The sequence below is a fragment of the Desulfocastanea catecholica genome (assembly GCF_054657295.1).
This window is the reverse complement of record NZ_BAAHYZ010000011.1, coordinates 1-115,343: the sequence shown is the minus strand read 5'-3', so window position 1 is coordinate 115,343 and position 115,343 is coordinate 1. Positions and strand designations below refer to the sequence as shown.

The 115,343-nt window shown below is 51.4% G+C and carries 100 protein-coding genes, 1 tRNA gene, 2 pseudogenes and 1 riboswitch (1 of these 104 running past the window's edge); of the genes and pseudogenes, 37 read left to right on the top strand and 66 right to left on the bottom strand.

The genetic code is table 11. From position 1 onward, the window contains the following. The 6 genes from ACYQ8U_RS11915 to phnD form a co-directional block, all read right to left on the bottom strand. Nucleotides 1–329: the 5' portion of a TorD/DmsD family molecular chaperone gene (locus tag ACYQ8U_RS11915; RefSeq protein WP_459945770.1), read on the bottom strand. It extends 307 nt beyond the left edge of the window; 329 of the gene's 636 nt are visible here — the first part of the coding sequence; the start codon lies at nucleotides 327–329; the stop codon falls past the left edge of the window. 75 nt (nucleotides 330–404) lie between these two features. Further along, nucleotides 405–1,169: a 4Fe-4S dicluster domain-containing protein gene (locus tag ACYQ8U_RS11910; RefSeq protein WP_459945769.1), complete on the bottom strand. Its 765-nt coding sequence runs from the start codon at nucleotides 1,167–1,169 to the stop codon at nucleotides 405–407. A gap of 16 nt (nucleotides 1,170–1,185) precedes the next feature. Next, complete coding sequence (locus ACYQ8U_RS11905) at nucleotides 1,186–3,747, bottom strand: molybdopterin-dependent oxidoreductase (RefSeq protein WP_459945768.1); 2,562 nt, start codon at nucleotides 3,745–3,747, stop codon at nucleotides 1,186–1,188. Nucleotides 3,748–4,075: 328 nt separating this feature from the next. Continuing rightward, nucleotides 4,076–5,425: a sigma-54-dependent transcriptional regulator gene (locus tag ACYQ8U_RS11900; protein WP_459945767.1), complete on the bottom strand. Its 1,350-nt coding sequence runs from the start codon at nucleotides 5,423–5,425 to the stop codon at nucleotides 4,076–4,078. Then, nucleotides 5,422–6,870, bottom strand: coding sequence for a sensor histidine kinase (locus tag ACYQ8U_RS11895; protein ID WP_459945766.1), 1,449 nt, complete (start codon nucleotides 6,868–6,870; stop codon nucleotides 5,422–5,424). Before ACYQ8U_RS11895 ends, ACYQ8U_RS11900 begins: the two co-directional genes overlap by 4 nt. 12 nt (nucleotides 6,871–6,882) lie before the next feature. Beyond that, the gene (gene phnD / locus ACYQ8U_RS11890) at nucleotides 6,883–8,607 is read right to left on the bottom strand and encodes a phosphate/phosphite/phosphonate ABC transporter substrate-binding protein (protein ID WP_459945765.1); all 1,725 of its coding nucleotides are present in this window, start codon (nucleotides 8,605–8,607) and stop codon (nucleotides 6,883–6,885) included. A gap of 417 nt (nucleotides 8,608–9,024) precedes the next feature. Here phnD and ACYQ8U_RS11885 point away from each other — a divergent pair, with 417 nt between their 5' ends. The 3 genes from ACYQ8U_RS11885 (at nucleotide 9,025) to ACYQ8U_RS11875 (ending at nucleotide 10,399) form a co-directional block, all read left to right on the top strand. Beyond that, complete coding sequence (locus ACYQ8U_RS11885) at nucleotides 9,025–9,729, top strand: cytochrome c biogenesis CcdA family protein (protein ID WP_459945764.1); 705 nt, start codon at nucleotides 9,025–9,027, stop codon at nucleotides 9,727–9,729. 89 nt (nucleotides 9,730–9,818) lie between these two features. Next, nucleotides 9,819–10,280, top strand: a complete 462-nt coding sequence (locus tag ACYQ8U_RS11880) for an arsenate reductase ArsC (protein ID WP_459945763.1) — start codon at nucleotides 9,819–9,821, stop codon at nucleotides 10,278–10,280. After that, on the top strand, nucleotides 10,277–10,399 hold the full coding sequence (locus ACYQ8U_RS11875; protein WP_459945762.1) for a hypothetical protein: 123 nt from the start codon (nucleotides 10,277–10,279) through the stop codon (nucleotides 10,397–10,399). The genes ACYQ8U_RS11880 and ACYQ8U_RS11875 overlap by 4 nt, the downstream gene beginning before the upstream one ends. Before the next feature lie 20 nt (nucleotides 10,400–10,419). Here ACYQ8U_RS11875 and ACYQ8U_RS11870 read toward each other — a convergent pair whose 3' ends face one another. After that, on the bottom strand, nucleotides 10,420–10,941 hold the full coding sequence (locus ACYQ8U_RS11870) for a (Fe-S)-binding protein (protein ID WP_459945761.1): 522 nt from the start codon (nucleotides 10,939–10,941) through the stop codon (nucleotides 10,420–10,422). A 433-nt stretch (nucleotides 10,942–11,374) separates the two neighbouring features. Here ACYQ8U_RS11870 and ACYQ8U_RS11865 point away from each other — a divergent pair, with 433 nt between their 5' ends. The 10 genes and pseudogenes from ACYQ8U_RS11865 (at nucleotide 11,375) to ACYQ8U_RS11820 (ending at nucleotide 21,722) form a co-directional block, all read left to right on the top strand. Then, nucleotides 11,375–12,361, top strand: a complete 987-nt coding sequence (locus tag ACYQ8U_RS11865) for a metal ABC transporter solute-binding protein, Zn/Mn family (protein WP_459945760.1) — start codon at nucleotides 11,375–11,377, stop codon at nucleotides 12,359–12,361. Between the two features lie 22 nt (nucleotides 12,362–12,383). After that, nucleotides 12,384–13,202, top strand: a complete 819-nt coding sequence (locus ACYQ8U_RS11860; RefSeq protein WP_459945759.1) for a metal ABC transporter ATP-binding protein — start codon at nucleotides 12,384–12,386, stop codon at nucleotides 13,200–13,202. Continuing rightward, complete coding sequence (locus tag ACYQ8U_RS11855; protein ID WP_459945758.1) at nucleotides 13,195–14,037, top strand: metal ABC transporter permease; 843 nt, start codon at nucleotides 13,195–13,197, stop codon at nucleotides 14,035–14,037. The genes ACYQ8U_RS11860 and ACYQ8U_RS11855 overlap by 8 nt, the downstream gene beginning before the upstream one ends. A gap of 18 nt (nucleotides 14,038–14,055) precedes the next feature. Then, a complete protein-coding gene (locus ACYQ8U_RS11850; protein ID WP_459945757.1) occupies nucleotides 14,056–14,499 on the top strand; it encodes a Fur family transcriptional regulator in 444 nt (147 codons plus the stop codon). Between the two features lie 90 nt (nucleotides 14,500–14,589). Beyond that, nucleotides 14,590–15,515 (top strand): annotated as a pseudogene (locus tag ACYQ8U_RS11845) (homocysteine S-methyltransferase family protein). Between the two features lie 184 nt (nucleotides 15,516–15,699). After that, entirely contained in the window at nucleotides 15,700–16,299 is a 600-nt protein-coding gene (locus ACYQ8U_RS11840; RefSeq protein WP_459945756.1) for a paraquat-inducible protein A, read from the top strand. Beyond that, nucleotides 16,296–16,937 carry a paraquat-inducible protein A gene (locus ACYQ8U_RS11835; protein WP_459945755.1) on the top strand — a complete coding sequence of 214 codons (642 nt, stop codon included), beginning with the start codon at nucleotides 16,296–16,298 and terminating at the stop codon, nucleotides 16,935–16,937. The genes ACYQ8U_RS11840 and ACYQ8U_RS11835 overlap by 4 nt, the downstream gene beginning before the upstream one ends. Further along, a complete protein-coding gene (locus ACYQ8U_RS11830) occupies nucleotides 16,934–18,622 on the top strand; it encodes a PqiB family protein (protein ID WP_459945754.1) in 1,689 nt (562 codons plus the stop codon). The genes ACYQ8U_RS11835 and ACYQ8U_RS11830 overlap by 4 nt, the downstream gene beginning before the upstream one ends. Beyond that, nucleotides 18,619–19,245, top strand: coding sequence for a PqiC family protein (locus tag ACYQ8U_RS11825; protein ID WP_459945753.1), 627 nt, complete (start codon nucleotides 18,619–18,621; stop codon nucleotides 19,243–19,245). Before ACYQ8U_RS11830 ends, ACYQ8U_RS11825 begins: the two co-directional genes overlap by 4 nt. A 26-nt stretch (nucleotides 19,246–19,271) precedes the next feature. Further along, a complete protein-coding gene (locus ACYQ8U_RS11820) occupies nucleotides 19,272–21,722 on the top strand; it encodes a mechanosensitive ion channel family protein (protein WP_459945752.1) in 2,451 nt (816 codons plus the stop codon). Between the two features lie 92 nt (nucleotides 21,723–21,814). Here the strand turns inward: ACYQ8U_RS11820 and nrfA are convergent, their stop codons facing one another. Both nrfA and nrfH read right to left on the bottom strand, forming a co-directional pair. Further along, on the bottom strand, nucleotides 21,815–23,323 hold the full coding sequence (gene nrfA / locus ACYQ8U_RS11815; protein WP_459945751.1) for an ammonia-forming cytochrome c nitrite reductase: 1,509 nt from the start codon (nucleotides 23,321–23,323) through the stop codon (nucleotides 21,815–21,817). 15 nt (nucleotides 23,324–23,338) lie between these two features. Next, nucleotides 23,339–23,866, bottom strand: a complete 528-nt coding sequence (gene nrfH, locus ACYQ8U_RS11810; RefSeq protein ID WP_459945750.1) for a cytochrome c nitrite reductase small subunit — start codon at nucleotides 23,864–23,866, stop codon at nucleotides 23,339–23,341. A gap of 445 nt (nucleotides 23,867–24,311) precedes the next feature. Here nrfH and ACYQ8U_RS11805 point away from each other — a divergent pair, with 445 nt between their 5' ends. After that, a complete protein-coding gene (locus tag ACYQ8U_RS11805) occupies nucleotides 24,312–26,927 on the top strand; it encodes a PEP/pyruvate-binding domain-containing protein (RefSeq protein WP_459945749.1) in 2,616 nt (871 codons plus the stop codon). A gap of 129 nt (nucleotides 26,928–27,056) precedes the next feature. Here the strand turns inward: ACYQ8U_RS11805 and gdhA are convergent, their stop codons facing one another. The 5 genes from gdhA to ACYQ8U_RS11780 all read right to left on the bottom strand — a co-directional run bounded on the left by gdhA (nucleotide 27,057) and on the right by ACYQ8U_RS11780 (nucleotide 33,326). Then, nucleotides 27,057–28,412 carry an NADP-specific glutamate dehydrogenase gene (gene gdhA / locus ACYQ8U_RS11800; protein ID WP_459945748.1) on the bottom strand — a complete coding sequence of 452 codons (1,356 nt, stop codon included), beginning with the start codon at nucleotides 28,410–28,412 and terminating at the stop codon, nucleotides 27,057–27,059. Nucleotides 28,413–28,484: 72 nt separating this feature from the next. Continuing rightward, nucleotides 28,485–29,030 (bottom strand): hypothetical protein, encoded by a 546-nt coding sequence (locus ACYQ8U_RS11795; protein ID WP_459945747.1) that lies wholly within the window; start codon nucleotides 29,028–29,030, stop codon nucleotides 28,485–28,487. A 329-nt stretch (nucleotides 29,031–29,359) separates the two neighbouring features. Further along, entirely contained in the window at nucleotides 29,360–30,820 is a 1,461-nt protein-coding gene (locus ACYQ8U_RS11790; protein ID WP_459945746.1) for a sigma-54-dependent transcriptional regulator, read from the bottom strand. Further along, the gene (locus ACYQ8U_RS11785; RefSeq protein WP_459945745.1) at nucleotides 30,795–32,783 is read right to left on the bottom strand and encodes an ATP-binding protein; all 1,989 of its coding nucleotides are present in this window, start codon (nucleotides 32,781–32,783) and stop codon (nucleotides 30,795–30,797) included. The genes ACYQ8U_RS11790 and ACYQ8U_RS11785 overlap by 26 nt, the downstream gene beginning before the upstream one ends. A gap of 72 nt (nucleotides 32,784–32,855) precedes the next feature. Further along, nucleotides 32,856–33,326, bottom strand: a complete 471-nt coding sequence (locus tag ACYQ8U_RS11780) for a PilZ domain-containing protein (protein WP_459945744.1) — start codon at nucleotides 33,324–33,326, stop codon at nucleotides 32,856–32,858. Between the two features lie 338 nt (nucleotides 33,327–33,664). On the opposite strand from ACYQ8U_RS11780, the gene ACYQ8U_RS11775 reads away from it, so the two are divergent. Beyond that, a complete protein-coding gene (locus ACYQ8U_RS11775; protein ID WP_459945743.1) occupies nucleotides 33,665–35,155 on the top strand; it encodes a methylenetetrahydrofolate reductase C-terminal domain-containing protein in 1,491 nt (496 codons plus the stop codon). Nucleotides 35,156–35,230: 75 nt separating this feature from the next. Next, the gene (locus ACYQ8U_RS11770) at nucleotides 35,231–36,211 is read left to right on the top strand and encodes an endonuclease/exonuclease/phosphatase family protein (protein WP_459945742.1); all 981 of its coding nucleotides are present in this window, start codon (nucleotides 35,231–35,233) and stop codon (nucleotides 36,209–36,211) included. A 96-nt stretch (nucleotides 36,212–36,307) separates the two neighbouring features. Here ACYQ8U_RS11770 and ACYQ8U_RS11765 read toward each other — a convergent pair whose 3' ends face one another. The 27 genes from ACYQ8U_RS11765 to argB all read right to left on the bottom strand — a co-directional run bounded on the left by ACYQ8U_RS11765 (nucleotide 36,308) and on the right by argB (nucleotide 66,412). Next, nucleotides 36,308–36,619: a nucleotidyltransferase domain-containing protein gene (locus ACYQ8U_RS11765; protein ID WP_459945741.1), complete on the bottom strand. Its 312-nt coding sequence runs from the start codon at nucleotides 36,617–36,619 to the stop codon at nucleotides 36,308–36,310. A gap of 1 nt (nucleotide 36,620) precedes the next feature. After that, on the bottom strand, nucleotides 36,621–37,055 hold the full coding sequence (locus ACYQ8U_RS11760) for a nucleotidyltransferase substrate binding protein (protein WP_459945740.1): 435 nt from the start codon (nucleotides 37,053–37,055) through the stop codon (nucleotides 36,621–36,623). Nucleotides 37,056–37,723: 668 nt separating this feature from the next. Further along, complete coding sequence (locus ACYQ8U_RS11755) at nucleotides 37,724–39,010, bottom strand: DNA-processing protein DprA (RefSeq protein WP_459945739.1); 1,287 nt, start codon at nucleotides 39,008–39,010, stop codon at nucleotides 37,724–37,726. A 3-nt stretch (nucleotides 39,011–39,013) separates the two neighbouring features. Continuing rightward, a complete protein-coding gene (locus tag ACYQ8U_RS11750) occupies nucleotides 39,014–40,420 on the bottom strand; it encodes a helicase-related protein (protein ID WP_459945738.1) in 1,407 nt (468 codons plus the stop codon). 187 nt (nucleotides 40,421–40,607) lie between these two features. After that, on the bottom strand, nucleotides 40,608–41,201 hold the full coding sequence (locus tag ACYQ8U_RS11745; RefSeq protein WP_459945737.1) for a DEAD/DEAH box helicase: 594 nt from the start codon (nucleotides 41,199–41,201) through the stop codon (nucleotides 40,608–40,610). A gap of 265 nt (nucleotides 41,202–41,466) precedes the next feature. Further along, a complete protein-coding gene (locus ACYQ8U_RS11740) occupies nucleotides 41,467–42,657 on the bottom strand; it encodes an ImmA/IrrE family metallo-endopeptidase (RefSeq protein ID WP_459945736.1) in 1,191 nt (396 codons plus the stop codon). Further along, nucleotides 42,657–42,950, bottom strand: coding sequence for a type II toxin-antitoxin system HigB family toxin (locus ACYQ8U_RS11735; RefSeq protein WP_459945735.1), 294 nt, complete (start codon nucleotides 42,948–42,950; stop codon nucleotides 42,657–42,659). Before ACYQ8U_RS11735 ends, ACYQ8U_RS11740 begins: the two co-directional genes overlap by 1 nt. Nucleotides 42,951–43,107: 157 nt before the next feature. Next, entirely contained in the window at nucleotides 43,108–43,815 is a 708-nt protein-coding gene (locus tag ACYQ8U_RS11730; protein ID WP_459945734.1) for a M48 family metallopeptidase, read from the bottom strand. Next, nucleotides 43,796–47,326, bottom strand: coding sequence for a type I restriction endonuclease subunit R (locus ACYQ8U_RS11725; RefSeq protein WP_459945733.1), 3,531 nt, complete (start codon nucleotides 47,324–47,326; stop codon nucleotides 43,796–43,798). Before ACYQ8U_RS11725 ends, ACYQ8U_RS11730 begins: the two co-directional genes overlap by 20 nt. Nucleotide 47,327: 1 nt before the next feature. Further along, complete coding sequence (locus ACYQ8U_RS11720; RefSeq protein ID WP_459945732.1) at nucleotides 47,328–48,638, bottom strand: restriction endonuclease subunit S; 1,311 nt, start codon at nucleotides 48,636–48,638, stop codon at nucleotides 47,328–47,330. Beyond that, nucleotides 48,631–51,162, bottom strand: coding sequence for a type I restriction-modification system subunit M (locus tag ACYQ8U_RS11715; protein ID WP_459945731.1), 2,532 nt, complete (start codon nucleotides 51,160–51,162; stop codon nucleotides 48,631–48,633). Before ACYQ8U_RS11715 ends, ACYQ8U_RS11720 begins: the two co-directional genes overlap by 8 nt. Before the next feature lie 17 nt (nucleotides 51,163–51,179). Then, entirely contained in the window at nucleotides 51,180–53,279 is a 2,100-nt protein-coding gene (locus tag ACYQ8U_RS11710; protein WP_459945730.1) for a GmrSD restriction endonuclease domain-containing protein, read from the bottom strand. Nucleotides 53,280–53,716: 437 nt separating this feature from the next. Beyond that, a tRNA-Leu gene (locus ACYQ8U_RS11705) sits at nucleotides 53,717–53,803 on the bottom strand. A 63-nt stretch (nucleotides 53,804–53,866) separates the two neighbouring features. Further along, on the bottom strand, nucleotides 53,867–54,406 hold the full coding sequence (pgsA, locus tag ACYQ8U_RS11700; protein WP_459945729.1) for a CDP-diacylglycerol--glycerol-3-phosphate 3-phosphatidyltransferase: 540 nt from the start codon (nucleotides 54,404–54,406) through the stop codon (nucleotides 53,867–53,869). Nucleotides 54,407–54,436: 30 nt separating this feature from the next. Continuing rightward, nucleotides 54,437–55,162, bottom strand: coding sequence for a lytic transglycosylase domain-containing protein (locus ACYQ8U_RS11695; protein ID WP_459945728.1), 726 nt, complete (start codon nucleotides 55,160–55,162; stop codon nucleotides 54,437–54,439). Further along, nucleotides 55,163–55,807 (bottom strand): fructose-6-phosphate aldolase, encoded by a 645-nt coding sequence (gene fsa, locus ACYQ8U_RS11690; RefSeq protein ID WP_459945727.1) that lies wholly within the window; start codon nucleotides 55,805–55,807, stop codon nucleotides 55,163–55,165. Beyond that, nucleotides 55,804–56,079 carry a YHS domain-containing protein gene (locus ACYQ8U_RS11685; RefSeq protein ID WP_459945726.1) on the bottom strand — a complete coding sequence of 92 codons (276 nt, stop codon included), beginning with the start codon at nucleotides 56,077–56,079 and terminating at the stop codon, nucleotides 55,804–55,806. The genes fsa and ACYQ8U_RS11685 overlap by 4 nt, the downstream gene beginning before the upstream one ends. Nucleotides 56,080–56,166: 87 nt before the next feature. Then, nucleotides 56,167–56,691, bottom strand: coding sequence for a 2-amino-4-hydroxy-6-hydroxymethyldihydropteridine diphosphokinase (folK, locus tag ACYQ8U_RS11680; protein WP_459945725.1), 525 nt, complete (start codon nucleotides 56,689–56,691; stop codon nucleotides 56,167–56,169). A gap of 2 nt (nucleotides 56,692–56,693) precedes the next feature. Further along, nucleotides 56,694–57,503 (bottom strand): 4-hydroxy-tetrahydrodipicolinate reductase, encoded by an 810-nt coding sequence (gene dapB, locus ACYQ8U_RS11675; RefSeq protein ID WP_459945724.1) that lies wholly within the window; start codon nucleotides 57,501–57,503, stop codon nucleotides 56,694–56,696. Nucleotides 57,504–57,527: 24 nt separating this feature from the next. Continuing rightward, nucleotides 57,528–58,409, bottom strand: coding sequence for a 4-hydroxy-tetrahydrodipicolinate synthase (gene dapA, locus ACYQ8U_RS11670; protein WP_459945723.1), 882 nt, complete (start codon nucleotides 58,407–58,409; stop codon nucleotides 57,528–57,530). A 49-nt stretch (nucleotides 58,410–58,458) separates the two neighbouring features. Beyond that, nucleotides 58,459–59,301: a diaminopimelate epimerase gene (gene dapF, locus ACYQ8U_RS11665; protein ID WP_459945722.1), complete on the bottom strand. Its 843-nt coding sequence runs from the start codon at nucleotides 59,299–59,301 to the stop codon at nucleotides 58,459–58,461. 149 nt (nucleotides 59,302–59,450) lie between these two features. Continuing rightward, a complete protein-coding gene (locus ACYQ8U_RS11660; protein WP_459945721.1) occupies nucleotides 59,451–60,512 on the bottom strand; it encodes a fibronectin type III domain-containing protein in 1,062 nt (353 codons plus the stop codon). Further along, a complete protein-coding gene (argH, locus tag ACYQ8U_RS11655; RefSeq protein ID WP_459945720.1) occupies nucleotides 60,512–61,915 on the bottom strand; it encodes an argininosuccinate lyase in 1,404 nt (467 codons plus the stop codon). The genes ACYQ8U_RS11660 and argH overlap by 1 nt, the downstream gene beginning before the upstream one ends. Before the next feature lie 41 nt (nucleotides 61,916–61,956). Beyond that, entirely contained in the window at nucleotides 61,957–63,162 is a 1,206-nt protein-coding gene (locus ACYQ8U_RS11650; RefSeq protein ID WP_459945719.1) for an argininosuccinate synthase, read from the bottom strand. A gap of 46 nt (nucleotides 63,163–63,208) precedes the next feature. Next, nucleotides 63,209–64,120, bottom strand: a complete 912-nt coding sequence (argF, locus tag ACYQ8U_RS11645) for an ornithine carbamoyltransferase (protein ID WP_459945718.1) — start codon at nucleotides 64,118–64,120, stop codon at nucleotides 63,209–63,211. 193 nt (nucleotides 64,121–64,313) lie between these two features. Further along, nucleotides 64,314–65,510, bottom strand: coding sequence for an aspartate aminotransferase family protein (locus ACYQ8U_RS11640; RefSeq protein WP_459945717.1), 1,197 nt, complete (start codon nucleotides 65,508–65,510; stop codon nucleotides 64,314–64,316). Next, a complete protein-coding gene (argB, locus tag ACYQ8U_RS11635; protein ID WP_459945716.1) occupies nucleotides 65,510–66,412 on the bottom strand; it encodes an acetylglutamate kinase in 903 nt (300 codons plus the stop codon). Before argB ends, ACYQ8U_RS11640 begins: the two co-directional genes overlap by 1 nt. A gap of 246 nt (nucleotides 66,413–66,658) precedes the next feature. On the opposite strand from argB, the gene lptA reads away from it, so the two are divergent. The 9 genes from lptA to ACYQ8U_RS11590 all read left to right on the top strand — a co-directional run bounded on the left by lptA (nucleotide 66,659) and on the right by ACYQ8U_RS11590 (nucleotide 75,309). Then, complete coding sequence (gene lptA, locus ACYQ8U_RS11630; protein ID WP_459945715.1) at nucleotides 66,659–67,219, top strand: lipopolysaccharide transport periplasmic protein LptA; 561 nt, start codon at nucleotides 66,659–66,661, stop codon at nucleotides 67,217–67,219. A 35-nt stretch (nucleotides 67,220–67,254) separates the two neighbouring features. Next, the gene (gene lptB / locus ACYQ8U_RS11625) at nucleotides 67,255–67,977 is read left to right on the top strand and encodes an LPS export ABC transporter ATP-binding protein (protein ID WP_459945714.1); all 723 of its coding nucleotides are present in this window, start codon (nucleotides 67,255–67,257) and stop codon (nucleotides 67,975–67,977) included. Between the two features lie 6 nt (nucleotides 67,978–67,983). After that, nucleotides 67,984–69,438: an RNA polymerase factor sigma-54 gene (gene rpoN / locus ACYQ8U_RS11620; RefSeq protein ID WP_459945713.1), complete on the top strand. Its 1,455-nt coding sequence runs from the start codon at nucleotides 67,984–67,986 to the stop codon at nucleotides 69,436–69,438. An 8-nt stretch (nucleotides 69,439–69,446) separates the two neighbouring features. Beyond that, nucleotides 69,447–70,397: a helix-turn-helix transcriptional regulator gene (locus ACYQ8U_RS11615; RefSeq protein WP_459945712.1), complete on the top strand. Its 951-nt coding sequence runs from the start codon at nucleotides 69,447–69,449 to the stop codon at nucleotides 70,395–70,397. A gap of 203 nt (nucleotides 70,398–70,600) precedes the next feature. Beyond that, entirely contained in the window at nucleotides 70,601–71,218 is a 618-nt protein-coding gene (locus ACYQ8U_RS11610; RefSeq protein ID WP_459945711.1) for a hypothetical protein, read from the top strand. Nucleotides 71,219–71,563: 345 nt separating this feature from the next. Beyond that, the gene (locus tag ACYQ8U_RS11605; protein WP_459945710.1) at nucleotides 71,564–72,439 is read left to right on the top strand and encodes a TRAP transporter TatT component family protein; all 876 of its coding nucleotides are present in this window, start codon (nucleotides 71,564–71,566) and stop codon (nucleotides 72,437–72,439) included. A 55-nt stretch (nucleotides 72,440–72,494) separates the two neighbouring features. Continuing rightward, nucleotides 72,495–73,523, top strand: coding sequence for a TRAP transporter substrate-binding protein (locus tag ACYQ8U_RS11600; protein WP_459945709.1), 1,029 nt, complete (start codon nucleotides 72,495–72,497; stop codon nucleotides 73,521–73,523). Continuing rightward, nucleotides 73,520–74,050 carry a TRAP transporter small permease gene (locus ACYQ8U_RS11595; protein ID WP_459945708.1) on the top strand — a complete coding sequence of 177 codons (531 nt, stop codon included), beginning with the start codon at nucleotides 73,520–73,522 and terminating at the stop codon, nucleotides 74,048–74,050. Before ACYQ8U_RS11600 ends, ACYQ8U_RS11595 begins: the two co-directional genes overlap by 4 nt. Continuing rightward, entirely contained in the window at nucleotides 74,047–75,309 is a 1,263-nt protein-coding gene (locus ACYQ8U_RS11590; RefSeq protein WP_459945707.1) for a TRAP transporter large permease, read from the top strand. The genes ACYQ8U_RS11595 and ACYQ8U_RS11590 overlap by 4 nt, the downstream gene beginning before the upstream one ends. Before the next feature lie 150 nt (nucleotides 75,310–75,459). Here the strand turns inward: ACYQ8U_RS11590 and hpt are convergent, their stop codons facing one another. From hpt to thiM, 7 genes are all read right to left on the bottom strand, one after another. Then, on the bottom strand, nucleotides 75,460–76,005 hold the full coding sequence (hpt, locus tag ACYQ8U_RS11585) for a hypoxanthine phosphoribosyltransferase (protein WP_459945706.1): 546 nt from the start codon (nucleotides 76,003–76,005) through the stop codon (nucleotides 75,460–75,462). Between the two features lie 80 nt (nucleotides 76,006–76,085). Further along, nucleotides 76,086–76,931, bottom strand: coding sequence for a pantoate--beta-alanine ligase (panC, locus tag ACYQ8U_RS11580; protein WP_459945793.1), 846 nt, complete (start codon nucleotides 76,929–76,931; stop codon nucleotides 76,086–76,088). A 288-nt stretch (nucleotides 76,932–77,219) separates the two neighbouring features. Beyond that, complete coding sequence (locus ACYQ8U_RS11575; RefSeq protein ID WP_459945705.1) at nucleotides 77,220–78,182, bottom strand: ABC transporter substrate-binding protein; 963 nt, start codon at nucleotides 78,180–78,182, stop codon at nucleotides 77,220–77,222. Then, the gene (locus ACYQ8U_RS11570) at nucleotides 78,179–78,931 is read right to left on the bottom strand and encodes an ABC transporter permease (protein WP_459945704.1); all 753 of its coding nucleotides are present in this window, start codon (nucleotides 78,929–78,931) and stop codon (nucleotides 78,179–78,181) included. Before ACYQ8U_RS11570 ends, ACYQ8U_RS11575 begins: the two co-directional genes overlap by 4 nt. Further along, entirely contained in the window at nucleotides 78,928–79,704 is a 777-nt protein-coding gene (locus ACYQ8U_RS11565) for an ABC transporter ATP-binding protein (RefSeq protein WP_459945703.1), read from the bottom strand. The genes ACYQ8U_RS11570 and ACYQ8U_RS11565 overlap by 4 nt, the downstream gene beginning before the upstream one ends. Further along, complete coding sequence (gene thiD, locus ACYQ8U_RS11560; RefSeq protein ID WP_459945702.1) at nucleotides 79,701–80,534, bottom strand: bifunctional hydroxymethylpyrimidine kinase/phosphomethylpyrimidine kinase; 834 nt, start codon at nucleotides 80,532–80,534, stop codon at nucleotides 79,701–79,703. Before thiD ends, ACYQ8U_RS11565 begins: the two co-directional genes overlap by 4 nt. A gap of 49 nt (nucleotides 80,535–80,583) precedes the next feature. Further along, nucleotides 80,584–81,390: a hydroxyethylthiazole kinase gene (gene thiM, locus ACYQ8U_RS11555; protein WP_459945701.1), complete on the bottom strand. Its 807-nt coding sequence runs from the start codon at nucleotides 81,388–81,390 to the stop codon at nucleotides 80,584–80,586. An 84-nt stretch (nucleotides 81,391–81,474) separates the two neighbouring features. Further along, a riboswitch (TPP riboswitch) is annotated at nucleotides 81,475–81,568 on the bottom strand. A gap of 247 nt (nucleotides 81,569–81,815) precedes the next feature. Between thiM and ACYQ8U_RS11550 the strand changes: the two genes are divergently transcribed. Both ACYQ8U_RS11550 and ACYQ8U_RS11545 read left to right on the top strand, forming a co-directional pair. Beyond that, on the top strand, nucleotides 81,816–82,142 hold the full coding sequence (locus ACYQ8U_RS11550; RefSeq protein ID WP_459945700.1) for a cupin domain-containing protein: 327 nt from the start codon (nucleotides 81,816–81,818) through the stop codon (nucleotides 82,140–82,142). A gap of 216 nt (nucleotides 82,143–82,358) precedes the next feature. Then, a complete protein-coding gene (locus ACYQ8U_RS11545) occupies nucleotides 82,359–82,961 on the top strand; it encodes a DUF3786 domain-containing protein (protein WP_459945699.1) in 603 nt (200 codons plus the stop codon). A gap of 97 nt (nucleotides 82,962–83,058) precedes the next feature. Here the strand turns inward: ACYQ8U_RS11545 and ACYQ8U_RS11540 are convergent, their stop codons facing one another. From ACYQ8U_RS11540 to ACYQ8U_RS11510, 7 genes are all read right to left on the bottom strand, one after another. Beyond that, nucleotides 83,059–83,709: a DUF2799 domain-containing protein gene (locus ACYQ8U_RS11540; RefSeq protein WP_459945698.1), complete on the bottom strand. Its 651-nt coding sequence runs from the start codon at nucleotides 83,707–83,709 to the stop codon at nucleotides 83,059–83,061. 433 nt (nucleotides 83,710–84,142) lie between these two features. Continuing rightward, complete coding sequence (locus ACYQ8U_RS11535) at nucleotides 84,143–85,042, bottom strand: DMT family transporter (RefSeq protein ID WP_459945697.1); 900 nt, start codon at nucleotides 85,040–85,042, stop codon at nucleotides 84,143–84,145. Nucleotides 85,043–85,400: 358 nt separating this feature from the next. After that, a complete protein-coding gene (locus ACYQ8U_RS11530) occupies nucleotides 85,401–86,534 on the bottom strand; it encodes a DUF362 domain-containing protein (protein WP_459945696.1) in 1,134 nt (377 codons plus the stop codon). A gap of 47 nt (nucleotides 86,535–86,581) precedes the next feature. Further along, nucleotides 86,582–87,286 carry an SDR family oxidoreductase gene (locus ACYQ8U_RS11525; protein WP_459945695.1) on the bottom strand — a complete coding sequence of 235 codons (705 nt, stop codon included), beginning with the start codon at nucleotides 87,284–87,286 and terminating at the stop codon, nucleotides 86,582–86,584. Nucleotides 87,287–87,412: 126 nt separating this feature from the next. Then, nucleotides 87,413–88,519 (bottom strand): response regulator, encoded by a 1,107-nt coding sequence (locus ACYQ8U_RS11520; RefSeq protein ID WP_459945694.1) that lies wholly within the window; start codon nucleotides 88,517–88,519, stop codon nucleotides 87,413–87,415. Then, nucleotides 88,516–91,968, bottom strand: a complete 3,453-nt coding sequence (locus ACYQ8U_RS11515; protein ID WP_459945693.1) for a response regulator — start codon at nucleotides 91,966–91,968, stop codon at nucleotides 88,516–88,518. Before ACYQ8U_RS11515 ends, ACYQ8U_RS11520 begins: the two co-directional genes overlap by 4 nt. Nucleotides 91,969–92,088: 120 nt before the next feature. Next, nucleotides 92,089–92,730, bottom strand: a complete 642-nt coding sequence (locus ACYQ8U_RS11510; protein WP_459945692.1) for a hypothetical protein — start codon at nucleotides 92,728–92,730, stop codon at nucleotides 92,089–92,091. 399 nt (nucleotides 92,731–93,129) lie between these two features. Between ACYQ8U_RS11510 and ACYQ8U_RS11505 the strand changes: the two genes are divergently transcribed. From ACYQ8U_RS11505 to ACYQ8U_RS11495, 3 genes are all read left to right on the top strand, one after another. Further along, on the top strand, nucleotides 93,130–93,765 hold the full coding sequence (locus ACYQ8U_RS11505) for a cytidylate kinase family protein (RefSeq protein ID WP_459945691.1): 636 nt from the start codon (nucleotides 93,130–93,132) through the stop codon (nucleotides 93,763–93,765). Nucleotides 93,766–93,840: 75 nt separating this feature from the next. Further along, complete coding sequence (locus ACYQ8U_RS11500; protein ID WP_459945690.1) at nucleotides 93,841–94,278, top strand: hypothetical protein; 438 nt, start codon at nucleotides 93,841–93,843, stop codon at nucleotides 94,276–94,278. A gap of 27 nt (nucleotides 94,279–94,305) precedes the next feature. Further along, a complete protein-coding gene (locus ACYQ8U_RS11495) occupies nucleotides 94,306–94,689 on the top strand; it encodes a response regulator (RefSeq protein WP_459945689.1) in 384 nt (127 codons plus the stop codon). A gap of 49 nt (nucleotides 94,690–94,738) precedes the next feature. Here the strand turns inward: ACYQ8U_RS11495 and ACYQ8U_RS11490 are convergent, their stop codons facing one another. From ACYQ8U_RS11490 to ACYQ8U_RS11450, 9 genes are all read right to left on the bottom strand, one after another. Next, on the bottom strand, nucleotides 94,739–96,169 hold the full coding sequence (locus tag ACYQ8U_RS11490) for a sigma-54-dependent transcriptional regulator (protein WP_459945688.1): 1,431 nt from the start codon (nucleotides 96,167–96,169) through the stop codon (nucleotides 94,739–94,741). Beyond that, nucleotides 96,166–97,629: an ATP-binding protein gene (locus ACYQ8U_RS11485; RefSeq protein ID WP_459945792.1), complete on the bottom strand. Its 1,464-nt coding sequence runs from the start codon at nucleotides 97,627–97,629 to the stop codon at nucleotides 96,166–96,168. The genes ACYQ8U_RS11490 and ACYQ8U_RS11485 overlap by 4 nt, the downstream gene beginning before the upstream one ends. Nucleotides 97,630–97,895: 266 nt before the next feature. Beyond that, nucleotides 97,896–98,273 carry a response regulator gene (locus ACYQ8U_RS11480; protein WP_459945687.1) on the bottom strand — a complete coding sequence of 126 codons (378 nt, stop codon included), beginning with the start codon at nucleotides 98,271–98,273 and terminating at the stop codon, nucleotides 97,896–97,898. After that, nucleotides 98,242–100,863 carry a PEP/pyruvate-binding domain-containing protein gene (locus ACYQ8U_RS11475; protein ID WP_459945686.1) on the bottom strand — a complete coding sequence of 874 codons (2,622 nt, stop codon included), beginning with the start codon at nucleotides 100,861–100,863 and terminating at the stop codon, nucleotides 98,242–98,244. Before ACYQ8U_RS11475 ends, ACYQ8U_RS11480 begins: the two co-directional genes overlap by 32 nt. 84 nt (nucleotides 100,864–100,947) lie before the next feature. After that, a complete protein-coding gene (locus ACYQ8U_RS11470) occupies nucleotides 100,948–101,637 on the bottom strand; it encodes a hypothetical protein (RefSeq protein WP_459945685.1) in 690 nt (229 codons plus the stop codon). 1 nt (nucleotide 101,638) lies between these two features. Further along, nucleotides 101,639–102,970: a sulfite exporter TauE/SafE family protein gene (locus tag ACYQ8U_RS11465; protein ID WP_459945684.1), complete on the bottom strand. Its 1,332-nt coding sequence runs from the start codon at nucleotides 102,968–102,970 to the stop codon at nucleotides 101,639–101,641. A gap of 62 nt (nucleotides 102,971–103,032) precedes the next feature. After that, nucleotides 103,033–103,461, bottom strand: a complete 429-nt coding sequence (locus ACYQ8U_RS11460) for a response regulator (protein ID WP_459945683.1) — start codon at nucleotides 103,459–103,461, stop codon at nucleotides 103,033–103,035. A gap of 55 nt (nucleotides 103,462–103,516) precedes the next feature. Further along, the gene (locus tag ACYQ8U_RS11455) at nucleotides 103,517–105,178 is read right to left on the bottom strand and encodes a sensor histidine kinase (RefSeq protein ID WP_459945682.1); all 1,662 of its coding nucleotides are present in this window, start codon (nucleotides 105,176–105,178) and stop codon (nucleotides 103,517–103,519) included. A gap of 9 nt (nucleotides 105,179–105,187) precedes the next feature. Further along, entirely contained in the window at nucleotides 105,188–105,799 is a 612-nt protein-coding gene (locus tag ACYQ8U_RS11450; protein ID WP_459945681.1) for a helix-turn-helix domain-containing protein, read from the bottom strand. A 328-nt stretch (nucleotides 105,800–106,127) separates the two neighbouring features. Here ACYQ8U_RS11450 and ACYQ8U_RS11445 point away from each other — a divergent pair, with 328 nt between their 5' ends. After that, nucleotides 106,128–107,357, top strand: coding sequence for a PAS domain-containing sensor histidine kinase (locus tag ACYQ8U_RS11445; RefSeq protein WP_459945680.1), 1,230 nt, complete (start codon nucleotides 106,128–106,130; stop codon nucleotides 107,355–107,357). Between the two features lie 3 nt (nucleotides 107,358–107,360). Then, nucleotides 107,361–108,755, top strand: coding sequence for a sigma-54-dependent transcriptional regulator (locus ACYQ8U_RS11440; RefSeq protein WP_459945679.1), 1,395 nt, complete (start codon nucleotides 107,361–107,363; stop codon nucleotides 108,753–108,755). A 17-nt stretch (nucleotides 108,756–108,772) separates the two neighbouring features. Here the strand turns inward: ACYQ8U_RS11440 and ACYQ8U_RS11435 are convergent, their stop codons facing one another. Further along, nucleotides 108,773–109,813 carry a GNAT family N-acetyltransferase gene (locus tag ACYQ8U_RS11435; protein ID WP_459945678.1) on the bottom strand — a complete coding sequence of 347 codons (1,041 nt, stop codon included), beginning with the start codon at nucleotides 109,811–109,813 and terminating at the stop codon, nucleotides 108,773–108,775. A 146-nt stretch (nucleotides 109,814–109,959) separates the two neighbouring features. Between ACYQ8U_RS11435 and ACYQ8U_RS11430 the strand changes: the two genes are divergently transcribed. Next, nucleotides 109,960–111,078 (top strand): M20 family metallopeptidase, encoded by a 1,119-nt coding sequence (locus ACYQ8U_RS11430; protein WP_459945677.1) that lies wholly within the window; start codon nucleotides 109,960–109,962, stop codon nucleotides 111,076–111,078. A 58-nt stretch (nucleotides 111,079–111,136) separates the two neighbouring features. Here ACYQ8U_RS11430 and ACYQ8U_RS11425 read toward each other — a convergent pair. Next, nucleotides 111,137–111,699 (bottom strand): annotated as a pseudogene (locus ACYQ8U_RS11425) (DNA-3-methyladenine glycosylase I). 313 nt (nucleotides 111,700–112,012) lie between these two features. Between ACYQ8U_RS11425 and ACYQ8U_RS11420 the strand changes: the two are divergent. The 4 genes from ACYQ8U_RS11420 to ACYQ8U_RS11405 all read left to right on the top strand — a co-directional run bounded on the left by ACYQ8U_RS11420 (nucleotide 112,013) and on the right by ACYQ8U_RS11405 (nucleotide 114,915). Continuing rightward, the gene (locus tag ACYQ8U_RS11420; RefSeq protein ID WP_459945676.1) at nucleotides 112,013–113,515 is read left to right on the top strand and encodes an MFS transporter; all 1,503 of its coding nucleotides are present in this window, start codon (nucleotides 112,013–112,015) and stop codon (nucleotides 113,513–113,515) included. Nucleotides 113,516–113,688: 173 nt separating this feature from the next. After that, nucleotides 113,689–114,243 carry a YbhB/YbcL family Raf kinase inhibitor-like protein gene (locus ACYQ8U_RS11415; RefSeq protein WP_459945675.1) on the top strand — a complete coding sequence of 185 codons (555 nt, stop codon included), beginning with the start codon at nucleotides 113,689–113,691 and terminating at the stop codon, nucleotides 114,241–114,243. Nucleotides 114,244–114,328: 85 nt separating this feature from the next. After that, nucleotides 114,329–114,529, top strand: a complete 201-nt coding sequence (locus ACYQ8U_RS11410; protein WP_459945674.1) for a DUF2905 domain-containing protein — start codon at nucleotides 114,329–114,331, stop codon at nucleotides 114,527–114,529. 68 nt (nucleotides 114,530–114,597) lie between these two features. Beyond that, a complete protein-coding gene (locus tag ACYQ8U_RS11405; RefSeq protein ID WP_459945673.1) occupies nucleotides 114,598–114,915 on the top strand; it encodes a hypothetical protein in 318 nt (105 codons plus the stop codon). Nucleotides 114,916–115,343 lie beyond the last annotated feature (428 nt).

Genomic DNA, 115,343 nt, shown 5'->3' with positions numbered 1-115,343 from the left:
TAAAAGCGCTGGGTGCTGAGAGTTGAATCGCCCATTACCCGTCTATTATTATCCAGATAGACCGAACCGTAGGGTACGGCGATCAGTTCAAAGGGACCGACAAAGAGTGCGGCATGATCCAGGCGGAGCTGCTCCTGCGCCGTATTCTGCAGCCAAACCTGCATGGCCTCGGCTTCGGCAGCAGCAGCAGGCGAGAGGGATTGCAGCAGCAGCGCCAGATTGTCGCAGAGCTGTTCTTCCAGAAACATCTCCTTATCCGGCTCGTAGAAACAGGCGGCCAGTAACTTGAAGCAGTTGCCGCGATGGAGAACTTCTTCCGGGTTGTTCATAAGGTCATAATCCATACAGTAAACAATGACGCGGCACCCCCGACAGGACGGTGGTGCCGCAGGTAAAACCAGCTCTTATCTCGCCGAATACTCCCGAATATAGCGCACATTGGGCTGTGTGCCCTCTTCCTCTTTCAGCACGACACTCGCATGTTTTTGCAGCAGTTTTGCTGGTTCGCTTGCAGGATCGTTGAGATCGCCGAAAACCCGGGCTGCCGATGGGCAGGCCTCGACACAGGCCGGCAGGAGACCGTTCTTTACCCGGTGATCGCAGAAAATACATTTTTCGACGATATTGTCCCGCCGCACATTGTCATAATCCGGGTGAGAGTAGTTTGTTGCATGGGGAGGCGTCGACTTGGTCAGGGCAGCCAGCTCCGCCCCTGAGGCCGAGCATCCCTTGATGAGTTCGGTCGCATCGGTAAAAAACGGCTGCGTCGGTTCTCCCTCCGCATTGTAACTGATGACGCTGTATTGCCCAAAAGCACCATCCTTCATCACCTCATCCATGCTGTATGGACAGGCCTCCTGGCAGGCACGGCAACCGATGCACCGTTCATCATTGTGCATGGTCATGCCGTCGGGCGTCTTGAACATCGCCTTGGGCTCGACCGGGCAGGCCTCGACACAGGGGGCGTTACTGCAGTGGTTGCACAGCACCGGGATGGTCCTGAACTTGGTATTGGGAAAGGTGCCGCTGGTCTCGTGGATAAAATCAGCCCAGTTATAGGTCTGGCCATCTTTTCTCAGGGCCGTATTGTTTTCGGTTTTGCAGGCGAGCGCACAGGCGCCGCAGCCGACACATTTTCTCAGATCGATTATCATTCCATATTGTTTCATTATTCAGTCCTCCTCCCTAGATCTTCTCTATACGAACCGCAGCATGGCCGCCGTTTCGAGCATTTGAGCCGGACAGCCGTTCCAGTTCCCATGGAATGATAGTGTTGTTGTTGACGCCTCTGGTGGCACTCCCGGCAAAATCACCGGTCGCCGTGCGACCGTATGCCCAATGTCCCTGGCCGTAGGACTTACTCACCGTGCCGGGCCGCACTCCCTCCCAGACCCGGACGAAGCATTCGCCGCTGCCGCCCATCGAGGTGAGTTTGACCTTGTCGCCGTCCTTGATGCCGAATTTTGCTGCGTCGGCAGGATGGATACGCACGGTATCCTGCCCGCCGATATCACCGGGATCGACATGCTTGAACTCGTAATACCATGGGCTGTTCTGACTTCTTCCCTCGCGGTTCAGGCGGGACTTATAATCGATAAACAGCAGGGGGAAGTCCTTCTCGCTGCCATGCCGCATCGGCGGCTCGTGGTGTGGTACAAAAGCCAGTTCGCCGCGGGCGGTGTAATTAATTTTGGCCATGACCGTGTCCACATCCACCTTGTGTTTTTCGGCATGAGCGGTGAGGGCTTTTTTCAGGGTCTCGCTGTAAAATTCAAACTTTTTCGTCTCGGTAGCGAACTTGCCGCCCCAGTGTGCTTTGTACTTATAGGGTTCTGAGTTCCACATGCCTTTTTCCAGCATGTCATTCCAGCCATTGATCTTATCGCCATGGGTGTCTTTCTTGCCATCCCACAACGGCTGGGTGTAATACTTCAGGGCAAAGACGGTAAATTCCTTGGAATCCTTCGCTTTTGCTCCTGTTTCCGGATCTGAGTACATCTCAACCAGGCAGTCATACAGGTTGGGGAAACCGCGTTCCTTGAATTTTTCAGCCAGCAGGAACGGAAATTCCGATTCATCCTGGATCACATCCCAGATGGGTTCGACAACCGGTTGCAGCAGAGTACAGGTAGCGTAGCGATTGGCCTTTGCTTTGACAAACCCGTAACGCTCATATTTACTTATCGCACAGGGCAGAACGATATCGGCAAACATGGTAAATTCGGAGGCGTTGGTGGTCAGATGAACGGTAAATGGAATGGATGACAAGGCTTCTTCCCAGCGGTTGGTACCATTAGAGGAAAAAACGAAGTTGTTCATATAGCCGACAACTACTTTGAGCTCATAGGGGTCCTTGTTCAAGATGCCCGTGGGTACGTTATTGGTGGAAACACCTCCACCGGATTTTCCTTTGTTGATTGCCGGGAGTTCGAGGCGGCCGCGCTGATCGATCTTTTCCAGTTTGGAATGTTTCTTGGCCAGGTCATCCTGGTGCTTTTTCAGAATATCGCCGTCCATTTTATTGACCGGGATTTTCGCGGCCTGCAATGAACCACCGACGTTGTCCACGCTGCCGAGAAGTCCGGCCAGGGCATGTACGGCCATGGCCGAATAACCGCCGCGGGCCTGCATTGCCGCACCCGGTCCCATCCAGACGGCGACATGCGGCGCCGCTTTCTCCAGGCCCCGTGCAACACGAAGAATCTGCTCCGCCGGTATGCCGCAGATCTTGGCGGCCTTGGTGACGGTCATGTCTTTAACGGCAATATTCCACCATTTGATCAATCCATGGGTTTCCTTCTCGACGAAGTCCGCTTCCTTGACCATCGTGCCGGACTTGAAACGATTGATACCATCGGTAAAGTCGCCGACAAACTCTCTGTTCCAGGCGCCGTCCGTAAGAATGACATGGGCCATAGCCAGGGCCAGGGCGCCATCGGTACCGGGAATAAGCGGCAGCCATTCGCTGGCCTTGGCGGCACTGGTGGTCAGGCGCGGGTCGACGGCCGCCACAGTGGCCCGGTCAAGAGCATCGCCCAGTCTCTTGATAGTGGCCGGAACCATACGATTACTGGCCACGGGGTCGCAGCCCCAGATGAGGATATATTTTGAATTGGAGATATCATAATCCCGATAGTCCCAGAGTCCTTCCGTATAGTAAGAGCCGAATTTTTCCGCTTCGGCACAGGTGGAGCTGTGCGAAATATTATTGGGTGTGCCGAAAATTTTCGGCAGCACATCATAGATGATATCGCGCATATAGGTATATCTGCCGCGCATCAGACAGAACTTCTCCGGTTCGGCATTTTTGCGCAGTTCGATCATCCTGTCGGCGATGGTATTCAACGCCTCGTCCCAGCTGATCGGCACGAACTTCGGATCAACCCCGCGACCTTTCTTCGGATTGGTACGCTTCATCGGCACTTTGAGCCGATCGGGATCATACACCTGCTGCAGGGACAGGTGGCCCCGTGGACAGACTTTTCCGTCATTCTGCTTTGAGTACCTGTTGCCCCGCACTTTTACTGCCCGGCCATCCTGCACGAATACTTCCACCGGACACCAGGTGGTACACCCCTGGCAGGTGGTCGGCTTCCACTCACCGGGGCCTTCGCCTATTTTTTTATTGCTCTTCGAACTGGCGGCAAAGGCGTTCATTCCTGGATCAGACTGCGCACACCCGCCTAAAGCTGCAGTTGCTCCTGCTATTGCCGACAGCTTAAGAAAGTCCCTCCTTTTAATTTTCATAGCAACCTCCGCACATCTTGTTGAGTTTGGTCTCTGGACAGCACACTAGTTACCACATGGTCATAGCATTATTCATGCCACAGCCACGAGCTGGGTATCTGTTACCAAAGCGAAACGTTTTTTTATCGGACGCTGTCGAATAAGTAATAATTTCGGACAATTGGTACTTCGCGAGACGGACCGGGCAGAACAAAACAACGATAAAAAGTGTAATTTATAAATAATTACAGACTGTTAATCTTACTTTTTACCATAGCTGAGGAGAAAAGCGTTACACAAACGAAACAACAAGACACATCCATTGAGAGGATTAAAATTATGTCCGGGATCAGTCAGCGACCAAGCCGATATTTTTGATCTTTTCCCAAAGGGTTTTTCGGCTGATCCCCAGGATAGCCGAGGCCTTTGATCGGTTGCCGTCAGTCAGTCTGAGAATCTGGGCGATATGATTCTTTTCGGCCTCGGTGGTAACCTCCTGGAGTGTCGCCAGCGGTGTCTTTTGGTTGCGGCTGCCGGCAATATGGCCGGGCAGATCGGTGCGTCTAATAATCGTTTCGTTTGCCAGGGCAATACAGCGCTCAATGACGTTCATCAATTCCCGGACATTGCCGGGGAAGGTGTACTGCATCAGAAACTGGATCGCTTCAGGGTCAAAGGAGATATCGGTGCCCAGCTGATCGTTGAATTTTCTGGCAAAGGCATGGATAAGCAGGGGAATGTCATCTATTCTTTTCCGCAGAGGCGGCATGACCATGGGAATGACATTTAACCGGTAGTAAAGATCTTCGCGAAACAGGCCTTTTTCGATTTCTTTTTCCAGATCCTTGTTGGTCGCGGCGATAATACGCACATCCACCGCAGAGGATTGCGTCGCACCGAGACGTTCAAAGGTGCGCTCTTCCAGCACACGGAGGATTTTGGTCTGGGTGAGCAGGGGCAAATCCCCTATCTCATCGAGAAAGATCGTGCCGCCGTCGGCGAGATCAAAACGCCCTGGTTTTCGAGCTACCGCCCCGGTGAAGGCGCCTTTCTCATAGCCGAACAGTTCGCTCTCGATAAGCTCCCCGGGAAGTGCTGCACAATTCACCCGGATAATGGGTTTTTTCTGCCTGCTGCTCTGGTAATGTATGGTCGAGGCGATCAACTCCTTGCCGGTACCGGATTCTCCGAGAATGAGCACCGTTGAGTCGGTCCTGCTGATCTTATCGAGCAGACCGAAAATGGTCTGCATCGCCTTGCTCTCGCCGATTATATTGGGGGCGCCCCAGTACCTGCTCAATTCCTTTTTCAGGCGGATATTTTCACTGGTGAGCGACTGTAACTCGAGAGCCTTGTCGACCGTGAGAAGCATCTCATCGAGATCAAAGGGCTTGGTCATGTAATCGAAGGCGCCAAGGCGCATCGCTTCGACCGCGTCTTTAATGGTGCCGAAGGCGGTCATCATGATGACCGGGGTGGTCGGCGCCTCAAAAAGACATTTGCGCAGTATTTCGATGCCGCTGACCTCGGGTAAACGGATATCGGTGATAACCAGTGAGAATTCGGCCTCTGCCAGGGCGCTCATCGCCTTGCCGCCATCCTCGACGGGGAGAACCGTGTACCCCTCCGCCCTGAGTGCATCTGCCAGGGAAACCCTGACTATTTTTTCGTCTTCGACAAGAAGAATGGAATGTTTCATATCCCCTCCGGAATCAGTAAGGATATTGTCGTGCCGATGTTTTCCCGGCTGCTCACCGAGATATTTCCCTGATATTTTTTTACCAGTTCATAGGTCATCCACATACCGAGACCGGTCCCCTCCCCGGCCTCTTTGGTCGAGTAAAAGAGGTCGAAGACATGGGCGACCTGATCTTCGGGGATGCCGACCCCGGTATCGCTGACGTCTATGGCGATCTGCTGCCTTATCCGAGTGGCGGTAACCTGCAATTCGCCGCCGCCATCCATGGCCTGAATGGCGTTAAGCATGGTATTGAGAAACAGTTCTTCCAGGTCATGCGGGGCAATGGGGGCAACAAGCCCTGCTTCAATGTTTTCCCGAAAAGAAATATTCTGTTTCTTCAGACGGTGATCAAGAAACTTCAGGACACTGGCGAGAACGGCGGCCACGTCCGATTTTTTTTCTTCCCCCTGACGTGTGCCGACCGTGTACAATAACTGGCCGACGGTCTCTTTGATACTCTGCAGTCCCTCGTCAATCAGGGCGAGATAATCTTTCCTAAAGTCGGCATCATCGCCCTGCCGGCGCAGCATGCTGACACAGTTGAACAGGCCGCCGAGGGGGTTGTTGATACGATGGGCGATACTCGACGACAGCACCCCAAGCGTCGCCAGCTTCTCGGATTGCAGCAGTTTTTCATGGGCCAGCTTCATTTCCTCATTGGCCCTGCGAATCCGCCGAACCATCTCATTGTAGCTTTCCCCAAGACGGGCCAGTTCATCGTTGCCGGAAACCGGAACGGTCTTTTCACCCATTTCCACTTCGACCTCACCCATCGCCGCGGAGAGATCGATGATAGGTTTGATAAACCGCCTGCTGAGCAGATAGATGAGAGCAAAAAGAATGATAAGCGCCAGGGCGGAAAGGGCGATAATTTGCACAATCATCGCCTGCATTTCCTGCTCCATTTCCTCAAGCGAGAGGGAAAAGGTCAGCAAGCCCCAGCGTTTGCCTTCAATCGACAACGGCGAGACAAACTCCAGGGAGGCCGGGGCTTGTCCATCGCCGGCGGTTGTTCTTACCCGGACAGCATCGACCTTTTGGGCATCGCGGATAAAACTGCTATCGTAGGTTTTGCCGAACTCTTTGAAATCACTGTGCGAAATGACCCGTAGACCATTATCCAGCACGGCGACAAAGTGCAGGGCGATATCGCTTCGCTGGTGCAGATCACGCATGTAGTTGTCTATCAGGCCGCCCTCTTCGACCAGGCCAAGTTTTTCATAAATGAGTTCGTTGATGATCAGCGCGCTGACCGTCTGGGCAAGTATACGACCCTGTTTTTCGGTGGCATAATATAACGCCGAGCGGGTTTTAGCGGCAGTCACCAGGCTGATGACCGAGGTAATACCGAACACAGCGAGAAAGGTGACCAGGATGAATTTTGTCTGCAGGGAAAATCGCATGACGCTTCTCGATTAAAAAGAAATGTTCGGATGACAGTCAATGCCGCAGGTTTTCGGCACATCGTTAATCATGTTACGGATGGCAAAATAATCGGCATCAGAAGCGACGACAAAGCCGCCCTGCAGATCAGGATCAAGTTTTTGCAGTATGCTTTTGCCTCTTTCATCGCTGCTCATACCGAGCAGGGCCCTCTGCACCTTTCGCATTACCAGGTACGGTGTTTTCGGTGAAACGACAACAGGCCCGGTTGGGATCGGGTCGGAGGTAGCTATTATCTTCAGCCCGTGCACATTGTAGCGCTCGGCGGTTGACAGCCGCAAGGCGCCGGCGTCGAATTCCCCGCTGATGACTTTTTTAGCCACCGTGTCATGATAGCTGTAATGGTGGTAGGCACCGAGGTGGTTTAAATGAATCCCTGACTGAGCCAGCATGTATCGGGGAATGAGGTTGCCCGAGGTCGACCAGAGTGCCGCAAAGGCAAAACGTTTCGCCCTCAGCTGCGACAGATCATCAATGCCGCTGTCGCCGGCAGTGACGAGAGCACTGCGATAAGAAGTTTCTCCCTTGGCTGTTTTGCCCCTGGCGATGGGTACTACGGCAAACCGTTTATATGCATCGAGATAGGTCAGCGGCCCGAGCAGAGCAAAAGATGTCTTGCCCTGGCCAAGACTGTTGACCACCTCCTGGTAACTTTTCTCGAGGTGCAGCTCCGTTTTAATTCCCGTTGTATCGGTAAGATAATCCATCAACGGCTGATAACGTTCATAGGCGAGAATCGGGTTGTCTCTTGGCAGAACGCCAAAATAAATGACATCCCCTGGTGACTCGTTTTGGCCGGGAAGGTTGGCAACAAATTCGAGATCGGCAACATGATCGGCGACATTATTAGCAATAAATGCACGCATAGCCCTGATGGAATCATAGTTGGCATCAGGTACTTCGACGAATTTTTCGATTCGCATCTGTTCAAGTATCTGTTTACCTTCAGGGTCCGTATGCATCTCGAGAAAGACGGTACGCAGCGACTGTTTCAGATACAATGGCAGATCTAGGGGAACAACCACCGGCGGGATGCCGAATGGTGGTGAGCGGTGAATAACCCTGGTCTGCTCGGCATAAGGGGAGCCGGTTGCCACCATAAAATCATAGACTATCGAATCGACAGCCGCTCCCTCCGCCCGTTTTTTGGCAACCAATTCAACCGATTTGTTGTGGCTGTAACTATAGAGCTGCGACCGGAAAAAACTCTCCGGGGTGTGGTCCCGTTTAGCCAGCAGGTAGGTGGGATAGAGCTTGCCGCTGTTGGATTTTGGATCGACAAAAACAAAGGTACGATCCTGAAGCTGTTCAACCTCATGAATTTCACTATCCTTGTGGACGATAATATTCGAATTGTAGTGAACCTTGCCGTTGACCTGTGGCGCCACCAACAGTTCCACGCCGAATTTTTCGTTATCTAAAACATAGGGAGAAGAACAGATGAAGGCGAAATCCACCTCCCTGTTTTCCAGCATGACGTCAATTTCATCATAGGTGGTCCGGTGCACCATCTCCGCCGGGACTCCCAGTTTTTTCCCTATATAATCAACAGCCTGGTAATAATATTTGACAGCACTAACCGGCGTAATCATGCTCGCGACCCCGGCGCGCAGCGATGTCTTTGGGTTTTCCGCCATGGCGATGGATGGGCAAGCAAGCAGAAGCAGAAACAGTACAATGGGCTTGAAGCAGTTCATTTTGACCTCATGGTTTTGACACAGCTGCGGAATAGGACAATCATCTTGCAACTATTAATCCACACGCGGTGATACCTGTGTTATACACCATTACAACACTTTGCCATATGGTCGATGTTTCGAAAAAGTAACAGCATCCATTAAGAAGCTGATAAAGCAAAAATATATAAAAGTTGCAAACCCTGCAAAATGATGGCGCCGATAATGGAAGAACTGGAGAAGGAGTACCAGGATTGGGCAGCCATTGTCTTTATTGATGTCTGGGTAATCCACAAGCCGCCCGAAAATACGATATCCGGGCTATTCCTATCCAGATTTTCTCCACTGCCGAGGGTAAAGAAATGGCCAGGCACAAAGGGTTCATGGACAAAGCGTCGATAATTGCCGAACTTGAAAAATTGGGAGTCAAATAACTTCATGGATCAGGTCTTTCTCACTATCAATGCATGGATGGGCCAGGGCCTCCTGCTGGGAGCCCTCGGCTGTTTTCTCTGGGGTATGGTCAGTGTGCTGTTCAGCCCCTGCCATCTGGCCTCCATTCCACTTATTATCGGCTATGTCGGCGGCCAGAATCATCTGGTCGAAGGACGCAAGGCAACCCTCTATGCTGTCGTTTTTACCACCGGGCTGTTTATCACCATTGCCGTTATCGGCGTCGTCTGCTCGCTGCTCGGCCGCATGCTCGGTGATGTCGGGCCGTATTGGACCATAGTCATCGGCCTGCTGCTGCTCTGGGTGGCCCTTGATATGCTCGGGGTGGCAAAATGCTCGATGTCCGGTGGCCTCATGGCCAGGTTAACCCTGAAAGGTCTCTCCGGGGCCTTTGTTCTCGGTCTGGCCTATGGGGTGCTGTCCGGCTCCTGCACCTTTGGTTTCATCGCCCCGATCCTTGCCATCGTCTCCGTGCAGGACAAGGTCTTCACCGGCGTGACATTTATACTCCTGTTTGCTGTCGGCCATTGTCTTCCCATAGTGGTTGCCGGCAGTTCGACAGCCATGGTCAAGCGTCTCCTCATAAGCAGCAGCTGGCAGCAGGGCGGCCGGGTATTCAGGCGTCTGGCGGGCACGATGATCGGTCTGCTCGGCATCTATTTCATCGTCCAGCCATTTTTCCCAGCCTGATATCCAGCGCATACAGGTCAGGGATCAGCTAAAGGAAAAAATCAGTGCATGGCTAAACAGCCGGCAAACTCAAGGAAAAGGTGAGGAACATGGCACCCAAACTCAAAATCCTCTATCTCTGTACCGGCAATTCCTGCCGCAGTCAGATGGCGGAAGGTTGGACCCGAACACTTAAAGGCGATTCTAGCGAACCATATTCCGCGGGTATCGAAACGCATGGCCTGAATCAAACGGCGGTCGAGGTTATGGCCGAGGTCGGGATTGATATATCCAGACACACCTCGAAGCATATCGATACTCTTAAAGATATGACCTTTGATGCGGTGATCACCGTTTGCGATAACGCCCGTGAGACATGCCCCTTTTGGCCGGGGGGACAAAAAAAGCTGCATGTCGGCTTCACCGATCCACCTGCGATGGCAAAGGAGCTGGCGGCAAAAGGAGCCAGCCTTGAAGAGCAACGTAACTGCTATCGTCAGGTGCGCGATGAAATCCGCGCCTTCGTCGAAACCCTGCCGGACTCTCTTAACAGGCGAGAAAACAGTGAGTGATAGATGGATTTTTTGACGCCGCACTTCAAATTGTCAAGGAAGTAAAAAAAGGCGATGAGGTACTGCTGCTCCGGGATGAAAGCGGTCTTGCCGTCTGGAGTGGCTGGAGGCGTAGGTAGCGTACTTGCCATTGACCAGATTAATCGAAGTGAAACTGAGCGAGGTAGTTTGCCAGGGCCTCCTTCTTCTCCCCCTGTAGAGACGGGCAGTTGGTGTGGTCCTTTGCCCCTTCGATAACCCGCACGGCAAAGACCATGCAGGTCGGTTCACCGCATTCTTTACAGTTGGTTTTGGGCAGCAGCTTCAGGACATCGAGCAAGGCCGGTTGCTTCTGCCCTTCCACACTTGGTTCGATGTCTTCCCGGTTTTCCCAGGCGCTGTTGATCTCCCGCTGCAGCCAGTTGACAATCTTTTCCGCCTGTTCCTCGTCCTGCAGGGCATTGACGGCGATTTTACGCGGGTGAATGGTGATCAGTTTACCGGAGTTCTTCAAAGTCAGAGAAGGTGGCTGCTGTATGTAGCTGAAACCGCCGAGCACCGTGTTCAGATACGGCAGAACCGCCGCGACATCATCGTGCAGATGGGCGAAACAGTGCAGGGTCTGGGCTCCGGCATTGCATTTCGATCGAAAAATTTCCATGGTATATCCGCTAAGTAACATTTCCGTTTCCTTTGGCTGGCAGCCGTTTTAATTTGTGTTCCTTTTTTAAATTCAGCTCGCAGACTTCATACACAACGGATACCGCCAAGATTCCATAGACAGTGTCCGCCGGGTACCTGACGCCAGGCCGATTCTGAAGTTGGCCTCGGCAATCTGCCTTTTTGCCGCCACGGGACCGGCAAGGGCCCGTGAAACGACGGCCAGCGAATGTCCTTTAGATCGGCATGCGCCGCCATGGCACCCTTGTCGTTCTTTCAGCAGCCAGACCGAACCACCTTTACGCAACCAGACATAAGGGAAAAAACAGCCGATGACTCCCGTCAGAACTGTTATGAAAAAAAGTAAGGTGATTTTCAGCGCTGGTATCGCTCGACTATAATCTTTTTAAACAGCTCTTGTAAAAAATATTCGATACCATATAATTGTCCTTCCGATGCAATTAATTTGCATGAATATTTTGCATCAAACTTCGAAAGGAGAGGGCATCATGATAAAACGCATAACAGTTCTACTTATAGTAGCATTCTTGTTTCAAGGTGCAGCCTCTACCTCTGCCAAAGACCAACCAACCGCTTTTGTCTCTGTATTACCACAAAAATTCTTTGTGCAACAAATTAGCAAGGACTTTGTCGACGTTGCGGTCATGGTCCAGCCAGGTGCCAGCCCGGCGACCTATGAGCCGAAACCATCACAAATGGCTGGATTAGCCTCCAGTTCACTCTATTTTTCCATTGGTGTTCCCTTTGAAAATGCCTGGCTTGACAGGATTGCCGGGGTTAATGCAAAGATGAAAATAATTCGCACGGAAGAAGGGATCAACAGGCTGGCCATGGTCGAACACCATCATGAAGGGGAAGAACATCATGACGACCAGCAGGCCGATCAGCACCCAGCCGGCGAGCTCGAGAATAAAACTGAAGGAATCCATGACAGCGGCCTGGATCCGCATATCTGGCTGTCACCGCCGCTGGTCAAAAAGCAAGCGGCGACCATTGCCGCCGCCCTGGCAAGGGAGTACCCGGAACAGGCAGCCTTGTTTCAGCAGAATCTGGCAGCTTTCCTGGCGGATATCGACCGCCTCAACGACGAACTGCACCGCACCCTGGCGGAAAAGAAGGGCATGAAATTCATGGTCTTCCATCCATCCTGGGGATATTTTGCCAAGGAATACGGCTTGGAACAGATCGCCATCGAAATAGAAGGTAAAGACCCAAAGCCCGCCCAGTTACGGGCATTAATTGAGCAGGCCAGGGAAAATGCGGTTACGGTGGTCTTTGCCCAACCGCAGTTTTCGACCAAAAGTGCCAAACTTATCGCCCGGGAAATCGGTGGGGAGGTTATCTTTATCGACCCGCTGGCTGAAGACTGGCTGAACAACATGAAACAGGTTACTGCAAGCCTCAAAAACGCCCTCAGGTAAACAATAAAATATGACCGCGTCCATGACCAATAGTGCAAATATTACCAGTGTCACCAGTAACCCGGCCCCGATCATTGAAATAACCGATCTGTGCTATACCAAGGACGGGCAGGACATCCTGCACGATATCAACCTGACCGTTTATGCCGGTGACTTCGTCTCCATCATCGGCCCCAACGGCGGCGGAAAAACAACCCTGTTGAAGTTGATTCTTGGTCTGATCAAGCCATCGAAAGGACAGATCCTCATCAACCAGAAATCCCCGGACCATCATTTTGCAACGGTTGGGTATGTACCGCAGCACGTTAATCACAACCTCAGTTTCCCGGCGACGGCTCTCGATGTTGTCCTCATGGGGGCCTATAGCCCGGAAAACAGGTTTCAGTTTCGCCTGCCTCCGGGAAAAAAACAGGCGGCGCTGGCGATCCTCGACAAGCTTGGGGTCGGGGATGTCGCCGAGCGGAAAATTGTCGCTCTGTCCGGCGGACAACGGCAGCGGGTGCTGATTGCCCGCGCCCTGGTCTCTTCACCGCAGCTGCTGGTTCTCGATGAGCCGACCGCCTCCATAGATACCAAGGGCCAATCTGAATTTTACGAGCTGCTCAAGGAATTGAACAAGGATCTGACCATCGTCATGGTCAGCCATGATCTGCTGATCGTCTCCAACTATGCCAAATCAATCGTCTGTCTGAACAAGAAAATGCATTACCACCAATCCTTCAAATCCTCCGGCGACCTGCTTGAGGCATTCTACTCCTGTTCGGTCCAGGAGATCTGTCCGGTCGGCGTCGTTGCCCACAGCCACCTGGCCATACCAACCAGCGGAGCAAAAAATGCTTGACGCCCTGCAGTTCGAATTCATGCGCAACGCCCTGTTTGCCGGTCTTCTTGCCAGCATTATCTGCGGCGTGATCGGCACCCTGATCGTCGTCAATCGTCTCGTCTTCCTCTCCGGCGGCATTGCCCACAGCGCCTATGGCGGCATCGGCCTGGCCTCCTTTCTCGGCTGGCCCTACATGCTCGGCGCGACACTGTTCGCCTTTGCCTCGGCGATGCTCATGGCGGCCATTTCCATCAAGGCGAAGGAACGCTCCGACACCCTCATCGGCGTCATGTGGTCAGTCGGCATGGCCACGGGTATCATCCTCCTTGACCTGACGCCGGGTTACAATGTCGATCTGATGAGCTACCTGTTCGGCAGCATCCTCAGTGTCCCAGGCTCCGAGCTGCTGTTCATGACTTTTCTCGGCCTGGGCATCCTGCTGCTGACCGCATACTACTATCGCGACCTGCTGGCCATGTCCTACGATGCGGAATTTGCCCAGGTCCGCGGCGTCCCGGTCCGCGGGCTGTACTTCCTGCTCATCGGCATGGTCGCGGTGACGGTGGTCATCGTTGTCCAGATCGTCGGGCTGATCCTGGTTATCGCCCTTCTTACTGTTCCGCCGTACATCGCTGAAAAATATACCCGTTCCCTGCTGCAGATGATGCTTGTGTCCTCCCTGCTCGGCATGCTGTTTATCACCGGAGGATTATGGTGTTCGTATACCTACGACCTCACCTCGGGAGCGACAATTATCCTTTTTTCCGGCTGCGGCTTTATGCTCTCTCTGCTGCTTGACAAGCTGCTCTCACTCAAGCGGAAAATACACTGGCGGCGGGCCCATGCACTGTAACAATATAGCGATCTAACCATGTGTGAACAATGCAACTACACACAGCTGCTGAAAGATGTTGGCCTGGAAGCCACGGCCAATCGACTGCATGTCATGGAGGTGATCGGCGGCAATAACTGTCCTTTGACCGCGGCGGAGATATTTCACACCATAGGCAGAACCCAGCCGATCAACCAGGTGACGGTCTACAGGATTCTTGAATTACTCGTTGAACAAAATCTCCTTGAACGGATCTCCATCGGCGGCCGGGCGGCACATTACGGCATGGCGCCTAATGAGCACCACGCCCCGCACCCTCATTTCATCTGCAGCAAATGCGCGGCCGTTGACTGCCTCAGCCCCGAGTGCCTCAGTGTCGATATGGCAAACCTGCGAAAAACCTTTTCCGGAGAGGTTGAGCGGATCGAGATTCGCGTTGAAGGCATTTGCCGCAATTGTCTGAAGGGGAGTGGAAAAAAATAGCTTGCCCCGCAGGAGGCGTTCAGTAATACTGCGTCTCTGTTGCTGGCCAGGCGTCTAATCGGAATATATGCAAGAGGAACATATGCGATCATGAGCTTATCATCGACCCTCAATACCTTTTCGCTGGTGCTGACCGAATGCGCCATCTCTGAACGGCTTCGCCGCGCGGGCGAGGTCGAGCTGCATCCGACGCTCTTTAATACTCCGCTGATTTACCATGCACAAGGACGAGAGAAACTGGCGGCCATCTATCGGCAATACCGGGAGATAGCCGCCCGGGCGGCGCTGCCGATCCTGCTCTGCGCCCCGACCTGGAGGGTCGACAGGGAGCGGCTGGCCGAGGCTGGATTTGACCAGTCGCTGCTCGCTGATGCGGTCGCCTTTATGCGCGATCTGCAGCAAAAATGGCAGGCCCCGGATTCGGAAATATTCATTGGCGGCCTCATCGGTCCGAAAAACGACTGTTATCGACCGGAGCAGGCACTAAGCATTGATGCCGCCTCTGATTTTCATCAGTGGCAGATCTCGCGACTTGCCGAGGCCGGGGTTGACTGCATCGTCGCCCAGACCATTCCCGCCGTCTCCGAAGGCTTAGGCTTGGCGCGTGCCCTGTCCCATGCGGGCATCCCGGCAATCATAGTTTTGTCATCGACCGGCAGGCGCGGGTGCTGGACGGCACCCCTCTTGTCGAGGCCATCACCGCCATTGACAACGATCTCGCCACCCCGCCGCTGGGCTATATGGTCAACTGCGTTTATCCGACCTTTGTCTGTGCCGAAAGACAGCCGCCGGCACTCTTTGAGCGCCTCATCGGCATCCAGGCCAACAGCTCGTCACTCGACCATAGCCAGCTTGATGGTGCCGAGGTGCTGCACCGCGATGATCTGCAGCACTGGGGTGAGAACATGCTGCGGTTGAACAGCGAGTTCGGCATGAAGATACTCGGCGGCTGCTGCGGTACCGACGATAGCTATCTGCAGTACCTGGTCGATCATCGAGCTTCCAGCTCCAGCTAAAAATGCCCTCGGTAAAAATAAATTGCCTCAATAACTGCTATAGACTAGGATGTGCCAAATAGAAAAAAAGTGCTATTGAACTTACCCTGTTTTTCGTCCTTAACAAAAAAGCCTGCTGCCGGTCCTGTAGCACTCTGTTCCTGAGAGCTCAACTTTACCTGTATCTTGAGGTGCTTTAATAAATATGCAGCGAGTTGCCTGCCATGAATGTGACCTGGTGCACACTGTCCCGAAAATGGCAGTGGGCACCTCGGCACGCTGTGTGCGTTGCGGTTCGATTCTGTTCAGTACCAAGGCTCGGAGTATCGATCGAACCCTGGCCTGGACCATTGCCGGCCTGGTGTTGTATGGTCTTGCCGTTTCCTTTCCCTTTCTAGCTATGAAGAGCGGCGCGATTATGCAGCAGACCGCCCTTCTCAGCGGAGTGCAACAGCTGTTTCTCCAGGGAGAAATTGTCCTGGCAACGCTGGTGCTGTTGACCTGTGTGCTGATCCCCTTGCTGCAGATGCTGATTCTGCTCTACATCTTCCTGCCGTTGAAACTGAACATTCGCGCCGTTTATGCCATCCCCTCTTTCCGCCTGTTCCAACATTTCCGACCCTGGAGCATGATGGAGATTTACCTGCTCGGCATCCTGGTGGCGATGGTCAAGCTGGCGAAGATGGCCACAATAGTGCCCGGTCTGGCGGTGGGAGCTTTCGGCCTGTTAGTCATCGTCCTTACCTGTGCGATATCGTCAATCGATACACACCTGGTATGGCAGCGACTTGGGGGGGATTGGTGAAAAACGAGAAGATTTTTGCCTCGGCGAAACAGCTCGGCCTGGTCAGCTGTCATGACTGCCACCTGCTCAGTCGCTGGCCCAAGCCTGCGCCTCGGCAGATTGCGCTTTGCCCTCGATGCGGTGGTCCCCTGCATCAACGAAAGCCGCACAGTATCGCTCGAACCTGGGCCCTGCTGCTTGCCGCCATTATTTTGTACATTCCGGCTAATATCCTGCCCATGACTGTGACCACCGCGCTGGGATCTGCACAGGCGGACACGATCATAAGCGGCGTCATCTATTTCATACATAGCGGATCCTGGGAGATCGCGCTGGTGATCTTCACCGCCAGTATTTTTATCCCGTTTATGAAATTTATCATTCTGATCTATTTGCTGTTGTCCGTGCAGTTCAAGTCTGTCAAGAGGCCAAAGGACCGGACCGTTCTCTACAGGATTACCGAAGCGATCGGGCGCTGGTCGATGGTTGATGTCTATGTGGTGACGATTCTGGTGGCTCTGGTCAAGCTCGGGGTGCTGGCAAATATCGAAGCCGGACCGGCGGCAATTTATTTTGCATCTGTGGTGGTGATCACCATGATTGCCGCGGAATGTTTCGACCCGCGACTGATCTGGGACGTTATGGAGGATGACGCATGAGTCAAGAGGATTCCGGGGCTCAGTATACTGCACCTGAAGTGCAGATGCAGACCGGACGTGGTTTCTCGATTATCTGGGTGGTGCCGATCATCGCTCTGCTGATCGGCGGCTGGCTCACCTATAAGGCTATGTCGGAGAAGGGGCCGATCATTACCATAACATTTGAAAGCGCTGAGGGGCTCGAGGCCGGTAAAACAACCATCAAATATAAAGACCTCGAGATAGGTAAAGTTTCGAAAATCGAACTCAAGGATGATCTCTCCGGAGTGGTAGTCACTGCCGAGATGCACCGGGATACGGAACGGTATATGACCGACAAGACCGAGTTCTGGGTGGTGCGGGCTCGAGTGGCAGCCGGCGAAGTCTCGGGGCTGGGGACCCTCTTTTCCGGGGCGTACATCGGCTGCAATCCTGCATCGGAAGGAGTGACCAGGCGGGCCTTTTCAGGTCTGGAGAAACCGCCGGCGCTGACCGGCGGGTTGCCGGGGAGGCATTTTATTCTTCAATCGGCAAGCCTCGGTTCGCTTGATCTCGGCTCGCCTGTTTATTACAGGGGGGTCAAGGTCGGACGGGTGGTCGATTATAATTTTGATATAACAGCGGACTCTATCCAGCTCAAGGTCTTTGTCAATGCGCCTTTCCATGAAAAAATTCAGCAGCACACCCGGTTCTGGAATGCCAGCGGTGTCGATTTTACCGTAGACGCGACGGGGGTCAAACTGGACACGCAATCTCTGGTCTCGATACTCCTCGGAGGGATCACTTTTGATACTCCACACGACCGGCCAACTGAGCAGGCGGAAGAAAACAGTGTTTTCCGGCTGTATGAGAATTATCACAGCAGCACGGAAGAAAGTTATGCCATCAAGAGATATTATTGGCTGTATTTTAATCAAACCGTACGTGGTTTGTCTGCCGGGGCGCCGGTCGAGATCAAGGGGATCAAGGTCGGTGAGGTCGTCAATGTTGAACTGCAGTTTGATCTCCGCACCGAAGATTTCCGCATCCCTGTGTTGATAATGATAGAACCGGAACGCATAAATGCCCTGATCACCAGGGAAGGGAAAGTGGTCAAGAACGGAGACGCCAGCAGCCAAATCCTGGCGCTCCAGCAGGACAACCGGGCCAACAAACGGATACAGTTGCTGGTCGACAAAGGTCTGCGCGCCCAGTTAAAAACAGGCAATCTGCTGACCGGACAGCTGTATGTTGATCTTGATTTTTATCGTGATGCAATGCCTGAAAAACTGGCCATTGAAAATGGCTATCAGGTCTTGCCGACCATGCCGACACCCATTATGCAGATTGTTGATCGTGTTGACAATCTCCTGAAAACAATCGAAAAGGTACAGTTTGGCAAGATTGGTCAGAGTGTTGCGACGGCAGTAACGGATCTGAGCACACTGCTTGTGGAGCTCAAATCGCTTTTCAACAAAATCAACAGCGAGACCATGCCTCAAATCAACAATGAGACGCTGCCGAAAATTAACACATCTCTGGATGAACTCAAGGAAACGCTTGCAGGTATCGACCAAATGCTCGGCCCGAATTCAGCCTTGAATTACAATACCCGGAAGATCACCGACGAGTTCTCGACGGCTATTCGTTCACTGCGCTCTTTGATTGAATTACTTGAGCGAGATCCGCAAGCGCTGCTTCTCGGCAAAGAGGGAGAGAAAAAATGATCCGATACCTGGTATGTGTGTTGACCGGAAGTCTGTTATTAAGTGTTTTGTTCCTCTCCGGCTGCACCTTGCGCAGTGCCCCCGAAGTGAGGTACTTCGGCTTGCTGACCATGGAACAACTGGGCGATACCCGGCGCGTCGGCGTTCATCCCGAGATGAAACTGGGTATTGGCCCGCTCACCATCCCTGACAGCCTGCAGCGGTCACAGATCGTCACGCGACACTATGAAAACCAGTTTCAATTTGACGAATACAACCGCTGGGCCGGGGTCCTGGAAAAAGATCTTCTCTCGGCCATAGGTGACAATCTCCGTCTGCTGCTTGCTGTTGAAAATGTCGGTTTTTTCCCCTGGATGTCCTATTTTACACCAACCTGCAGTGTTGCACTCGATATCCAGCGGTTTGACGGAACACTGAATGGCGAGACGGCACTGGAAGCGAAGTGGCGTATAATAGACGCCAAGAGTTCAATAGTGCTGCAGAGTGGCCGAAGTGTCTTGCGCAGACCGTCGACAGAACCGGGATATCCGGGACTGGTGAAGGCTCTGAGTATGCTGGTTGCTGATCTGTCGTATGAACTGGCGGTCAAGATGGAAAAACTGATTGGTGAAAAGACACCGTAGGGGTTGGCCATTTCATTGAGAAAAATATGTATAAACGAATCGAGCAATTGAACGCTGCACGGCAGCTCCGCCAAGGATGCGGCAGAAATTTCAGCCTGTTTCTGCATCTTGTCCTGGTTGTCGTCTTTCTCTTCCTGACCACCGGGACTTCCGTTGCGCAAAAAGAGGTCGGAGAGAAGCCCGATGCGGTGATGGTCGGGGCCAAGGCCCTTATTGAACGTTCGCAAAAGGCTCTCGAATCAAAGGAAATTACCCGGCAGACGTTGAAAAAATTCCGCGAACAGCTCGCCGACCTCCGTGACACATCCAGGGCTATTGTTAACAAGGGCAGCGTCGAAGGGCGTACCATCCGGGCACAACTTGATGGCCTTGGCCCGCCGCCGGCGGAGGGAACAAGCGAATCGGAGGAAATTGCCGGCCGCCGGGCAGAGCTTAACGCCATGCTGGCTAAGGCAGAAGAGCCCATTCGACTGGCAAATGAAATTTTACAGCAATCGGAAGTGCTTATACGTGAATTCGATGAGCGGATCCGCAACCAGCAGACCCTGGTACTGCTCCGCAGATTCCCGACGCCCCTGTTACCGCATGCATGGCTCACTGCGGCAGATGATCTCACCGCATACACGGGACATATCCTCGACCAGATCAAAACCTCCCTGCAGGAACCAGGGGAGATCGATCGCCTAAAAGAGAATATCCCGACAATGGTGATCCTGGTCATATTTGGTCTGGCTGTCTTGCTGGTCGGCCAACCGCTGATTCTGCGTCGCCTGGAGAGCGCCTCGGCTATCGGCCGGACCAGATGGCACCGCTGGTCGTTGGTCGCCCTGAAAAGCCTTTCTCGCCTGGCATTACCGGCTATTGGTGCGGCGGCACTGCTGCTGACTATCAAGCTGGTCGAGGTAACCCCTCCCGACGTATTGACTCTTACCGAAGCCTTGCCGGTCATGGCGGCCATTGTGATCGTCGCCTACTGGCTTGGGTATACCATCTTCTCACCGGCAAACCCCGAAGAACGACTCCTCTCTTTTACGGACGACCATGCCCGAACCGGGTTTTGCCTGTGCCTTGGATTTGGCGTGATGCTTGCCATCGAACTGCTGGTCGAGAAAATTGTGGCAAGCTCCATCATCTCGGAAGAAACTATTTCGGTACTGGCCGCACCCTTTATCCTCTATTCCTGTCTGCTGCTCTGGCAGTTCGGACGGCTATTGCTTACCAGTGGCGCCAGAGAAACGGACGTTCCATCACCGCCGGATGGGGACGACGAGAAAAAGACCATTGATTCAGGATTCTTATATTTGATTTCCCGGCTGATGCAGGGGGCGGCGCTGATTGTCCCTCTCTTCGTCCTTCTTGGCTTCATCAAGCTTTCTCAAGAGGCGGTCCACTCGATCGTGCTGACCGTCATCCTGCTCGGCCTTGCCCTGCTGCTGTACAATGTCGTGGTGATTATTCTTCAGGCAGTCTTGCAAACAGGTCAAGCAGAAGAGAAAAATCCTCTTTCGCTGCTGCCTGTCTGCGTTATTTGTCTGCTGGTCATCGCTTTTGCGCCACCCATGGCCATGGCCTGGGGAGCGAGTATCGCCGATCTACGCGAGATCTGGCGACTGCTGACCGACGGGGTGCAACTTGGCGAGATACGCCTTTCCCTCGATATGGTGATGACCCTGGTGCTGCTCTTCACCCTTGGCGTGTTTCTCACCCGGTGGCTGCAGCGGCTGCTCAGGGTGTCCGTTTTACCGCGGACCAAGCTCGACAGGGGGGCGCAGACCGCCACGGTTACCGGCATCGGCTATATCGGGTTGACGCTGGCCGCTCTGATTGCCGTCTCCGCGGCAGGGTTAAACCTCAAAAACCTGGCGGTAGTTGCCGGCGCCCTGTCGCTGGGTATCGGTTTTGGCCTGCAGACCATCGTCTCGAACTTCGTCTCCGGTATCATCCTGCTGGTCGAGCGCCCCATCAAAGAGGGTGACTGGATCGAGGTTTCCGGTTACTCCGGCGTTGTCCGCAAGATTTCGGTACGCTCAACCCGCATCGAGACCTTTGACCGACACGATGTCGTTTTGCCCAACTCCGACCTGATCAGCGGTACCGTCAAGAATATGACCTTATCGAGCATGACCGGACGGCTGATCGTTCCGGTCGGCGTCGCATACGGCAGCGATCTCGAAAAAACCCGGGAGATTCTCCTGGATGCGGCCAAATCACACAAGGCAATCTACACCCATCCGCCGCCGTCGGTTCTCTTTATTGGCCTTGGCGAGAGCTCCCTCGATCTGGAATTACGCTGCTTCCTGCGCGATATCGGCGAAATTCTCAGCGTCAAATCCGATCTGCTTTTTACAATTTACGCAGCGCTCAACCGAGAAGGGATAGAAATCCCCTTTCCCCAGCGTGACATCCATCTCTCTGAGATCGACCGACTGATCACCGCCATCGAAGGGCGCCGGCACACTGTCCAGGAAACGGCTTGAGTCGGCAGACCATTTTTAAGGCAAAAAAAATGCCCTGAAAAATGACAATCATTTTTCAGGGCACGCAATACTACCGGGATGAAGGCCTTCTCTTACTTGGCATAGGAGCTCTTGTCGCTCATCCCCTTTCTGGAATCGAGGTTCAACCGACCTTCGTTCACCGCCGTCTGATTCCACTCCTCCAGCAGGGTTTTCTTGAATTCCTGTTTTTCATCGACCAGTTGCGGCAAATTAACACCGGCTACTGCCTGGGCCTTCTCTTTCGTCGAGAAGTCGGGCGCGACATAGTCAAAGACATTGTGCTTGCCTAATACCGTAACCAGCATGAGTCGTGCCTGCTGCGCCTTTTCGTTGGCAACGCTTAAGAGCCTGAGGGTCTCTTCCGGCGCATGATAAAAGGAACCATGACTGGCAATGGAGTAGTCGAGCAGCCATTGGCCGGAGCGTATAAACTCAAGCACCTCTTTCATTTCAGCTTCCGTGGCGCCTGCTTCCCAGGCCTTGCCGGCTTCGAGGTGAGCCTTGGCGGTGTTGTCCAGGGCAATTTTCAACAACTGCTCCTTTCTGTCAAATTTTAGTTTAACGACAGCCCTGAACTCTTCCTCACTTTCCCCGTGACAGTTCAAACACGTCGTGTCGATATTGTCGAGGGGGCTGGTGATATGGTGATCAGAAAATTTCACCGCACCTTCCTGTTTATACGGCATGTGACAATCGGCACAGGCCACATCACGCCTGGCATGAATACCTGTTTTATACAATTCATAGCCCGGGTGCTGGGCTTTTAACATCGGCGTCTTGCTGATTGAATGGGTCCAGTCGCTAAAGCCATAGCCATTATAATACGTTTCCATGGCTTCGCCGGTGAGACCTTCCGCCCAGGGCAAGGTAACAACCTTGGCCAGCTGCTCCTTCCCTTCAGCGTCTTTATATTTGGTATCTTTGAAATAGTACTCGACATGGCACTGGGCGCAGACCAGAGAACGCATATCCTGATGGGATATTTCGTCGAGCTTCGTGCCGCTGGCCTCCAGTGCACGCAGTAGATAGGGGCGGGAAATCTTCAGATTTGCCGTTTTGCTGTCATGGCAATCGGCACAGCCGATAGGATTGACAATCTGATCTCCGAGCCTGGCCCATGCGCCGGTAAAATATTCGTTTTCCCCCTGCTCGTCCATGACCCGCGGCACATCGGGAGATTTACACGTCCAGCAGGCGGTGGGCATGGGGCCGGTGGCAGGTCCGGTCGGGGCACCGGTGCGCAGCGTGTTGATATTACTCTGCAGCGCGTAAAAATGACCCCGTGGTGCATTGTAGTCTTTGGAAAAACCATAACCGGCCCAGAGAATGACCAGCTGCGGGTTCTTCTCGAGCATATCGTCTATATTGTCATTCTGCCTGGTCTCTTTCCAGGAGTCATACTGCCGGGGAAAATATCTTGCCCACTCTTCGTTTTTACTCTCGAAACCTTCCGCTTTCACCACCGGACTGGTATTGATACTTTCTCTTTCCGCCTGCTTACCACTGATAGAGCTGGCCATAAATGCCATTGCCGCAATCGCTACCAAAGAACCGCCAAGTAATAGTTTATATTTATTCACTTTCCCCTCCGCTGATTATAGTTCTCTCACACCAAGATTATTAGGCGTTGATGCTAAACCTCTTGCTTTACCATGGGGTACGTCTCTGTGACACTCCCAGCATTTTCTGTCGTCTACCGGCGTACCGCTAAAATCATGATATCTGTCCCGGTTGGCAATAAGTGTCTCGGTCAACCGAGCATGACAGGAGATACAGTTGGCCTGAACCCGATTGGCTGCATCTTCACTGATTTCTATACGATGGGCGAAAGTGTTCAGGGTAAAAGCTACGGAATGATTCCACCCGTCCCGGGCTTTTGCCATATACTTGTTGACTGTCGAATCGGTCGGCAGATGACACTCGACGCACGTCGCCGCCCTGGCATGTGAACTGTGCTGCCACGTTGCATATTGGGTATTCATGACATGACAATTGATACATGCCTTCGGATCTTTCGAAAGATACGACAATCCTTTTGAAGCATAGACCAAATAAGCAAACATGACTATCGCCACGAAAAAAGAAAACATAGCACAAAATATCAGAAGCTTACTTGTCTTCATAGGTAAAATCCCGGTAAAATGAATTTTCAACCGGCACGGTCAAGAAACAACGAACAGGATTTGCCCAAATTCCTTTCCCTGGGTCTGGTGCACATGCCATTACTCGCCTCCTTGTCTGCTCGATTGTCTAACACTATTCGTTTTATTGTTCTTTTTATACTTAATTATAACTAAATTTACTATGCAAAAAAAAGTGCTTTTATTTGTCTTGTTGCATTATTGGCTCGTTAGATCAGAAATGACATGCGGACAAGCCTCTAAAAGCGATTACGCAGCGGTGATGCTCTGTGGACAGAAAATCCCTGTCCAGGGTCATGGCAGGCAGGATCGGACTAGGCGAGGTTTTGCCTCGATACTGAGATGAGTTCTCCGCCTATCAATATTTCAGCAGATAAGCTATTATACAACGAGCAGTGACAGATCAACCCGAAAAGGAGCATGTCTTATGGCCTCTTATGCCTCGGTCAGCACCGGCTGGGAAAGTTTGGACCGGATTATCGACCATCTGCGCCCCGGAGACAACGTCGTCTGGCAGGTGGATGCAATAGACGACTATCAGCGTCTGGTAACAGACTTTGTCAACTGCGCCCTGACAAACAATAAGCGGGTTATCTATCTCCGTTTCGCCCGCCATTTACCCATGCTCGAGGATCGCCGTGACCTGATAACGGTCTACCAGCTCAGCGAGGAACAGGGTTTCGAATCATTTTCCTCGCAGGTCCACAGTATCATTACCCAAGAGGGCAGAAACGCCTTCTATGTTTTTGACTCCCTCTCCGATCTGTTGCATGTGTGGGCCACGGATCTGATGATCGGCGATTTTTTTTCCATCACCTGCCCCTACCTCTATGAACTGAACACCATCGCCTATTTCGCCATCCTCCGCGACCGTCACTCCTTCAAGGCAATTGCCCGGATCAGGGAAACCACCCAGGTGCTCATCGATGTTTACAATTATAAGGGTCGAACCTGCATCCACCCGATAAAAGTCCAGCATCGCTATTCACCTACCATGTTTTTCCCGCATATCAAGCGGAAGCACATTCTTGATCCGGTGATCAACAGCGTCGACGCCTCCGAGCTGTTCAGCCATCTCTTCCGTCACAAAGCCGGCATCGCGCATCGGCATCTGGATTATTGGGACCACCTGTTTATCCAGGCCGGAGCCCTCAACGCATCGAAAGCGCCGGACGAGGAAAAGCAGGACATGGTGGAACAACTCAGCCGCCTGTTACTGACCAGGAACAAGGAGCTGCTGTCGCTGATCAGAGAACATGTGACCCTGGACGATCTCCTGCAGATCAAGGTGCGTTTGATCGGTACCGGATTCATCGGTGGTAAATCGGTGGGCATGCTGTTGGCGCGTAAAATCCTTGCCGGCGACTCCATGCACAACTGGAACGATGTCCTGGAACAACATGATTCCTTCTATATCGGTTCTGACATATTTTACAGCTACATCGTCCAGAACGGCTGGTGGAAGCTTTTCATGGCCCATAAGACTCGGGAAGGCTATTTCGAACGTGGAGCGGAACTGCGTGAACGTCTGCTGACCGGAGTTTTTCCCGAAGAGATCACTGAACAATTTCAGCTGATGCTCGAGTATTTCGGCCAGTCGCCGATTATCGTCCGCTCTTCCAGCCTGCTCGAAGACGCTTTCGGCAGCGCCTTCGCCGGCAAATACGAAAGCTGTTTCTGTGTCAACCAGGGCCCACCGGAAAAGCGATACGAGATGTTCGAGACAACCGTTCGCCATATTTTCGCCAGTATCATGAATGAGGATGCCCTTGCCTACCGCCTCCAGCGAGGTCTCGACCAGCTGGACGAGCAGATGGCCCTGCTCGTCCAGCGGGTATCGGGAGCCTATCGAGAAGATTTTTTCTTCCCGGAGATGGGCGGGGTCGGACTGTCGCACAATCCGTTCGTCTGGAAAAAAGGCATGGACCCGCAGGCGGGCATGATCCGTCTGGTCTATGGTTTAGGGACACGTGCGGTCGATCGGGTGGAAAACGATTATCCGAGGATCATTGCCATCGATGACCCGCTGGTCAAACCGTTGTCCGGCATGAAGGATATGCGAAGATTTTCCCAGCACTACGTCGACGTATTGAATCTCCGGGAAAACCGCATTGAGAGCGTGGCCTTTGCGGCAATGCTGGAAAAAAGTGTCCCGGCAAATATCGATCTGCTGACTGTTCGTGACACGGAAGCCATGCAGGCTCGCCGGGACATGGGCTTGCCGGAAAGAGACCAGCGGATACTGACATTTGATCCGTTCCTGACGACGACCCCGTTCATCGAGATGATGCGTTCGCTGCTCGATCGCTTGAAACAGATCTACCGTCATCCGGTGGATATTGAATTTACCGTCAATTTCAATCAGGCCGGAGAGATCCAGATCAACCTGCTGCAGTGCCGCCCGTTTCAGACCATCGGCATGAGTGCCGGGAGCCCTCTGCCTGATACAATTCCCACCACCGACGTCTTTGTGCGCATGGACGGCCGATTCATAGGCGGTAATGTCATCCAGCCGATCGCGCTGATCATTTTCGTCGACCCGGAGCAGTACACTCGGCTGTCACTCTCGGAGAAATACAGTGTTGCCCGTCTGATCGGCAAGCTGAACCGGAGCATTGTCGATCAGGAAGCAAACCCGACCCTGCTGCTCGGACCTGGCCGGTGGGGAACGCAGACCCCGGCGATGGGGGTGCCCGTCCATTTTTCGGAGATTAACCACATCACGGCGATGGCGGAAATCAGCTACCGGCATGGCAGCCTGATTCCTGATCTGTCATTCGGCACCCATTTTTTCCATGATCTTATCGAAACCAATATCTTCTACATGGCCATTTATCCGGAACAGCCCGATGTACTGTTCAACCGCCCCTGGCTGCTGTCCCTGCCCAACCAGCTGGCCGCCGTCAGTCCGGCAGATGGATACCTGGCCCCGGTGGTGAAGGTGGCGGAGGTTCGTGAGGCTGGATTGATTATCCATTCGGACGTGGAATCCCAGCAGGTGTTGTGCTATCTGAAATCGGCAAAGACCAGCGACAGCTGCTGATCCAGCCACAGAAAAAGGGGCTGAACCAGGTTGAGGCGAACAGCATGTGTTTCATCTGTTTGCCGGTTACCGAGTTCAAGCCCCTTTACCACCTCGACCGAAAGGAGTTCACTCCGTCAGACGCACGTGCTAAACCACCCCATAGGCCAGCATGGCTTTGGCCACCTTGGTGAACCCGGCGATATTGGCACCCATGACATAATCGCCTTCCTTGCCATAGGCTGCCGCCGCATCAAGGCAGGATTTATGGATGCTCTTCATGATGATCAGCAGCCGGGCATCAACCTCTTCCCTTGTCCAGGAAAGCTTGAGGCTGTTCTGGCTCATTTCCAGACCCGAGGTGGTGACACCGCCTGCATTGGCGGCTTTTCCCGGGCCATAGAGGAGGTTATACTCCCGGAAGATCCTGACAGCCTCCGGCGTTGACGGCATGTTCGCCCCCTCGGCCACGCAGATGCAGCCGTTGTCCACCAAAGCCTGGGCGTTTTGCCTATCGAGTTCATTCTGGGTTGCGCAAGGCAAGGCGATATCGACTTTGATACCCTGTTCCCGGATCACATCCCAGACATTCTTCCCTTCGACGCAGATTACTTTATATTTGCCGGCATATTCACTGATCCTGCCGCGCTGGATATTTTTCAGTTCCATCAAGTAGCGGCATTTTTCTTGATCGATGCCCTGTTCGTCGATAATAGTCGAGCTCGAATCGCACACCGAGATCACCCGGCCGCCCATCTGATTGACTTTTTCAATGGCGTACTGAGCCACGTTGCCCGAGCCACTCACCGCCACCACCTTGTCTTTTAAATCAAGTCCGCGGGTTGCCAGCATTTCAGCGGCGAAATAAACCGTTCCGTACCCGGTGGACTCGGGACGGATGAGGCTGCCGCCGTATTCGAGACTCTTGCCGGTCAACACCCCGGTATGTTCATTGTTGATCTTCTTGTAGTAGCCGAACATATAGCCGATTTCCCGGCCGCCAACACCGATGTCACCGGCGGGGACATCCGTTTCCGGACCTATATGACGGTACAGCTCGCGCATGAAGGCCTGACAGAACCGCATGATTTCCCCGTCGGATTTTCCCTTGGGATCAAAATCGGACCCGCCTTTGCCGCCACCCATGGGCAACGTGGTCAGTGCGTTTTTAAATATCTGCTCGAAGCCCAGAAATTTGATAATGGACAGATTGACCGACGCGTGAAAGCGGATACCTCCTTTAAACGGGCCGATAGCATTGTTGAATTGGACCCGGAAACCCCGGTTGACTGCGACCTCTCCTTTGTCATTGACCCATGGAACACGAAAAATAACGGTTCGTTCCGGTTCGACGATTCTCTCGTAGATATTGGCGTTGACGAACTCCGGATGCCGCGCCGTCGTCGGTTCCAAAGTTTCCAACACCTCGGTCACCGCCTGGTGAAACTCATGTTGCTCAGGATCCTGTTGTTTGACCTTGTCGATGACCTGCTCAATAACTGACATGCATGCGCCTCCTTGTCACCATTCTCATGGTAAGTTGTGGTTATTCCTATATGATATGGATTATGCCGATGGTTAACGGCAGGATCTTCCCGGGCTGGTTTTTCGGTAATAGTGAAAATCCTCGACCCCTACTCCATCCTTGCCGCAAAATTCCGCTACGAGTTCTTCCACGCTGTCAAAACCGGCACCAAACAACGGCAGCTTGGAAAAGTACGGCCGTACCGCCGCGTTATCCACAAGTACCGCAAAATGAACCGGAAACAGCGGGTCGCCAATCACCAGAAGATACCGATCTCTGGATTCGGAAATTCGATAATCATTTTCAATGTCGTCGTAATCTACGGGCGAATACTCTTCCCGCAGAATCTCCGCTGCTTCAAAAACCAACACGTCATGAAAGGACATGAAATCAGAACAATCGAAATAACCGAGAGCATAGAGGGCGACACTGAAACTGGAAACCTGTTCATAGAGCGGATGGTTCCGGTCGCAGAGCATCAAGATCTCATTGATCCTTTCGTTAACCAGGATCCCGTCATGATCCAATTGCCCCACTCTCGACTGCATTGGTGTTACTGCTTCGGTTTCGTCCATTTCATATTTGTAGTTTTTGTGCATGAGAAGGTTTCCTTTTGTTGAATCAACCCGGTAAATATGACCACATGATCCTCGACCGGAACCGTTGTAAGCAAAGGCCGTGCCAATTAATCGCGGCCCAATGAGTTAAAGCAATTAGCTGAAACAAAAGCGAATAATTGGATTAGAGACGAAAAAAGAGATCGCCCGGGTGCGGTGTCGAAGGAGGCTGTTAACCACCTCCGGCACACCCTGAAGATGTCGTCGACCGGAAAATGCTGTTCCGGCTGCTTTACAGAAGGATGGCAGGGCTGTATAGAATCTGCACAGGGCACCGCGTGTTGTGCAGAAGATGAACAGGTGGGAAGCTGTTAGCCCTTGAAGGGCTCTGCCGCTTTCGGCGCCTGCAGCTTTTTTAAACGATGACGCAGGGTGTTTCTACTCACCCCGAGCAGTCTGGCCGCCTGAACCTGATTGTCACCGCATTGGCGCAATGCAGCATCAAGAAGAACGTTTTCCACCATTTCGATGATGTCGGTGTGGACATCTGGTACATCCAGGCGGAGCAGGTCGGCAACAATCAGTTCCAGTTCGTTCCGCAGCCGTTCCAGGAGATGGTCCCTGCCACGTATGTGGAGAGTTTCATCATCCGTTACCGGGATCGGCAGATCTTTCTCGTCTATGACGGTTCCCGCAGACAGCAGCACCGCCCGGCGCAGCCAATTTTCCAGTTCGCGGACATTGCCCGGCCACGAATAGGCAGTGAGTTTCTGCATCGTGCCCTCTTTGAGAAAGCACTGCTCCCGTCTATATTCGCAACAAAACCGTTCCAGAAAATATCCAACCAGGGCGGGGAGGTCCTCCGTCCGTTCGCGCAACGGAGGAATATGCAAAGAAATGACCTTGAGCCGCCAGTACAGGTCTTCCCGGAATCTGCCTTCCTCCACTTCTTTTTCAATATCCTTGTTGGTGGCTGCCAGAATTCGAACATCCACCGGAATAACCCGGTTGCCGCCGACCCGCTCGATTTCTTTTTCTTGAATCACTCGCAATATTTTCGCCTGTAAAGGCATCGACAATTCGGTGATCTCGTCGAGAAACAGGGTTCCCTGGTCACAACGTTCGATCTTGCCTATCACGGTGCGATCCGCTCCGGTGAAAGCCCCCCTTTCGTGTCCGAAGAGTTCACTCTCGAAAAGCGTCTCCGGAATGGCGGCACAGTTGATGGCGATGAACGGCTTATCCTTTCGTCTGCTGTGATGATAAATGGCCCTGGCCGCCAGTTCTTTTCCCGTACCACTTTCGCCGGTAATGAACACAGCGACGTTATTTTCCGCAACCTGGCCGATGAGTTTGTAAATTTCTTGCATCTTGCGGCTATTGCCGATGATCTGTGACGAGCGCTGCGGTGCTGCCAACGTCGAATGATCCAGGGCGGAAGACGGAAAACCGACCACATCCTTCATCTGGCGATTGACAGTGAGGGCTTCTCCGACAACCCGGGTGAGATCGTTTTGATCGAACGGCTTTACCAGGTAGTCATAGGCGCCGCGTTTCATGGCTTCTATGGCCAGGTCCATAGTGCCGTAGGCGGTCATCAGGATCACCGGGGTCTTGCTGTCGATCTTCTTGATTTCAACCAAGGCATCCAATCCGTTGATATCCGGCATCTTATAATCGAGCATGACCAGGTCGAACGTCTCCTCCGCGATGACATCGAGAGCGGTCCTGGCGTTCTTACAGGCGGTGACGGCAAAGCCTTTCCGAATAAAAAAGCGGCTCAAAAAATGAAGCAGACCCTCGTCGTCATCGATCACTACTATCTTTTCCATACCTTTCGCTCAAAGTGGCATCTGCCGCCACCGGCAGAAAAATTGAGAATACGGTCCCTTGGCCGAGGTTGCTGGTTACCCGGACCACCCCGCCATGGTTACGAATGGTGGTGAGCACCAATGGCAGCCCCAGACCGGTTCCAGTGGTCTTGGTGGTAAAAAACGGCTCAAAGATCTTGGTCATGTCATCGTCGGTGATACCATGACCGGTATCGGCGATGTCAATCCGAACAGAGGAAATCTCCCGATCGTCAACAACACATTTATCCTGCTTGGCCGATACGGACAAGATACCCTGCTCAGGCAGGGCATCCAGGGCATTGACAAGCACGTTGATCAACGCTTCGGCTAACAACTTTCGGTCTCCGATTACGGTGGGAAGCCGATCGTCGACCGAGACGTTGAGAACGCATTTCTGTCGATTGATCTGCGGCCGTACCATGCTCAACAGGTTGACCAGAAAACTCTTCATTTCGATATCGGAAAAGACCAGATCCTGCGGTTTGGCAAAATCGAGAAAGCGATTGATGGTGCCCTCAATACGACCGATCTGGTTCATGGCGATGGTAAAATCTTCCTCGAACTCGGCAGATATGCTGATTTCCTCTTGAACGGATTCCAAAAAGAGCTTGATGGACGTCAACGGGGTCCTGATTTCATGGGCAACAGCCGCTCCCATCCGGCCCATGGCAGCAAACTTTTCCGATCGTTCGGCCATCAACTGGGTTTTTTGCAGAATCAAATCGGTCTCTTTCAGCTCCGCCTCCTGCTGCCCGACCTTCTCTTCCAACTGGAGATGCCGCTCTCGCAGTCGCCTGGCCATATCGGTAACAGAATCTAAAAGGGTGCCGATTTCGTCATTGCGCTCGCTTTTCTCAAGTGCCTCGTCAAATTGGCTATCGGCGACTCGCGCCGCATAGAGGCTCAGCTTTCTAATGGGGGCGATGATATGTGAACTGATCATCGACGTGAGCAGCAAGGCGCTGACGACACACAGCAAGACGGCAAGCCAGAGGAGTCCCTTGAGCTTGTCAGCGGCGGCAAAGGCCTCGGCCCGATCCTGCTCGACCACGATATACCAGTTCGTATCACCGACCCGGAGCGAAGTACCCAGTACTTCGATGCCGCGATAATCAAGGTAGGCACCGGTAGGCTCGATTTTTTCAAAAATATTGCGAAAGCTCTCGGACTGGGAGATGTTTTCCGTCAGAATCCGCTGGGGCTCCTTGTGCGCCAGGAATCGGCCTTCCCGGTCGACGAGATAACACTCCCCGGTAACGCCGAGAGATACCTTGAGGATGGAATGAATGATTTTATCGGTACCCACCCGCCCATAAACCATGCCGGCAGAAACGTCGGCCGGGCCTGGAACAGGTACACCAATGAGAAAAGATGACTCCGCTTCATCGCCGGCATAGGTGATGTCGGAAACATACAAATTCTCGCGTACCTGGTACCTGGAATCCCTGCTCCGCGTCATATCCGCCGAGTTGGCGGGGCTTGCGGCAATGATGTCACCTGTCGCGGAAACCACCACCAGCTCTCGATAGACATCGAACTTTTTCCTGATCAGATCCAGATAAGGGATAATCTGGCTAGCGTCCATGGTCCCCACCAGGGACGTTTCAGCCACCATCGACATATCGGCTCTGCGCTCCTCAAGCCAGCCGGTCAGAAGCGATACTTTGTCTTCAGCCACATTTTCCAGTTGGCGCACGACCATCTTGATAAGCAGCTGTTCGGAATAGACATGGGAAACATAGCCGATGATCAACAGGGGGACGAGGGTGAGAGCCAGAAAGAGCAGAGACACCTTGGCTCGAAGCGAGCTGTACCACCTTTTGCCACAACCATTCCCTTTACGATACCGGCCTTCCATGGCTGCTTTCCCGGTTGACGAGCGAGAGAGTTCCGGCTCGACGACGAGCGGATCCACGTTTGAATCGTGCTGCTGGATATTCATCCGCCTCCCTGGTTTATCGAGCACAATTTTCTTTTTTAGGGTGCTATGGCTGGTGCCCTGATATAGATGGATTCAAAAACGCAGATAAAATGCCAGGGCTCTATCAGAATCGCCCCTGGCCATAAATTCACAGCCAACGACATTATCGTGAGAATAACGAACCACAGCCCGTTTTTTTACCTGGCTCAGTTGTTTATCGTCTAGTTGAAAATCCAGGTCGATAATGCCGCCTGGATACAGTCGATTCAGGCCAACGACACGACATTGTAAGCCGCCTGCAGATATATTCGTGATCTGTGTGAGACCTTTGCATTTATCATACTGGCGGAATGTCCTGTATGTTCCGGACAGGCTGACAGACTTACGGTAGTGGCTGCGATAATTAAGTTGAACACTGAAAACTGTTTTGCAACTGCAGCGTGCCTTCAGGACACGTTTTTTATGTTTAAGGGTGGCAACCGATATCCTTTTTTGGTTGCTGCAGACAGGGCAGGTGATGGCAGTGGTTCCGTCACTATTAACATGAGTTGTAATCGATTGCATAGGGGACAGGTCATTAATAGTCTGAAAAACTAAGCTTTCAGTTCAGCGCCAGGGACAGTCTGTGGTTTTCCGAATTCCAAGATGTCCAACATCTACCCCAGAGCCATCAACAAATCAATATTTATTGCAAAATGCTATGGAAGATCAAGGTGTTGAGAAACACAACATATGACCATTTAAGAATCGATTGGTAGATTTCTGAGTCTCTTGGTAATTGATTTGCAGCTGATGTTTACACTCTGCCCAAAAAAGGGCAAATTGATCTAGATCAATGTTTTATTCAATGAGATTCGTTAATGTTCCAGACAACAATATAACCTTGAATCAGGAGAATGTGCATGCTTCGTGTTTTCAGTGAACAATTGATGAACCCGGAAAACTTTGTGGTTACCATCGAGCTGGTGCCGGGACGAGAATCCTTTGGTGCCAGTACCGATACCCTGGTGGGCATCGCCAAAGATGCCTTTGCCGACGGCAGGGTTGCTGCCGTATCCATCACCGACAACCCCGGCGGCAACCCTTCGTTGTCCCCGGATGTTCTGGGACATGAAATTTTCAAGCATGGGCTGGATGTGATCGTTCATTTCACCTGCCGGGACATGAACCGGGTCGGCATGGAAAGCCGTGCCCTGCAGCTGGCCCGTATGGGCATGAAGAACATTTTATGTCTGACCGGGGACTATAGCGGCAAGGGCTTTGGCGGGCGAGGCACCCCGGTGTTTGACCTGGACTCTGTGCTGTTGACCAGCATGATGAAGGGATTGAACGACCGCATGATGGCTTCTGGCGATCCAGAACCATTTTTTACCGGATGCGGAGTTTCTCCTTTTAAAACATTGAAATCGGAATGCCTGGCACAATATAAAAAACTGGACAAGAAAATTGATGCGGGTTCTGCTTTTGTCATTACCCAGCTTGGCTATGATATCAACAAATTTAATGAACTGATCCGATACCATAATGAAAAAAATGCATCAATACCAGTTATAGCTTCGGTATATCTGCTCAGCCCAAAGGCAGCCCGAGCCATGAACCGGGGCAGGGTTCCTGGCGCCTATGTGTCTGACGCCCTGTATGAAACAGTAGTGCGGGAGTGGAAAACGCCGAGGGAAGGCCTCAATGCAGCCATTGAACGAGCGGCCCGTCTGGGGGTTATTCTTAAGGCATTCGGCTACCGGGGAATTCACATTGGCGGCATACATCGGAATTTCAAGACCATTGGTCGTATCCTGGACCGCATGAAAGAAATTGAAGAAACCTGGCCCAATTATTTGAATGAGTTTTCCAGCAAGGAAAAAAGCGCCTATTATGTTTACGATCAGGTCATCAAAAATGAAACCGTTCCTGCTTCAAAGCCCGGCTTGAGGAAGATGTTGCTGGAGTACTGGCCGTATAAAATGCTTTCTTTTGCCCACAGTCTATTTTTTGATAAAACAGTCCGCATGGCACCAGTTTACCAAAAATTTGCTGCCTATTTAGATTCCCACAATAAATCATGGATATTAAAACACGGCCTGGAAGACCCCATCAAAATTCCCCTCCTGTCCTGCCAAAGCTGCGGAGATTGTGGCATCCAGCATGCCGGCTTCCTGTGTCCGGAATCCGGGTGCCCCAAGCATACGCGCAACGGACCATGTGGCGGCAGCCGGGATGGTGCCTGTGAGGTGTATCCGGAGAAAGACTGCATATGGATAAGAACATATAACCGTCTGGAACATGCAGGTAAACTGCCCACTTTTCTAGAAGACAAGGTGCCCCCCAGAAACTGGGAGTTGAACAAGACCTCTTCCTGGATCAATTTTCACCTGAACCGCGACCATCAGAAATGAAGGAATACTTCTACATTTCTAGTACCTACTTTTAAAAAGTTCTGTCCGTTTCTTTTCTAATAAAAGAGGTTCGGTATGGAAACAATATTCGATGCTCCTCCGCATTCCGTTCAAGAAGATCTTGATGCCCTCAAGACGGCCTTAGATGTACAAATCCCCCGGAAAAATCCAACAAACCTCCTTATTGCAACATGGAACATCCGCAAATTTGGCGACCTGACGAGAAAATGGTTACCCACAGGTAATTATTCCCCGAAGAGAGATCTCCGGGCCTTACGAACCATTATTGATACCCTGTATCGATTTGATGTTATTGCTCTCCAGGAAGTAACCGGGAAATTACGGGCGCTCAGAGATACAATAAACTATCTGGGTACCAACTGGTCTTTCCTTATGACAGATGTCACTGCCGGCAAAGCTGGAAATGGCGAACGATTAGCGTATATTTTTGATAACACCAGGGTTCAACCCTCAGGGCTTGCCGGTGAAGTAGTAATTCCACCAGAATGGATAGATGGAACAGAGCCGGATGTAGTTATGCGCCGGCAGTTTGTTCGAACGCCCTATGCTGTTAGTTTCAAGGCAGGTGGAGAAACCTTCATACTCTTGACGGCACATATCGACTATGGCAAGAGTGATGAGCGGATACCCGAGCTTAAAGCAATTGCCAAGTGGATGTACGACTGGGCGAAACGTACAAACAGGTATCATCACAATTTTCTCGTCCTGGGAGATTTCAATATTGACCGTCATAATGATGAGCTGTGGAAAGCATTTACCTCTACTAATTTGTATGTTCCCGATGACCTTCATAAAGTAAAAAGATCAATATTTATCAAGGAAGGAGAGGATCCTAAGTTAGGAAAATTTTATGATCAAATTGCATGGTTCAATTCAGGTTCCGGCAAGTCACAGTTGACAATGGACTATATTTGTGGGGGAGGCTTTGATTTTGTTCCTTATTCTTATGTTGATCTGAATTTATCAAAGGAATCGATTTCATACAGAATATCGGATCATTATCCATTATGGGTAGAATTTAGGAGAAAACCTTGAGCATGAGATTCCTGGAAGGGAATTCTCTCTAGAAAGATAGACCTGAAGAACTTTGGTGGATGTAAGCCGGTGCCCGCGTAGAAGAAAATCCTCTTCTCATTCCTCTTTTTTCTTATAAAAAACCAACCCGACTCGTTCTATGTGCTCAAGCAAATCGGCATTGGAAATTTGGTGGAATATCGAAATGTCGAAGGTATAAGGCAGAAGCAGATCATCAAGGGCGAGACTGATTTTATTTACGATCTTTAAGTTGATTTTTTTTCCTTTCAAAGTCAGGTCAATATCAGATCCTGGTTTATAGTTCCCTTGAGCACGGGAGCCGTAAAGAATGGCTTCCTCTACTTCACTGAACCGGGAAAAAACCCCGTTGATTTTATCTACGGTTTCTTTGTTTAAGCCGTATAGCATATTATTTCTTATTAAAGGCAGATTGACTTGAACCGGAACGTAAATTTTCCAATTTTGCTTTGAGTTGTAGAAAAAGGCGAAAATATACCTTAAAGACCGCCTGGCATATTTCTTCGGCTACTTCTTCATTGTAAGTGTTTGAAGTCCTATTCCTGCTTGCAAGCATATCCATCCAGCCTTCGCCGTCTTCTATTATGCCTAACTCAAAAGCTTTCCGGGTAGCATCTCGTGAGCCGTAAATATCTGCCTGGCCTTGAAATTCAAGAAAGTCTTTTATGGTGTTCCAGGCAAGCTCATAGGTATATTCGAAGGCCTTAACAAGCCCTTGTTTCTCCAGTTCCGATAAATCACCTTTATCAATAAATTTCTGCAATTGAGCCAGGGCCTTTTGGTAATTTGAAAAGCGTTGCTCCCAGCGAATATCATTTTTTGCCATTAAACTCGTTCTCCGGTGAGATTAAGGATTTGTGAAAATATGCTAAGGTGGCATTTAAAAATCAATGCCAAAACATCAACGCTGATTGGCAATAGTTGATGGGCATCAGCCAAGCTCCCATCATGACAGGATACCAGTTGATTGGTAGCCCCTTCAGGCAGCAGTTTTAGTCAAATATCCATCAATCAAGCAAGAGCTTTTATTGTGTTTAAAACTTGGTATCCGCACGATCATTTTGCAAATCCTCAGCAATCTCCCGGAACTGCTCCAGATCTGCTTCAAGGTCTTCGACTATCTCAGCGGCGGAGGTCGGAATCGAACTGTGATCTTAACTTATTTAATTTACAAAACATTTACATTGACAAAATCCACACATACCCCCAATAATACCCCCAATAATACCCCAAAAACTGAGCACTTAGCAACATATCAACCTTAAGAAAATGCTCATCATCTTTCAGACCCAATACCACTTGCAGCTGCTGCCGAGTTATAGTTCTTGATATGACATTTAACAGCCGAACTTCCGGGGCGACTTCCGGGGTGACTTCCGGGGTCTAGTCCCTCATCTTCAAAATACAGTACCGGTTCACTGGCATGAATGCATACAGCGGTACAGGATATTCCAGATCTACAAACACAGTTACCGTTTCTTTTTTTAGAGCGCATCATGGCCGTTTTTCTGAACGAAGCCTCTGATATCTAACTGGACGTGAAAGCTTAACAACCTTCTTTTCATCAAGAGCTTTCTTGAGCCATATATTGAGCTGTGGTTTAACCACATCCAAAGCCTGTGACAGCTCATCAACAGTTGAGGGAGATTGAAGTTTATCTAAAATTACAGGCAGCACGGTTTCATATACGGTAGATCCAGGGTTGTTTTCAGATAAGTCTTCGGCATCGTTGGGTTGCAAAATTGCTTTAGCACTTTCTGTACTTTCAGCTTCTTCAATTGACGTTTTTTGTTTCTCTTGGAACTCAAAAAGACTCAAGTTTTTCGGGGTTTTCTTTTGCCGGCTTTTGACAGACAACTCACTGAGTTGTTCCTTAAGGTTGTTCTGGTCACTCTTCTCTGGCCACGCAACTGCGCCCAATTCCAAGAGTTTTTTATTCCCGAGCGGAACGCCGTCTTCAATTCTAACAAAAACGGGAAGAGAACATTCTCTTTTCAGTTCTTCATCTGCTCCCGCCCAGGTTCCACCCTTCTTATGTTCAGCACTAACCACCAGCCCATAGTCAGCCAGGGCATAAATCAGCTTATTCCGTCCCATGGCTGTCCCCACCGTAAATCTGGCATTGGGGTGGCAATGTGAGATAAGGAGCAAACGTCCTTCAGAAATTGCTTTACGCGCATTACGTTCCAGGCTCTTTTTCAAAAGATTGTCAGCAAGGACACCGATGGAAACCCCACCAGCCTCAAGAGCCGCAGTCATTGCAAACTGATCTACCCCACGAGCACCACCTGAGACAACTAGCATTCTATTTGACGCACATAATTCACCAACCCGTCGTGTAAAAAGTTCACCTGCTTCATCAACATTCCGGGATCCTATAATTGCCAGACCGCCACCAACCAAAAGCGCACGATCACCAACCCCAAAAAGCAATGGAGGGGCCGCTTTACCTAAGTGTTTTTTGTAACGCACCGGGTAATCTTCATCACTTCGACTAATGATCCAAATGCCATTTCGCTGCCATTCTTCAACAGCAAAACCTAGCTGAACTCCACGCCCAAGCAGGGTTTCCAACCTTTGCTGGAATATTCCGGAACCTTTTGCCGCTGGTTCAATATTCTCTTTGAGTAGTAAATCTTTGGGTCGCATGCCAGAACTCATCAACCAATCAACAAGCTTATTGTAGTCGCCCTGTGACAATGGTTTTGCAGGGCTGTCTTTCCCAAAGAATCCGCAAAGTAAGATAATTGCTTTTGTGTCATCTGTTAGATAGTTACTCATAAATCAGTCCATACGAGATGAATTTAGGGCAAGAGCTAGAGGGTAAACAGCCGTACAACCAATTTGTCGCAATAGGGCAGCTGCAACTGTAAAAGTCCACCCTGAATCAACCATATCATCAATGAGCAAGCATGGTGGATAAGTGCCAGGGTCCAGATTAACCTTAAAAACACCATCTAAATTTCTTGCTTGCTTAAAACTATTTTCCATTGTTTTCTGCTGTTGATTATTTTGTACCTTTTCAATGCAATCAACGAATTGTAACCCTAATGCATCAGCTAAACGTTTGGCGAAATTTGGTACTAAATTAGGGTGATTATTGGATGGTATACATGTTACCCATCCTGGGGCTTGCTCAGTATCCCAGACTCCCACCATTTCAACACAAGCAGCAACAAGTTCATCGGAAAAATGGTCATCCTCATACTTCCCTTTATAAACTAATTCACCCCAACCTGCATCACGCCAGAGACTTAATGCACGACCTTCAGATGCTATTAAATTATCTCGTATAAAGCCTGAAAAGCTGTAGGTAGGTAACGGATTATGGGGTGGCCATTTCTTCTTTGCTTTAATGGGCTGGTAACTCCGGCGTAAAAAGAGACCTGCTTTATTGGCCAGGTCTTCATCATAGCTTTCATCGAGCAGCGATTCTGGAGCACAGTTTTGGCATTTCCCGCAATTTTCAGGTTCCGGATCATCCAATGAATCTTGCAGAAAAGCCATCAAGCAGCCAGTGTTCTGCATATAATTACGCATTTCTTGTTGCTCATGGCGACGAATATCGCTTATTGCATCTATATGGTCTTGGTCAATTCTATACGTTGATGCTGTGGCAGTCACATTCCACTTTGACCCAACTTTGACAATAGGTGCAGGTGACTCGGCAGCAAGATAGTTTATGGTGCTCTCAATTTGGTTATGCCGAAGATTCAAGACCCCTTCCATAGAAGGTACAGACAGACCAGTATCTGCTTCGTCGAGCACTCTGATTACCTCTGAAATATTCCTTTGTGGAGGAAAAGCACTACGAATAAAGAAGTCCGCAATTCGATCATCTTCAGTTCCACTCAGTAAAACTCCGTATGCCTCGTCAACAGCTCGACCTGCGCGACCAACTTGTTGATAATAGTGAACAACAGAACTAGGTCTCTGAAAATGGATAACAAATCCTAAGTCGGGTTTATCAAAACCCATCCCTAGTGCAACTGTTGCAACCAGCACTTTAACATCATTGTTAAGTAACTCTCTTTCAAGCTCTTCCCTTTCCGCTACACCTGAATAATAAGCTTTAGCACTTATACCCACCACCTGAAGCCACTCGGTCACTCTATCTGCGTCCCTTTTCGTCAGAGTATAAACGATGCCGCTACCAGGTATTTGAGGAATAGTTCGGGCAAGCCAGGCCAATCTCGCAGCAGGGCTCGGCATTAAAATATTTTGAAGCCTAAGGCTTTGTCGGACAAGTGAACCTCTGATGAGTTCTATATCATCACCTATAGTCCGTAGCGTATGAATTGATACCCTGCCATTTCTTTTAACCTCGATATATTAACGAGTTAACAGGGCAAAATGGTCTCAACTCACTTGCGACGCACTATAATTGTGTTTTAACATCATTCACAACCCGATCATTAGCTGTCGCTGTGGTAGCAAGAACTGGGATATTGGGAGGTAATGCTTGGAGTACTCGGACAATTTGTCTGTATTTTGGCCTAAAATCATGTCCCCAGTCTGAAATACAATGAGCCTCATCTACAACAAACAATCCTATCTTGTCAGCGATACTAGATAAAATATCTCGTCGGAAATCATCATTTCCCAATTTTTCGGGTGAAATAATCAATACATCAACTTGATTGCCTTCCAGCTCAGTTTGTATCGCATCCCATTCCTCATTGTTGGTGCTGTTTATTGTTTTTGCTCGAACTCCAATTCGAGCAGCTGCCTCAATCTGGTTGCGCATTAATGATAAAAGTGGGGAAATGAGTAAGGTTGGCCCCGCACCCTGCTCACGCAAAAGCTTGGTCGCCAGAAAATAGACCATACTCTTCCCCCATCCAGTGCGTTGAACAACCAGAACTCGCTTGAGGTTGAGCAACCGCTTAATGCTTTCCCACTGTCCATCACGAAAAGAAGCTTTTGGATCATTAAGAGAAATCCTCAGGTAACCAGTTGCTTTTTCTTTCAATTTATTCCTCGATATCAAAATATTCTGCCGAGACAATCCGTTGGTGAAGGAGATGATTTCTTGCCTTTGGCGCAGGCGACATAATGAGGGCGTTGTTCAGTGTTGTACTCCTCTGCTATGTCCGCACCATCTATTCTTGCCAGGTTAAACTTTTTTTCAGCGCCAACCTCCAAAAGCCCTCATTTCCAAGTTATAAGTGTCTTCTTAATTCAAAAAAAATATCGGGAGTGTCCAACTTCCTACCTAGACCCAGATGTCTTGGACGTTACAATAATGCCTTCCGCACCTCTCCATTGCCGATGTGTTTCGCAAACTTTTTGTAATTATGCTGCTCCCGTCGGATGCGACCAGCTGGAATTGCCGGGTGAATTCTCAGCGTGTCAGCAAAGGCGATAATAGCTGCTGCTGAACAATTTCCAAGCAAGCCGGATTCGCGCCATTGATCAGCCGGGATGAGCACATCAGATGCCCAGCGATCAGCCTCGCCTTCAATATCATTTTCCGCCTGACTGTCCAGATCGTCATAGAACAGTTCCCAGTCGTCTCGGCCAAGATGTAAAGCGAGATGAGCCAGTTCATGACACAGGGTAAACCAGAAGTTATCTAATCGGTCATAACGAAGTGTCAGGGCAATTACCGGTGCCCCCGTGGTCAGCAACATAACGGCACCATCCAGGTGTGTGCCGGACAGATGTCGCTCAAAAACAACATGGATACCATTTTTCAACAGAAATTCCTTTGCCAGAAGAGGACCGTTGTCAAAATAGCTGAGCTTGACCAAATCACGAGCAAACTCCGGCGTAATGCTGCCGGTTTTATAGACCGGAATATTCTGGCCCATAGCGAGCAGGGATACCCGAATACGCCAAGCGTTAAGAAGATAGGCCTTTGCGTTGTTACGCCCGCGAATATGCTGCCGCATGAGTGCGGGTTGCAGAGCGTTTTTGCCAAGAGGAGCGGCCCATTTACTCAGTAACTCTTCGGCATGCTCTTTTGCTTCCTGTAATGTGCCTGCAAACCGCAGCCATTTGCGTTTAAGCATTTCACCTATCGGAAAGCTCTCCCACTCGAGTCCTTCCGGGATCACCGGAAGCTCCGCTTCAGGCTCCTGCAGCAGCACTTCGGCTGGAATACCGAGACCGTTATGCAGCTTACGAATCATATTCAAACTCAAAGGCCGCTTGCCGGCAAGCACTTCGGAGACTTTGCTTTTGCTGCCGATGAGCTCGACCAGATTTTTTTGTTTAAGTCCCAGCTGCTCCATTCTGAACATAACTGCACTGACCGCATCGGGCAGATCTATAGGATATCTCTGTTGTTCATAGAGTTCCACCAGGGTGACGAGAAGCTCGAATTCGTTGCCTTCAGCGGTATCCGGTACCGCATCCATCAGCTGATCTATCCGGGCAAGAGCCAACTCATATTCTTTTTCAGTTTTTATTATTTTGGGCTGCATCAGATCACCTCCGCATCAATTTGATCGTACTCTTTATGAGTCCCTAAAAAGCGGATGTAAATGGTGGAAAAAGGGTAATTAATCCTTACAATCAGGCGGTATTTGTTGCCGCAGATGTTGAAGACGACCCTGGAATTTTTGAGAATACTGGCGCTTTTGTACTGGGCTTTAATATCTGCGGAAGTCTTCCAGTCTGCCACCTTGGCTTCTGCATACCAAGCCCGCAGTGCTTTTTCCGCATCAGGTTGGATTTCCCAGAATTCCTTTAAGGTCTTTAACTTTATTATTCTCATTGAATAATATATCCAGTTCCCACAAATTGTAAAGAACAATAGTTCCCCATGAGGGAACCATTGTGTATTTATTCCAGATGGTCGGCCCGCTGCAGAATCCGTTCAGCGGCTGTGTGGCCGTGAATGGCGAAATGCAGCTTGTTCTGCGTACCTTGCTTTATAATCCATACTGATCCCCATTCCGCCGTAGCCACTCTTCATGACTTTCATATTCCGGAGCAGCCCGTCGCAAGCGCTCGTAAAACGCCGGGCTGTGGTTATGTTCATGCAGGTGTACCAGTTCATGAAGGATTAGATAATCGATTCGTTCCGGTGGCAGGAGAATCAACCGCCAGTGAAAGAGGATTTTCCCTTTTTCGGTGCATGATCCCCAGCGGAAACCAAGATCGCGGATTTCAATCGATTCCGGCACTACACCTACCCGATCCTGCAACAGTTGCACACGTTGAGGAACCCAGTCCTCAGCACGCTTGGTATACCAGTTGATAAAAACTTCTCGGCCCCGCAAGACCAAAAGGCGGGGCATCAAAAACCGACTGCCTTGAAACCTTAAGTGATTACCATTTCTGACGGACCGGATATCATCGATAAGCTTCAAACGATACTTCCGGCCCCGATAATAAAAGCCTTCCCCTGAGACGAATTCCTTTACCGGCAGCTGATGCAGTTCCTCTTCCTTCCGGCCAAGCTGCTGGTAAATCCAGATCAGTTTTCCCTGAATCATTGTCTCCAGCTTCGCCAAGCTCGCGCTTTCCGGGGCATAGAGGAGAACATGACCATCTCGGTCGACACTCAGCTCCACCGTTTTGCGCAGGGCACTGCGTCTTACCTCGACAGCAAAATCCTTAATCGCGATTTTTTCCATTGCCCCACACCAACAGCCGATGAAGATTTCTTGCCTGTTCGACAACTCTTGTCGCCAATTCCGCCAGTTTATTTCTGGCAATCTTACCGCTTCGTAATAGTGACCTGTACACTGATTTTTCCAAAGACCGACGACTATGCTCATCCCGCCAGAAGTCGACCAGGCGGATTTTTTCTCTTATTTCATCGACTGTCGCTACAGTTAAATCGATAACTTCTTTGAAAGCCGGATCATCACTTTTCAGCTCAGCCCCGCTCTCCTTTTCAATTGCGTCTTTCAAGGTCCCAAAGAATGGCGCATGCAATCGTGGATCAAGCCCAGGAACCGTCTGCTTTCCACTACGAGCCAGCTCTTCCTTGATAAACTTCCTCAACGCTTCTTCAAGGGCGTTCCAATTATCCTTAAACTGTTTGATGATAGCCTCAAGCCTTTCACTCAGCTTCCGGTAATGGCTGGGATCTTCATCAAAGCGCAGCCGAATTTGATGGCGTAGGGCGTGCTTCATCTCCGACGCTCTAGCTCGAGCGTTTTTCTTCCGTTTCACCTGATCAAGGAAGTTTATATCAGTGATCGCCACCGGCGCTATCCGCGGATCTATTCCCTGTGCCGAAACGTACTGATCGATCAGCCGCTTCATGCGACGGTCAACCCCCTCCAGGTTGAGTTGGTTGTCGCGGTAGAGATTGGCCGCGACCTTGGCTATAAACCCAAGTATCTTGGCATCCCGAACAAAAGGCATGGCTTCAGGTCTCGGCATGACGATGGCGAGACTGGCAAAAAAGGCCCCAACCCGGTTGAGAAATTCCGCCCGAATTTTCTCATCTTCGAGCAGGTCGACACAAGGGTCAATCGGCATCAGCTCGGGAATTCCTCGGGAACGAAATACCTCAAGAGCCTTAAGATGTCGGTCTTGCAACCTGGGTATTTCATCACGTACCCCATCTATTCCCGTTGGCGGCCGAGGACCTCCTTGGCCGCCCTCTTCCGATTCGGTTAAGGCAGTCCGCAATTCCCTGGCGATTCCGATATAATCGATAACATAACCACATTCTTTGCCGAGACGTTTCCGGTTGACCCGGGCAATGGCCTGGAGAAGATCGTGTTCAACAATGCGCCGATCAAGATAAAGAGCCTGCTCGACCGGCGCATCAAAGCCGGTCAGCAGCATCCGCATGACACAAAGGATTGCCAGATTGCTCGATTTGCTGCTGTCCTTATGGTCGAAAGGCTTTTTGAAGTTGGCGATATAATTTTCTATTTTGCCGGAATCCGTCCATTTGTCCCAGTCAGCACTTTGGTTATGCCGTTTGGAAATGATGGCGGCAAACTCCAAATCCTTTACTTTCTGCAGATCGTTATATGCCGCGACCAGAGTTCGTTCATCCTCTGGCCGCAGCAACAATTCTTCGTCTGGAAGGCTTAGCAAGGCGGGGTCAATGGCTTTTGCCTTTCTCACCAACCCGTCACGGGCATCGCATAACGCTTGTTGATAGAGCACCACCGCCTCCTGGCTGGCGGCGACCACCTGAGCTTTGCAGCTACCGGGCAGGATGTTCCGCACATAATGGTGCAGAATATCCCTCGCCTTGACGGCAATGAGTTTCGGGGCCTCCATCACCTTTCGTTCGGTGGCGAACTTCTGCATGATGATCTGCTGCTCAGGGGCGGTAAATTCGGCAAACTTGAGCGGAACCTGCGCATCGAGCCGCGAACCATTCTCCACCAAACCGAGCGGCACCCTCCCCTCATAGAGGATTTTGACGGTTGCCTCATCTTCCTCAGCCTGCTTCATTGAATATTTGTCGATGAAATCGTCAAATATATTCAGCGTATTACCGCGGTCTCGTTTCATAATCGGCGTGCCGGTAAAGCCGATCTTGGCGGCATTTGGCAAAGCTCGCATTAGGTTGGCATGGAGCCCCAAGGTATGAGAACGGTGGCACTCATCAATAAGCAGCAAAATTTTTTCAGAAGGGTTTACCTCGGGATATTCAGCCTCGTTGCGGATAACCTGTCGCAATGTCTTTGTTCTGCCATTCTTCTTCTCACCCTGGTTACTCGTAAAACCAGGACCAATCGTCTCGGCAGCCTCAAGGTGGTAAGTGTCGGAAAATTCAGCATCGCCGTCGGTGGCTATGAGCCGTGGCGGCGGGACCGGCACTTCGTATTCGAGAACAATCGCCTCACCCTCTCGATCCTGGTTTTTCTGCACCATACAGAAGACCAGATCAGGCCCCTCCTCGCTGAGAATCCGTTTTACCCGGTCACTGCCTGATTCGCCCGGCCGCATATCATCTTTATCAGGCCTGACCCGTTCACCCGTCAGCTTGGCAGTCCCCTGCAGCTGTTGCTCAAGAGAGGTGCGATCGGTGACCACCACGACCTTAAAACCGCAGAGTTTCGGATGGGTGCGAAGTTTCCGCACCAACTGCACCATGGTAATGCTTTTTCCGGAACCTTGCGTATGCCAGATAATCCCGCCCCGTTCGTCCCGCTGCTTGTCAGAAGACATTCTGGTTTTTCCTTCCGCCAGGCGCAGCATTGCTTTCTGTACAGCTCGGTACTGTTGATAGCGCGGACAGAGTTTGATCAGCTTTCCTTCCTCGGTCTGGAAAAGAATAAAATGGCGGAGAATATCAAGCAGATGGGCCGGGCGTAGCATTCCGGCAACAAGCTTTTCCTGGCTGCGAAGTTTTGTCCCGACGCGGCCGATTTCGGCCAGTACCTCGGCTTCGGAAAAAGGAGCTGTATCCTTCCATTCCACATAATGCTTATAATCGGCGCCATAGGTGGCAATCCTCGCCGCATAATAGCAGGATGAGATCATCAGTTGGTTCCAATGGAAGAGATGCTCGACACCTTCCTCCAGTTCCACCTCTTCACGACTGTTGGCGTATCGCAGCAACTGGTTGATGCCTGATTCGATGGGTTTCCAGAACCCACCGTCATCGGTCTCGGCCAGACTAGGGCTTTTACATTCGATAATAACCAGCGGGATACCGTTAACAAAGAGGATCACATCGGGGATGACAAAACCTACCCGGCCAAGATAATCGATACGGAACTGGTTGATGGCAAGAAAGGAGTTGTTCTGCAGATTGTCCGGGGTAAAATCGATAAACTTGACCGTCACATTGCGGGAATGTGGTCCGTCGCCACCGGTAGCCCGCACCACCGACACCCCCTTGATCAGCTTCTCGGTCAGTTCCTGATTGCGGGCCAGCCCATCCGGCTTATCGGATCGTTCCAGCTCGCGTATGGCACGATCGATGGTGAGATCATCAAGATTTTCGGCAGTGTTGATTTTGACGATGGCTTTACGTAACGGCTCCAGCAACAACACGTCGCGGAAATTTTCCCGAAAGCTCTTTTGCGGATAGTCGAGATCCCCTTGGCAGTACTCCCAGCCCATGGCCGCCAGCTGTTGCAGGAGAGGCCGCTCCGCCGTGGTCCATTCATTGGGGGTTTCGCGTTCGGGGTCAGGATCGAGCTCGGGAATCGTCGCAATCATTTTACACCTTTTTGGTATCTGCAACCGCAGCTTTATCTGGCTGGAGATGTTGGGGAACTCGGATTGTGCCGGTAAGGAGATCGTGCATTAGGCCTTGTTTGACAAGGAGCAATTTCTCTTTAATAATTTCCTCATTGTTAAAACAATCCCTCCAAGCGTCTAGTAGATAAGCTATGAAACGTTGCTCATCTCTATTCTTCGGTATAGGAAAACAAGATCTTCCTATTTTATCTAATCCCAAATCAGGAACACCTATACTTTGTGTACCAATACCTAATTGCTCTTGAATAATATCACATTGGAAAACCCAGCAGACAAACCTTTCGTCAGCAAGCTTTGAATCTATTCTGATTTGAGCAAGGCTATGAAGAATACTAAATTCAGGCATCCATTTTTTAACTATCCTTACACGTCCCAGTCCAGCGCCAATTCTATGTAGAATAATATCACCTGCATGAATGTCTGTTTTCTTCCTATTGATCAGGTGGTCTTTCACTGAAATATATGGACAATTGTCAAAATCAATTCCATCTTCTCCGAAAAAATGGGTCGGTGAAACCATTGGTACTCCACTGTTTGTATAATGAGGGGTGGTATGATCTCTATCTGCAATTTTCAGGGTGATTGTTGACAATGGCAACGCATCCCATGCTTTTGGAATTCGGCCAAGCGGTGAAGCCTTAAACTGCTCGGGGTGGCGGTTGGGATCACGAAGTTCACCGTTTTCGTCGAGTCCGCAGGTAAGGAGGTCGTGGAGCATCCCCGCCTTCACCTGCCGAAGTTTGGCTATCACGGTTTCAGTTTGCCGGATGGCTTCGTCCATTGTGTCGAGAACTGTAGCGATGGCTTGTTGTTCACCACGGTTGAGACGTGTCACCAAAAATTTTGAAAAGAAATCCTTAGGAACACGTTTTTGGCCCGCTGAACCGGTCATTTGGACTTCTGCCGCTTGCCGTAGCTCTCTGAAGTTACAGAGGTGGAAGATAAAGCGAGGTGATGCTTCTTTTTCTGCTCGCAATACATGAAACTCAGTACTACCAAAACCGACACCATTTACCAGCCCTACAGCATGGGTACCTTTGCCATTTTCCATGCACGGAGTGATTTTCGCAAAAAGAATATCTCCTTCTTGAAAAGCGGTATAACCACTATTTATTGTGAATAGCTTCCTTGTCTGACGATGGCTCCAATCACCACCATCGCTGACATCCTGCATTGGAATAAAGGACACTTCGCAATCGGGTTTCAGTAAACGAGAGTTGAGCGATGGATTTACCTTTGCATAGGCGGTCAGAGGAATTTTCTCATACATACCCCAACTCCTTCAAAAATCCATCCAACCGCTCAGTTACCGCATCCCGCTCAACTTTGATATCCCGTAAACTCACCCCATACTTATTCCACAGGTTCTCCACCTCTGCCCGGACCTCCTGCCGATGCTCTTCGATATAACGACAAAGCACCCTTTCCAGTTCTTCGCGACTCAGTTCCAAAACAAGATTGCGACAATCTTCCGTGGACAGTTCCATCCGTTTTTTCTTCAGCACCTGCAACAGGGCATTACTCAAATCTTTGAGAGTTTTCTTCGCAGTTCGCAGCTCGGCAAGGATCTCTTTATAGGGAGCCAGTTTTTCTTCCAAGGTATCCTTTTCGGCAAGAAGGACCCTATCATCCTTATCGACTTTCAGTTGTTGCTTGACTTCCTTCAACTGAGCCTCAAGGACCTTGGCATAATTGCTGACATTTTCTTCTTCTCCCTCCTCCGAACTTTCTCCTTCCTCGTCTTCGCTCTGCTGTTCGAAAGTCTCTTTTTCTCCTTCCAGTCTGGCAATCTCCGCCCGGCAATCATCGATCTGTTGGAGATAATCGGGCAGCAGCTTGACCACCAGCTTATGCTCAAAGGGGTCGAACAATTCGGTTTTCTTGGTCTCGGTGTCTTCGATTACATCCTGAATCAAATCAATCCAGCCATCCACCAGTTCATCGAACCCCCTGGCACTTATGGTCTGCATCTCGTCCCGGACATCATCCCACCAGGTTGCCAGTACCCCAGTTACCTTAAAGCGGTCGAGGATACCCACCGGCAGGAGGCTGGTCTGAAATGACAGCAGATATTCTTCCCGAAGAACCATGGGATCCCTGGTTTCCGGCAGTGCCGCCAGGCGAAGGCAATGTTCAGCCCACCAGCTTTGGAAGGCCTGCAGCATCGCACTCCCCCGCGCCTTGATGCCTGGGTCGGTATCCACAGCCTGCCGCAAGCCGCCATTGCCGGCGGTCTTGGGAGCAAAATCATAATAGTTTTGCTCACGATCAATAAAGAGCCTCGTTACATCCAGTCCATGGCTCTCAAAGAGCGGTCGAAGGTTCTCCACTTCCTTCTTGGGTACTCCGCCCAGCAGGTGAGCCCGCACGTCCTGCGGTTCCGGTGGCGGTGAGTTGTCGGCATAGCGGCGGATATTGAGGTTATACTCCTCGGCGGCAATTTGCTCCTTGGTTACGACACTGGAATAACCGGAAATAGATTCAAAATTTTGAAAGGTTTGAACTATCTTCTCGGCATGTTCGGCCCGCAAATAATTCTGGGCCCGGCCTTCCTCGTAATCGCGATCGGCATTTATAAAAAGGATCTTGCCTTTGCGCTGGACCGGTTTGTCGCCCTCGCGACGCATGACCAGGATGCAGGCGGGAATACCGGTGCCGAAAAAGAGATTGGCACCTAGACCGATAATTGCTTCGATATGATCCTTTTCCACCAATTGCCTCCTGATCTCCAATTCGCCGCCACCCCGAAACAGGACTCCGTGGGGCATGACCGTGGCCATGATCCCACCCGGCCTGAGCGAGGCCAGCATATGCAGAGCAAAGAGAAAATCGGCCTTCTTTTTCTCCGGTGGGAAACCATAGGCCGAAAAACGTTCCTGGTGGCTGAGTTGTTTCTTTTCATAGGGCATGCTGAAAGGCGGATTGGAAAGTACCCGGTCAAAGCGCATCAGCTCACCGCTGTCCAGATGCTGGGGGGCGGTAAGGGTATCGTCGTTTTCGATAAAGGCCCGCTCGAAAACCCCGTGCAGGATGAGGTTCATCTTGCAGATGGCCCAGGCCGAACCCTCGTTATCTTGGCCATAAAGTGAAAGATCGTCCGTATTACCCCCATGTTCGCCGACATGCTGTCGAGCATAGATGAGCATACCGCCGGAGCCACAACAGGGATCGTAAATACGCTGACCTTCTTTGGGATCTACCAGTCGGACCATAAGACTGACCACATCGCGCGGAGTGTAAAACTCGCCGCCCTTTTTCCCGGCCGATTCGGCAAACATATAAACGAGATATTCATAGGCCGAACCGAGCAAATCGCGATGCTCGAAATCCTCGTTGCGCATCCGGTGCTTGCGGAAGTGGGTGATGAGCTGCCGTAGTTTAGCGTCGGCAATCGGTTTTTTGCCGATAAGACGGGTGAAATCGATCTGCTCCAAGACACCTGCCAACACTGAATTATTTTCAGAGATTGCACTGAGCGCTTTATTCAGGGTGTCACCGATATTGATGTGAGCAGTTTCGTCAATGGTGCGGAACCGTGCCTGAGGTGGAACAAAAAGTCCTTCATAGAGGTTATGATTCTCAGCCAGCCCCTCAGCATCTTGTTGGTTCGCCCCGGCTGCCATCTCTTCGCGAATAACTCTTTCCCGCTCCTCTTCGAACACATCCGAGCAGCGTTTCAGGAACAACATGCCGAAGATAAAATCCTTATATTGCGAAGCATCCATCTTGCCGCGCAGGATATCGGCAGCCGCATAGAGATGTCGTTTGAGTTTCGGCAGGGTTAGTCTGGCCATGTAATTCTTTTCCTTACTTATTGTTCCAGGGCCTGTGTACCATTGCCCATCTGTTTTTCAAAAGATTGTCGTACAAGACCAATCACATATGGCATCTCACCAATGGAGGATAGTGCGACCTCTACATCGCCGTTTCCCCACCGGCCCAGACCGGATACATCCTTGCATAGTCCACGTGGATCATCAATTTCGTGGAAGGAGATATTAAGGGAAAGCCGCAATCTTTTCGCTTGCGGCACTACGTCGACGAAATTGGTCTCGGCCTTGTAGGCAACGTAGAGTTTTAGAAACTCCTCGCTCACGCAGGGATCAAGGGCCAACACCTGTTTCCGGAATGCTTCAAACAGCTCACGGATGGGGCCAGTTGCAAGGTGGTGATGATCGTCGATAGTATAGCCGGAAACCACGGTGGATGGCTTATAGGCTGCAAGTGTGGCCTCGTCCAGCCGAGGCATGGCCCATACGGTTGCGGCCTTGTTGGCGAGTTTTGCTGCCCGGGCACAGATGGACTCTTCATTCCAGCTGTTGAGTGCCCCTAAGCCTTGATTGAGAAGTAGCGGACTCTGGGCAAAACCGCCCGACATGTCGCGTTTTTCGGCAAATGACCGATCACTGTATTCAGAGTTGTAACCGGACAGGGTCAGATTACCGAGTGTATGGAGCCAGGTTTCCTGCACCCTTTGCCATTCCGCGCCAAGATCGGCTTGCCACTGACCGGACAACTTGGGATTCTGAGGCAGGATATGTTCGATTGTGTACTGATCCACCGGCACCCGTTCCTTGCGGCCGTGGTTTTCCAGACGGCGCAACCAGTAACTGCGGCTGCGAAAATTATAGAGGTCCCTGGTTTTTAGATCCCTTTTGAATTCCTCATCTTTCGGAAACCGCCGGTAAGAAGGTAACAACAGAAAATGTGCCTGAATGCTCTCCAGATAGCGATCCTTCTTCAAGGCCCGTCCGAAGGTAGCAAAGGTCTTGTTCATCGAATTGGTTGGGATAGCGCATACCACTCTGCGAAACACATAACTTTCTACCAACCGTGCCGCTTGCAGTATCTCTTCTTTCGTCATTAATCCAGTTGAGTAATCATGATAGAGTTCCAGCAACAAAGGAAAGGAGACATCGACTTTCAATTCCCGGATATCGTGGAAGGCAATCTTGAGTTGCGGATCCTGCTCGCCGCCAAGCGCTATGGCGCAGTAGTATCCGGCAAAGGTATGAATATCCTTGACCATGGATTCGACATCGCCAGCCTTTGGAGAACGGGCGAATTGTTTAAATGCTTCATATACCTCACGTACTTTGGGGAGCACTCCGGTTTTCACCGTCAAATAATGACGCATGAAGCCATCAAAGTGTGCGGCATAAGCTTCCTGGCCAAAAAGAACTTCCATGGGGCGCCAGTGCAATTCATAGAGTTTGGTTTGCAACTGCGGCTCCAAGCCCATCAGAATAAAGTTGCGAATGAGATCTGCCTGGCTCAACTCCCGCCCGGTTGAGTTAAGGCTTTCAAATATTAGCTGGGGATTATCCTGGTCTCGATTGAGTGAGATATCAACGATCACCAATTTGGCCAGCCCCTTGCAGAGAGAGATCAAATCATCCTGTATTCCCGAAATCCATTCCTGGAATAGTTTGAAGTTTTCCTCTATGCGCAACGAGAACTCTGCCGGTTTTGCCTGTTGGTCGAGCAGCGCCTTCAGAGATGCTTTGTCTGTCTGGGACAGGACCAGTTTATAGCGGGACTCACCATCCTCAAGTGGGTTAAGAAGGTAATAATTGCGAAGTTTTTTGGCGGAAAAGCCGCTAAGAGGTTCTTCCCCGCCAAGGGCACGGGCCAGTGCCTCAATAAGCAACATAATGGTGGTCAGGCGCTGCTGGCCGTCAATTACCAGTAGAGGTGTCTGGCTCATAACATGGTAGAGCCCTTTTTCCACATAGACTATTGAGCCGACAAAGTGGGCCGTTACCTCTTCGGCTCTACCCGTGCGAAGTATATCATCCCAAAGCTGGCGACATTCTGTCTCCGTCCAGCTATATGTCCGCTGATAAATCGGGATAACAAACTGCGGCGACTTCTTTAAAAACTCCAACATCTTCGCTTCAGATGCTTTCATACTGTTGTTCCTCTGAAAGTCTGCTTATGATTCACCAAACAACTAGCCCAGTAGGGGAGTTAATATAAAAATCTTTTTTTATCAATAAGATAAATATATATCTGTACGCAAAAAACGAAGATCCCGATTGCCACTTTCATACAAACATTTGAGACTTGGTAAATGGCATCTTGCTAATACGCCACAATCGGCGGCATCAATAATTGAGCCGCAACCGCCTTAGACCCACACCTCATAAAACAATTTTTCGATAGGCGGAAACCTGAATGCAAGCTGATTTTGCAACGGATTCTCCAATTTCAACTGAAGAGTTACAATGTAGTGAAGAGGAAATGTAGGAAAAATAAGTGATACCTAGTGTAATAACCAAGGCATGGTGGCCAGAAACAACAAAGCTGTAATCCCCAATATATCTAGGAATTACAGCTTCTTGGCATTGGTGCCGGAGGTCGGAATCGAACCGACACGAAGTTGCCCTCGCTGGATTTTGAGTCCAGTGCGTCTACCAGTTTCACCACTCCGGCGTGAAGTTCGTTTATACCCCACTTTCTTGTTTTTCGTCAAGGTAAAAGCTTCTCAATCTCCGACTATCGTGTGGTTTCCAGGAAGACGGCGCGCAGGTTGGAGCAATAGACTGCCGCCGACCAGAGGGCGAGAAAGAGGGAAAGATAAATCAGCCCCCTGCCTATTTCATGCTGGTAGGGAACCGGCAGCACGTTTAACGGAAAGAGCAGAAAGCCAAGGCCGAAATACTGGAAGTTGCTTTTCATCTTGCCGACCGAGCCGGCGGAGACAACCTTGCCGGTGGTCGCGGCAAGTCCGCGCAGGCCGGTAACGATAATCTCCCGGCAGATGATCAGCAGGCTGACCCAGGCGGCAATTTTACCTAACGGGATGAGCACCTTGTCGGCCAGGGGATCCATCAGTTTGCCGAGGACCGTCTCAATATGGTAGCGTCTTGCCACCCAGCCATCGACAAAATCCGTCAAGGCGGCAACGGTGAAGACGATAAAGCTGCCCAGTTCCACCGTCACTGTCTGTTGCAGGCAGAACAGCACGATCAGCACCGGAATAAGGGCGAATCTGAAACCTGTTAATATATTAGGCAGATTGGAAAGTTGATTCATCAATGCCTCAAATCCTCTGCAAACAACAGGTTACCATGTCGCCTGGTATATCTTGTAGCGTTTGAGAACCTTGTTTATATAGCTCAGGGTCTCCGGAATTCTCGGCACCCCGCCGGTGCGCGTGACCAGCCCCGGACCGGCATTATACGCCGCCAGGGAAAGGATCAGATCGTTGTTGAAGCTATCGAGCAGGTAGCGGAAATAGCGGGTTCCCCCATCTATGTTCTCATGGGGATCAAAGGGGTTGGAGACCTGGAGATCTTTCGCCGTATCCGGCATGAGCTGCATCAGACCCTGGGCGCCGGCCCGCGAAACCGCTTGATAGTCAAAATAAGATTCGGTGTGGATTATTGCCTTGATCAGCGAAGGATCGACGTTATACATGGCACCAACCCTGCGTATCTCCCGGTCATATCTGACGGTATTGTCTCCATATCGGTAATCAGTGGAAATGCCGGGAAAGCTGCCGCCCCCGCCGACCTCGAGGATAAATGTTTTGCAGTCCGAGCCATTCGGCACATTGGTAAAGTTCAGCGTCCCCGATCGATCGCGGCAGAGATACATTATTTCCGCCTGCAGGGTGCGACTGTCGACAAGAAGGAACAGTATCGCCAGAAGAACTGCGATAAAGAGCAGCAGAGAGCCTTGATAGCACCGGACACGGAGGAAGCTGGCGCCCCGTTCGTGTCCGGCTGAATACTCCCTGCCGAAGGATCGGCCTTCACGTATGAAGGTATCGTTCCTGGTTGCAGCCATCTATTTGGTGCGTTTTTCCCAATCGGCAAGGAATTGTTCCATGCCGATATCGGTCAGTGGATGCTTGGCCAGCTGGGTGATCACCTTCAAGGGAATGGTGGCGATATCCGCCCCGATAAGTGCGGCATCCATGACGTGCTGCGTATTTCTCACACTGGCGACGATTATCTCGCTCTGATAGCCGTAGTTGTCATAAACCGTGGCGATATCACTGATCAAATCCATACTGGGGGTGCCGATATCGTCAAGCCGCCCGACAAAGGGGCTGACAAAAGAGGCGCCCGCCTTGGCGGCCAGAAGTGCCTGGGCCGAGGAAAAGACCAGCGTGACGTTGGTTTTGATGCCTTCGGCGGTAAGTTTTTTCACCGCTTTCAGTCCTTCGATAATCATCGGGATCTTGATGACGATATTGTCGGCGATCTTGGCCAGCTCTTTGGCCTCGGCGAGCATCCCGACAGCATCGAGGCTGACCACTTCGGCACTCACCGGGCCATCGACCAGTTTACAGATCTGGGTAATAATCTCTTCAAACGGCATGTTCTCCCTGGCGATAAGCGAAGGATTGGTGGTTACGCCGTCAACCATGCCCATCTCGAGGCCTGTTTTGATTTCTTCGAGATTGGCTGTATCGATAAAAAACTTCATTTACTTTCTCCTTGTGTGGTTCTAAATGTATTGCAGCATTCCTTGCTGCAAAAATAATATGTTATTCCTTGATGTTCATACTGCACCGCCTGTTGCCGCGGGACCAGTTTTTTACAGACCGGATCTTCTTCCAGAATATCGCTGGCCGGCATCTCCCTGGGTGGTTTTTTCGGCCGGCTGCGATCAACCGATGGCTTTGTCCGGCCCGCCGTTATCAGCCGAAAGGCGATATACAGCAGGATCGCGATGATGATTATGCGTAGCGGACTCAAAATACTTTCTCGCTTCTGTCTCGTGGTAATTGCTTCTGCCATCGCTCAATCAAGCATGTCATTTTTCTGCTGATTTTGCAAGGGCGGCTATGCACTCCATGCGCCGCGAATGATTTCCTGTACATTGTTTTTGTTGGTGGCCATATAATCAAGCAGACGGCTTTTTTTTTCGGCGATGCTTTCCCCACCAGGACTGACGCGAAAATCCGGCTCAAGCTCGGCAAAAGGCGCCAGGACAAAGAGGCGGTCACCGATGCGTGGATGGGGCAGGATCAGCTCAGGACTATCCATGACCACATCGCCGTAGGCGAGCAGGTCGAGATCCAGACTGCGATCCTGATAGCCGACGGTTTTCTCGCTTCTCTTTCGACCAAAGGAAGCCTCGACGGCCAGCAGGACCTGGAGCAGCGCGACAGGCGACAGCGACACCTGCAGGCGGCCGACCGCATTGGTAAACCAGTGCTGACTGGTCATATCGACCGGCGCGGTCAGGTAGGGGCTGGACAGTCCGTCCAGGACAATGCCGTCGACCTCGCCCAGAGCCTGCCAGGCTCCCTGCAGAAGCGCCTTGCCGTCACCGAGATTGGAGCCCATGCCGATAAAGGCTTTCAAGATCAGAGATCCTGCAGTCCGAGAACATCGAACATGGAATAGACGCCGCATTCCTTGTCGACGATCCAGGCCGCGGCGGTGGTTGCGCCCTTGGCAAAATGATCGCGGCTGTGCGCCCGGTGCACCAGCTCTATGCGCTCTCCCGGACCGGCAAAATAGACGGTGTGCTCGCCGACGATATCGGCGGCCCTGATGGTCTGGATACCGATCTCCTTTGGTTTGCGCTCGCCGATTATGCCGCTGCGCTCAAGGACCAGCACGTCATCGAGGTTACGATTGACCCCCTCGGCGGCCATTTCCGCAAGCTTGAGTGCCGTGCCGCTCGGGGCGTCCTTCTTTTTATTATGATGCGCCTCGATGATCTCGATATCGTAATCGTCACCAAGAATTGCCGCGGTCTTTTTCACCAGCTTGAAGAGGACATTGACGCAGATGGACATATTCGGAGCCTGGACACAGGGGAAGTTTTTCGCCAGCTCGCGCAGCTCGGCCAGGTTCTCGGCGGAAAGCCCGGTGGTGCCGATAACCATGGCTTTTTTATGCTTCGCCGCCGTCCGGGCAAATTCCATGGTCGCCTTATGGAAGGTGAAATCGATGATGACGTCGCCCTGGTCGATGACCGACTCGAGCCCCTCGCCGATGATCACGCCATTCTCCACGCCAAGCGACAACAAGCCGGCATCCTTACCGATGGCCGGGTTCCCCGGCGCCTCGAAGGCGGCGGCAAATTCCAGGCGCGGGTGGCCGCTGACCATATACGCGACGCGCTGCCCCATCCTGCCGGCTGCACCGGCGATTATTACCTTTATCATGTCCACTCCTTGGTTACTCTGAACCTAAATAAGGGAAAGTGCGGCCAAGGCTGCCTTCAGTTTTTCCAGGCTCGCCGTATCGATAGGCGCCAGCGGCAAACGAGGCAGGCCGCTTTTTATCTTGCCCATCAACTCCGCCGCCTTTTTGGCCGGAACCGGATTGGGATTGCAGAACATCAGCTTCATCAGGTCGTACATCCGGTAATGCAGGGCATTGGCCTTTACCAGATCCCCGGCCAGCGCCGCCTCCATCATCTCGGCCATGCCTTGCGGATAGACGTTGGAGATGACCGAGATGACCCCTGCCCCGCCAATGAGAGCGGTCGGCATGGCGGTAAAATCATCACCGGACAGAACGATAAAGTCGTCGGGACACTTACGGATGACATCGGTGCACTGCTCCAGGCTGCCGGTCGCTTCCTTAATGCCGATGATATTATCGACATCCGCCAACCGGGCGACGGTTTCCGGCAACATATTGACCACCGTTCTCCCCGGCACATTGTAGAGAAACATCGGGATATCAACTTTCTCGGCAATCTCCCTGAAATGCAGGTACATGCCTTCCTGATTCGGCTTGTTGTAATAGGGCACCACCGACAAGACCGCGTCGGCCCCGCTATCCTTGGCGCTTTCGGTCAGTTCGATGGCCTCGAGGGTATTGTTGCCGCCGGTCCCGGCAACGACCGGAACGCGACCGTTAACCGTTTTCACGGTGAGGTCGATAACCCTTTTGTGTTCGGCAAAGCTGATGGTGGCTGATTCGCCGGTCGTGCCGCAGGGCACGATGCCGTGTGTCCCCTTGTCGATCTGAAACTCAATAAGATCGATCAGTCCCTGTTCATCCAATTCGTTGTCAATAAACGGGGTAATAATTGCAACAAGCGCTCCATGAAATTTTTCCATGATTCCTCCTGGTTAGTGTCTCTCTACTTTTGTTCAACTGCACGATCGATCAGAGCAGCGCTTCAGCGGTCAGGTTTCCTGTACAAATCAGCCTGGTCGGACCCTGCAGAAAGATGTTCTCTGCCACCGGCCCATCATGTAAATCAAAAAATATCGTTAACACATCTCCGCCGGAGGTAACCACCTCGACAGGAGAATCCATACCCTTGAGCAAGGAGGCGAAGAGGGCTGCGGCGACGGCGCCGGTACCGCAGGCCATGGTCTCGGCCTCGACACCACGTTCATAGGTCCGCACCTTGAGCCTGCCGTCGGGTAACAGTTTGACGAAATTGGCGTTGGCACCTTTTGGTTCAAAGATCTGGTGAAAACGCACCTTGCGCCCCCATGTTTTTACCGGAACATCGTCTTCCTGGACAAAAATGACCGCATGGGGCACGCCGGTATTGACATAGGCGACCGGGCGTTCTTCATCGCCTATCTGCAGGGAAATATCGAGGCGAAAGTCAAAGGGCTTGGTCATCTTCACCCGGACGACGTCTTCCTCCTCCGGGCTTATCTCCGCCTCGACTATGCCGGCCAGCGTGGCAATGGTCATCTTCCGGCCGGCGATCTTATGCCGGTAGGCAAAACGCGCCGCACATCGTGAACCATTGCCGCACATTTCGGCAACCGAACCGTCGGCGTTATAAAAATTCCAGGCAAAATCAGCAAGTGCCGATTTTTCGATGAGAATAAGTCCGTCGGCGCCGACAGAAAACATTCGTCGGCAGATTTTACGGGCAAACTCTGCCTGTTCGGCAAGCGGGATGTCTGCTGTCCGGTTGTCAATGATGACGAAATCATTGCCGGTACCACTCATCTTTTCAAAGGCGATGGGAAAGGTTATTGCCATCACTCACGCTCCTTCTATTTTTCTCGGCACCTCACGACGGTGCATTATTTTCAGCCGGTCAAACGATTTCTACCTGAACGACAGAACCCTCCAACCGCTTCCATGACAGTTAGAGGGCATCTTTTCACGCCACAATCGATGTGCTGCGGTTAGTACCTGCTTGTCGCTTCTTTTGATTTTCTGCTCTCGTTTGGCGGTGTTGCCTGGTCGATGGCAGTGACTGCATAATAGTAGCGGACATTTTCGTCAGCACCGGCATCAGTAAAAAGGGCATACTCCGGTGCTACCTCACCAACCTGTGCAAAACTGCCGCTGTCGGCGGCGCGGCGATAGACCCTGTACCCGCCGATATCGGCGGCATCGTTTTTATCCCAGTAAATCTTCATGCCGACCCCGGTCCACACGACCGTGACTCCTGTCGGAACAGCCGGCGGAGTCAGGTCGATCGGCATTGCCGCCATCTCTTCACTGATGCCACCGCTGACTAATTCATCCTGCAAGACCATCATACTCTGGATGGTATAAAAATACTTTACGCCATTTTGCACATCACCATCAACATACTCCGTTGCCGTTATCGGCTCGCCGAGTGCCTTGAAATCCTGCCCCCCGACCTTGCGCAGCACCTGGTATTTCATGACCATGTCAACGGTACTGCCGTCTTTAAAGGTGGTTACCGGCTGCCACTGCAGCGCCACCTGTCGATCGCCAGGCGTTGCCGTCAGCCCGGCCGGGGCAGCGGTCGGCTGAAACCAGACAAAGGTGACGATATTGGAGTCGGCGCTGTCCGCCCACCAGCTGGTGCGCGAACGGACCTTGTAAAAGTATTTATGTCCGGAACGGAGCAGCGACGATTCGTAAACACCCTTTCTTCGCATCGTGCCGTCATAGGTGACACCGCCAGCCAATTCGATCGGCTCACCAAACGGCACGGGACAGCTGCGGCAATAGTCATCGAGCGGTATTTCCGCCCAGTACAGTTCAAAGGTGGAAATATCCTCGAGCACCGCACCTTGAATGGTTTTCACCGGATACGACCAGGTAAGCTGCACGCCTTTTTCGTCCGTCGTAGAGCGCAGGTCGTTAATTGCCACAGGTACCACGCTTTGCGGCGGTATCGGTGCATTCTTATAGCCGCATCCACTGAAAAAAAGCAGCGACAGGCCAAGAAGCAACAGGCCGGTGAGCCGCACCACAGAGCCGCCGTTCATCAGGCGATCCCCAGCCTTGTTTCAGCCGCGGCCACCGCTTCCTGCACTCGCTGCAGCGCGGTGCCGCCAGTGGATATGCGGCTGTTGACCGAACCTTCGACACTGAGTACTTCATAGACATCCTTGCCGATGACCGGAGAAAAACCGGCCAGCTCGGCCAGGGTCAGATCCGGCAGTTCACGGCCTTTTTCCAGACAGTAGGCAACAGCCCGGCCGACAATGCCGTGCGCCTCGCGGAATGGGACATTTTTCAAGACAAGATAATCGGCCAGATCGGTGGCGGTCATACATCCCGTCTGTGTCGCCTCGGCCATCCGCTCGGTGTTAAAACGTAGATTTTCAAGCAGTTCGGCCATAATCGCCAGAGACGCGGAAACGGTATCGACGGTATCGAAAACCGGCTCTTTATCTTCCTGGAGATCGCGGTTATAGGTCAACGGCAACCCCTTCACCAGGGTGATAAGGGTCATCAGACTGCCGACCACCCGGCCGCTCTTGCCGCGGATCAATTCAGGAATGTCCGGATTTTTCTTCTGCGGCATGATCGACGAACCGGTACAGAATTTGTCGGAGATGTCGACAAAGTTAAACTCCTGCGTCGACCAGAGTACCAGCTCTTCCGACAACCGCGACAGATGGAGCTGGATCATCGTGCAGTCGCTGGTAAACTCGATGGCATAGTCACGGTCGCCGGAGGTGTCCATGGAATTGGCGGTTACCCCATCAAAACCAAGGGCCGTGGCGACCTGTTCGCGGTCAATCGGCAGACCGGTTCCGGCCATGGCCGCGCAGCCGAGCGGCGAGAGATTGAGCCGCTTGCGACAATCGACCATCCGCTCCCGATCCCGGCTGAACATCTCGTAATAGGCGAGCAGATGATGGGCTATCTGTACCGGCTGCGCCCGCTGCATATGGGTATAGCCCGGCATGACGTGGCCGATATATTTCCTGGCCAGCATGACAAAGGCCCTGCGGATGGTGTCGAGCAGGTCGATCAGCGAATCACACTGGTCGCGCAGATACATTTTGAAGTCGAGGGCCACCTGATCGTTTCTCGATCTGGCGCTGTGCAGCTTCGCCCCGGCCGGTCCAATGCGCTCGACCAGGGATTTTTCGATATTCATATGAATATCTTCCAGCTCACGCCTGAAGGTGAAGGTCCCCTGCTCGATCTCCTGCTCAATTGCCGTGAGACCGTCGGTTATTGCCGCCAGCTCTTCCCTGGTCAGGATGCCATGATCGGCAAGCATCGCCGCGTGGGCCTTGCTGCCGGCGATATCGTATTTATACAGCCGGGCGTCATAATGGATGGAGGCGCTGAAGGCCTCGACCGAGGCGGCGGTTCCTTCGCTGAAGCGCCCCCCCCACATCTTTGCCGATCCGCCCTGTTTTGTTTCAGTCATGGTTGCTTAACTCGCAAAAATTCGGATTTCAAGGCGGCGTCCTACTTATTACATCGCCCCTGCAATGCATTAATCTTCAGCCGCAGTCCATTGAGCCGGATGAAACCGGTGGCATCGCCCTGGTCGTAGACCTGGTCTTCCTCGAAAGTGGCAAAACTTTCCTGGTACAGCGACTGATCGGATTTGCGGCCAACGACAATGCAGTTACCCTTGTAGAGCTTCAACCGCACGGTGCCGTTCACCGTTTTCTGCGTGGCATCCACGGTCAGCTGCAGCAGCTCGCGCTCCGGCGAGAACCAGAATCCGTTATAGATCAGTTCGGCGTAGCGTGGCACCAGCGAATCCCTGATCTTCATGACTTCCCGATCAAGGGTAATGGTCTCCAGGGCACGATGGGCCTCACGCAGGATGGTGCCGCCGGGAGTCTCATAGACGCCATGGGATTTCATACCGACAAAACGGTTTTCCACCAGGTCGAGTCGACCGATGCCGTTGGCTGCACCCAGTTTGTTAAGCCTGGTAAACAGCGTCAGTGGCGCCACTTTCTCACCATTCAGCGCGACCGGATCGCCATTGGCAAATTCGATCTCCAAATAGGTGGCGACCTCCGGGGCCTTTTCCGGAGCGACGGTCCACTTGAACATATCCTCATCCGGTTCATTCCAGGGATCTTCCAGGATTCCGCCTTCATAGCTGATATGCAGCAGGTTTTCGTCACAGCTGTAGGGGTTTTTCTTGGTCACCGGCACCGGGATGTTACGCTCTTTGGCAAAATCCACCAATTTCTGACGGGAATTGAGATCCCAGGTTCTCCACGGGGCGATAATCTGCAGCTCCGGGGCAAGGCCGATATAGCCCAGCTCAAAACGGACCTGATCGTTGCCCTTGCCCGTCGCACCGTGGCTTACCGCATCGGCGCCCTCGGCCAGGGCAATGCGCACCTGTTCCTTGGCAATCAGCGGCCTGGCCAGCGAGGTACCCAGCAGATACGAGCCTTCGTAGATGGCATTGGCGTGAAAGGCCGGGAAAATATAGTCTTCGACAAATTCTTTTTTCAGATCGGAGACAATCACCTTCTTCGCACCGGTGGCCAGACCTTTTTTCTTGACGGCTTCCCAGTCTTCTTCCTGCCCGATATCAGCGGAATAAGCGATCACCGAGCATTGGTACTCCTCGGCCAGCCACTTCAAAATAACCGATGTATCGAGACCGCCGGAATAGGCGAGGACAATTTTCTTTACGCTCATGACACAACCTCAATATGTAAACACCGCAAGGTGTTCTTAGATGTAATTAACTTAATAGAATTTCCAGTATCGCCTTATGCAGATGCATTTTATTTTCCGCCTGGTCAAAGGCCACGCACTGCTTCGATTCGAGCACCTCGTCGGTTATTTCCTCGTCCCGATGTGCGGGCAGACAATGTAAGACGATGCACTCCGCCGGGGCCTTGGCCATTAACCCGCTGTTGAGCTGATAGTCGGAAAAAACCCGAAGCCGTTCTTCCTGCTCGCTTTCCATGCCCATGGAGGCCCAGACATCGACATTGATCACATCGGCGGTGCGCACTGCCTCCTGTGGGTCACGGACCAAATTGATCGGCTTGGTGGCAATCTTCCGGGCCGCGGCAAGAATGTCGCCATCCGGCTCATAACCCTCCGGGCAGGCCAGGGTCAGTTCAAAACCGATGACTGCCGCCGCCTGAATCCAGGAATTGGCCATGTTGTTGCCGTCACCGACCCAGGCAATATGCAAGGTTTCGAGAGGCCCCTTTTTTTCGATGACGGTCATCATGTCACTTAAGACCTGGCAGGGATGGTGCACATCAGTCAGAGCATTTATCACCGGAACCGTCGCGTAATCGGCGAGTTCCTCGACCACTTCCTGCCCAAAGGTTCTGACCACCATGCCGTCGACATAACGGGACATCACCCGAGACATATCCTTCAGCGGCTCAGATCTGGCCAGCTGGGTATCGCGGGCGGACAGAAAAATAACCTGCCCGCCGAGACCATACATCGCCGACTCAAAGGAGACGCGGGTCCTGGTGGAGGGTTTTTCGAAGATAAGACCGATGGTCTTGCCGTCCAGCTGGCGATGGATCTTGCCGGCTTTCTGTTCTTTTTTCAGTTCCATTGCCCGGTCGATAAAACCGATCAGCTCTGCTTTGGTAAATTCCTGTAATGACCTTAAATGCTTCGGCACCCTGTTCACCTCAAAACAAAAGGGGGGAAAATTTCCCGCCGGTTAGCTCCCCCATGCCTGCGTTCTTTATTCATATAGCGGGGAGAAAGGAGGTATCATTACATAAAAGAGGGGGGATTTGCAAAACATTTCCCCCTAAAAGCCGCAACAGCCGTCCTTTTTCTTGCTCCTCCGGTCCGGGAGGAGCAGACCGTCAAAACTCGGCCAGCACCTCGGCGAGTGTGGTCACCAGCAGGTCAATCTCCTCTTTGGTCACGATCAGCGGGGGGACAAATCTGAGAACCACGTTGCCGGCAAAGTTCATCAGGAAGCCGCGATCGAACATTTTATTGACAATCTCCGTACCATGAGCGACACCCTGTTCGGTGAGCACGGCGCCGACCAGCAGGCCCATGCCCCGTACGGAGCTGATCATGGCCGGGAACCGTTCAGCGAGTTTGCCCAGTTGCGCCTGGAAATACTCCCCCTTCTGTCGGACCCCTGCCAGAAAACCGTCCGCCAGCATGATCTTCAAGGTCGCCACCGCAGCCGCCGAAGCCACCGGATTGCCTCCGAAAGTCGAGGCGTGGGTACCGGGGACAAAGGCTTCGGCGATCTTCGCGGTGGTCAGCATGGCGCCGATCGGCAGGCCGCTGCCCAGCGCCTTGGCCATGGTCAGGATATCCGGCTCGATATTCAGCTGTTCATAGGCAAAGAGGGTGCCCGTCCGCCCCATGCCGGTCTGGATTTCGTCAAAGATCAGCAGCAGATGATGCTTTTCACAGAGCACTTTGATGCCCTGCAGGTATTCTTTGGCCAGCGGCCGCACCCCGCCCTCACCCTGCAGCGGTTCGCAGAGAATGGCGCAGGTGGAGCCATCGATCAGCTGTTCGAGGGCCTGCAGATCACCGAACGGCGCATGCAGGAAGCCTTCGGGAAGCGGCTCAAAGCCCTTATGAAACTTCAGCTGCCCGGTGGCCGCCACGGTGGCCAGGGTCCGGCCATGGAACGACCCGGACAGGCTGATGATCTTGTAGCGACCCTCGCCGGAATAAATGCGCGCCAGCTTGATCGCCGCCTCATTGGCCTCGGCGCCGCTGTTGCAGAGAAAGAGCTTTTCCCCGAAGGAATTATCGGTGATCATCTCGGCCAGCTCGATCTGCGGCTCGGTGTAATAGAGGTTGGACACATGCACCAGTTCGCCCGCCTGGCGACAGATGGCCTCGGTTATTTTCGGATGGGCATGGCCAAGGCCGCACACGGCGATACCAGCCATAAAATCGACATATTCCTTGCCGTCGGCATCGGTCAGTCGACAGCCGGAACCCTTGACCATGGCGGCGGGGTATCTAGCGTAGGTGCCGATGAATACCTTGTCACCTCGTTCTTGTAACTGTTTATTGCTCTTCATCAATAAATCTCCGTTCCCACACCTTGTTTAGTAAACATCTCCAGCAGGATTGCATGCTGCACCCGTCCGTCAACGATATAGGTCTTGGCCACCCCGCGCCGCAGCGCATCCTCGCAGCAGCGCACCTTGGGGATCATGCCGCCGACGATAGTCCCATCATCGATCAGCCCCTCCAGGTCCTGACGCGGCAGGGTGGTTATCAGGTGGCCGTTTTTATCCTTTACGCCGGCAACATCGGTCAACAGAATCAGCTTTTCCGCCGACAAGGCGCCGGCAATGGCCCCGGCAACCAGATCGGCATTGATATTAAAGGCCTGCCCGTCATCACCGACGCCCACCGGCGCGATGACCGGAATAAAATCCTGCTGGTAGAGGCTTTGCAGTACGCCGGTGTTGATCCTGGTCACCTGGCCGACCCGTCCCAGATCGATGAGCTCCGGCGGGGCATCCTGCTGAGGGACGTCACCTTTTTTACTGCTCACCCTCAGCTTTTCGGCACAGACCAGATCCCCGTCCCGCCCGGAAAGGCCAACCGCCTTGCCGCCGCAATGATTGATCAGACCGACAATCTCCTTATTGACCTTGCCGACGAGAACCATCTCCACCACATCCATGGTTTCCCCGTCGGTCACCCGCATCCCCTGCACATAACTGGGCTTGATACCCAGCCGTTCAAGCAGCTTGTTGATCTGGGGCCCCCCGCCGTGTACGATGACCGGATTAATACCGATCTGCTTGAGCAGGATGACATTCAGGGCAAACTGTTTTTTCAGGTGTTCATCAACCATGGCATGCCCGCCATATTTGATGACAATGGTTTTGTGCCTGAATTCCTGCATATAGGGGAGGGCTTCAAGAAGAACGTTCGCCTTTTCAATACTCTCCTCAACGGTTTTTACCATGGCATCATTTTCGATCTCCTGATCGATCCTTATATTGTTATATAAAATCAATTATCTAAGCCGCCGAACCACGTGAAATATAAGGGGCTATTGTAATTGCTCATATGAGGTAAGTAAAGCACTCTTTGTCCTGCTGCCCGCATACCATGACTTTACATTTTCCCGCCTTTACGCTACGATGGGCTCGGTGCGGTGGCAGGCCCCTGTATATATCCGAGTATATCATTTTATTTGTGGAGAGTCCTGATGAAACTTATCAAATGTTCTTCTATCATATTCAACAGTTGTCTGTCTCTAGTCCTGTTGTTTTTTTATCCGGTGGCCCTGGTCGCAGAGGATGCGCCCATTCATATTGAGGCAAACAGCATGACCTCGACGGAACAGACCAGTTCGGTCGTTTTCATCGGTGAAGTCGATGCCAGGCAGGCCGACGTCAGAATCCGCTCCGATGAAATGACGGTCTACTACACCGAGCTGGAAAAGGATGAAACGGGCAAAGATACTGAAAAAACAGCATCTCAGCAGGTAGAAAAACTTGTCTGTCTCGGCAACGTGGAAATCACCAAGGGAGAATGGTTGGGGACCTCGCAAAAAATGACCTATCTCTCCAAAGAGAGACAGGTTATACTCACCGGAGACGCCAAGGCGTGGCAGAACCAGAATATGGTCAGCGGCGAGAAGATCATCTATTATCTCGATGAAGGCCGCTCGGAAGTCAGCGGTGACAAACCGGCTATGACCACCGGCGGCACAGCGGCAGGCGAAAAAAAACCGTCACGGGTCAATATGACCATCCGCCAGAAATAACACGCAGCCGGCAGGCTGTCCGAACACACACCACCATGTCGACACTTGAAACACAAAATATTGTCAAACGCTACGGCGCCCGAACGGTGGTGGACGGCGTCAGCCTCCAGGTGCAGACCGGTTCCGTCGTCGGCCTGCTTGGCCCAAACGGCGCCGGGAAGACGACGACCTTTTATTCCATCGCCGGCTTCATCCGTCCCGATAAAGGCAACATCGTCTATGGTGGAGAGGTGATAACCAACCTGCCCATCCACAAAAGGGCCCTGAAGGGGATTACCTACCTGGCCCAGGAACCTTCGGTGTTCAAAAAGCTGACGGTGGAGGAAAACGTTCGGATCATCCTTGAACCGCTGGGACTGTCGAAAAACGAAATTAACAACCGAATCGACGAGTTGATGGCCGACCTGAACATTGAATATCTCCGAAACAACAAAGGCCATGCTCTGTCCGGAGGGGAACGGCGCCGGGTGGAAATCATGCGCGCCCTGTCCACCCGGCCAAAATTTATTCTGCTGGACGAACCTTTTGCCGGTATCGACCCGCTGGCGGTGCACGATCTGCAGAAAATAATCTTTAATCTCAAAGCAAAGGGACTAGGGGTTTTAATCTCCGACCACAATGTAAGAGAAACTTTACAAGTTTGTGATTTTGCCTATATTATGAATTCTGGACAAGTTCTCACCAGTGGAGTCGCCGACGACATTATTGAGAGTGAAGTTGCACGAAAAATGTATCTCGGTGAAAATTTTCACATGTGATTTTCTATGGCCCTCGAACTCAGACAACAGCTCAAGCTTTCGCAGAAACTGGTTATGACGCAGCAGTTGCGTCAGGCCATAAAACTACTTCAGCTGAACAGGCTTGAACTTTCTGACGCCCTGCAGGCGGAAATTGAGCAAAACCCGGCACTTGAGGAGGATTTCTCACCGCCGGAGGTCATCGACAACCCGATGTCGCTCTCTTCAACGGTGGAAGATACCGGCATCCGGCCGGAATCCGAGGTAACCGAACGGTTGAAGGTCGATGACAACCTGGTCGAGACCAACTGGGATGATTACGCCAACAATTTTGATTCCAACTTTTCCTTCTCCCACGAAACCCCTGCCGCCGATGCCCCGTCGCAGTTTGAATTCATCTCGGAAAAACCCGGTCTGCTGGCCTATCTGCAATGGCAGCTCGCCCACAGCGAACTCGACGAGAAGGAGTGGGAAATAGCGCTGTTCTTTATCGGCAACCTGAACAGATACGGTTTCCTTGAGGTCGATATTGCCAGGGTTGTCGAAGAAACCGGCTGCGAACCGGACGATGCGGAGTACATCCTCGAAGTGATTCAGGAACTTGATCCACCCGGTATTGCCGCACGGAATGTCAGCGAGTCGCTCTATCTTCAGCTCGAACGCCTGGGAAAAGGTAAATCCCTCGCCGCGGAAATCGTCCGCGACCACCTGCCGCTTCTTGAGACCCGCAACTACAAAGCACTCTCCCGGGCAACCGGCCGGAAAAAACCGGAAATTGAACGGGCCATCAACTTCATTGTCAGCGAGTTGACCCCTTTTCCCGGACTGTCCTATGCCACCGAAGAGACCAACTATGTCGTTCCCGATGTCTATGTGCGAAAATTTGACGGCGAATATGTTATTCGCCTCAATGACGACGACCTGCCGCAGCTGAAACTGTCGTCGCTGTACCAGGATCTGCTGCAAAACGATAAAACGCTGGAGAAAGAGTCACGCCAGTACATCAGCGAAAAACTGAAAAATGCCGACTGGTTTATCAAATCCCTCTACCAGCGGCAACGGACCATCGTCAAGGTCATGGAGTCCATCCTGCGCTTCCAGATGGATTTTTTCGAACGGGGCGCCCAGTACCTGAAACCGCTCATCTTAAAAGACGTCGCCGAAGATATCGAGATGCATGAGTCAACGGTCAGCCGTGTCACGTCCAATAAATATGTCCATACGCCCCGGGGCATCTTCGAACTGAAGTACTTTTTTTCGACGGCCATACCTCGGGAAGGCGAAGACGACATGGCCTCCGAGTCGATCAAGACCATTATCAGAAAGATGATTCAGGAGGAAGACAAGGACGCCCCGCTCAGCGATAACGCCATCTCGGAGCAACTTGCCGAGCGGAATATCAAAATTGCCCGGCGAACTGTCGCCAAGTACCGAGAACAACTGAAGATCCTTCCGGTGAAACACCGTCGCCATGCCAAGTAAGGCCTGCCATGAGTGTTCTTGAGCGAGTTTTTTATTTCCACCGGGAGATTCTTACAGGGCGCTACCCGAACTCGAGGACCCTGGCCGATCATTTCGAGATGTCGACGGCAACCGCAAAGCGCGACATCAACTATCTCCGCGATCGACTCTGTGCTCCGCTGGCTTTCAACGCAAAAAAAAACGGCTTCTACTATCGCGATGGCTTTCAGCTGCCTTTTGAAGAGAGTCCACGCATTATTTTTCTTCTGGCCATGCTCGGTAAACTGGCCAATGAGGCCGGTCTTGGTGCGTTGCAGGAGGTCAAACAGCTGGAGCAACGGCTGTCGACGATGATTTCCGCCGATTATCGTACGGTTGTTGACGCCCTGCATTGTCTGTGGATCGAGATCGAATCGATTGATCACCGCATTTTCGAGATCATCATCGAAGCCGTCGTCAAGAAGCGGCTGCTGGTTCTGCAGTACCGCTCCATCGGCGGAGAAACCAGCACGCGAAACGTTGCCCCTTTGCAGATCATCAACTACCAGGGCCGCTGGTATGTCTCTGCCTTTTGCTTCCTGCGCCAGGAAAACCGCCTTTTTCATATTGGCCGAATAGAGCGGGCCGAACTGAGCGATACGCACATTCCCGAGGGTATTTCTCGTGACTGGACGACACTTGGCCTGTCGTTTGGCATTTTCCAGGGAAAGGCAAAGTATACCGCCGAAATTCTCTTTACCTCGACAGCCGCCGAACTGGTAAAAAACCAGCGCTGGCACAAGGAGCAGGAGACGGAGCTGCTGGAAGAAGGCCTGCTGTTACGGCTTCCGGTCAGCGATGACCGTGAGCTGGTCATGAAGATCCTGCAGTATGGGGCCATGGCCCAGGTGCTCTCGCCGCCCGCACTGATCAAACGGCTGCAGGATGAAATTACCGCCATGGCCGAAAACTATCAGGAGACCGAAAAGAGTTGCGCCTGATCTTGCCGAAATAACAGCTCTTCTTAAGAAAAAACCAGAAAATGATTGCAAAATAACCTACAAGGCTGCAAAAAAAGTAAAAAGAGTCATTAAACTATGTTAGTATTTGACCTTGGTGTACCAATGGAATAGATGTTAGTCTTTGTTATCTCAGGGAAAATGGTATCCCGCCAGACATCAATTTTTTAATAGGAGAAAAATCAATGAAGTACGCTTTTATTGTTCTAATTGCCCTCTATCTTGTTATTTATGGCTGCAGTCCCGACAGCCCGGAGAAGGCCACGGAAAGCCACGAACAGACAACCCCTGCGGCCGTGGAACATGCTCCGCAAAGTGAAATGGTGGCCGTCCCCGACCAGCCACAGGAGACGGTTGCCCCTGCCCCTGCTGAACAGCATGCAGCTGTCCCCGCAGAACCTGCAGCAGGTGTTGAAGCCACGCAGCAACCGGCTGAAGTTGTTGAGCAACCGGCTGAAGTTGTTGAGCAACCGGCTGAAGTTGTCGAGCAAGCCCCTGGCGAGCCGGCTATTGAAGCCGAACAGGTGGTTATGCCTTGTGGAAAAATGATGGCCTTGAAGGATATTCCGGAAAATGCACCCTGCCTGAAACCACATTGGCAGGCCACGCCAGGTGCAACCGAACCCACCGAAAAAACACAAGATCTCGCTGCCGCCCTGCAGAGAATGATCGACACCACCAATGACATGGTGCTGGCAACCAAACAGCTGGTCAACGCTACCCAGCAACTGCTCAATGCCGAAAAAGCAACACAGCAAAGCACAGAGGTTCCGCAAGAGACACCGCCAGCAAAACAGCAATAAAGCATGTCCGCTTGAGCCCCTGACTGTCGTTGCCGCACAGTCAGGGGCTTTTTTTCGCTCTCGGCCTGCTCATATTATCGTTGCCAAACAACAATATGACAATTACCATTTCCTGATGGCGTCGTAAAAACTCTTCATCTGCGTTGTTGCCACAAAATTTATATCATTACGACGTACTCTAGTACGCCGAAATAATATAAATTTTGCGCGCCTAGCATATGAAGTTTTTTACTTAGCCATCCGAAGATTTAGGTTTTTACGAGTTTGTCATTTCCTATTAAATTGGTGCGAGACGCCTCGCGTCCCGCAACCAGTGTAACGTCACCTTTATCAACCGGATCGTCCATGCCAAGAAGACTCGTTTCACGGCCACTGTATCTGACACTTTATCTTATTATGCTCTTTTCCTGTGTCTCTCTTTCTTCCTGTTCGAGTCTGATAACATCGTTCATGCGACCGACCATCGGTAACCTGCAGCAGCAGACCGACGTGGCTCTGGTTTGCCAGGGTGCCCCGGCCTATCTGCTGATGATCGACAGCATGCTGGTCTCTTCGCCGAACAATCATGCCCTGCTCCAGGCAGGCGCGCAATCCTACAGTGCCTACGCCATGACCCTCGAGGAATGCGGCGAAGTCGACGACAAGAGAATAGTGCCAATCGCCGACAAGGCGAAACTCTATGGACTGCGCCTGCTCCGTCGTTATCTGCCGTTAACCGACGAGCAGGACTATGCAGCCTTCGACCGCAAACTGGCCAGGCTTGACCGGGGGGATGTGCCGGACATCTTCTGGGGCACCTTCGGCTGGCTGACCTGGGTGAAAAATCAGCAGGGCTCCCCGGATGCACTGGCCGATATTTATCTCATCGAGAAAATAATGGCCAGGCTTCTGGAAATCGACGAATCATACCAGGGGGGCTCTATCCATCTCTTTTTCGGCAGTTTTTACGCGGCAAAGCCGGCCATGCTCGGCGGCAGACCGGATCTCAGTAAAATGCATTTCGAAAAAGCGCTGCAACTGGCCGGGCGCAGATTTCTCATGACCCAGACAACCTATGCCGAAACTCTGGCCAGAACGACTCTGGATCAGCAGCTGCATGACCGATTGCTCAACGAGGTCCTCGCCTTCCCGCAGGACAGTGCGCCGGAATACGGTCTCAGCAACCAGATTGCCGTGAGCAAGGCAAAACGCCTGCTCGATGACAACTATTTTGGGGAATAAGCTGCCTTTTATTGCTCCTCAACCTCTGCAATATGTTCCACATGGAGAAAAGACCATGCGACACCGTGCATCCCTGATTGCAACCGTACTCCTGCTCCTCTTGTTCAGCACCAGCCGGCTGCACGCCGCACCGAAATATCTCTTCAAAATCGCCAGTCTCGCTCCGGCCGGTTCGGTCTGGATTGAGCAGTTCGACAACTTTGCCAAGGAAGTCGGCGAAAAGACCGGCGGGGAAGTCGGCTTTCGTATCTACCCGGGCGGGGTTATGGGCGATGACCAGTCGATGTACCGAAAAATGCGGGTCGGCCAGCTGCATGGCGGTGGCTTTACCATGACCGGGATCGCCACGGTCGTCCCGGATTTCCGGGTGCTCTCCATCCCCTTCCTCTTCGAGTCCTATGCCGAGGTGGACGCGGTGACAAAAGGATTGCTCCCCATCTTTAAGGAACGCTTTCATGACAAAGGGCTGGAATTTATCGCCATGACCGAAGTCGGCTTTGTCTATGCCATGTCCACCAAGCCGATCGCCACTTTTGCAAGTTTCAAAAATTCTAAAAACTGGAGCCCCTCAGGCGATCCGATTTCCGAGGCATACTTTTCCGCCCTCGGTATCTCACCGGTGCAGCTGTCGATCCCCGATGTTCTTACCTCGCTGCAGAGCGGTCTGGTCGAAACGGTGTACAACTCACTCTACGGTTCTATTATCCTGCAGTGGTTCACCAAAGCTCGTTATATAGCCGATGTCCCCTATGGCTACGCCTACGGCGTCCTTGCCCTCGACGCCGCCAGGTTTGCCAAACTTCCGGCGACGCACCGGCAGGCCATCGAGACGGCGGCGCAGACCCATTTCCCGGTTCTGCTGGAAAAAACCAGGGAAAGCAACAGCGACTCCCGCCGGGTACTGGCAACGCGGGGCGCTGAATTCCTGAAAATTGATAAGGAAACACTGACGATATTGCGCCAAAAGAGTGAGCAGGCCGTCCAGACACTCATGCCGGGCTCGTTTTCCAAAGCTATCTATGACCAGCTTCTTGCCCTGCGTCAGGAATTTCGCGACAAAAAGACTGCGGAGCCGGCGAATTGACGGAAATAACGCCACTTGCCGAGTCGCATCCGCTATTACGCCGGCTCGAAAAAGGTGAGCGGATGCTTCTCTGCCTGCTGCTCACGGCGATGATTATTCTCGTCTGTGTGCAGATAATCCTGCGAACCTTTTTTGCCAGCGGGTTGCTCTGGGCGGATCCTCTGCTGCGCTACCTGGTGCTCTGGTGTGGACTTATCGGCGCGGTTTCCGCCACCAGCCAGGGCAAGCACATTGCCCTGGACATTACCGGCAACGCCCTGCCGAAAAAAATTGAGCCATGGCTCACCTGTATCACCCACCTGTTCTGCACCCTTGCCGCCAGCGGTCTGACCTGGGCCGCATATCGCTTTCTGCGCGGTGAAATCGAGTTCGGCGGCTCCGGCCCGCTGTCGCTGCCGCTGTGGTTCTGGAACGGTATCTTTCCCCTGGCTTTCGGCCTCATCACCCTGAAATATTTCCTGCTGCTCGTACTGCAGGTGAAGGCTCTTTTCCGCCCAGGACCAGAGGAAGGCAGCGACCGTCGATGAATACACTGAAAATTGTCATCCTCATTCTGGCGCTGTTCCGGTCGCCGCTTTTTCTGGTTATCGGCGCCTTGGCCCTGGTTTCCTTCTATTCGGCGGATATTGATATCTCCGTGGTTATCATCGAGATGGCCCGACTGGCCGACACCCCGCTGCTGGTCTCCCTGCCGCTGTTTATTTTTGCCGGCATTCTGCTCTCGGAGAGCCAGGCCCCCAGTCGTATGCTGCGGTTTTCCCAGATTTTTCTTGGCTGGCTGCCGGGCGGCCTGGCCGTTATCACCCTTATCGTCTGCGCTATTTTCACCGCCTTTACCGGTGCTTCGGGGGTGACCATCTTTGCCCTCGGCGGCCTGCTGCTCCCGGCCCTGCTGAAAGACGGCTACGGGGACAAGTTTTCCATGGGCCTTATCACCTCTTCGGGCAGCCTCGGCCTGCTCTTTCCGCCCAGTTTGCCGCTGATCCTCTACGGTGTCATCGCCGAGGAACGAATCGACCATCTCTTTCTGGCGGGCATTCTGCCGGGTATTTTGATGCTTTTGCTGCTCATCGGTTACGCGGTGGCGAAAAGCCCGCCGCGTAGGAAAAGAGCAGGTTACAGTGCTGTAGAAATCCGTCAGGGGCTGCGGGAAATTGGTTGGGAACTGCCCTTGCCGGTTATTCTGCTGGGAGGGATCTATGGGGGGATTTTTGTCCCCGGAGAGGCGGCTGCGGTCACCGCCCTGTATGTACTGGTGGTCGAGGTGGCCATTCACCGGGACATATCACTTGGCCAGCTGCCGGCCATCATGAGCAAATCCATGGTGCTGTTCGGCGGCATACTGGTCATCCTGGCAACCTCCATGGCCTCGACCAACTACCTGATCGACCAGCAGATACCGTCGCGGCTGTTCGAGTTTATGCAAAACTATATCGACAACAAATACACCTTCCTGCTGTTGTTGAATGTCTTTCTGCTCCTGGTCGGCGCCATGCTGGACATCTTCGCCGCCCTGGTGCTGATCGTGCCGCTGATCCTGCCGATCGCCACCGGCTATGGCATCGACCCCATCCATCTGGGCATTATCTTTCTCACCAACCTGCAGATCGGTTACTGCACCCCGCCGGTGGGCCTGAACCTCTTTCTCGCCTCCTACCGCTTTGAACGGCCGGTGACCGAGCTCTACCGCGCCACCCTGCCGTTTCTCGGTTTGCTGCTGGTCACCCTGGTAATCATCACCTATTTTCCGTGGCTAAGCAGCGCCCTGATCCACTTACTGGGCTAGGAGGCTGTCCGAGAATGCCTTTTTTCCCCAACTCTTCGTTTTTTGGAAAAAAATAATGCTCGGAATATCAAACATATGCCTGCACTTATTTTTTCAAAACGCCTCGATTTGAGAAAAAATGCCTATTCTCGGACAGCCTCCTGAGAAACTTTATTTGTCAGAGCCAAGCTGCAAAACTCCGACATAGGGCAGATGGCGATAGCCCTGGGCATAGTCAAGGCCGTAACCGACGGCAAACTCGTTGGGAATATCCACGCCGCAGAAATCAATGTCGATATCGGCGATTCGGGCCGCGGGCTTGTTGAGAAAGGTGCAGACTTTCAGGGAGCGGGGATTGCGGTTACGCATCATGCGGATAACTTTACTGAAGGTTCTGCCAGTATCGACGATATCTTCCACCAGCAGGACATCGCGGCCCTCGATAGATGAGTCGAGATCCATAACAACCTTGACATCGCCGCTGCTGATGGTGCCGTCGCCGTAACTGGACAGGGTCATGAAGTCAACGACCAGAGGAATTTTGATCTGCCGCACTAGGTCGGCCATGAAGATAAACGATCCGCGCAGCAGGCCGATAACCATCAGCTCTCTTTCAAGCTGGCCATAATGGGCGGTTATCTCGGCGCCAAGCCGCTGCACGGTCTTTTTCACCTGCTCTTCCGAGACGAGTGTTTTGGTGATTTGATGATTTTTCAAAATATTTTGCTGTTTCCTTGTGTTAAGATGCAGTCGAAGCAGACACCGCGCAGGGCATAGAACGCATTAAAGCCGAATGCTTACGGCTGCAGAATGGTATTATCGATGAGCCGGATTTTTTCCAGCGCCACGGCCAGGGCCATGAGCGTTCTGCCTTCTATCGACTCGACCGGATCAAGGCTTACCGGATCACAGATGGAAATATAATCGACTTTTATTGTCGGGAATGCCGAGAACATCTCAAGCGCCCGGTCCGTGATCACCTGCGCATCGACGATGCCGTCCTGCACCATTTTTCGCGAGTTTTCCAGCACCCGGGATAAACTCAAGGCCGCCGGTCGCATATACTCCTTTAAGTAAGCATTCCTCGAACTCATGGCCAGCCCATCCGCCTCCCGGATAATCGGTCCGCCGACAATCTCGATGGCAAACTTGAGATCCCGGACCATCTGCCTGATGATCGCCAGCTGCTGAAAATCCTTTTCACCAAATATTGCCACGTGGGGTTTGACAATATTGAAGAGCTGCGTCACCACCGTCGTGACACCTCGAAAAAATACCGGCCGTGACAGACCGCACAGATGCTGCGGCAGTTTTTCCAGCTGCACATAGGTCTGATACCCCTCTTGATAGAGCGCCTGGTCATTTGGCACAAAGACCGCATCCACGCCTTCTTTTTCCGCCTTGTCCAGATCGTCCTGCAGAGAACGGGGGTAGGAACTCAGGTCTTCATTCGGTCCGAACTGGGCAGGATTGACAAAAATACTGAGAACCAGATCGTCGGCCTTTTGTTTGCCGATGCGCAACAGCGACAGGTGCCCTTCATGCAGATAGCCCATGGTCGGCACAAAGGCCGTGGTTTTACCCGAGCGTCTCAGCTGGTCCGCCCGCGCCTGCATCTCCTCTACGGAATTAATGATCTTGATAACGCCACCTCATTCAATATACAAATTGATAAAGGTTCACCAGCAGCGAATCTGCGCTGTCATCGGCACTGGTAAACGTGTACGGTTCAAAGGATAAAAATTTTTCCGCCGCAGAGAATGCACGCCATGGTGCAAAATCTGTACCGCACAAGAATATCAAGCTCCCAGGAGGATAACAACTGAAAAGTTCTCTCCGGCTCCGCTTGTTTTAGCCCGCAAGACTATACCATATGCCATCTCTTCGGCATTATGGCTGTCGGGAGATGATTATGGGTAAGGGACAAGCTCCTAGCGGAGCTCGACTGCCCAGGCCTCAAGTGGCGGGACATTTTTTACCGTCCCCTGCTTCTGCAAAAACTCGGCAAACCGGCGATAGCGTTGTTGATCCAAGGCCCCGGGCCGCAGGGCAAAACGCGGCAAGGTATCTTTCCAGGCCCGCCGGTTTAATGCATCGTCGAGATTTTTCCGCTCTCCTTTGATGAAGAGTTGCCAGCTTTCGTCCGGGTGGTTGACCAGATACTGCACACCCTCTTCAAGTGCATCGACAAATCGGCGTAATTTTGCATCCTTTACCTGCTCTGCATTGGCGACCAGTATCAATTCATCGTAGGCGGGGATACCATTTTCTTCGACATAAAAAGCCCGACCGGGACGTTTTTCAATATCCATCTGGTTCAGCTCAAAATTTCTGAAGGCGCCGATCACCGCATCGGCTTGTCCAGTAAAAAGTGCGGGAGACAAAGAAAAATTGACATTGACAAGCTTGACATCTTCGAGACCGAGACCTGCTTTTTCCAGCATCACCTTAAGCAGTACGGTTTCAAAGCCGCCAACAGAATAGCCAATGGTTTTTCCTTTAAGATCGGCTAAAGATGTAATCGGCCCATCGGCCAACACGACCAGGGAATTAAGCGGGGTGGCAATTAAGGTGGCGATCCTCACCAGGGGCAGTCCCTGATCGATCTGCATTTGATGCTGATGCTGGTACGATACTGCCATATCCGCTTTTCCCGCCGCCACCAGTTTGGGCGGATCATTGGGATTGGAAGGCGCAATAATTTCCACATCCAGGCCATGAGCCGCAAAATAGCCTTTCTCCAGGGCGACGAACAAAGGAGCGTGGTCAGGATTAACGAACCAGTCCAATAAAACCGTCACTTTTTCCTGTGCCGGAGCGGCGATGGCCGCGCCACCCAAGGCCATCAGCAAGGGGATCGATACCAGCAGTATTTGCATGCACATTTTTTTCATCGTGTAATTCCTTGTTTATTTTCCCAGAAAATGAGCTTCCCCAGTACAAAATCAATGAAGAAATAGAGAAGTAACGAAACAGCCGAAAGGACTGTCAGCGCGGCAAACATCACATCAATCTGCATGCGCGCGTTGGCATGCAGCATATAAAATCCCAGGCCGGCACTCGAGCCAACCCATTCCCCGACCACCGCTCCAATTGGCGCCACCGCGGTTGCAACGCGTAAGCCCGAGGCGAATGCCGGCAGAGCCGATGGAATAATGATATAGCGCATTATTGACAATGGTCTCCCGTCCATGATACGCGCCAACTCCAGCAGTTGCGGCTCGGTTCGTTGCATGCCATAGTAAAAAGAAGAGGTTACCGGGAAATAGATAATGAGCACCGCCATGGCCACTTTCGACGCCATGCCATAGCCGAACCAAAGAACGAGAATTGGCGCGAGGGCAAAAACGGGAATTGCCTGACTGATCACCAGAACCGGCAGCATCCACCGCTTCAGCAAAGGCGAAAGAGTCATGATGAGCGCCGTGGTCACCCCAAAAAAGCTGCCGAGGAGTATACCGAGGAGTATTTCCGTTAAGGTCGTCTGCAGGTGTTTCAGCAAAGTTGCGCTGTTATTGATGATGGCATGAAAGACGGGCACCGGTCCGGGCAGGATGTAATGTGGCGCACCTGTAACAAAGACCACCAGCTGCCAGATGAGCAGCAAGCCGCAGGCGAGGAGTATCAGCCTGATCACTTTCAAACGGGACTCTCATCCATCAGCTGACCAAGCAACACGCTGAAGTGGGCCTGAATTTCCGGATCGTCAACATCTCGCGGTGGAGTTCCGGCAAGAGCGACAATACTTTTCACCCGGGTCGGCCTGTTCGACAGAACCAAAACTTTATGGCCCATCCGTAAGGCCTCCATCGGATCATGGGTTACCAGCAGTACGGTTGACTTACCGGTAAGCTTGGCGGAGAGATTCTGCAATTTCATCCTGGCAAGGGCATCCAGAGCAGAAAAAGGTTCATCCATCAGCAGCACCGGCCGTTCTTCCATCAGCGTACGCAATAATGCACCTCTTTGGCGCATGCCTCCGGAAAGAGTTGCCGGCAAGGCGTCCGCGTATTCTGCAAGCCCCGCCTCCCTGAGAAGCGCACGGGCCTTTGCCCGGTGAAGGCTCGATTCGACATTGCGCAACTTTGCGCCAAGCAAAATATTATCGAGGAGCGACAACCACGGCAGTAACAAATCATTCTGGCTCATCCAGGCAATTTTGCCACCTCCCGCGGTGTGGGACTCAATTCGAATAGTACCCTGATAGACAAGAGTCGTCGTGTGGGAGATCATTCGCAGCAAGGTCGATTTACCACAACCGCTGGGCCCGAGGATACAGGTGCACCGGCCACCGTCAATGGTCATGGACAGCTTGTCGAACAGTGGTTTGTCACCTAACGAAAGAGAGACATTGGTAAAATTAATTGACGGGGCCTCTTCCGATTCTGCAGTTGTTTCCAGCCGGTCCTCCGTCACTGCAGTATATGCTCAAATGCATAGAAATGATGAACCGGTCCATGTCCCTTGCCAAGCGAATAGTCGGCACCGGCAGCGATAGCACCGGTGATATACTCTTTTGCCAGACGAACAGCTTTCGCCATATCGTACCCTTTGGCAATCCCCGAGGCGATGGCCGAGGATAATGTGCACCCGGTTCCGTGATTGTTGCGAGTCTCTATCCGTACGGCGGGCAGAAAAATCATCTCATCGGCCTTGCCCAGATAAAGACAGTCATCACTCACTTCCCCCTGAAGATGCCCCCCTTTTATTAATACATTAGTGCATCCTAAACGACACAGTTCTCTCGCCGCGTCAGCTACCATATCTAAAGTGGTTATTTCCCGGTCAAGAAGGACCGAGGCTTCCGGCAGATTGGGGGTGATGAGTTCTGCCATCGGAATCAATCGCTTTTTCAGGGCATCAATGGCTTCATCCTGTAAGAGTTTATCGCCGCTTTGCGCTATCATCACCGGATCTACTATGATATTCGCCACATGAAACCTCTGCAGCTGCTCGGCAACCGTCGCAATCAACTCCGGTGAAAAGAGCATACCGATTTTCACCGCGTCAGTGCCGATATCCGACAATACCGCCTCCATCTGCAGGCGCACAAAATCAATCGGTACGCCATGAATTCCACTGACGCCAACGGTATTTTGCGCAGTGAGCGCGGTTATCACACTCATGCCGTAACAACCGTTCGCCGCAATGGTTTTAAGATCCGCCTGTATTCCCGCACCGCCGCCACTATCAGATCCGGCTATGGTTAATACCCGATAATATTTTTTTTTGGTATCTGTCAGCATATTCTTCCTCTATCAATAAAGTTAATAATCGACTCTTTTTCGGCCATAATCAGCTTTCATGAATGCGACATCCTGTTTCAAGCTGTTCCGGGGTCATAGTATAGAGGGCATCGAGCAGGTGAATCATAAAGGAACCAGGTCCATTTGCCGCCTTACCGGCGATTTCTCCGGCCAGACCAAAAAACGCCAGGCCTGTGGCGGCAGCGGTAAGGTAATCCGTATCCACCGCGGCAAAAGCACCAATGACCGCAGTGGCGGAACATCCCGTCCCGGTAACATACGGCATAAGCGGATGGCCATTGGCGATATTGACTACACGAGTACCATCGGTCACCAGATCAATTGGTCCGGTAATCGCCAGGATCGTCTGCAACTCTTGCGCGAGCAGGGAAGCCGTTACCGCCGCAGCTTGAACAGAATCTGCCGCATCAACACCTTTGGCCGTCGACTGCTGACTGCCCAAAGAAAGAATCTCTGAGGCATTTCCGCGAATAACACTGACCTTTGTTTTATCGATGATGGCCTTGGCCGAAGCGGTCCTCAAAGGTGTCGCACCTGAACCGACCGGATCTAAAATGATCGGTTTTTGCAATGCCGTCGCCCTTTTTCCCGCTCGTATCATGGAGGCAACCCATGGATCAGTGAGCGTACCAATATTGAGAACCAGGGATCCGGCATAGGCGACCATATCTTCCACTTCGTTCTCGGCATGGGCCATAACCGGAGATGCCCCCATGGCCAGCAGGACATTCGCGGTATAATTCATTACCACAAAGTTGGTGATATTATGAATGAGCGGTTTGGTTTCACGAATTTTCTGCAGGTTTTCCGCGGCTTTCAGGGAAATATTCAACATAACGTAACTCGACCGATAAAGATTGAAGCCCTCAGTTGAAAAGCAGGGAGAAAGGACGGGCGAACGGATCGAAGAATGAAAAAGAGGAAGGACATTCTGCAATTCCCTACGCTGGTGTGATCCAGATCAGGTTCAACGGGTATCTTCTCAGGCCATACGGCCACCCCCTGCAAAAAATGTTACTTTCGCATCTATAGGAGACTCGAAAACCAAAGTCAAGGCATTCTCACTCTTTCTCGTTCATAAAAATTCATCCCAGCCGTGCGCAGGCTTATATTCCAAGACGAATTGTCGATATTTTTCAGTAAATTTGGTACAAGTATCTCGTGTTTAAAAACAGGAATTTTCTTACACCACGGGCCTTGCCACTGCAAAGGCATCAATGCATCGATGCATCAACCCATAAGATGAGGAGGATGGAGAAAATGTTTCGCAAAAATAATAATGAAGAATATCGAGAACTTTTGGAAGGTGTTCAGTTGCAAACCCTCGTGCATGGCGAAAAAACTCTCATGGGCCGCTTCCAACTGTCAAGAGGTGCCAAAATACCTCCTCACCAACACCCCCATGAACAAACTGGACTGATGATTTCAGGAAAACTGCTTTTCACCATAGGGAGGGAGGAACTTGAAGTGGAAGCCGGCGATAGCTGGTGCATTCCCGGAGGCAGTGAACACTCGGTTATCGCGATTGAGGATTCGGTAGTCGTTGAGGTTTTTTCCCCGGTTCGAGCCGACTATCTGCCAAGCTAAGCCACAACGAAATGCGTGTCGAAAGGCATAAATGTTAATGGGTCTTTGCTTGACTCAATTTCCCTGCGAAAGGAAAATGGTTATTGTCGTGTGGGCAATAGGCCACAGACGATATATCTATGAAAATTTCAGCGAACAATTAGTTGAAAATGATGATGCTTCCTGTCAAGCAAAAAAAGTTATCCAATTCGGCAAACTCTACAATGGAGCGTTAAAATGATGAAATGGGTTGACCGCCGATATTTCAGCGAACTCGCTGCCGCTGTTCCTGAACACATTTGCCGCAATAACCGTGCGGTTTATGATACTGCCGGCGGCACATACTCAGTGACGCTCTGGAATGAAACGTATTCGGTGGACCCGAAACAGGAGACCATCGTTGTCTCTCCTGCTGACTTTGTTCCACAGGAATATTTTCCGGTGTTCCTCATGTATTATCTGCTTCACATAGGTGACAACAGACCTGGTACAGACTGGATTTCCGAGAAAGATCTGCCCGGAGGAGTCACATTTTTCAGAGGGCCGCACCTGATACCGACAAATCTCATTTCAAACACCTTCGCTAACAATCTCCAGGCATTCATCGATGGCTGTCATGCTCTGAACGGGGAGCCGCTGGAACTGGCGGACGCTGCTTTTAAATTTCAGATAACGCCCGAAATTCCGGTAGTTATTCTCTACTGGACCGGTGATGAAGACTTTCCTGCCGAAGCGAAAATGCTCTTTGATCGCTCCATGATTGATTTCATGCCACTCGATGTTGTGTTCGCCCTCGCATTCGAAGTATGCGATCGTTTTCGGCGACTGGCTGAAAAATAACTGCCTCGTCAGCTGCCAAGCCGTTCAACGCGCCCCGCACAACAGGCAACTGTCGTATCGGCAAGTGCCTGGAGCTCCTGCCGTAACAGACCTTTTTTTATTTATAAATACTATCTGCCTTCATGTTATTGAGATTGCGGCGCATTTCATTGAGGGCAAAATCAGCTTCAGAGATATCGTAGCGCAGCAATTCACGATCCCTTTCAGCTGCTCGAATTCCATCCAATAACGCCCTGCGTCGATGTGGACTTCCTTGATTCCTGATTAATTCTTCTTCCATGAAGGATATTTGTTCTTCTATGGCCCTATATTGTCCATGCAAACGTGCTATGAGCATCTCCTGGTCCTGAATTTTTCTGCTGTAATCATAAACTGCTCGTCCCTCACTCATTGCAAACTCAAAATCAGATTCCAAGGCTTCTGGACAAACACCATTGTAGATTGCACCTCGGGTTCCCTGATAATACCCATTGCTGGGCGTACACCACTGTGCCAAACCTTGTGTGCGGCCCTGCATATATGCTTCAAGGTCAGGTGAGACATTATATTCAGCACAAGATTTACGATATTCGCCGATACGGGAGGCATCATACCCTTTAGCACCATCCTCATAACCGACGCTCTGCCATTGGGCGTTAAGACATTCATTTTTACCCATAGTAGCACAGCCGGAAAAAAGCAGACTAAGAAGCATGGCTGCAAGTAGCCAATTTACTATCGGATTTAAATAACTTTTCAAGCTATCCATTGCATATTTTCTCCTGCATTCAGATCTTAGAGTGCTTTCAATCTCAGTTACTTTTCTGCTTGGCTGCCCTTTACTACATAAGTGTGGTTGCGACGAAACAAACGATTCTCAGGTCCCATAGAAATATACGTAAACCAGCTAACATTAGCGCTTCGAGAAGATTATCGAGCTCCCATAGTTGACCGGTTTTATAATTTCACACCCCGGGAGCAAATTCATCCTCCCGTTCATCTTCGATCGTCTCTTTGCCTACCACGTTGACAAGATTGGGGTCTTACAGGGTCTCGCCTGATAAATCCATATGCTGCGCGGGATTGCGGCCCGCCGCCCCGATTATCCCCGAAACTCCTGTTTAACCACCCAGAAAAGCAACAACCCGGCTTGACCGGGTTGTGCATACTCTGCATGCGAATCGCCTGTCAATTCCATAGTGCTATGCTCTCTCTATCGGTTTCAACCCCCTTCTCAGCAGTACATTCCTGCCTGTCGTACCGACAAAAGTTGCGCCACAAATCAAACATGCACCGATAATCTGGTACGTAGTCATGTGTTCTTGAAAGAAAAGGAACGAGATCAGTACTGCAGTAAGCGGGTCAAGATAGCTCAACATCGCGATTTCCTGGGTCTTCAGTCCTTTTATTCCTACGAAAAACAAGAGAAAGCCCAGTCCAGTATGAACAAGACCGAGCACTAAAAGCAAAACTATGGATCGATGAGATTGAAAGAGAGGATTCAGCTCTCCGACAAAGAGAACATATGGCAGCAAAAATATTGCCGCCAGAACCAGCTGGGGAACGGTAGTTTCCAACCCTCCCAAGTTATTCAAAAACTTATTCAGCAACATGAGTGTGGCATAACAAATAGCGGCAAGGATTCCATAAAAAATACCGCTGATATTTTTCTCCGATCCAATTGTTCCTGGGTTGATTCCAATAAGCAAAAACATCCCAAGAAGTGTGACTATAATGCAAATTACCTTGAATAAGGATAAGCGCTCCTTCAGGATGAAGGGAGATACCATCATTAACATGACTGGCGCGGTATAGTAACTCACCGTTGCGAGCGCAATTGTGGTGTTGCGATAGGCCTGGAAAAGAAAAATCCAATTGCCTGCCAGTGCAGCACCAGTGCAGAACAGAACGAACCAGTTGGCTCTGAGATCTCCCCCTAATCCTTTGCGATTGTTTATTAGGAGAAAAGGTACCAGGCAAATGACACCAAGTAATCCTCGAAATAAAGCGATCTCACTGGATGGAAGATCAATAAAACGAACGACAGCACCAATGGTCCCAAATATCACCATTGCTATGCTGAATGAGATGATTGACTTCATAGGTCTTTCCCTTAAAGATGATGTAATCTCTATGGAATCCCTACGAGTTTACAGAAATAAACAGTGTCAGCTATTCATTACTGGACACGAAGGGCTTTCCATACTTTTCCTAGAAAATGGTAGAGAAAAACCCTTGGCGGAGGTGCAGCGGATGATTGAGGAAAGCAAAAGTCAACAACGCTCAAATTGTCCATTTAAATCTCCTAAAAACGCAATCGGAATTTCTTCCGAGAGACACCTTTGTCAATGAAGCGGGTTACCGAAATAACCGGCATATCCTCTGCTGTGTCAATGTCCGTACCTGCAAACACTCTGTAACTTTGATCCGTGACTCGAACCTGGACGATCACCTAAGCAATTATTTGGTTACTATCAACTCATATTGCCGAGTACCCAAACCGATTTTTTCGGCATGCTCCAGGCAGGTACGCCATTCGGCCTCCGGTCTGGAATTGACAAAATGGTCGCAATGATCAATGAAGTCAGGTTTTGCCATATTCTCGAACAGTTGACTTCCCGGTAGAGGTGCGGCCCGTAGACAGGCATCGACACAGGCCTGATCCAGAGCGAGAGGATCAAAAGACGCAAACATGCCCAGATTAGGCAGGATAGGAACGTCGTTTTCTCCGTGGCAGTCGCAATTGGGGGATACATCGACAACCAGTGAAATATGGAAACACGGCCGACCGTCAACGACGGCCTTGGTGTATTCCGCCATGCGCCGGTTCAGAAGTTCGACGGCAGCAAAATTGGCGAAAGCGATGGCATCGTAGTTACATGCTCCCAGGCAGCGGCCGCAGCCGACACAATTTTCTTCGTTGACCCGCATCTTCTTTGCTTCAACGTCAAAGGCGAGTCCCTCGTTGGCACATTCCTTAAGGCACATGAGACACCCCCGGCATTTGGTTTCGTCGATCTCGGCTTTGCCGCCACTGTGCTGCTCTGTTTTGCCGGCCCTGGAGCCGCAACCCATGCCGATATTCTTGATTGCTCCGCCGAAACCGGTCATCTCGTGCCCCTTGAAGTGCGTCAGGCTGATGAACACATCAGCGTCCATGACTGCCCGACCGATCTTGGCCGACTTTACGTATTCACCTCCAGCCACTGGCACATCAATATCGTCGGTTCCCTTCAATCCATCCCCGATGAGAATAGGGCAGCCGACGGACAGGGGCGTGAACCCGTTTTCCCAAGCACATTGCAAATGCTCCAAGGCGTTTTTGCGACTCCCCGGATACATGGTATTACAGTCAGTCAAAAAGGGCTTGCCGCCCAGTTCTTTTATCACGTCGGCGATGGCTTTGGCGTAATTGGGACGAAGATAGCTGATATTTCCCAATTCTCCAAAATGCATCTTGATGGCAGTGAACTTTCCATCCATATCGATCTGACCTATCCCTGCCTTATAGATAAGCTTTTTCAATTTGGTGGGTAGCCCGTCCCCGAAAGCCATCGTTCTGAAATCTGTAAAATAGACCTTTGCTTTTTCCATTGTATACCTGCTGGCTAATCGTTTTTGCGACAAATGATATCAATTTCTTATGACTTATATGTCCATCCGCAGTCATTGTGATACACCATCAGTTTTGTCATGCCGCCATCGACAATGATGTCCTGCCCGGTGATAAAACTACTTTTCTGGTCGCACAGAAACATGACGGTATGGACAATGTCCGACGGTTTGCCTACCCTGCCTGCCGGGTGCTGAGTTGTATCGGAGTCATCGAATGGTGTGCCGGTGGTGTCGATCCATCCTGGGGAAATGGAATTGACACGCGCTTTTCCGGCCAGGGTGATGGCCATTGCATGGGTCAGGGCAGTGAGACCACCTTTGGCTGCGGTATAGCTTTCAGTATCGGCCTGGCTCATCAGATGGCGGGTGGAGGAAATATTCACAATGCTTGCGAGCCTGTTGAAATGATCCATGAAGAGTTGGGTCAGCAGAAACGGCGCCGTGATTCCCACGCGCAACACGTAGTTGAAATCGCTGTAGGAGCAGGTGTTAAGGCCTCTCCGGGAAACACAGGCGTTATTGATCAGATAGTCAACTGCACCGTATTCGGTGATGACCTTGGATGCAAAATCCCGGAGAACCTGTTCATCGGCGATATCTCCGACAAAGTAATTGTTGTCGAGCAGGTCAATGGTACAGACGGCAACCCCTTGGGCGACAAAGGCGTCGCAGATTGCCTTGCCAATACCCCTTGCCCCACCGGTGACTACAGCGACTTTCGGCTTGTCCATGGTTTCATCTCATATAAGTACCGACTGGTGGTGGCTGCCGGTGACACGTACATTAACAGTGGAGCGCCAATATACTCTAATGACAATAAAAAGTCATTCGTCAAAGCTCGAGCTGCTTGATAATGTCTAGCGGTTCGGTCTTGACGGCATCGACAGATTGATCATTTCCGGCGAAGCGACGCACAGAATGGGAGAAGCTTTCTGCAGATCGTAGGCAAACTGGAAAGAACCACTTTCAAAAAGCTCCAGGCAGGCATCAACCGCTTCGGCATCAAATAAAATCCCCCGGTGTTGTCGAAGTTCGGCAAGCGCCGTCTCAATGCCCTGGGCCGGTCGGTAGGGTCGAAAGGAACTGGTCGCCTCGGTTACATCGGCAACCGACAGAATCTTTGCTTCGAGCAGTATCTCCTCGCCGCGCAGCCCAAGCGGATAGCCGGACCCGTCGAGCCGCTCATGGTGCTGAAAAACTATCTGGGCACAGGGCCAGGGAAAGGGGATATTTTTCAGGACCTCAAAGCTTATCTGAGGATGGATTCTAATGACCGCTTTTTCGGCGTCAAGGAGTCGACCCATTCGATTTAAGATCGACACCGGAATACGAATTTTGCCGACATCATGAAGTATCCCGGCAATACGAATACCCTCGATAATATCTTCCGACAGGCCCATCCTTGCACCAATAGCGCAGGCCAGCTCGGCCACCCGATGCTGATGGCCGGCGGTATACGGATCCCTGATTTCCGCCATCAGCGCCATACTGAAAATACTGCCATGGAGCATCTCCTGCAGTTCCATTGTTTTCTTCTCGACCATCTGTTCCAGCATGGCATTCTGCGAACGCAGCTGGGAGCGCATCTCCTCCAGCTCAAGATGCATCTGCACCCTGGCCTTCAGTTCCGCCGCATGAAAGGGCTTGGTGATATAATCAACAGCGCCCATTTCAAAAGCCTTGGTCTTATCCACCGTTTCGCTGCGGGCGGTGAGAAAAATCAGGGGAATCGACCGCGTTTCAGGGTCTTTTTTCAATCTGGTGCACACCTCATAGCCATCCATCTCGGGCATCATGATATCGAGCAGGATAAGATTGGGGTGGTATTTTGCAGCATACTGCAGGGCATTTTCACCATTTTTGGCAATACCCAGTCGATACCTTTCCTTCAGGGTATTGACCAGTAAATCAATATTTGTTGCATTATCGTCGACAACAAGAACGAGGGGCCGTGATGCATTCATCGTTGTCCCTCCAGAGCAGCCCGGACCTGCTGAATTGTCTGCAGTGCCTGCTGGTAATCGTACCGGCGTATCTGGGTGTCGAGGATTTTGATAAGTGCCGGGTCGACAAGTTTGCGACCGGCCAATTTCTTTCTGAGCAGAGTGGTAATCGACTGAATTTCCACAGGATCAGCTCTCTCTATCGCCTCCATCAATACCGCCAGCAGCTTGCTGGGATCATCATCTTTATTGGAGGCAGGAACATTGTTCTCCTCAATCCTGTTAGTCCCTGCCAGGGGCAGAAGCACTTCCAGCAGGCAGTTCAACTCTACCTCGAGCCTTGTCACCGACTCGGTCAGCAACAGCATATCGGTGGATTCGCCGCCAGACAATTTTTCGACTGCCTCCGCCGCCTGCTGGACTTTGTACGCGCCGATATTGGCCGCGCTTCCCTTGAGGCGATGGACAAGGTCGAGCAGCGTTTTGCTGTCCTGTTCCTCACGGGCCTGTTCAATGGTCTGTACCGTCTCCGTATTGTCTTGAAAAAATCCACGCAGAATGTCCCGATATGTCGGCCAATCCAGACCGGTTGCCTGCAAGGCCCCGGCCACATCGATACCGGGCAGCTGGGAGGGAATCGAAGCGTCCTGGCTTAATTGCGGCAGCTCGTGCCTCTGCGCCTCAACTACCTCATTGCCGGCAGCACGCTCCGCATCCCCGGCATGATCCTCGGCAAGCCTTTTCCTGTTGCGCAGCAGACGCCAGAGAGTATAGAAAAAACGGTCCTGATTGATAGGTTTGGCGACATAACCATCCATCCCCGCCTCGAGACATTTTTCTTCGTCACCCTTCATTGCATGGGCGGTCATGGCGATGATCGGCAGATCATCGTATTCGGGCAGTGCCCGGATCAATCGCGTTGCCTGATACCCGTTCATCTTCGGCATCTGGATATCCATGAGGACGCCATCGAAGAACTCCTTTTTTATCGCCGCAACCGCTTCTTCACCATTTTCGGCAATCTTCACCAGCACTCCGGCACCTTCGAGGATGGCTCTGGCCACCTGCTGGTTGGTATAATTGTCTTCAACCACCAGAATCCGGCATCCTTTCAAGTGCTTTTTATACATGGACGCCCTGGTGGTGAAATCGGTCCGGCTGCCGGCCTTGCGCGTTCCCTGCTTGCCAAAGGCATCCATAATCGCATCAAACAAGGTTGACTGGAAGATCGGTTTGGTCAGGAAGCCGTTGGTCCCGGCCTGCTCGGCCTCGGTTTTGTGCACCTCTCTGGCAAAGGCCGTCATCATGATGATCGGCAGGGTGAGGTGCAGGTCCTGGCGAATCTTCCTCGAGGTCTCAATGCCATTCATGCCCGGCATTTTCCAATCCATCAGCACCAGGTCCACCGGTGTTGGGCCATCGGCTGCAGCCTGCAGGCGCCGGATGGCCTCCTCTCCGGATGCCAGGGTCTCCACCTGAAAATCAAAGGAGGTAAGAATTTTGGTCATAATCGCCCGGCTGTCGGCGCAATCGTCGACCACCAGCACGTTCATGCCCATAATATCCTGGGGGATATCAAACATCGAGGCAATTGGCGTTGCCGCCCTGACCAGCCTGACCGTAAAAGAAAACGTACTTCCCTGGCCGGGCATGCTTTCCACACCGATGGTCCCGTGCATCATGGAGACGAATTTTTTACAGATGCTCAAACCCAGGCCGGTCCCCTCATATTTTCTGGTTGACGAAGAATCGCCCTGGGTGAACGGTTCAAAGAGCAGCGGCAGATAATCCGGAGAGATCCCGGTACCGTTATCCTTGACGGCAAAGGCGAGCATCACCTGATCGTCGGTCAGCCCTTCCGTGGTATCGCTGGTATCCCGAACACTGATGAGAATAATACCGTCCGGACCGGTAAATTTCAGTGAATTGCTAATCAGGTTCGTCAGAATCTGCTGCAGACGCAACGAATCCCCGTGCAGGATACGCGGCGTATCCTGATCGATGTCCACCAGCAGCTCAATCCCCTTTTCCCCCGCCTGGTTGATAAAGACATCCATCACCCGATCAAACATTTCATCCAGCCGAAAAACCCGGTCTTTCAGTTCCAGGACGCCGGCCTCAATCTTGGAATAATCAAGGATATCGTTGATGATCCCCAGAAGAGAATAGGAAGAATTCTGCACGATGTGCAGATAATGTTCTACTTCCGGTGTGACGGTCTCGGCCAGGGCCAGATCCGTTGCGACAATAATGCCGTTCATCGGCGTACGGATCTCATGACTCATATTGGCGAGAAACTGGCTTTTGGCAAGGGTGGCCGCCTCGGCCTGCTCTTTTGCAAGCTCGAGCTCTACATCCATTTTTTTATGTAATTCAATCTCGTGTTGCAAGGAGAGATGCGAGGCTTTAATTTTGCGATTAAGCCGCAGAACAAGTCCGGTAAAGGCAAGGAGCGAACAAAAGACAATAAAGGAAAAGAGTACCCAGGGTCCATAATCGCGCAGGATGTTGCGCATGGTCACCTTGCCCAGATCCTTGTAAGGGCCCACACGCAGTTCCATCATGCATTCCATGACCGGCAGATAGCTCAGAGGTATTGTCCAACCGGCACAGCCTGCAGCGCGGGCTGCAGGCGAATCGATCTTCATCTGCAGCAAGGCCACTGTAACCTTTTCCGCCAGCTCATCCGGCGTCTCTTTAGCCTTTGCCATAGGCCAGTCGGGATACTCTCTTGTGGTGCAGAGATATGGGGTCTGCAACTCGCGATCATACAACCGTGGGAAAACAAAAAAATCCTGCAATTTGATCTTCCCCTCGGCACTCATCGACTCTAGGGTGTTGGTTCGTACCGTGCCGACATCGACAAGCCCGTCACGAACCGCATAGACAACCTTATCATGGGTTTCTCCATAATACAGCTCTTTAAAATCCTTGTGGGGATCGATGCCGTTTTCCTTCAGTTCCCGCCAGGCCATCAACCAGCCACCAAGGGATTCTTCGGAGACCCCCATAAACGTTTTCCCTTTAAGATCAGTAATTTTTACTATATCAGACCGATCCAATCGACTAAAAATGACACTGCCGTATTTTGAGTAAACCCGACCAAGCCGCAACTCTTTTAAAGTGGCGATTCTGTCGACGCCATATCCCTGTTCCAGTTCCACATAAAATAAGGGATTAGTCAGGATGAAACCAACTTCGGCCTTTTGCACGCTGGAAATAATCCGGTCATGGCTTAACGGAACGATTTTGAAGGTATATCCCGGAATATGCTCGGTAAGATAGTCTGCTGTAGGCGACCAGCTTTGTAGAGAGTTTTCAACTCCCCGCACTGCAAGCACGCCGATCTTCACCAGTTTATCGGTGCCCTGTCCCTGTGCCGCAGCAGCAAGCTGCACCAGCAAAAAGATCAAGACCATGGAATATCGAGCAATGCAGCCAGGAATTGTGCAGGTTTTTTTTCTATTCATTTCTTCCGCCTTTATCAGGGAAAGTAACTTAAAACATGAGAATTGACCATGCAGCTCATGATGACATATTTTTTCCCTGGCGAGAACGTTTTTTACAAACTGTTTTCGAAGTGCCCCTTTTCAGAAGATGGGCAATGGCCTCCTTTTTTGAGACCGGTTGACGAAAACCGATTGCAGCTGCGACCTTAAAGATGCAACCGGCAGGTTTTCACTGACAATAAGATGAGCCGGCAGAGTGAGCAGACCGTCGACCTTTGCTTTCCAAAGCAATTCGTCGACAATGAGAATCGTCTGCTGCTCCGGGATGCTCGAGAGAAAATTTAGCGTAGTTTCGGTATATTCAGAACACTCCCTGATAAACATAACGACTATATTCGGGCAAAAAGTAAATATACACAGGTCGGCGTATTTCCCGGCAAGCGAAGTCTCGACAAGAATATTGCAGCTCTCGGCAAAGAATCTACAGATGTGATCGAAGGTGTCTGACTGATCCTGAAATTGACCTTCGTCGGCAGCGATAAAGAGAATTTTTTTTGTTTGCGGAGGAAGAAGCCATGGCGAGACAGGCATATTGTGCCTGATCAAAAAAGAAATCACCTCGGCCGAATCGACAAGATCTTCTCCCGGCCGGGCTCGCTTGAGATGATTATCTTCCAGCCACTTTTTCACCTCGTCATTGGTGATGCAACATGCAGTGGCTACCTCCTCGCTGGTCAGGAGCCGTTGTCCGTTTTTTTCGCTGTGATACCATCCGCTGATCATGAGCATCTCTCCATTGAAACCTAGCGCGGCCTGCGCCTTTGCTTGTTATCAAGTGCAGAGCAACCCGTATGCCATGACGAGCCGTGTCGGAAAATTTATCATTATTAAAATCAATATCAGAAACTTATCGGGAATTATCGAATGAACAAAATTCTCAGGATGCTGCGCTCCAGGCGTCAGCTGTGCGACTTGCGTCCGAATACTTAACAACCTGTAAAAGGAACTGACACTGGTGTTTGCCAAATTAAAATTTTTAATGATTGTTACCGTACGCTGTTGCCGGAACACCTTGACAAAATGATGCCGGCAAGGCAGGCAGGGGTGCTGGCATGTTCTTTGCTTCAGAAATATATATACCGCCACTCTATCGTTTTCACACTGCACACGAGGAGACAGGAAATGCACTCTCTTGCCCTTTTTCCATGTTCATACACCGACGAAGCCGGGCTTATTGGTGAATTGTCGAATGCACTGCACCTGCGGGTTTATACCGATGAAATGCTCTTCTCGGATATCTCCGACCAATTCGGTGTTCATGTTGACAAGTTAAAGAAAATACTTTTCAGGACCTCACCGGCGTTGAACCGATACAAACTTAAAAAAGAAAAATATATCAATCTTCTCAGGTGCTCATTGGAGGCTCGACGGAAATTATCTCCAGGCGGCTGCATCTTCTATGGCGTACACACCTCACTTCTCGATACAGAAAGCGACCAGGTTTTCAAGGTGTTGGTGTTTGATGATGAACAGGGCCGTGTTCGACGGGCTATGCAGCAGGATGGGTTAAGCGAGGATGCCGCCAGAGAACATATTCGGCGGCATGATGAAAAGGTCTCGGGATGGACGCAATTCCTCTTTAATGAACAAGCATATGCCCAATCACTCCATGACCTGGTTATCTCATGGGAAAACAACAGCTTACTGAACATAACAGGTGAAATAATCGAGCGGTTTCAGAGGGTAAGGGTTTCTTTTCACCCAGGGCAACATGCTTACGCGCCTTCCCTGTCGCCAATGCACCTGTATGCAAAATGAACTGCACGAACCGAGGAATCAGCAGGATTGAAGGCCATCTATCGGCAAAACTAACAAAGAAGGGACGTCCTGAATATGCAAATAATCAACAAAGCGCTTCTTTCCAAAAAAGTACTCTCCTATCAGCTTATGGCATTTACTGCGATGATTGCTTTGATATGGCTTGATGAAATTCATGATCTGCCGCATGGTCTGCTTGGAGGTATCGCAACCCCGGTCAATTGGCGGGAATCACTCTTCGAGACGCTGATCATAGCGCCACTTGGTTTGATAATTATCCGTAATACAAGAATATTATTTAGCAGAATGCAATATCTGGAGGGATTGTTGCGTATCTGTTCGTCCTGCAAAAAGATCTGCGATGAGCAGGGAAACTGGCAGCAGATAGAGACGTATATCCATGAAAGGTCAGACGCCAGATTCAGTCATGGACTCTGCCCTCGTTGCGCGGAAAAATTGTATCCCGAGGTTTTTGCCGCAAACAATACCCCGACGACGATCCCCCGGGTATGAAAGAAAATTGCAGCATATAAGACAGCCATGCGCCCACCTGAATCATTTACTATTGTGGTAACAGACAGCAATCACCATGTCTGCGACCTTCTGCAACGCGAGTTGGAAAAAGAAGGCTATGCGGTGCACAGCCTCAAGTCTGCAAACAAGGCCTATGAATATCTGTGCAGTTCCAGCCGGATGGACCTTCTCATCCTTGATCCGCAGCTGTTTCATCCCTTCGACCAGACCATTATTGATAAAATTCTGCGTCATCATGCCGCAACCCAGATAATTTTTCATAGCTATACGGACATACTCAGCGGGCTGAAGACAGCTGATAATATCAGCCAGATTGAAAAAAATGCTGCAAGTATCAGTTCAGTTAAAAGTGTCGCTCATGCCTTATTCCAGGCATTTGCAGAAAAATAACCGGGATCGAAAATCCGCCACAACAAAAGCCGCGGCCCAGTCCCACCGGCTACTCACTCCCCTCGGACGCCCGGCCTAAATCATATTTCTCTATTTTTGCATGCAATGTGGGTCGAGACAGCCCCAGCAATTTCGCCGCACGAGACCGGTTGCCCTGGGTGAGAAGCAGAGCTTCCTGGACGAGAAGCGTTGCGACATCATCCATACAGGAGTCAAAAAGTTTCTCTTTTTCTCCGGAATTGAGCACAGCCCGGACCCACGAGCGGACGGCCTCATTACCGGCGGGATCTCCGGGACCATTACCACGCAGCGGCTCCTGGCGGATCAAGGTAATGTCTTCTGCCTGAACAGGTGCACCCCGGTTAAAGATCAGGGCTTTTCTTATACTATTCATCAGTTCCCTGATGTTTCCCGGCCAATCATATTCTTTGATCTTTTGCAATGCACCGGCACTGATCCCCGGATTTTTGACGGACATCTCGACTGAAAGCCGGGTCAGAAGATAATCGGCCAGGGTTTCGAGATCTTCCTTGCGCTCTCTGAGAGGCGGCATGGTGAGGGTCACCACCCGCAGTCGATAGTATAAATCCTCTCGAAATGTGCCATTGGCAACCGCCGCCTCGAGATCCCTGTTGGTTGCGGCAATAATCCGGACATCCACATCGATCGGTTCTTTTCCCCCGAGTCTTTCAATGCTGTTTTCCTGCAATAATCTGAGAAATTTCGACTGGATACTGAGGGGCATATCACCAATTTCATCGAGAAAGACCGTGCCACCCCTGCCCTGCTCAATCTTGCCGACCCGCCTGTGTACCGCCCCGGTAAAGGTCCCCTTTTCGTAGCCGAAAAGTTCACTTTCAAGCAGGGTTTCCGGAATGGCGACACAGTTGATGACGACGAAGGGTTTGTCCACCCGGCTCGAATAATTATAAATTGCCCGTGCAGCGAGCTCTTTCCCGGTTCCCGATTCCCCCCTGACCAGCACAGTGGCATCCGTCGAAGAGACCCTGCCGATAGCCTTATAAATCTCCAGCATGCGCTGGCCGTTTCCGACAAGAGCCTCCCTGCCGGTGTAGACCTCGGCGGCAGGATTGACATCGACCGGGGAAGACATGCAGCGACCGGCGATCAGCGCTTTTTCCACCAGCTGCAACATTTCAGGCACGTCAAAGGGTTTGAAAATATAATCATACGCGCCCTGCTGTATGGCCCCTATGGCGGTTTCCGTGCTGCTGTAGGCAGTTATGATGATGACCGGAAGTTTCGGCAGTATCCCATGGATGACCTCAAACACTTCAAGCCCGCCCATATCCGGCAGACGAACATCGAGGATGACCAGGTCCGGATTCTGTACCTTTGCCTGTTCTATGCCTTCTTGGCCGGTAAATGCCAGAGCGGTTGTATAGCCATCCTGTGACAGGATCTTGGCAAAACTTTGTCCCAGCTGTTGATCATCATCAATTATCAGAATCAGGCTCATGAGGTGTGTGCTCCTGTCGGCAACAGGATGACAAAGGTCGCACCCTGATCAAGTTTCGAAGTGACAATGAATTTTCCATGATGTTCCTTGACGATTCTTGCGACAATGCTGAGTCCAAGCCCGGAACCATCTTCCTTGGTAGTAAAAAACGGCGTAGTGACCTTGTCCTGTATCGTTTCAGGGATTCCCGGACCGCTGTCACTGACGGTGACGACGGCAACGTTGCCCATCGTCGGGTGGTTTTCCCGTGTTTCACTGATGGCAATCCACCCCCCGGTCTCCATTGCCTCGCAGCTATTGATAATCAGATTAGCCAGAGCTTCTTTCAGCCTGTCGGGATCGAGCTGGACCTTCCCCAGGTCCGGCTGGAAGGTGTAGTGCAGATCCACATTATAGGCTCGGAGTCGATATTCCAGCAGGGTTAATACCCCATTGATGACTTCGCCTAGACGGCACTCCTGCAGCCTGAGTTTCGGCGGTCTGGCGAACTCGAGAAAATTTTCGACAATCTTGTCTATTCTCGCTATTTCATCGGAAATGACCTGCAGGTCCTCATCCTGTGCTTCGGACAGTTCGAGCGATCTTCCCAGGGAAAACATCCTCATTTTAATGGAGGTGAAAGGGTTCCTGATTGTATGGGCAACCCCTGCCGCCAGCTCGCCCACCATGGCCATTCGTTCTGCCTCCTGCAGATGCTTGCGACTTCGCACTAATTCATCACTGGTTGCATCAAAATCGCGCATCATGCCATTCAACGAATGCTGCAGCGAGTCAACCTCATCCCTGGAGCTTTCCCTGGCCGTACTTCCCGTCTTCAGGGCAAGTTCCCTGATCGGCCCAAGAATCTGATGATAGAGAATAAAAAGAAAAAAAGCGCACAGGGCCGAAAAGACGGCCAGAGCGGAGAAAGCCATGATCCTCAGTCGCGCAGACCGCAGGCTGTTGTCTTCTTCCGTTTGCTGGAGAAGCTGCCATTGATCGCGGCTGAACGTGCGACAGAGTTCGAGCAGAACAAAAAAAACATCCCTTTGCTTCTCGTGCAGGCTGGAAATACTCTCTTTCATAATGCCACGCCGATACGTGTCGATCGCCACGTCTTTTGCCTCGACATACTCATCGTACTTCGCAGCAATACTGTTAATGGTTTCCCTCTGGTTCGAATTCAACTCCAGGGAGACCACCTGATTCAGGTACTGGCGGAAAACCTGGCGATATTCCCACAGCGATTTGAGCCATTTCTCGTCGCCATCGACAACATAGTAGGTGAGAAATCCCTTTTGGTTGGCCAGGGCAAGCTCCATGTCCAGCGCTGATTTATACAGGACAAATTCCTTCTGCACCATCGAGTTGAGCATTGTGTCAATTTGATGGGTGTACCAATACATAACTCCCCCACCAAGGACGACAATGACAACCATTGCCGAGAAAATTGCGACAATTTTCGATCGAAGACTGAACATAAGCTGCACGGCTGTTCTCCTTGTTTTTCTTTTTTCTCGGAAAATTACACCGTAGCAGTTTTTGAACAAAAACCATGCATTGTCAACAACGAATCTCCGCCATATTCACGATAAATTCAGAAGAGTTGCTTCCACCTTCGATTCCATCCGGACCGAATACGGTATGGGCTACCACCGGCTGGCTTGCTGGTTAAGCCTTTGAGGAATGCCACAGGAGTGAACAGGAAAACAGGGCAAACTGAAATATTTCAACGCAGAGGCTACCATTACTCGGCAAGCGATTTTCTTGCCAACATGATTTTTTCAAGCAGCTCTTCGAAGTCGATTGGTTTCAGGCAGTAATCGAAGGCCCCCTTTCTTATCCCCGCAACACCTGCATGAGGTGAGGCATGACCGGTGAGAATTATCACCTCCAGGTGTGGATGAACCTTTTTCATCTCCGCCATACATTTGAGACCATCGAGTCCGGGCATCGAGACATCCATGACCACCACATCGAAATCCTCATGCTCAATCTGCTCCAGTGCGTCCATGCAGCTTTCCGCCAGACTAAAATCTACCTTCCTTCTGGAAAATAATTTTCCCATTGTCTCGCGGAAATCAGCTTCATCATCAACTAACAGGATTTTCTTTATCTTCGCCATGATCATCCTCCGCACATATTGATGCTGTTTTGCCAAGCATTTCTTCAATTTCCCGCAAAAACTTCTCCCGGTACCGGTCAACCACGCCAGGCTGCTCCATGACCATATCCAGCTGTCGGGCGTGCAGTGTCAGATAGCCAAGAACCTGCAATCGCTGTTCAAGGAATTCCAGCGATCGTTTTTTTACTCTGGCCAGCAGAGAGTCCGAACGTAACTCGATGCGAAAATCATACTGCAGCAGAATATCGGCCAGCAGCCTGGCACGAACCGCCTTGCGTTGCTGATCGGCGGCTCCGCCTTTAAATCTGAAAGTAACGTAGCTCTCGGTGAGCAGATCACTGAGATAGGCTTCAATCATGGCATAATGATAGCCCAGACGAACACTGAGATTGCAGAAATTTTTGGAAATAAGAAAATAATTTTTAGTGGTCAAAGCCGATGGCACCGACGGATCAAGCTCCGGCCGCATGGTCGACTGAAAGATAATCGAACCAAAACCCCGAGCGCTGACCCTGGGCGGTCCCTGCCAGGGATAGGCGGAAATACCCCGCCAGATGGCCAGCATCGGGATCGAGACAATGTCTTCGATCCGGATCGTTTTAACACCTTCCCCTGCCCCTTCCCGGAAACCATCGGCCAGATCTATCACCCACCATTCCAGCGGGACATCACCGACAAGTCGTTTGGCGGCGGACTGGTCAAAACGATGAGTCTGACCGAAACTGAACATCTCCGTCACCGATTTTTCATGACAGAAACGAGTGATGTCATGCAGAGTCTCACACCATGAGGATTTAAACCGTGGGGAGGCAGGGTCATTGAGGTTGAGCGGGGTAATCCACTGCAGGGCCTCGGTGAGAATCCTTTGGACCGGACTGCCGGCCATAATATCTTTTTTAACATTTTTTTGCCGCAGGAGATCCTCCCGGCGTCCGTCATATACAGCCCTGCCGGTGGCATGCAAGGTGATCGTTTGACCATCTTCAAGCAGTTTCAGAGCGTCCGGCAGACCAAACAGGGCGGGTATGCCGAATTCCCGTGAGACCGTCGCCAGATGTCCGGCCTCGGTGCCGCCTTCGGCAATAACCGCAGTGGCCCGATTGAGGAGCGGTGCCCACTCCGGCAAGGGGTGGGCAAGCAGCAGGATGCCTCCTTTTGGAAAACGACGCATGGCCTCGGGCGAGTCGACCCGGAAAACCTGTCCACTGGCAATGCCGTTGCTGGCACAAACACCGCCGAAGATAATTGGCTGTTCCCTTGAATCAGCGACAGTTATTTCCGGTTTTTTCGACGTTTCCACCGCGGGGTGTCCTCCGGTCAGCGGCCTGCTCTGCAGTATATAGAGCTCTCCCTGGTGGTCGAAGGACCATTCGATATCCTGCGGTTCGCCGAAATGTTCTTCAAGTAACAGCGCTGTTTCCGCCAGTTTTCTTAATTGATTATAGGTAAGAGATGGTCCGGCCGTCTGCGTTGTTCCCTGTTTGGCCACCAGTTGACGTATTTCATTGTAGACGACCGGGTAGGGTTTTTCCCGGCTGACGAGAAAAAGGTCGGCGGCCTGTGAGCCATCCACCACTCCTTTGGCGATTCCGGCCGTGGCATTGATGCGCAAAAGACCATTGTCTTCCTGCCCGGGGTCTCTGCTGTAAACAACCCCGCTGACCAGGGCGTCGACCATGACCATACACCCGACACACATCTCGATATCCTCATGCCGGTAGCCTCGTTTCCGCCGATAGGCAATGGCCCTGGCGCCGTATTTGCTGGCGATTACCTCTTTATATGCGGCAACAATATTGGTCCTATCGACATGCAACACACTATGGTAGAGACCGGCAAAGGACACCGTTGCGCTATCTTCGCCCAGTGCGCTTGACCGCATGGAAACCCGGCAACCGGCAAAGGCAGCTTTTTCGAGCCTGTTATAATGCACCAGCAGCAATTCCTCAAGATCTGCCGGCAGAGGCAAAGCGAGAATCATCGACTGAATGCCATGGCAACCCGTATAAAGGGCGTCAAGATCATCGGGATCAAGCACCTGCAGCCGCCTGTTGATCTCGGCGAGATGTTCGGCGGTGAGAAATTTTCTGGTAGCCGTGGCCGTCAGCACAAAACCTGGCGGGACCATAATCCCCGGAAGCCGGGAAAGCTCACCGAGACAGGCCATTTTATCGCCTGTCAGCGTTGCGTCTTTCAGGCTGAGTTCAGGTACTCCGAGAATAAACGGGCCCTGCGGCAACTCAGGTTTTTTTTCGATGATATATTCCAGATTGGAATTTATGGTATCGAATATTTTCTCCAGTTCACCATATCTGCCGGAGGACATGGCGAGGAGACTGCGGACCATTTTATAGACATTGACCAGGATGGTCGTTATCTTCGAGCGGATCACCGCCATCCGGTAACTGTCCCCGCCGTAATAGATCTTTTCCAGATCAGCCATGGCCTGCAGGGCATTATTGTTGGCCGTCAACAGACTGCGGAAATGCGTATACCTTTTCCGGAAGGCCTCAGCAAGTTCTTCCTGACTTAACACAGGAGGCGGCGCAGGGAACAGGCTTTCTTTTATCAACGAAAAAATCCGCAGCATACCATATCCTTTTCTGCCCTGCCGGATTAAGGCAAAGGTCTTCTTTCACCAATCCGGCAGGGTTTGATCAGTGCCAGCCAATAGCTAATGGCCTATTTTATACCCCAATCCTTCAAAGACATACATTAATCCAAACCCATACCAAAGAGTATAAAGAACATAGAAAGCAAGAGATGCAAGGACCAGGGCAATATTTGCCTTCCAGTCCTCGATTTTTACGCCATAGTAGTTATAAGCGGGTTCGAGGGCCTTTTTCTGTATATTATCAAATAATTTTGCCCCATCAAACCTCTTCTCCTTGGTGAGAAATTTACTAATGTTGCTACTTGATGTCCACCAGTTAAACATGACTCGTTTTTCATCATAGCCATATTTGTCTACCAGCGCTTGGCCGTTGTTATTGAACATCATGTCGGCATCTTCCAGAGCCGTTTTCATTATTTGCCCAACATTTCCCTTGATGTTCAAATCCAAACCTGTAGCCTCAACCTGGGCGCCGCTTGCCACAAACAATTTGGCAATTTCCGTGGCCTCCTGGTCATTGGCCACGGTAATTGTAACATCGATCGTCTTATCGGCAAATTTCTCACTTTCAGCCAATGATTGAGGGATGAAGTAGGACGAACCCTTCGAAATCATGTTGAAGAGGTTGTCCATATAATCAAGACCATTCATTTTGCCCGGAAAGACCGGAGTGAAGATGATCCCCAGCAGTACAAAAAAGGAGGCCACCATGACAATTCCACGGAATTTAAGTTTACGCTGCATGCTCATATTATTGACCCTCCGATTTCGCTTCTTTTAATTTGAGATCTGTTAAAACCGGCGCAGAAGACAGCGAATCCTCAGATTTCAGATCTTTTAAATGGGTGAAGAAGACGTAAAATACCCAGACGGCAAATGCACCGATAACCAGGAAGAAAAGACTGTTGCCAACCAAATCGAGCATGGCCCCGGTCTCTTTGGAAATCTGCAGGTAATCCATGCTTTTCAGCTTTCCGGGCATGGCAAAAAAGCGGTTGATGAAACCGGCCGTTACTGCCAGGGCGAAAAAACCGCGAATCTGAACACCCGGTACGACCTTGGTGACCAGGGAACCGATCTGCACACCGACCAGTGAGCCGAGCAGCATGCCCATGGCCAGGGTATAAAAAACAAATCCATAAATAGCATACTGGCTGATGGAAGTGTATCCAGCGGTAAAGACGATCTGGAATATGTCGGTTCCAACCGTGGTCATTGAGGAGACGCCAAGACCATAAACAAATATAGGGAAGGTCAGGAAACCGCCGCCGACTCCCATGATGGCGGCGGCAGCACCGACGATCAGACCGCTGCCCCAAAGGAACATCGCGGAGATCTTGCGGCCACCGGGGGTTACGCCCTGGTCAAAAGTCAGCATCGGTGGAATGTTTACCGATTGTATTTTCTGCCCCATTGGTGAGACATCCTCGGCACGGCTCGCTTTGTTCTTGACTAACGCGTCTCCTCGTCTTGCTTTGAAGTAATCCGTCAGGGCATAGAAGGAGAGAAAACCGAGAATAAACACATAAACAACGGTAATAAACAGATCACTCAGCACCGGGTTAAGGTCATAGAGATACCTGTTCAGCATCCCGCCCAGGGTTGCTCCGATAAGCGACCCGATAAGAAAATTGACCGCCAGGCTGACAGAGATATTGCCCATTTTTCTATGGAGCACACTGCCCATGATCGCTTTGGCGAAAATATGAAAAAGATCGGTACCAACTGCCAGGATACCTTTGACCCCTGCACTCATCAGCGCCGGGGCGATGATGAAACCGCCGCCTGCCCCAATACACCCGGTGATCAGCCCGGCACAGAGACCGACAAACACCGAAGCGAAGAAAATGAGATTGGTATAATGCGACGGCATGTAAGCTGACTTGCCGCCCAGCACATTCGGCAGTGTTCCGTCGCCCGCGGCCATGGCGATGCCGCCGATCAGGACCGGCAAAAGCATAAGAAAGAGAAGAGCCCTCCGTTTACCGCTCTTCAGGATATTGGTTGACATTTCCAGGTCCCACTTAGCGTAAGCCTGTGAGCCCTTTAGCATAAGCTCGTAAAACTCCCTGCAATTACCCATAATTTACACCTTTTGATTAAAATTATTAAGAATCCAGCGTCGCCTCACAGAACTGTTGTGTTTTAGATCGGCATGGACATATGTTTCTTCATCAGGGCCGCTTCAATCTTTTCCTGCTGTAGACGTTTCTTTTCATATGCATCGGACAGTTTTTCCAGCAGTGGATCGAGCTCAATTGGTTTCATGAGATAATCGAAAGCTCCAAGTTTCATGCCTTCTATTCCCGAATCCACTGAAGCGTGTCCGGTCAGCAGAATGACCTCCACCAGGGGCTTCAGGCTGCGTATTCGCCGCAGGGTCTCGATACCATCAATTCCGGGCATCTTGATATCGAGCAACACCACATCGGTACGACTGTGTTCCAGGATTTCCAGAGCCTTCAGTCCATTTTCCGCACCCTCCGCATGGAGTCCTCGCTTTTCCAGACTTTTGGTAATGACATCGCGGAATTCATCCTCATCATCGACGACCAGTACGTTAAATTCTCTCATGATGTACTCCTTTTTTTGAGATGATAAAAAAGTTCAGAAGATCTCCCATTACGTATCACTCCTGCTTGCCGTAGCTTTTAATCGGCAGGATGACCCTGAAGAGAGCACCTCCACTCTTCCTGTTTTCGACTGAAATAGTGCCACCCAATTTTTTGACAATGTCATAGCTTATATAGAGTCCCAGTCCGGTTCCTTTGTCGGGATCCTTCGTGGTAAAAAAAGGATCGAAAATTTGTTCCAGGTTTTCCGGATTGATGCCCGGCCCATTGTCGGCACATTCAATAACCAGACGGCCATCACCACTCAAGCTCGTATTGATTTCAACCGTCCCTTTTGGACCGACCGCATCGAGGGCATTGTTTATGAGGTTGAGAAAAACCTGCTGGAGTTGCGGTCCATCGGTCATTGTGGCGGGTAAGTCAGGACTGAAATTCTTGATGATGGCAATGCTGTTGTTCTCAGCTTCCCGCTCGACAAAGGACAGGGTTTCAGAAATAAGCTCATTGATATGCACCCGATCCTGCTGCGCCGTCATTTTTTTTGAGAAACCAAGCAGTCGGTGAGTGATAGTGCCGGCCCGCTTGACATGATGGCGAATCTTCTCGATGGAACTCTGATATTCCGCCAAATTTTTCACAGCTGCCGGATCTTCATCAGGGAGCAGTTCGCTGATCCATCCGGCTTGCGAGGTGATCATCTGCAGCGGATTATTTATTTCATGGGCAATACCTGCCGCCAGGCGGCCGATTGTCGCCATTTTTTCGACATGGGCAAACTGCATGCTGTTGGCGGCATGCTCCTTGTCCGCCCGCTCAAGATTGCGGGCTAAAGCCACACTGGTCGCCACTGCGGCGGACAAAGAAAGAAAAATGATCGTTCCGACAATGATGAAAACACGGTTGCGCAGGGCCAGATAAAAATCCATCGAATCGGCTAAATTGGCTTTCAACACCAGCAACCATTGGCCATTGCCGATCCAGCGTGTTTTGTAGATATCGGTTTTGGTTATCACCGCCTGGGATTTGTTATCAAAAGAGATGAGTTTTTTTTCGTTTTCATCAAGCTCCGTTCTGTTCAACAAACTCGGAGTCTGGAAATTCCCTGCCCGATTGATAATAAATGCGTCGCTATGCGGTCCGAGCTGGGCGGAATGAAGCAGTGAGTTAAAGCTGCTCGAATTGATGGTCGCCCGCAACACAAAGCTCTTCAGGGAGTCGGTAACCGCCACGACAAAATGAGGGACATTGCGAAAACCGGTAAAAACATCACTGAAATGCACGCCGCTTAACAAGGTTTCCTGGAACCACTGTGCATCACTGTACTTTTTATCTTTGACCATGGTGCGATAAGGGCCGACATAGGTGTGCTGCATGCCTGCCGCATCGATCACTTGGAGATCGACTATATCCCCCCCCCCTCGCGAATTCATGGCCAGATAGAGGTTGTCGAGGTTTTGCTGGACAAGAAAAAATTCCCGGGGGTACAAGGAGACCATCATGCTGAGCAGGGAAATCTTATCATTGAGAAAGTTGGAGATAACTTCGCTGCGGTGTTCGATGGTGCTGGTCGCCAATTCCCGCAGCTTAATGACATTTGTCTGCTCGACGGTGTCCTTCATTATCCAGGCAAAGATCAGGATCGGTAAGATACTCAGGCAGAAAAAGGCGATCAGCAGCCTTCTGGTTATTGCCGAATAGTATTTTTTCTTTCTCTCCATGCTGATTCCTCACCTTGTGAAAAATAAACTTAATCCTGTTGCTAGTTGATGGTCCGGCAGGCTCTCAGAAACAATCAGGTCCGCAGGTAGGGAAAGCAGACCATTATCAACTGCAAGCTTGGTAGCCTGGTCGGCGATGAGGATGGTTCTCAAAGCCGGCATGGTTGATAAAAACTCAAGCGTTTCGACCAGATCTTTATTGAACGATTTTTGAAAAATAACTACCACATCAGGTTTGAAGGTCAGGATACTCAAATGGGAAGGTCGTCCGAGAGTTGTGCTCTTTGCCAGCACGAGATTATAATTTTCGGCAAACAGCCGGCAGATCTGCTCGGAGCTTTGCTCTTTCTCCCGCAGCTCAACACTGCTGAAGGCTATAAACAGGATTTTTCCGGTCTTGGGAGGAAGGAGAGAAGAAACGACAGGCATATTATTTCGCAGCAGGAAGGTCAGGACTTCATCCTCTGCCACCAAATGTTCGTCAACTGCAGCCGAATGGAGGATTTTTTGAGAAACCCATCCCTTCACCTTCTTTGGTGAAATTCGACAGGCTGTGGCGATCTCGTCAATGGTGAGATATCTCGGCTGTTTTTCGCCTTTATAATACAATCCTCTGATCATCGACCCTCTCCTGTTGCCGATCGGTTGAAGGCTCCTCGCTTTTATAATGTCTTGTTACTAGCAACCGTCATGCCGGTTTGAACCAACTGGTGAAATATCAATATATTAATTTTAATAACATTGACTTAGCGAACTTCTGCCAGAACGGATAGGGAGACTCGAACAAAGACTGCACAAGGTTTTTTGTGAAGCAGTGGTGACAAAAACAACCCTCCCTCGACAATCCTTTGAAATGAGGAAAGAAATATTGTTAACTGATGGTTACAATCGAAATTTGTTTTGCTGCCGCGATGTATAGTTGAGGTGACAAAAGGAGACCTAGAGACCTATGGAAAGTGATAACAATGCGGAAAACGGGAACAATATCCTCATTGACATTCTTGAGAGACAGAAAAAAGATCTTGTTGTCAGGTTTCTGAAAAAACATGAAGAAGTCGAGGCAAACAAATCATTTATCGATAAGATCATGTCCAATCTCTCGGACCTGATCATTGTTCTCTCCGCCGATCTGAAGATTGTCCAGGCGAACAAGGAGTTCTATAATGTTCTTGAAGTCAAGGAGCAGGAAACCGGCCTGTCACTCAGCGATATCACCGGTAAAGAGAGCTTGCAGCTCCTGACCGAACGGTTATCGGCCGGAGAATTTCAGGATCTGGAAACCACCTTGCTCAGTCACAGCGGCAAACCTGTGCCGGTTATTATCAGGGGGACAACCTATATCACCGAATCCGGGCGCATCCTGCATATGCTGGTCGCTTCCGACCGGCGCGATTTTTATGAAGTCATGGGCCGGATGCGGGAAGTACAGGATCAGCTCATCCACTCCGGCAGGCTGGCCAGTCTTGGTGAAATGGCCGCCGGTATCGGCCACGAATTGACCCAGCCTTTAAACACCGTGCTGCTGCTTGCCCGCAACTGCATCAAGGCTATGGATGATCCTTTACATAATGCGGCAATGATCAAGGAAAACCTCGTGACAATCATTGAACGGGTGAATCATTCCTCAAGCATTATCCGCAGTCTCAAAGGTTTTGCCAGCAAGGTAAAAGAAGAGGTTGCACCGGTGAGAATCAATGTCATTATTTTTGATGTCCTCAGTTTTCTTGACGCGCAGCTGCTTCTCTCGGATATTAAGGTTGACCTGACGTTGGATGAGAATGACAATCAGGTCCTGGGGCAGGAGGTGCGAATCGAGCAGGTTCTCCTCAATCTCATCCAGAATGCCATCCAGGCGATGGCCGAGACCAGCGACCCGATCCTCAGGATAACCACATTCAAACATACCGGTGTCGATCCTGATAGCCTGCAGCCAAAAGCTTATGTCGGAATCTCCGTCATCGATAACGGGGAAGGAATTGAGATGGATGTCCTGAATAAAATCTTCGATCCGTTTTTCACGACCAGAGAGGTGGGTTCCGGTATGGGGCTGGGATTATCGATAGTCGAACGGATTGTCAGAGGCTTCGGCGGACATATCAAGGTGACCAGCACGCCGCACAGCGCCACCACCTTTACGGTATATCTGCCTGAATATACCAATAATAATTGTCAAGGATAGCTCATGACAGACGTAGCCCCGGAAATAAACCGCTCTATTCTGGTCGTTGATGACGATCAATATCTTCTGTCGGCTATCGGCCAGACTTTGATGCTCAACGGCTACAAGGCTGATCTTCAAGCCAGCCCGCTGACGGCTCTGCAAAGGGTCAAAAACGCATCTTACATGGCAGTCATCGCCGATATCCGGATGCCGGGAATGGATGGCATGCAGCTGCTTGCCGCGATAGGCGCAGTTGATCGCGATCTGCCGATAATAATGATAACAGGCCACGGCGATGTGGCCCTGGCGGTTCAGGCTATTCGAGCTGGGGCCTATGATTTTCTTGAAAAGCCCGTGGATGAGGAAGTGCTCCTCGCCTCCCTGCAGCGGGCGGTGGAAAAAAGACGATTGATACTTGAAAACCGAAAACTCCAGGAGGATCTTGCCCGCCAATGTCACCAGTCCTTTTTCCGCGGCATGGTTGGCTGTCATCCCTTAATGCACCGCCTCTTTGATGTGGTGGAAATGGTGGCCAAAGAGACGGACCCTGTTTTGCTCAGCGGTGAAACGGGGACAGGCAAAGAACTGGTGGCCCAGGCCATTCATCAGATTGCCAGCCCGAAAGGCCCCTTCGTCGGGGTGAATATGGCCGCCCTGCCGGCCGAGATCGTCGAGTCGGAACTGTTTGGTCATGAGCGCGGTGCTTTCACCGGAGCAGTCGCCGCAAAAATCGGTAAGTTCGAATATGCCAAAGACGGTACGCTGTTCCTCGATGAGATCTGCAGCCTTCCTCTTCCCCTGCAGGCGAAACTGCTCCGGGTTCTGGAGGAGCGCAGTTTCTGCCGTCTGGGCAGCAACACCCAGCTGCCGCTGCAGGCACGGATCATTTCCGCGACCAATAAGAATCTTGCCGATGAAATCTCCTCCGGTACCTTTCGGCAGGATTTATTTTACCGCCTCAATGTCCTGTCGATCGATATCCCCCCGCTCAGAAAACGCAAAGACGATATCCCCCTGCTGGTTGAGTTTTTCCGCCAGGAATATTGCCGGGGGCGAGAGCAGTCGGTGCCGCCTTTCACCGCGCAGCAGCTCGAGGAAATCTGCAGTCAGGATTGGCCGGGCAATATCCGCGAACTGCGAAATTATGTGCGGAGAATCTGTGTCTTCGGCGAGGAGCCCACAATCGAAAATAAAGATTCAAGCCCTGTGCCCCCCGATTTGAGTGAAAAAAAATTACCACAGCTTCGGGATTATATCGAGCCACTCGAAAAGGAGTACATAACCCGCGTCCTCTGCGGGCATGGCGGGAAGGTGGGCCTGGCACATCAGGTGCTGGGACTCTCCCGCAAAGGGCTGTACGATAAGATCAACAAATATTCGATCGACCTGGATGCCTGCAAGGACGGACTGGAGTGATCAATAACACCACTCTTTCACTGGGGAAATGACGTCCCGGTTTCAACCATTTCGCGCTGGTCAATGGCCTTAAAAAACATCTGCACCTCCGGACTCTCACTCTGCCGCCGGCGGTATTGCGGCGGACTCTCGGCAACAAAGCCTAATTGCAGAAAAAGGGCCTGCAGGCGGGGATTCCTGGTCAAGGAAATAAAGCGGCTGTAGCCCTGGGCAACCATCGTCCGCATAAAGGCATTGACCGTATACACCCCGACCCGCTGGTTGCGAAACCGCGTGGAAATGGCCAGGGCGCCCAGTTCGATGGTCCTCTCATCGATTATCTTCTGTTCCATGCAGCCGACGACAATGCCGTCAATGGCCGTGACAAAAAATCGCTGCCGGTTCTGGCGTACATACTGTTTGCTGCGAGGCTTCAAAAATCCTGAGCGTTTATACATGGCCAGAATGCGATGGACGATGGCCACATCCTCGTCGGTCTGTACCTGCCGGAACTCCTCGTTGAAGTTATCGGCGATCATCGTGCCGGTCCCTTCCACGGTAAACAGCTCGTGCTTTATGGCATTTTTCCCAGCGGGCAGGATATGGATACGGTCGCACTGGCCGGCCTCTATCTTTTCGCAGAGACGGTTCATATTGTCTTTGAAATTGACATTGGCGATAAAGTCAGCAAAGTCGGCCATGCCTTCCCGTACCCGGCTGGTGGTAAGCGCATTGATCTTATTGCCGTTATTGTCGATCAGGAAGCGTCGCTCGAGAAAAATAAGCTTATAGACGGTATCCGGATGGTCGAGGACCGCCTGGTAGAAGTCCAGCTCCGGGGCAATCCGGATGAGGCTGGTTTCGGGAAGGCGCATTTCCAGCTTTCGCAGCAATTTCTGGTTGGCAAAGCGATGCGGCAGGTTGTGAAACAGCGTGGTAACTACGCCTTTTCTCACCAAAAATTTAATATCGGCAACAATCTCAGTGAAATGATCGCGCAGGATTCCCTCCCGACAGGCGATGCACACCGTTCGGCCGACGAGATTTTTTACATACTCATTGAGATAAAGCTGTGCCATGAAAACACACTGAGACGGCTAATTTTCGTTGGACCCCCAACTTATCATCGCTCGCGAAAGTACCATCAAAACTATCATGTTCGCATACATCCGGCAATTTTAAAAACCCATCACCGGGATTGTTTTACCAATTATCAGGGAATATCATGCCGCATACTCTTGCCTTATCTTTAGCCCAACAGCTGGTCCGACGGAACACCGTCAATCCGCCCGGCAACGAAACGGACGCCGTCCGCATTGTCGCGCCGCTGCTGCAGGACGCCGGCTTTCTCATCAAGGAATACCAGTACGGGCCAAATCGCAGCTCGCTGGTGGCGCATAAAGGGCGAACCGATCAGCCCTCCGTCATCCTGTCCGGTCATCTGGATACGGTTCCCTTTGGCTCCCAGCCCTGGACGATGGAGCCCCTTGACGCCTTGGTGGTCGATGGCAAACTCTTTGGCCGAGGGGCGGCGGATATGAAAGGGGGCGTGGCCGTGCTTGTCGCCGCCGCGCTGCATGTCGCATCGACAATTAAAGACCAGCCGCTTACCCTGGTGCTGACCGCCGACGAAGAGATTGGCTGCGGGGGAGCAACCCGGCTCATCGACCGGCAGGTGCTTCCCAAAGCCCGTTGTATACTGGTCGCCGAACCCACCGGCAATGTCCCCATGCTCGGTCACAAAGGGGTGTTCTGGTTGAAGACCCTGTTCCACGGCATAACCGCCCATGCCGCATTTCCCGAACTGGGCGACAACGCCCTGCTCAAGGCGGCAAAGGCCGTTGTTGCGGTCAATGAGGACCTCGTCCGGGGCAGACACCATGCCGTCATGGGCGAGGCAACCCTGGTCACCAGCCGTTTTTTCAGCGGTGACAACTACAACTCCGTTCCCGATCTGGCGGAAGTGGGTCTTGATATCCGTTCTACCGTCAACTGGTCCCATGCCGAAATTCTGCAGAAACTTCACGCGCTGCTGGCACCTCTCGGCCCTGAATTTCAGGTACTCTTTGATCTGCCGCCGCTGTGGACGCCCCCCGACACGGCAATCATACACGAGATTTTTGCCGCCTGTGACACCGTCCGGGGCCAGGCACACCCGCCGGCAATTGTCACCTTTTATACCGATGGCGGGGTTCTTGGTCCAGGTCTCGGCAATGCGCCTGTTGTCGTGCTCGGTCCGGGGGATTCCGGTATGGCCCACAAAGTAGATGAATATGTCGCGGTGGCTGATTTAACCGAAGGGGTGGATCTCTATCTCGAGATTCTTTCCCGGCTGTGCCGATAGCCGGCGGCGAAGGCCAGCGCCTTTATCGTATCGGATAAATCAAACCGGTTATGCATGCTTACTGCAGCTCTCTTACGGCAGAATATCGAAAACACGAAAGCAAATGATCATTCACCATGCCAACTGCCTGCATATATGCATAGATGATGGTTGGACCAACGAAGGACATGCCCTCTTTTTAAGATCTTTGGAGATGGCCCAGCTCTCGGCTGTTGTTGCCGGAACATCTGTGATCGTCTGGCGTTTGCCATCCAGCGGTTTTCCACCGGCGAAGCGCCAGATGTACGCATCGAAACTGCCGAACTCCTTCTGGATATCGAGAAAGACAATGGCGTTCTTTCTCGTGGTAAATATTTTAAGACGATTGCGAATAATTCCCGGATTTTCAACTTGTTCTTCCAGTTCATTGTCAGTCATACAGGCAACGTTTTTCGCTGCAAAGCCCTGGAATGCGGTGCGATATGCCTCCCTTTTTCGTAACACCGTTTCCCAGCTCAATCCAGCCTGCGCCCCCTCCAATATGAGCATTTCAAAATGCCTTCGATCATCATGTACCGGCACCCCCCATTCTTCATCATGATACGCCAAGAGGTTTGCAGTAACCCAATCACATCGTTTCATACCGGTATCCTTTTATGATTATCGTATCTTTTATCTCCCATTATCCAGCCATGGTCAAAGCCATCGTCGATGAAAGGTTCCGCCGCTGCTTGAAACCTGATCTTCAATACCTTCCTCAATGGAACCCTCCTGAACTGAATCTTCCTGTATTGAATCTTCCTGTGTTGACTCACAACCAGGGAGTATGTACTTGTTGTCAATGCGCATATTCATTTACTCATTTTTGTGAAAGGTGGAAAGCTGTAGTTCTTGGCGAGCAAAATTTATATTTCCTTTTTGATAGCACTCCCAGTCAATTGCACAATTTATCGATATGCCGAAACCCACTTCGCAAAACAGGCCCTTTATTATTATTGCCGCACTTCTGGCACTTTTTTTGGGGGCCTTGGATGCCCTGATCGTCAGTGCGGCAATGCCTTCTATCGTCACCGATCTCGGAGGCCTGACCCTGTACAGCTGGGTCTATTCCGCCTATTTTCTGGCCCGGGCAGTGTGCCTACCGATATTTGGTAAATTGGCCGACCGGTACTCCAGCAGAAAGCTCTTCCTCTTTTCCATCACCGTGTTTTTGCTGGCCTCGCTTATGGCCGGCGCCGCCCCATCGATGTTTATTCTCATCAGTGCCAGAGTCTTCCAGGGGATCGGCGCGGGTGGAATATTTGCCCTGGTGTATATTGTCCTTTCGGATATTTCGCCCCCCGGTGAACGTGGCAAGACACTCTCGCTTGCCAGTTCCGTCTGGGGCATTTCATCGATTATCGGTCCGACCTTGGGCGGGGTAATCGTCACCTATGTCTCCTGGAGGTGGATTTTTTATATTAATGTGCCGCTGGCTCTCGTCTCCCTTGCAACAATAAGTCGTTGCCTGCAGCAACAGGCCCGCACGCCGAAAAAAGTCCGATTGGATATAGCCGGTATTACCTGTCTTTCCGGCTTTATTCTTTGCTTTCTGACAATCTTCATCATTGGTGGGCGAAATTATGGCTGGGTGTCCGGTGAAATAGTGGGGCTCGGCGCGCTATCAACGATTTTTGCCGTACTTTTTATAATCATTGAAAAACGGGCGGCTGATCCGGTGCTCGATCTCCGCTTTTTCGCCCGGCCGGTCTTTGCCCTCGGCAACGGCGCGGCCTTCTTCGCCAGCTTTGCAATTTTTTCACTTTTTGCCTATGTCCCGCTTTTTATTGAAGGGGCACTGGCAAAAACCCCCATGCAGGTGGGACTAAGCATGCTCTCCCTAAGCCTTGGCTGGTCGACAGGTTCTCTGGTGCTCGGTCGATTCGTTGACGGCACAGGCAGCAAGCTGGCCGCCGTAGTGGGTGGTTTCATCCTGGTGATCAGCAGCGCGGCTATGCTGTTTTTTACCCCGCAGACCTCTCTGGTCGTCTGCTTTGTGATTTTTCTGCTGGCCGGTTTGGGCATGGGTTTTGTCACCTTGTCCACACTGTTGCTGGTACAAGCAGATCTTTCCATGGTCAACCTGGGAGTGGCGACTTCCTTTCACCAGTTTTCCAGGACGCTTGGCGGAACGATCGGGGTGGGTATCTGCGGTGGTGTGATGACAACCGGGCTGGTTCATAATCTGCAAGAGTCTTCGGCCATGATCCCGTCCAAGGTTATGGATCTGCTGCATAAAAGCATGGAAAATCTTTTTCGTGAAGAATTCAGGCGGATGCTGAATGAGCAAAGTGAAGCGCTGCTCTCACTGGCGATATCGAACGCGATGTCGATTGTTTTCTGTATTATTTTCGGAGCGACACTGCTCTGCCTTGGTTGCACTGTGTTGTTGCGTAAGAGAGTACCGGCCAGAGATTAGTGCCTGACTCCTGAAAACATGCCATAAAAAGAGGCAGACCATCTGTAAGGTACAGACTGCTTTTAGTGGAGTAAAATAATATCAGTTGAACCAATGAGGGGCGATGATTAAAATTCTCTGATAATTATCACACCGCATAGGTTGTTCCACCACTCTTTCGGATTGGATTACACATGCTGAGTCGGCGTGGGATAATACATCAGCTGATTGCGCCATTGCTGATAGTGACGCAGCGCATGCTGTTTGCGGCAATGGCCCATAGCAAGGAGGGAGTAGAAATGGAGAGTTTGAGCATTTCGAGTAAGGCCTTCAAACATGGCGAGGCGATTCCGGTCCGCTACAGTTGCGACGGGAGCGATATCAGTCCACCGCTGCAGATTGGCGCACTACCACCGAACACGGGAAGCCTGGCGCTGATCATGGATGATCCGGACGCCCCGGTTGGTACCTGGGTACATTGGGTCGTCTGGAATATCCCGACAGAGGCGCGCGATATTCACGAAAATGCCCTGCCTGCCGGCGCAATGCAGGGCAGAAACAGCTGGAAGCGAAATACCTATGGCGGCCCATGCCCACCATCAGGGAAGCATCGTTACTTTTTCAAAATTTATGCCCTCGATAGCGTTGTCAATCTCGGCCAGGCGACCACGAAAGAAGACCTTGAACGGGCCATGCAGGGGCACATACTGGCCAAGGGAGAGTTGATGGGGACCTACAGCAGGAATTGAACCAGGGTGCAGTTCGGTTTGAAGTTTAATCGAACGAGAAATTTCCTGTCGCTCTGTACTATATGGGTCATGGTAGAGGCAGAACATGGCAAAGACATTAATCACCATCGGCATTATCTTCGTCATTCTTGGCCTGTGCTGGCCATTGTGGCAAAAATTGAATCTAGGCCGGCTGCCTGGTGATTTTGTCTTCAAATCTGAAAATTTTAAGTTTTACTTTCCCTTGACCACGTGTATTGTCATTTCTGTGGTGCTGTCGATCCTGTGGTGGATTTTCAAGAAATGACGTCAATCTGTAAGGTACTGACCACGTGCACTGTTTTACAGGGTAACCTCATGAAAAGGAGACGTTCAATGCTCAATTACCGAAAGACACTCATGACATGTTTTCTCATAGTTGCCCTGCTGGTGTCTCCGTTTTCTGCTTTGGCCGAGACAGGGAAACCGACACCGGAGCAAGGAAAGATCAGTCCGGAAGCCATGTCCATTGACATTATCGCTGCGCGACCGCTGGGCTTGGCTGCTACCGTGCTCGGTACAGTGGTTTTTGTTGTTTCCTGGCCCTTTTCCGCCCTCGGCGGTAATTCTGAGCAGGCCTGGGACACCCTGGTGGTGAGCCCGGCACAATACACCTTCCAGCGTCCGCTCGGTGATTTTAACCAAGAAAATTGAAGACAAAGCCTCGCAAAACAATTCCTGAAAAAGACTGGGGATAGAGCGCCGGAGAAATATCTCTAAAAACGCCTCGCTTCAGTCCCTTGAACGGTGGTTTGCCTGCGTATTATCTCCCCCATCATCGTATTGTCTTTCCTGCTCTTTTTAGCCAAAAATTTGTCATGACCTCATAAAATTCTTCCTCTGCGTCATTGTTCGCCCGCAGAAAGTGCCCCCGGGGTACAAAATTTCTATCGTTGCGACGTACTCTGATACGCCGAAGTATTATAAATTTTTCGTGCCAAATATATCAGGGATGAGCTCCAAGTCTGCCTAGTGAGTGCCGAAGATGCTGCACTGTGCCACAAGCGAGAAAAGAACAGGAATACAAAGTGTTGCGAAAAAAATAAAGGGAGCAAAAAACTCCAGATTTGTGATATAGTTTG

What these genes read in the sequence shown, in the direction of transcription:
- ACYQ8U_RS11720 (WP_459945732.1), bottom strand. Translation starts at nt 48,638, where the DNA reads ATGTATGAGAAAATTCCTCTGACCGCCTATGCAAAGGTAAATCCATCG.
- ACYQ8U_RS11545 (WP_459945699.1), top strand. Translation starts at nt 82,359, where the DNA reads ATGATGAAATGGGTTGACCGCCGATATTTCAGCGAACTCGCTGCCGCT.
- thiM (WP_459945701.1), bottom strand. Translation starts at nt 81,390, where the DNA reads ATGTTGAATATTTCCCTGAAAGCCGCGGAAAACCTGCAGAAAATTCGT.
- ACYQ8U_RS11405 (WP_459945673.1), top strand. Translation starts at nt 114,598, where the DNA reads ATGCTCAATTACCGAAAGACACTCATGACATGTTTTCTCATAGTTGCC.
- ACYQ8U_RS11905 (WP_459945768.1), bottom strand. Translation starts at nt 3,747, where the DNA reads ATGAAAATTAAAAGGAGGGACTTTCTTAAGCTGTCGGCAATAGCAGGA.
- dapF (WP_459945722.1), bottom strand. Translation starts at nt 59,301, where the DNA reads ATGGCAATAACCTTTCCCATCGCCTTTGAAAAGATGAGTGGTACCGGC.
- ACYQ8U_RS11590 (WP_459945707.1), top strand. Translation starts at nt 74,047, where the DNA reads ATGAATACACTGAAAATTGTCATCCTCATTCTGGCGCTGTTCCGGTCG.
- ACYQ8U_RS11525 (WP_459945695.1), bottom strand. Translation starts at nt 87,286, where the DNA reads ATGGACAAGCCGAAAGTCGCTGTAGTCACCGGTGGGGCAAGGGGTATT.
- ACYQ8U_RS11435 (WP_459945678.1), bottom strand. Translation starts at nt 109,813, where the DNA reads ATGGCACAGCTTTATCTCAATGAGTATGTAAAAAATCTCGTCGGCCGA.
- ACYQ8U_RS11795 (WP_459945747.1), bottom strand. Translation starts at nt 29,030, where the DNA reads ATGCACAAAAACTACAAATATGAAATGGACGAAACCGAAGCAGTAACA.
- ACYQ8U_RS11765 (WP_459945741.1), bottom strand. Translation starts at nt 36,619, where the DNA reads ATGCTATACGGCTTAAACAAAGAAACCGTAGATAAAATCAACGGGGTT.
- ACYQ8U_RS11855 (WP_459945758.1), top strand. Translation starts at nt 13,195, where the DNA reads ATGCTTGACGCCCTGCAGTTCGAATTCATGCGCAACGCCCTGTTTGCC.
- ACYQ8U_RS11870 (WP_459945761.1), bottom strand. Translation starts at nt 10,941, where the DNA reads ATGTTACTTAGCGGATATACCATGGAAATTTTTCGATCGAAATGCAAT.
- ACYQ8U_RS11550 (WP_459945700.1), top strand. Translation starts at nt 81,816, where the DNA reads ATGTTTCGCAAAAATAATAATGAAGAATATCGAGAACTTTTGGAAGGT.
- ACYQ8U_RS11880 (WP_459945763.1), top strand. Translation starts at nt 9,819, where the DNA reads ATGGCACCCAAACTCAAAATCCTCTATCTCTGTACCGGCAATTCCTGC.
- ACYQ8U_RS11740 (WP_459945736.1), bottom strand. Translation starts at nt 42,657, where the DNA reads ATGCAGCCCAAAATAATAAAAACTGAAAAAGAATATGAGTTGGCTCTT.
- ACYQ8U_RS11710 (WP_459945730.1), bottom strand. Translation starts at nt 53,279, where the DNA reads ATGAAAGCATCTGAAGCGAAGATGTTGGAGTTTTTAAAGAAGTCGCCG.
- ACYQ8U_RS11500 (WP_459945690.1), top strand. Translation starts at nt 93,841, where the DNA reads ATGCAAATAATCAACAAAGCGCTTCTTTCCAAAAAAGTACTCTCCTAT.
- ACYQ8U_RS11825 (WP_459945753.1), top strand. Translation starts at nt 18,619, where the DNA reads ATGATCCGATACCTGGTATGTGTGTTGACCGGAAGTCTGTTATTAAGT.
- ACYQ8U_RS11715 (WP_459945731.1), bottom strand. Translation starts at nt 51,162, where the DNA reads ATGGCCAGACTAACCCTGCCGAAACTCAAACGACATCTCTATGCGGCT.
- ACYQ8U_RS11910 (WP_459945769.1), bottom strand. Translation starts at nt 1,169, where the DNA reads ATGAAACAATATGGAATGATAATCGATCTGAGAAAATGTGTCGGCTGC.
- ACYQ8U_RS11455 (WP_459945682.1), bottom strand. Translation starts at nt 105,178, where the DNA reads ATGGAGAGAAAGAAAAAATACTATTCGGCAATAACCAGAAGGCTGCTG.
- ACYQ8U_RS11515 (WP_459945693.1), bottom strand. Translation starts at nt 91,968, where the DNA reads ATGAATAGAAAAAAAACCTGCACAATTCCTGGCTGCATTGCTCGATAT.
- ACYQ8U_RS11650 (WP_459945719.1), bottom strand. Translation starts at nt 63,162, where the DNA reads ATGAGCGTAAAGAAAATTGTCCTCGCCTATTCCGGCGGTCTCGATACA.
- ACYQ8U_RS11850 (WP_459945757.1), top strand. Translation starts at nt 14,056, where the DNA reads ATGTGTGAACAATGCAACTACACACAGCTGCTGAAAGATGTTGGCCTG.
- ACYQ8U_RS11480 (WP_459945687.1), bottom strand. Translation starts at nt 98,273, where the DNA reads ATGGCGAAGATAAAGAAAATCCTGTTAGTTGATGATGAAGCTGATTTC.
- ACYQ8U_RS11495 (WP_459945689.1), top strand. Translation starts at nt 94,306, where the DNA reads ATGCGCCCACCTGAATCATTTACTATTGTGGTAACAGACAGCAATCAC.
- ACYQ8U_RS11615 (WP_459945712.1), top strand. Translation starts at nt 69,447, where the DNA reads ATGAGTGTTCTTGAGCGAGTTTTTTATTTCCACCGGGAGATTCTTACA.
- ACYQ8U_RS11520 (WP_459945694.1), bottom strand. Translation starts at nt 88,519, where the DNA reads ATGAATGCATCACGGCCCCTCGTTCTTGTTGTCGACGATAATGCAACA.
- ACYQ8U_RS11895 (WP_459945766.1), bottom strand. Translation starts at nt 6,870, where the DNA reads ATGCGATTTTCCCTGCAGACAAAATTCATCCTGGTCACCTTTCTCGCT.
- ACYQ8U_RS11530 (WP_459945696.1), bottom strand. Translation starts at nt 86,534, where the DNA reads ATGGAAAAAGCAAAGGTCTATTTTACAGATTTCAGAACGATGGCTTTC.
- ACYQ8U_RS11830 (WP_459945754.1), top strand. Translation starts at nt 16,934, where the DNA reads ATGAGTCAAGAGGATTCCGGGGCTCAGTATACTGCACCTGAAGTGCAG.
- ACYQ8U_RS11775 (WP_459945743.1), top strand. Translation starts at nt 33,665, where the DNA reads ATGCTTCGTGTTTTCAGTGAACAATTGATGAACCCGGAAAACTTTGTG.
- ACYQ8U_RS11535 (WP_459945697.1), bottom strand. Translation starts at nt 85,042, where the DNA reads ATGAAGTCAATCATCTCATTCAGCATAGCAATGGTGATATTTGGGACC.
- ACYQ8U_RS11785 (WP_459945745.1), bottom strand. Translation starts at nt 32,783, where the DNA reads ATGAATATCCAGCAGCACGATTCAAACGTGGATCCGCTCGTCGTCGAG.
- ACYQ8U_RS11510 (WP_459945692.1), bottom strand. Translation starts at nt 92,730, where the DNA reads ATGATCAGCGGATGGTATCACAGCGAAAAAAACGGACAACGGCTCCTG.
- ACYQ8U_RS11415 (WP_459945675.1), top strand. Translation starts at nt 113,689, where the DNA reads ATGCTGAGTCGGCGTGGGATAATACATCAGCTGATTGCGCCATTGCTG.
- thiD (WP_459945702.1), bottom strand. Translation starts at nt 80,534, where the DNA reads ATGCTGACAGATACCAAAAAAAAATATTATCGGGTATTAACCATAGCC.
- ACYQ8U_RS11505 (WP_459945691.1), top strand. Translation starts at nt 93,130, where the DNA reads ATGCACTCTCTTGCCCTTTTTCCATGTTCATACACCGACGAAGCCGGG.
- phnD (WP_459945765.1), bottom strand. Translation starts at nt 8,607, where the DNA reads ATGAACTGCTTCAAGCCCATTGTACTGTTTCTGCTTCTGCTTGCTTGC.
- fsa (WP_459945727.1), bottom strand. Translation starts at nt 55,807, where the DNA reads ATGAAGTTTTTTATCGATACAGCCAATCTCGAAGAAATCAAAACAGGC.
- ACYQ8U_RS11780 (WP_459945744.1), bottom strand. Translation starts at nt 33,326, where the DNA reads ATGCAATCGATTACAACTCATGTTAATAGTGACGGAACCACTGCCATC.
- ACYQ8U_RS11460 (WP_459945683.1), bottom strand. Translation starts at nt 103,461, where the DNA reads ATGAGAGAATTTAACGTACTGGTCGTCGATGATGAGGATGAATTCCGC.
- ACYQ8U_RS11755 (WP_459945739.1), bottom strand. Translation starts at nt 39,010, where the DNA reads ATGAGTAACTATCTAACAGATGACACAAAAGCAATTATCTTACTTTGC.
- pgsA (WP_459945729.1), bottom strand. Translation starts at nt 54,406, where the DNA reads ATGAATCAACTTTCCAATCTGCCTAATATATTAACAGGTTTCAGATTC.
- nrfH (WP_459945750.1), bottom strand. Translation starts at nt 23,866, where the DNA reads ATGAAGACAAGTAAGCTTCTGATATTTTGTGCTATGTTTTCTTTTTTC.
- ACYQ8U_RS11470 (WP_459945685.1), bottom strand. Translation starts at nt 101,637, where the DNA reads ATGAGCATGCAGCGTAAACTTAAATTCCGTGGAATTGTCATGGTGGCC.
- ACYQ8U_RS11445 (WP_459945680.1), top strand. Translation starts at nt 106,128, where the DNA reads ATGGAAAGTGATAACAATGCGGAAAACGGGAACAATATCCTCATTGAC.
- ACYQ8U_RS11865 (WP_459945760.1), top strand. Translation starts at nt 11,375, where the DNA reads ATGCAATTAATTTGCATGAATATTTTGCATCAAACTTCGAAAGGAGAG.
- ACYQ8U_RS11790 (WP_459945746.1), bottom strand. Translation starts at nt 30,820, where the DNA reads ATGGAAAAGATAGTAGTGATCGATGACGACGAGGGTCTGCTTCATTTT.
- dapA (WP_459945723.1), bottom strand. Translation starts at nt 58,409, where the DNA reads ATGGAAAAATTTCATGGAGCGCTTGTTGCAATTATTACCCCGTTTATT.
- argB (WP_459945716.1), bottom strand. Translation starts at nt 66,412, where the DNA reads ATGGTAAAAACCGTTGAGGAGAGTATTGAAAAGGCGAACGTTCTTCTT.
- ACYQ8U_RS11735 (WP_459945735.1), bottom strand. Translation starts at nt 42,950, where the DNA reads ATGAGAATAATAAAGTTAAAGACCTTAAAGGAATTCTGGGAAATCCAA.
- gdhA (WP_459945748.1), bottom strand. Translation starts at nt 28,412, where the DNA reads ATGTCAGTTATTGAGCAGGTCATCGACAAGGTCAAACAACAGGATCCT.
- rpoN (WP_459945713.1), top strand. Translation starts at nt 67,984, where the DNA reads ATGGCCCTCGAACTCAGACAACAGCTCAAGCTTTCGCAGAAACTGGTT.
- argH (WP_459945720.1), bottom strand. Translation starts at nt 61,915, where the DNA reads ATGACTGAAACAAAACAGGGCGGATCGGCAAAGATGTGGGGGGGGCGC.
- ACYQ8U_RS11885 (WP_459945764.1), top strand. Translation starts at nt 9,025, where the DNA reads ATGGATCAGGTCTTTCTCACTATCAATGCATGGATGGGCCAGGGCCTC.
- dapB (WP_459945724.1), bottom strand. Translation starts at nt 57,503, where the DNA reads ATGATAAAGGTAATAATCGCCGGTGCAGCCGGCAGGATGGGGCAGCGC.
- ACYQ8U_RS11660 (WP_459945721.1), bottom strand. Translation starts at nt 60,512, where the DNA reads ATGAACGGCGGCTCTGTGGTGCGGCTCACCGGCCTGTTGCTTCTTGGC.
- ACYQ8U_RS11490 (WP_459945688.1), bottom strand. Translation starts at nt 96,169, where the DNA reads ATGAGCCTGATTCTGATAATTGATGATGATCAACAGCTGGGACAAAGT.
- ACYQ8U_RS11760 (WP_459945740.1), bottom strand. Translation starts at nt 37,055, where the DNA reads ATGGCAAAAAATGATATTCGCTGGGAGCAACGCTTTTCAAATTACCAA.
- ACYQ8U_RS11770 (WP_459945742.1), top strand. Translation starts at nt 35,231, where the DNA reads ATGGAAACAATATTCGATGCTCCTCCGCATTCCGTTCAAGAAGATCTT.
- ACYQ8U_RS11840 (WP_459945756.1), top strand. Translation starts at nt 15,700, where the DNA reads ATGCAGCGAGTTGCCTGCCATGAATGTGACCTGGTGCACACTGTCCCG.
- ACYQ8U_RS11600 (WP_459945709.1), top strand. Translation starts at nt 72,495, where the DNA reads ATGCGACACCGTGCATCCCTGATTGCAACCGTACTCCTGCTCCTCTTG.
- ACYQ8U_RS11640 (WP_459945717.1), bottom strand. Translation starts at nt 65,510, where the DNA reads ATGAAGAGCAATAAACAGTTACAAGAACGAGGTGACAAGGTATTCATC.
- ACYQ8U_RS11820 (WP_459945752.1), top strand. Translation starts at nt 19,272, where the DNA reads ATGTATAAACGAATCGAGCAATTGAACGCTGCACGGCAGCTCCGCCAA.
- ACYQ8U_RS11695 (WP_459945728.1), bottom strand. Translation starts at nt 55,162, where the DNA reads ATGGCTGCAACCAGGAACGATACCTTCATACGTGAAGGCCGATCCTTC.
- ACYQ8U_RS11420 (WP_459945676.1), top strand. Translation starts at nt 112,013, where the DNA reads ATGCCGAAACCCACTTCGCAAAACAGGCCCTTTATTATTATTGCCGCA.
- ACYQ8U_RS11575 (WP_459945705.1), bottom strand. Translation starts at nt 78,182, where the DNA reads ATGAAAAAAATGTGCATGCAAATACTGCTGGTATCGATCCCCTTGCTG.
- ACYQ8U_RS11450 (WP_459945681.1), bottom strand. Translation starts at nt 105,799, where the DNA reads ATGATCAGAGGATTGTATTATAAAGGCGAAAAACAGCCGAGATATCTC.
- lptA (WP_459945715.1), top strand. Translation starts at nt 66,659, where the DNA reads ATGAAACTTATCAAATGTTCTTCTATCATATTCAACAGTTGTCTGTCT.
- ACYQ8U_RS11540 (WP_459945698.1), bottom strand. Translation starts at nt 83,709, where the DNA reads ATGGATAGCTTGAAAAGTTATTTAAATCCGATAGTAAATTGGCTACTT.
- ACYQ8U_RS11860 (WP_459945759.1), top strand. Translation starts at nt 12,384, where the DNA reads ATGACCAATAGTGCAAATATTACCAGTGTCACCAGTAACCCGGCCCCG.
- ACYQ8U_RS11465 (WP_459945684.1), bottom strand. Translation starts at nt 102,970, where the DNA reads ATGGGTAATTGCAGGGAGTTTTACGAGCTTATGCTAAAGGGCTCACAG.
- ACYQ8U_RS11475 (WP_459945686.1), bottom strand. Translation starts at nt 100,863, where the DNA reads ATGCTGCGGATTTTTTCGTTGATAAAAGAAAGCCTGTTCCCTGCGCCG.
- ACYQ8U_RS11900 (WP_459945767.1), bottom strand. Translation starts at nt 5,425, where the DNA reads ATGAAACATTCCATTCTTCTTGTCGAAGACGAAAAAATAGTCAGGGTT.
- ACYQ8U_RS11730 (WP_459945734.1), bottom strand. Translation starts at nt 43,815, where the DNA reads ATGGAAAAAATCGCGATTAAGGATTTTGCTGTCGAGGTAAGACGCAGT.
- ACYQ8U_RS11430 (WP_459945677.1), top strand. Translation starts at nt 109,960, where the DNA reads ATGCCGCATACTCTTGCCTTATCTTTAGCCCAACAGCTGGTCCGACGG.
- ACYQ8U_RS11610 (WP_459945711.1), top strand. Translation starts at nt 70,601, where the DNA reads ATGAAGTACGCTTTTATTGTTCTAATTGCCCTCTATCTTGTTATTTAT.
- ACYQ8U_RS11605 (WP_459945710.1), top strand. Translation starts at nt 71,564, where the DNA reads ATGCCAAGAAGACTCGTTTCACGGCCACTGTATCTGACACTTTATCTT.
- lptB (WP_459945714.1), top strand. Translation starts at nt 67,255, where the DNA reads ATGTCGACACTTGAAACACAAAATATTGTCAAACGCTACGGCGCCCGA.
- ACYQ8U_RS11410 (WP_459945674.1), top strand. Translation starts at nt 114,329, where the DNA reads ATGGCAAAGACATTAATCACCATCGGCATTATCTTCGTCATTCTTGGC.
- ACYQ8U_RS11725 (WP_459945733.1), bottom strand. Translation starts at nt 47,326, where the DNA reads ATGATTGCGACGATTCCCGAGCTCGATCCTGACCCCGAACGCGAAACC.
- ACYQ8U_RS11805 (WP_459945749.1), top strand. Translation starts at nt 24,312, where the DNA reads ATGGCCTCTTATGCCTCGGTCAGCACCGGCTGGGAAAGTTTGGACCGG.
- ACYQ8U_RS11440 (WP_459945679.1), top strand. Translation starts at nt 107,361, where the DNA reads ATGACAGACGTAGCCCCGGAAATAAACCGCTCTATTCTGGTCGTTGAT.
- ACYQ8U_RS11485 (WP_459945792.1), bottom strand. Translation starts at nt 97,629, where the DNA reads ATGTTCAGTCTTCGATCGAAAATTGTCGCAATTTTCTCGGCAATGGTT.